This is a genomic window from Acinetobacter sp. 826659, assembly GCF_000588515.1.
GTDB classification, from domain to species: domain Bacteria; phylum Pseudomonadota; class Gammaproteobacteria; order Pseudomonadales; family Moraxellaceae; genus Acinetobacter; species Acinetobacter pittii.
This window is the reverse complement of the sequence record NZ_JFYD01000003.1, coordinates 228,502-343,844: the sequence shown is the minus strand read 5'-3', so window position 1 is coordinate 343,844 and position 115,343 is coordinate 228,502. Positions and strand designations below refer to the sequence as shown.

Here is a 115,343-nt window from a genome sequence, read left to right as displayed (position 1 = left end):
TTTTCCTGTACAAAACGGCCCATTGACTCTGCAATGCGTGCCTTGTTACGCGGAATAATCTCGGTATGGTCCCGTAAAAACTTAGGAATCGGTAACTTACCAAAAGGGTTCCGAAACAGAACTGTAATCGCGTACCAATCGGCTAGACCACCAACTACGCCTGCTTCGGCCCCTAGCATCAAAATATGAATAAAACCTGTGTACTCTGGCAGAAAACGGTCGGCTACCATCAGTGCAATCCACAGCACAACGACGATGATCAGCGCTAGGGTAGCAAAATATTTACTACGTTTAAGACTGGGCACGTGGTGAACTTCTTCTGCCATGCTCATAAATTTATCCTATTCATTTTTGTTTTACTGGAGGCTCGGGTGGTGGCAACAGCGCTCCTGTCGGACTCAATCCATATTTTTGTCCGATTGATTTCAAGATCAAGGTTGCATCAAAAGCGTCTTGAGGAGCTTGCTTTTGATCCCGATAACATTCAATAGTATACGACACTTGAACAGGGTCGATATTGACCACTTGTGGGAAATCATAGAACGGATCATGCCAGAAACCCGGATAGCGACGACCATAGCCATAAGGATAAAAGCTTGGCGCAGATGGATAAACCACAGCCTGACGTGGTGGTTTCTGACTTTGGTTACTTGGGTCATTCAGTACTTTAAAAAAGCGGAAACCTTTTTGTACGGTCGTTTGCGCTGATTTTACCAAAGTGATTTCTTCAGCTGCACCGTAACTCATATTCGGATCGGCTTGAAAACTAATACGAAACGTTTGCGCGTTTAAAGGGGATGCGGAAAACTGACCAAGTTGATCAAAGGTTTTTGGTTTACTTGGAGTCGTTGCACAAGCAGTTAAGGTTAAGGCAGTGCCTAAGGCTAAACAAAGAGAGAGATATTTCATGGTGAACTCCCAGCTGAGCATTAAAACAAAGATGACTCAGCATTAAAAATTAAGAAGCTTTAAAAACTACTGTTCGGTTCTAATAAAAATTCGGTTTCCTCTGGAGTAGAAACACGTCCAAGAATGGTATTACGATGAGGATAGCGTCCAAATCGATCAATAATGACTTTATGCTTTTTCTCAAAGCTTAAGTTAATTTCATTGCCAAGACGTTGAAATAATTTTAAGGCAAACTCATGAATCAATTTTGATTCACTATGCATAAACGGCATATATAAAAAAGAGCGTTGCTCTGGATTAAGCTGTGCATCGAGTTGCAAACTAATTGCTTCTTGTGCCAAAGCTAATGCCAAGCTGTCATAGGCAAAAGATTGGGGCTGATCACGATAGATATTGCGAGAAAACTGGTCTAGTACAATAATCTCTGCCAAACGACCTTCTGCTGTTTTTCGCCAAGACCAGAGTTCTGCTTGAGTTGCCTGTCGATGAACATCAGAAAAATTTTCACGGATTTTTTTGTCAAAATCATCACTTTTTGCAAACCAAAGTGAACGGTGTTCAGGAGAAAACCAGAAGTTTAAAATGTCTTGTTCGTTCATGATATTGACAACTCTTTAGCAATTATTCTTCAATAAAATCACAATTCTTTCGTGTCTTAAATAACAAGATTGTGATAAAAATTGCCAAACTGGAATGATGTGATTATATAAGTAACCGTATCATCTCACGATTTTGTATATAGTGATCTTTAATAAGCGAGCAAATGCATGAGTCAACCCACTACACCATCTCAATCAGTTATTCCTGCTTGGGTGGATTCGTCGCTACTACAAGGCATGTTACGTGGAATAGAGCGTGAAAGCCTACGTATGCAAAGTAATGGGTTCTTATCACAAGAGTTACATCCGAAAGCATTAGGTTCAGCTTTAACACATCCAAAAATTACGACTGATTATTCAGAAGCGTTGATGGAGTTTATTACCTCACCTAAGCCAACAATTGAAGAAGCTCTGCATGAGCTCACCGATATTCATGCGGTTGTACATCGTCATTTAGAAAATGGTGAAAAACTCTGGCCGCTGTCTATGCCATGTATGTTAGACGACAATGAAGAACGCATTCGTCTAGCGCAATATGGCACTTCTAATATTGGCCGTTTTAAAACACTATATCGCCGTGGGTTAGGAATTCGATATGGTCGTCGTATGCAGACCATTTCAGGGGTGCATTACAACTTATCTTTCCCAGATACCCTTTTTGCTGAGCTACAAGCTCATGAAACTGACGAACAATTAAAATCATTAAGTTTGCAGGATTACCGTAGCCATCGTTATTTTGGCCTTATTCGTAATTTTATTCGTTTAACACCATTGGTCATGTTCTTGGTGGGCGCAAGCCCAACAGTCTGTCGTTGTTTCTTGACCGGACACAAACATCATTTGTTGCCTTTAATCAAAGGTTCATACTATTTACCGTATGCTACAGCACTCCGTATGGGGCGATTGGGCTATCAAAACTCAGCACAAAAAAGCTTAGGTATTCATTACAACAATTTGTCTGGCTATCTGGATGGTTTACAAAAAGCCGTTCATTCTCCTTACCCACCATTTAGCCGTTTAGGGTTAAATGATGCATCTGGTGAGCCGTTGCAAATTAATGATCATGTTTTGCAGATTGAGAATGAATATTACAGTCTAGTACGTCCAAAACAGGTGCCTCAAGCAGGTGAAACACCGTCTCAAGCTTTAAAAAATCGAGGCGTGGGCTATGTTGAGTTACGTGCTGTAGATGTAAATCCATACTCGGCAATTGGCGTTGATGAAACGACAGCAGGCTTTCTTGAGGTGTTAGCACTTTATTGTCTGTTAAGTGATAGCCCAGACTTGTTATGTCCTGAGCAAGACTTGGTTGAGAAAAATCAGACAGAGGTGGTCAACCGAGGTCGAGCGCCAAACGCAACCATTACAGATTTAACTGGGTCATATCACATCGAAGATTGGGCACGTTTATATATTGCAAAAATGCAAGATTGTGCACAGTTACTCGATCAGACCTATGCAACGGACTTGTATGGTTCAGCTTTGGCGGTCATGCAAGCACGAATTGATGAAGTTGATGAAACTTTATCTGCCCATGTCATTGACGATACGTTAAAGCATGGTGGAACTTGGAGTTTTGGTAGCCACATGGCTCAGTTACATGCTGAAAGTTATGAACAGCATGAGCTTAGTGTGGAAACTTTGAAACATTTTGAACAGTTGGCTGCGCAATCTTTACAGCAGCAAGAAAAACTTGAGCAAGATACCAAGATCAGTTTTGATCAGTATCTTGAACAATATCGATAATAAAACGAGGTTTTACATGCGATTAAGTTACCGTTTGGTGAGTGGACTACTTGTTTTAGCAAGTATAGTCGGCATGTCTTTTGCGTTGTATCTGGAACATGTAAAAGGTTTAGAGCCATGTCCGCTCTGTATTTTTCAACGTGTTGGCTTAATGGCAATGGGCCTTGTAGCACTCATAGCCTTTTTGCATAACCCAGTTTCCAATGCGGTTAAACGTTTTTATGCATTTTTAGCAGGCATTGCAATTTTATGGTCAGTGGGTGTAGCAGGACGTCATGTCTGGTTGCAACATTTACCACCAGATCAAGTACCAAGCTGTGGCCCGGGTTTAAACTATTTAATTGATGCCTTACCAATGAAAACGGTTTTACAAGAAGTATTGTCGGGTTCAGGTGAATGTGCAGCAATTGATTGGACCTTTTTAGGTCAATCTTTACCAGTTTGGTCATTGGTCTATTTCCTCTTACTATTACTGGTCTGTTTATGGCAGTTGTTCCGTTTTTATCCAGTATTTAAGACAACCAAAAAAAGAGCTTAAAGCTCTTTAAAAAAGCCCAACACTATGTTGGGCTTTTTATTGCTTGGGAATAGGTCAAAATATAAAAAAACGAATTAAAAAAAAGCATAATCATGTAGACAGATAGTTCTGTTTTTTATAAAGTGCAGCCGTTTATATATCCTTATGATTATAAAAAAATGCTTTTTAATATCTTTAATGTTTTGGAAAAAATAGGGTTAAGTGCGCAGAAACGTGCCGTCCATGTGCAATTTTCTAATGAACTACTCAATAGCCAAGTTTTTTTACAACGTATAGAAGGCCAACATCAGCTAAATGGGGGATTGGACGCTGAGTTGATCTGCCTTTCAACGAGTGCCCAAATTGCATTGAAGCAGTTTATAGGTGTGCAAGTTGCCGTTGATCAGGTCACTGATTCTGGACAATTATTTCGAACTACAGGAATTGTGACAGAAGCGAGTTATGGCCAGAGTGACGGTGCTTTAACGCTTTATAAATTGACCTTAAAAGACGCGACAAACTTATGGCACAAGCGCCGTAATAGCCGTGTTTTCATGAATAAAAGTATTATTGAAGTCACGGAAGTTTTATTTAAAGAATGGCAAGAAAGAAGTCCACTTTTTGCGACAAGTTTAAGTCTTGATCTTAGTGGGTTAAGCCAGAGTTATGATATTCGCCCATTTATCATGCAGCACAATGAATCTGATTATGACTTTCTTACACGCTTGTGGCGAAGTGAGGGTGTTAGTTGGCTCATTGATGAATCAGAGCTTTTTGTTCCTCACTTTACTGCACCAATACAAGCGCAAAAACTAAGACTCATTGATGACAATAGCCAGTACCAAGCTTTAGCACGTCGCAGCATTCGCTATCACAGAAGTAGTGCAACAGAATATCAAGATAGCATTACAGGTTTTGTTGCGGTGCGGTCTTTACAGCCGACTGCTGTACATGTGCAGCGTTGGCAACCTGATGCTCTAGCACATGAAGAAGGTGTAGGTTCAGTTATCACTACACACTTACATTCAGAGCAGTTTGATTCAGCGAGTTTGAGTCTTGAACAAGCATGGCATGTTAGTCCTGCTTGGATGCAAGATTTGAAAGGGGAAGATCAGGCCACTGCTTCAAGTAGTAATCAGCTAGAGAAATTAAATCAGCACTTCACTGACATGTATGCGAGTCAGGCCAAATACTTTAAGGCCTATAGTAGTGTCCGTGATAGCCAAGTTGGTTATTGGTTTAACCTACAGGAGCATCCTGAAATTGATCAGCATGAAGGAGCAGATCAAGAGTTCTTAATCATTGCTAAAAATTTCTATAACCAAAATAACTTACCAAAAGATTTACATCAGCAAGTGAGCCAATTGTTAACCCAAAGTCGTTGGGATCAACATGGTTATAATGATATTGAGCGCCAAGGTAATGAGCTGACACTAATACGCCGTCAGATCAAGACGGCACCTGAATATAATCCAGAACAGCATCGCCCAATTGCTTATCCACAAAGAGCGAAAGTTGTGGGGCCAGAGGGAGAAACTATTCATGTTGATGAATGGGGGCGTATTAAGGTGCGTTTTCTATTCACCCGTAGTGATGATCATGGGCATGATGGTGGCGCGGGTAGCAATGACAATGATACCGACTCAGCTTGGGTCGATGTACTGACTCCTTGGGCAGGCGAGGGCTATGGAGCACGTTTCTTGCCACGTATTGGTGAAGTGGTGGTCATTGACTTCTTTGATGGCAATATTGATCGTCCATTTGTGACGGGGCGTATCCATGAAGCGCAGCGTTCGCCAACCAAGTTCGATGTAAAAGGGCAGCTTCCTGATACTAAAAAACTAAGCGGGATTCGCAGTCAGGAAATCAGTGGTAGTGGTTTTAACCAATTACGCTTTGATGACACAACTGGGCAAATTAGTACCCAATTACAAAGTAGCCATGCAGCGACACAGCTGAATTTGGGTAATTTAAGCCATCCGAAAGAACAAGCGACGAGTCAGGGTCGTGGTGAAGGCTTTGAGCTAAGAACAGATGCTTGGGGAGCTGTGCGTGCAGGTAAAGGCATGCTCATCAGTACCTATGCACAAGAGCAAGCGATTGCAGACCATCTAGAGGCCGCACAAGCACAATCCTTACTTTCACAAGGTTATGAAAGCATGAAAATGCTCAGTGAAGTTGCAGCAAAGCAACAGACTGATGCCTTAAACGTGATTAATCGCTTACCCAAATTCATCCAGTCACTTGAGCTAAAAACTACAGGACAGGCATTAGATAGTACGGTGAATCTATTTAAAGAAGGGATTAATAACGATCCTATTCACGCTTTAAAAGACTGTGGCGGCTTTATTCAAGATATTGGTGCGTTAGGGGGAAATGCAAAAGGCGTTGTAGACGAATTTAATTCTTTCTTTAGTGATGCCAAAGATGCGGTAGAAAACTTAAAAGCATTTATTGAAAATGTTGAAGAGCATGGTGCTGACATCGTTAAAGGAAAACTTGCCAATATTAAAGACCGCATTCATAAAAATCCATTTGAAAGTATTCAAGAGGTTGGAAAAGTCTTGGCAAATGTCGAGACTAAAGACTTTGACATGATGAGTGTATGTGGAACGTTTAGTAAAGGCAGTAAATTGGAAGTATCACCTTCTAAAGCATTAAGTTCTTTGCAAGGCTTTATGGAAGGTTATACCCAAGGTTTGGAAAGTAGTTCCGATACTAAACAGCAAGAACAAGGCAGAATTTTTAGACAAGCGCTGATGTTATTAGCATCGCCAAATGGGATTGCCTTGACGACACCTGAAAATATTATTTTGCAAGCTTCGCAAGATATTGCAGAAAGTGCTAGTGGCTCAATTAACTTAAGTGCACAGAAAAATATCGTTGGGCATGCACAAGACAAAATCAGTTTGTTTGCCGCTCAAAAGGGTTTGCATGCTTATGCAGCAAAAGGAAAACTCGAACTACAAGCACAAGACGATGCCATTGAAGCAATTGCGAAGAAGGTCATTAAGCTCATTTCTACTGAAGATAAAATTGAGCTTACGAGTCCTAAAGAAATTGTTTTAACAGCGGGTGGATCTCAGCTCAAAATTAATGCAGATGGCGTATTTTCAACAACAGGTGGCAAGTTTGAAAGTAAAGCTGGGCAGCATTTGTTTACGAGTGGGGCAACAGTAAATGCTGAGTTGCCGAAAATGCCTGAGAGTGGAATTTTTAGTCGAAGATTTGATTTTAGTGATATTTTCAATTTAGAAAATTTGAAAGAAGAAATTAGATTTAAAGTTATCAATAAAACAAAGAATACAGAATATATTGGAATGTTAGATGAAATGGGGCGAACACCAAGAATATTTAGTGATTCATCAGATACTATTGAAATTCAATTTATTAGCAATAATGACAATAAAAGTATTATACCTACGAAGGAATTAAATGAAGATATTTATGATCATGATACTGGGGATTTTGTAGATGATGGAATTCAGAGCCAGCTTGCAGAAGCGCTAGATGATGAATATAAAAATGATCTAGAAGATGATTTTAATAAATTTGGAGTTTAAGAGATGAAACGCAGTCTAATATTGCTACTGAGCACATTTATCTCAATACAAGCTTTTGCTGAAGAAAATGTTTGTGAAAAAATTTGGGATAGCTTCAAAAATAAAAATGAAAGTATCAAAATTGATAAAGTTAATATCCCATGTAAACAAATTTGGGAAGATAACAATAAAGCAAAGCTTGTAAAGACTATTGGCTTAAACCCAAAAGATCCTCAATGGATGTCAACAGGGGAATGTCAAGTTATTGAGGTGAATAAAAATAAATACCAAGTTTATTATGCTTATCTAAAAAATGATCATAGTGATATAAATATTATTAGTGATATTAATGGTAATTATTTTTCATATTTTAGAAATTTAGGTCGCTATGATATGTTTGAAGATAAGTTTTTTCCAACAAAAAAAGCTAATAAAAATGGTGTTGAGTTAAGTTGCCCTGGATTGGGGAATTTTGAGAAAATGAAACCTATTTTAAGTTCATATATCAATAATAAAAAAATTGATATTAAACAATTTAGTTTTGAGGACTTAAATAAATGAAAAATGGTAAATCTATAAATCAAAAGTCATATCCATTAACACGATATGGATTTATTTGTGCCGTTTCAAGAATGGAATCTTCATCAGATTTAAGTTTACCCTTAACAGCACCAGTAAACATTAGAGCAAGCCAAAATAAAAATTCTCTAGGTTATATTGGTTTTTTCCAGTTTGGGGAAGCTGCACTTATCGATCTTGGTTATTATAAGCATTGGAAAGATAATTCTGATAAAACTGAAGAAAACGATTGGACAGGGATTTGGGCTGGACACAATGGTGTTAATTCTTTATCAGATCTTTTGAAATCTCCTGCTAAGCAGGTCCAAATCATTGGAGAATGGATAGATCTTCTTTGCAAACGATTAAGAAATAGAAGTTTTAATGAATACTATGGGAAAATAATAAATGGAATTGAAATTACTGAATCGGGTGCTATTGCAGGGGCTCATTTAGTTGGTGACGGAGGCTTAGGTTCTTTTTTAGGTATATCAGGTTTTAAAGGAAATTATAAAGAAGTAGATGGAAATAATGTTCATATTAGTAAATATATTGAGATGTTTAACCATTATGATTTAGAAAGCTGTTGTAGTAGAAAGATATATATAAAATTAAAGAACCAAATTGGACAAATAGCAAAAAATAAAAAAGTAACTATTGAATCTGAATATAGTGGTAAGTTTAAACAATCAAAGTTTATTGTAAATGCAGAGTCAGATGAGCAAGGACTATTACCTGTTATTATTAGACATCCAGGCAGTAAAATTATAATTAAGGCAGATGGAAAACAATCAACTATTATTACACAAGCCTCTGATAAAAAACAATCTATTGAATTAAGTGTAATTGAAAATATTAAAATTCAATCTATTTTACAAAAACCTGCTGAACCAGAGCCAAAACAAGAAAAAGTTGTTGTTGAACAGAAAACTGTTGATTCGAAGAAAGATGAGGTGAAAAAAAATGCTTCTAAAGATATAAAATTTGATATAGCCATAATAGAAAGTGACACAAATAGAAAAATAACGAATATGAGGTTTTTTGTAAGATATAAAGATAAGATCAAAGAGCATACTTCTGATAGTTCAGGAATAAAAACTGGTATAATTGCAGAAGAAGGTGAAAAATTAGACATATTGGTAAATGGAAGTAAAGGTTACCAAAAAATAAAAACAATATCCGTAACTAAAGGAATGGAAAATAGTTGTATATCAGTCCCATTAGGGCTAGTCAGTGTGAAATTGAAGATACATGATAGTAAAGGTAAAATTTTAAAAAGTACTAAGTTTTTTGTTTCATATAGAGGTAGAGAAATAGAGAAAACAACGGATAATAATGGCTTTATTCAATTAAAAATGTTGAATGCATTTGTTTATAAATTGCTACTTTCAAATAAGAAACCTGTTTTGACATTAAGAAATGATCCAAGTATTTCCGTAATTAATGTCAACTTAAATTCTGCGGCTACAACAATACAGATGCCTCGAGTAGCTCCAAATCCTCCTAGTAAGACAGTACCAGCAAAAGCAGCCCCAGCGAAAGAAACGTCATCTAAGAAAGAAGAGAGCTTTGTTAATTACTTAATTGATTTTATTCCTTCATTAGGAAAAACAGAGAATGTTCATACAGAGAAAAATGGTAATCCTTTAACTAAACAATATGGTAGTGATGTCGCTTTTACTATTAAAACAATAAATAAAGAGACAGGTAAGGAAGAAAATCTAGCTTATTCAATTAAATATAATGGCGCAAAAAGAACACATTATACTGGGCAAGATGGGATTGGATTAAAAAAACATCGGGGCGAAGAAGGGAAGAAAATTGAAATTGTTGTAGATGTTGATAGTAAAGAACAAGTACTTTATACCGCTGTATTGAAGAATCCTATGCCAGTTATTGAGTTAAGAATAGATAAGCCAAAAGATGATGGTTCATATTTATTCCCTTTAAAGGCACGGACAAATTCATATAAAAATGGATTTGCTCGATTTGGTTCTAATCGTAGTGGTGGAAAACGTAAACACGCAGGTTGTGATCTGTATGCACCAGCAGGAACTGAAATTAGAGCGATGGCTGATGGTGTAGTAAGAAATGTTTATTATTTTTATGATAATACAGATGCTATTGAAATTGTTCATCCAAAACATATCATTCGTTATGGGGAAGTTAGAAAGGGTAAAGCTTTAGTAAAAGCTGGAGATAAAGTTGTAAAGGGTCAAGTAATAGCTTATGTAGGGAGCTTAACAACTAAAGGTATTCCAAGTATGATGTTGCATTTGGAAATGTACTCAAATCCAAATAATAAAGGCACTTTAAACGGTACAAGTGTTTATAAGCGGCGGTCGGATTTAATTGATCCTACACCATTTTTAGATAGCGCATCATTATGAGCATTAAATCATGAAGAATATTTATATCTTAATTTTTATAGGTGCTTTATTTGCATGTAGTAATAAAGACCAAGAGAAAACACCAAGTAGCTTAAATAACGAACCGAATGTAATACATACAGAAGTGTATGAGCAACAATCTCCAGCTATAAGTGAGGCTTTACCAGTAAGTGAACCAAAAGTAATTGCAGATAAGGTGGTCGATATAAAAGATGATATTCAAGTAAATCGAATTTCATGTTTAAATAAAAATATTACAGATTGGTATGGTTTTGATGAAGCTAATGCTGAACCTAAATGTGAAAATTTAAGCAATTTTAGATTGACTTCTTATAAGTGTGATATCTCTAAAAATGCTTTTGGTGCAAATAAAGATGCTCTTTTATTAGAAAATCAAGACAAGCGAATTTTCGCTTATTCTAATACTAAAGATTGCAATGAGATTCTAGAAATACGAAATTCTAATGCACCATAAAGTTATCTTTTTTAATTTTATTATTTGCAAATAATTTTAGTTTCAAATAAAGATGTATTAGTAATATTTTTTTAAACTTAGTATACGTACTAAGTTTTTATTTATAAGAAAAATTAATAGATAACCTTGTTATAGATGAGATGGTAATTAAGAGTAAGACTGTACTAAGTTAGCAAAGATTTTAAATACATTATCATGGATATAATTAAAAATTCGATAATATAGAATTTCCAAAAATCATTAAAGCTAATAAGAATTTAAAAAAGTTGATTTTTAAAGAATCTTTTTATTAAATTAAAACCAATTTAATATTTTTAAATTTTTGATTTTAATATTTTTAATTTTATTGTTATCCCCGTTAATTAAATAGGGTAGTTTAGCGCCAATCAAAATAGGTAAGTCATCTTCAATATCATCACTGTATGTTGCAAACCAAGGTTGTTTGATATCAAGCTTATTCAATCTTCTTACTTTTTCTTCAGACCTGCAATGTATCCCGCTTATCCATCCTCCTAGCTTTTTTTGTAGAGGAGTACCAATAATTCGTACATCTAGATTGATAGAATCGAGTAAAACATTCGCTAACTTTTCTGGTGCAGCCGTAGCAATAAACACAATTCTTCTATTGGCTAAATGATCTTTAACTTCGTTTATACCTTGCTCAAACCAATATAATGAATTGAAAGAATTGTTTTTGATATTCTTAGAGAAATTCTTAAAGCTGTATTCTAATTTTTCTTCGTTCAAGCCATACGTTGCAATCCATAAATACAATGAAGCACCTTTAGATTTATATTTCTTAAATTTCATAATAGGCAAAGCGATGGGCATAACAATAAGTGCAGCGATAAATCTAAAAATATTGGATTTTAATTTATCTGTTAGCCATGCCTTTGTAGAGTCACCCGATAGTAATGTCCCATCCAAGTCAAAAACAACAATTTCTTTCATATATTTCTCTATATTTGGTAATAGTGATAAGAATTAATTTTCAAAAAATTATTTTTAAGGGTTGATTTATAAAATAATAAAATATTTTATTATCATATGGTTATAATAGTTTAACTTAATTGTTTATAAATTAATTAAATGAAAAAATTTTGTTTATTATTGCTGGCTTTTTCGGTTAACACATTTGCAAATATAGATAAGTGGAATGGTACTTATCATTATTACAGTTCAGAAGAACTACCAGGTGGAAATGTTGCGACGATAGAATTTATTTTAACACTAACACCCAAAAAGTGTGAGTATTCTATTGCTGGCTTTCAGGTTGATAAATCTTATATATGCAAAGTGAAAGAGAAAAATAACGAGCTATATTTCTTTAAAGTTCAAAGTGGTGAAAAGTTAGGAAAAGTGATCTTTAAGAAAGGAAAATACTATCTTTATTCTGATGAAGTTCTAGATAGTAAAGACAACTTATTTTTTAAAGATAAACAATAGTTATAGAGCTCTTTTTAAAATATTTTAGATTCTATAAAAAACCCAACATAAGTTGGGCTTTTTTTTACGTCTCTACAATCCCTTCTAAATCTTCGAGTGTATAGTTCGGCATATCAATAATATGAGTTTGAATACCCTCTTGAACATAATCATTCACATGAGGATATAACCAGCGAGTGATCTGTTCGGCAACACTCGAGTGATACTGAATTTCAAAATGATTTAAACCATAAAACACGGCTTTATGTGAGTCTGGAACCTTAAGCTGAAAACGTGGGTTAGGGTGTTCGCCTAGCGCGCTTTTTACACTCACTAAGTAGTCGCCAATTACGGTCAACGCTTTATTGCGCACCTTTTCAAATTCTAAGGCCCCTGCCACTAAAAAGGTGTTGATATGGGAAGGTAGCGGAGCAGGGGCGCGGTTATCATCCATCATACCAATACGGGCATCCATATGTTCCCAATCATCATCACGAACGCTACCGTGGCGTAAGTCTAAAATACCATTACTCCGAATATTAACCAGTTGACCGAGTAAGCCGACAAAAGGGAAAGCCCCAAGTTTATCTTGTATGGTAAAGCCAAAGCGCTCTAAAACTGCCCCATGATGTGGAGAGCCAATACAGACTAGATTCTCGACCATATGGATCCATTGATACATATTTTGTTTGCCATAAAACAAGGCACTACGGGAAACCAGTCCGCCCATACTATGGCCAATGATATCGATGCTGGTAATTCTTGGATTACGTTGGACCAAGTCTTCTAATAAGTTTGAAAAACTGCGTCCATTAGCTGAAATGCGTCGACCTGTATTGTAATTTAAATACAACATGGTGTTATGGTCACGCTGTGCTAACAGACGCTCACCAATGCCACCATAGTGTGCATTTGACCAAGTCAGATGGTTCATACACAAACCATGAGCTAAAATCACGATACGGCCTGCAAGTTCCCCTTGTTGTATTGCACCGTAGTGATCGTATAGCACCATGGGTAAGGCGAGGGGGCTATGCTGTTTCAGTAGATAATCCCCAAAAATCCCATTCAAAATGCCAACTAAAAAATGTAGGCTTGGGGTGAGTGGTTTTTCGTGAAGTGTAGGATATTTTTCAATAATATGACGTAAGCTTGGCGCTAAAAAACAACTACCATATTTTTGTAAAGCACCATAAGAAAATTGATATGCCTTTTGCACAAATGGTCGTTTTTGAAAGTTTTTAGCATTTTGTGTACTCACACCAAAAGCATTTTTTAATACTTCAATATTAATAACTTGAATTAATTCATGTACACCATTTAAGCTGGTACTGAACAGTTGAGCTAAACCTTCTAATACGTCTGCCTGACTAGGTGGCGTACGATCCCATTTACAATAAGTTTCATGTAGTGGTGTTAAGCTCGGCATATCTTTTCCCCATATACGTTATAACCGACGTTTTAAGCTGTACTTTTTATCAACGGCAGTAAACGTTTCCATCTTAGTAGTTTAAATAACACATGTTTTTAAAATACTGATGAATGGTTAGTTGAGTGGTTTTTCTTGTCTGACAATAGTGTTTTTATATACAAACTGAGAACAAAAATGTGAGTTTATTCTCAATTTAGAGGGAAAATATATGAATATTATCTACCTCCATGGCTTTAATAGTAGCTCTCTTTCAATTAAAGGGCTGAGTCTTAGACAGTATTGTAGCGAATTGGGCATAAATGTGCATTTGCCAGACTTAAATAGATCTCCTGATCTAGTGGTTGAGCAAGTTTCAGAGCTGATAGAGTCTTTAGATGATGTGGCCTTAGTCGGTAGTAGCCTTGGCGGGGTTTTTGCGACATATTTTGTCGCGAAATATAATGTTCCAGCTGTACTGATTAACCCTGCTATGCAACCATGGAAACTGTTTGATGAGTTATTTCAAGTTGAAAGTATGCCCTATGTGGTGAATGATCAATGGTCAATTGATCATGTTCAGTTAAGGCAGTTAGAACAACTGGAACTGAATCAACCTGAAAATGCCGACAAAATACTCGTCTTATTGCAACAAGGCGACGAAATTTTGGATTATCGTCAAGCACAACGCTATTATAGTGCTGCAACACCATCCTCATTGATTTTGACGGATGCTCATGGCAATCATGCTATGGAAGATTTTGAAGAAAAATTACCGTTAGTGATCGAATTCTTTGCGCACACCATCAAATAAGGAAAACGTACAACGTGACACAATATACGGCTCAATCGCTTGAAGTTCTTTCTGGTTTAGACCCTGTTCGTCGTCGTCCAGGGATGTATACCGATACGACTCGACCTAACCATTTAGCCCAAGAAGTTATTGATAATGCTGTTGATGAAGCATTAGCTGGTCATGCCGACAAAATATGTGTCACGGTTTATAAAGATGGTTCGTTGTCGGTTGAAGATAATGGCCGTGGTATGCCAGTCGATATTCATCCTGAATATGGCCAAAGTGGTATCGAAATCATTTTAACCAAGCTCCATGCGGGTGGTAAGTTCAGCACCGATAACTACCAGTTTTCAGGTGGTTTGCATGGTGTGGGGATTTCAGTTGTAAACGCTTTATCAACACGTGTTGAGGTTGAAGTTCAGCGTCAGGGTAATTTATACCAGATGGCCTTTGAGCAAGGGGAACCCGTTGCTCCTTTAGCTGTTCTCGAAGGTAAAGTGCCAAAACGCGCGACGGGTACAACGGTACATTTTTGGCCAGAAGCTAAATATTTTGATAGTCCAAAATTTGCGTTAAAAGCACTCAAACACAATTTAAAGGCCAAAGCTGTTTTAGCTGCTGGTTTAAAAATTATTTATATCGATCAAATTAACGATGAAAAAATTGAATGGCAATTTGAAAATGGCCTCGTCGATTATTTGATGGATGAATTGCAAGACCGCGAAATTTTGCCAAATCCTGCATTTGTGAGCAGCGGTCAAGCAGACCGTGCTGCATGTGAATTTGCGATTTGTTGGAATGTGGAAGGTGGTGAACAGGTTCAAGAAAGTTACGTCAACTTAATTCCAACTGCACAAGGCGGTACTCATGTGAACGGTTTGCGCTCTGGGGTTACCGAAGCATTGCGCGAGTTCTGTGAATTGCGTAACTTGCTACCAAGAAACCTCAAACTTTCGGCAGAAGATGTTTGGGATGGCGTGAACTATATCTTGTCGCTCAAGTTCCAAGAACCGCAGTTTTCAGGTCAAACCAAAGAGCGTCTTTCGAGTCGAGAAGCATCAAATATTGTTTTAAATATTGCTAAAGATGCTTTCGCGCTCTGGCTCAACCAGCATGCTGAAATTGCCATGCAGCTGGCAGAAATGGCGATTTCTAAAGCAGGTCGTCGTTTAAAAGCAGCCAAGAAAGTCGAGCGTAAAAAAATTGTTTCCGGCCCTGCATTACCTGGTAAGTTGGCAGACTGTGTGGGTCAAACACGTGAGGACAGTGAATTATTTATTGTCGAGGGTGACTCTGCTGGCGGTAGTGCCAAGCAGGCGCGCGATAAAAACTTTCAGGCGATCATGCCAATTCGTGGAAAAATCTTAAATACATGGGAAGTTTCTTCAGATGAAGTACTCGCTTCTCAAGAGGTCCACGATATTGCGATTGCCATTGGTGTAGACCCTGGTAGTGATGATTTATCTGAATTACGTTATGGCAAAATCTGTATTTTGGCCGATGCTGACTCGGACGGTTTACACATTGCGACTTTGCTTTGTGCTTTATTCGTTAAACATTTTCCAGCATTGGTTGAAGAAGGGCATTTGTATGTGGCAATGCCACCATTGTTCCGTATCGACATTGGTAAAGATGTTCATTACGCGCTTGATGATGATGAACTTGAAACTATTTTGAAAAATATTAAAGGTAATCGTAATCCGCAAATTACCCGATTCAAAGGATTGGGTGAGATGAACGCGATTCAATTACGTGAAACGACTATGGACCCGAACACGCGTCGTTTAGTTCAGCTCGATCTAGATGATGTGCATCTAACGGCAGGGTTACTCGACAAGTTACTTGCGAAAAAACGTTCGGCAGATCGTAAGCAGTGGCTTGAGCAGAAGGGGAACTTAGCTGATATCACTGTCTAAAAAGGCGTAAAAAATCCCCGCTCAATTGGCGGGGGTTTTTTTATGTAAATCTAAATTGTTGGAAATCACCACAACGATTTCTACCATTAAATTAAAATAGACAGATCTGTATATTTTAATTTAGGTCGTAATTTTTATAACCTGTGGAAATTGAAAAACATCACAATTTGCTCCATCTCCAATTCGGTCCACCACTGCAAAATCACTTGGTGCCTCGAAGGTAAGCAAAGGATGATGCCATGTGCCCGCCCGATAATTGATGCTTTGCTTTCCATTTGAAATAAAAGCACATAACTTTGAAATATCAGGAGTATTTTCGTCCAAAGCGGAGGCCACGATAATTAAAAACTTTTGTTGCTGTAGTGGAATAAATGCCTGAGAGCCTTTGGGATGACGCTCTAGCATTGAAATTTCCAGAGGCAGCACGCTGGCCTTAATATTACGGAAAATACTAATTCCTGCCTTTGCTTCACCTTCAACTTCAGTTTCAACGAGCGCATGATAGCGCTCAGTGTGGGCATCGTTAATATGAAAAAAGTCATGCCCGTCACAACAGATGACTTCTCCGAAGGGCTGGAAGTTTTCAATAGTTAAAGGCTGAATTTGAACATTACTCATCATCATGACTTGGCAATTTTTCCCCATAAACGAACACGGCTAATACCACCGTCTGGAATCATGTTAATACGAATATGCGAGATTTTTTCATGCTGTAAAATCTCATTCACATATTCATGGATATGATCCATTTGCATCGGTTGGGCTTCTAGTAAGTAAGACCAAAACATACTTTGAGGAATTAACTGTGCATCGGTTGCATTTTCGAGGTAAACCGCCTGAATAGATACTTGGGCAGGGAAGTTTCCTTTAAAATGAGCCGTATCAATTTCAAGTTTCTCAATTTTTCCGCTTTTACCCAACGCAAGAATACACCAGTCATAACCCGGTGCACGGCGGCGTTTGGTTTCCCATCCATCGCCCATGTTGACTCCACGGCCTGGGTTAATCAAATTACGAGGATGTCCAAAGTGAGCATCGCTATACGCAACTACGCGGCCACCATTTTCGAGGGCCAATAAATCGAGAGTCTGTTCGCTGTCAGTTACCTGAATATGAACATCACCATAGACACGTAAACGGGCAATACCACCATCTGGGAAAATGTTAAGGCGTATATGAGTGAAAAGTGCATCATTATTGACCATAAAAATATGATGCTGGCTTGGGCCGAGTTCAGTATTTCCTAAAACATTCTCCCATTTTGCCCCTGTCAGGTCCCCATTTGGTGCATAACATGCTTCTAATGATGCAGAAGCAGGATAATTTCCTGTAAAAAAGCTGGTATCAATATCAAGAGCAGTGATTTTTCCACTTACGCCTAACTTCACAATACACCAGTCATAGCCCGCATGGCGCTTACGACGCGTTTCCCAGCCGTCCATCCATTTGCCGTTACCATCAAATTTATCTTCAACAAAAATAGGTGCATCAAATTGCAGCATACGTTTTGCTTCAGCAAAGAAATCATCTGAACACTCAATGACTTGTGCACCAATTCGGGCATCTGCCAAATTGGTTTTAGTATTCAAAATCTCAGGAAGTTCAAAAGCTGGAGCGTGCAATGTTGCCATAATGGGGTATCCGTATTTCTTGTTAAAAACATGATTTTTCATTTAAAACTGCGCTAACACGGAGCGTGCCGAGACGAGTTTTATACATAAATATATAAGCATGGTGCATGCCAGTTTTGTGGAAAAGCTAAATAAATTTTGAACGATGGCATGTTTTTAGCATAAGCACCCTATAGGTGAATATCTATAGGAGCGTGTTATGAATGTGGTGATTATTGGTGCAGGAATGGGAGGTCTAACCACAGGCATTGCATTAAAGAAATTTGGTCACCAAGTTCGCATTTTTGAGCAAACTGAAAAAATTCTTCCTGTCGGCGCGGCAATTTCGCTCTGGTCGAATGGTGTGAAATGTCTGAACTATCTAGGATTAACTGACAAAATCGCCAAACTTGGTGGACAAATGGATGATTTGGCCTATGTGGACGGTTTAACTGGAGATGTGATGACACAATTCAGTTTACTGCCATTAATTGAAGAAGTGGGCCAAAGACCTTATCCGGTTGCACGTGCTGATTTACAAAATATGTTGATGGATGAATTTGGTCGTAATCAGATTTATTTAGGCAAAAAAATGGTCAGTCTTGAAGACAAAGCTGATTATGTCGAGGTCCATTTTGCAGATGGCAGTTCAACGCAGGCTGATCTATTAATTGGGGCCGATGGTACGCATTCACTTACACGGACCTATGTATTGGGGCAGCAATTACAGCGCCGTTACGCAGGTTATGTAAATTGGAATGGTTTGGTTGAGATCTCTGAAGATTTGGCTCCAGCCCAGCAATGGACGACTTATGTGGGCGAAGGCAAGCGAGCTTCTTTAATGCCAGTTGCAGATGGAAAATTCTATTTCTTTTTGGATGTGCCTTTGCCAGCAGGTTTAGACAATAATCGAGATGACTATAAAAAACTTTTAAAACAATATTTTGTTGATTGGTGCCAACCCGTACAGCAGCTTATTGAACGCTTAGATCCGCAAAAGACCAATCGGGTAGAAATACATGATATTGAACCGTTCACTCAATTTTATAAAGGTCGTGTGGTGATTTTGGGTGATGCTGCACATAGCACAACACCTGATATTGGGCAAGGTGGTTGCCAAGCCATGGAAGACGCGATTTATTTAGCGCGTTCTCTGCAAATTAATACTTTGGGGCTAGAGGATGCTTTACGTCGCTATCAAAACAAGCGCAATGAACGTGCTAATGAATTGGTACTTCGTGCGCGCAAACGTTGTGATGTGACACATATGAAAGATGAAGCCGTTACACAAGCATGGTATGAAGAATTACGCCGTGAACAAGGTGGACATATTATGCAGGGGATTATTAGTAATATTGTGGGTAATCCACTTGATTAAAAACAAAAACAGCAAGGAATTTTCCTTGCTGTTTTTATCTTCTAAATTTGGATTTTAGAAGTGGTATTTAACCAGTGCACTAACGTTATTTTCGTCTCGACCTTGAAGACCAAATTTGTTATTCCACACTGAGTGCTCGATACCTAGGTATAGGCGTGTATCAGGAGAAATGTGTTTACCTACATTCCATTTCCACTGAGTTGTCCAGTTCAACTCGCTCGCATGGTCGCCTTCAGCAGTTGACCAGTCAAGGAAACCGTCTACTAAGAAATCTTCAGATCCTAATTTTAATGGAATGCCATAAACGAACGTCATCTGATAATCGTCGTCAGTTTTCTCATTATTCGCACGGTAGAAGTTTAAATTTGCATATTGGAAATATGGGATATCTAAATCAACTGCAAAACCATACAAGAAGTTGTCGAAGTTTTGGCCAGTTTGAGTATTACTTTCCCAAGTGGTACTGATCAACACATCTTTAATTGGGCCATATGCCAGTTTTTTACCAGACACTTCGCCTAAGCTTAAACGTGGTGATAATTCAAAATATGTACTTTTATGATCATCTTCGCCACGCATGTGGTCCATGAAGAAAAATACATCAGCGTATTTAACTTTCGCTGCATATTCCAAAGTAATCGTGGTTTCTTTGTCATCTACAACTTCATAGTTTTCACCATAAAGTCCAGTCACACTAAAATCTTGCCAGATTGGTTTCGCCTGAACCATGGCAGTTGCAGATAACAAGGCACAAGTCGCCGCAAGTTGCTTTAATTGCATTTAAATGATCTCCCCCCAAATAAAGCACGCTAAGGATACAGGGTCTTAAGCAAAAATGAAGCCAAATTTGATCAACGGTTAAAAAAAAGCCCACCGAAGTGGGGCGCTAAAAACTAAATCTTTAATGAGTATTTCTTGTGTTTATTGTTTGGCTTAAATGTGGGGTGCGCGAGCTACGAAATGAAGGTAAATGATTAAATAATAAATTCAACAAGATAGCAAAGAGACAAGTTGAACTAATGCCCGAATGGAACAAAGTTTGTACCCAAACTGGGAAATGAGCATAAAACTCATGGTTAATAATTGGGATCATCCCAGCTGATAAAGCGGTTGCGACAATAATTAAATTTTTCTGATCGTTATAATCTATTTTTGCCAAAGTGCGAATTCCACTCGCTGCAACTGATCCAAACAAGACCAAACCTGCACCACCAAGTACGGGCATTGGAATCGCTGCAATCAAACGACCCATAATAGGTAGTAGACCTAAAATAATCAGAATGACACCACCTGCTGCGACTACAAAGCGGCTTTTGATGCCTGTAATCGCAACCAGTCCAACATTTTGGGCAAAAGCGCTTTGCATGAAAGAACCAAATATAGGCGCAAAAGCACTTGAGAACATATCTGCACGAACACCATTGGCGATACGTTTTGAATCGACTTCAGTTCCTACAATGTCTCCGACAGCAATAATATCGGCTGTGGTTTCAGTCATAATCACTAAGGTCACAATCAACATCGATAAGATTGCACTAAGCTCGAAAGTCGGCAAACCAAATGCAAATAGGTGCGGGAATTGGAGCCATGCGCCTGAACTCACCTGACTAAAATCACCAAAGCCCATAAAATAGGCGAGGGCAGTACCAGCAACAATAGCCAATAAAATCGATAAGCGACGAATGCTGGCTTGCGGCAACATATTTAAAACAATCACAATGCCTAAAGTCAGTAAGGCCAAAGAGATATTTTCTACACTTCCCCAGTCAGGTGCTTTATTGTTACCACCCATCATCCAGCGAATCGCGACAGGTAACAAAGATAGACCAATAATCGTGATGACGCATCCTGTCACAACAGGTGGGAAAAAACGAATAATTTTAGAAAAATAAGGTGCAAGACACAGTCCAATTAGAGATGCAGCAATGACCGCGCCGTAGACAGCAGGTAAACCACCACCTGTAGTGATAATGGCGACCATGGTGGCCACACCCGCAAAAGATACACCCTGTACCAGAGGTAATTTTGCGCCTAAATATTTGGTTCCGATTGTTTGGATCATGGTTGCCAATCCACCTACAAATAGGGCCGCTGCAATGAGCATTCCGATTTGTGCTGAGCTTAAGCCAGCTGCCGTTCCAATAATCAAAGGCGGGGCTACAATGCCACCATACATGGTCAGCACATGCTGTAAGCCGTAAGCAAAACTTTTGGAAATTCCTAAATATTCATGCTCTGGAGAAATCACATTTTTTTGCTGATGATTCATATTTTTCTCCTATTTATAATTGAGTTAGCTACCGCGATAAGTGGAGTAAGCAAATGGGCTAATCAGTAATGGAATGTGATAATGCTGATTGATGTCTTCTATAAAAAATTGGATACAAACACGTGGGAAAAAAGTTTTGACTTGCTGCGATGAAAAATAAGGAGCAATTTCAAATTCAAGCTGATAAGCACCTTTTGCAAAGTCTGTTATTCCAAAATCACTCACTCGACCATCTTGATTAGTGGTTGCTGTCGCTATCAGTTCATGGGTTGCTGCATGAAACAACTTCACTTCTACGTCTGCAGCTGGTTTACCTAAATTCGTATCTAAAATATGAGTGCTGATCATGCTTGTATTTCCTGAGATAGACGTAATAGAGCAATCGCTGCAAGTTGCTCATGTACAATTGTTTTTTCGATAGCTAAGTCGTTTTGTAGTCGTTCATGTAGCTTTTTTAAAATTTCATCGCTACTGAGGCCTGCCGCTTTAATTAAAAAAATAAAGCCAAACTTTTGTTCATAATCAAGATTACCTTGAAGCAGAGCTTGTTGTGTTAGTTCATCTAAAGAAATGCCAGCTTGTTCTTTAGATGAAAAATCTTGCTCTTTTGCATTGAGTTGTTTTTTAGCTCGGCGTTCACCAATTTTTGGATGGGTTGCTAATGCTGCCAGTATCTCTTGCCATGACCACATTTGACTTAACTGTTCTGCATATTCCAAAAGAGATGCTTTTGTTGAATAGGGACGATTTGAGATGATTTTTTCGGCCCATGCTTGAATGTGGACACAGTTTTTTAACAAAGTCTTGAGTTGTTCTGGTGGGGCTTGATTAAACTCGGCTAAAAACACTGTTATTCCTAAACTCGTTATCTTGATATAGAGTTTTAGCAATAACAGTGCCAATAGCGAGTTTTAATTCGTTTAAGGATTTTGAAAATTAAAAATCAATTATTTAGTTATGTGATTTTTATACCAATGTTCAGCAATATCCTGACGACGACATATCCAGACCCGATCGTGCATTTGGATATAGTCGAGAAATTTCTGTAGTGCTTTAAAACGGCCCGGACGCCCTAAAATGCGGCAATGCATTCCAATCGACATCATTTTTGGTGCAGTTTCTCCCTCTGCATACAACACATCGAAACTATCTTTCAAATATTGAAAAAACTGTTCTGAACTATTAAAGCCGCCCGGTGAACAGAACTTCATGTCGTTACATTCTAAAGTGTAAGGAATAATCAGATGAGGACGTGATGCACCCTCAGCATTGGTAAGCGTTGTCCAAAAAGGCAGGTCATCACCATAATAATCTGAGTCATATTGTATTTGTGGAAACTCTGCGAGTAACTGACGTGTATTGGGGCTGTCACGTCCGGTGTACCAACCTATCACTTTATTTTCAAAAAGGTTTTCTAAGACAGTTAAAGCCTGCTCCATATGCTGTTTTTCGACTTCACTATCGGTATCTTGATAGTGAAGCCAGCGGTAACCATGAGAAACCACATCATAATCAGCTTGCTTAATCGCTTCTACAATATAAGGGTTGCGAGCAAGTGCCATTGCAACCCCAAAAATGGTCATTGGAAGTTTGCGCTTTTGGAACTCATTATGAATGCGCCAAAAACCAGCACGTGAACCATATTCGTACATAGAGTCCATCGACATATGTTTAGTTGGGTAACTTGCGGCACCAATAATTTCGGATAAAAACTGTTCTGAGCCATCATCGCCATGCTCTATATGTTTTTCGCCACCTTCTTCATAATTAAGAACAAATTGCACAGTAACCTTGGCATTATTAGGCCATTTAACTTGTGGAGGCTGTCCGTGATATCCGATTAAATCACGTGAATAAGGAGACTTCTGGATTTGCTCAATAAGCTCTGCTCCAGATAGATAAGATTTGGACACGATTGCTCTCCTTTTGTTCAATTTTTCATAAAAATTTAAAAAATCAGCTTGCATATTTTTATAGATGGACTGATATTGAAGGTATGAAGATCTTCAAAATAAATTAAAAGCAGTACGTTTAAGTCAGGAGATAACAAACCATTACACCATCAAAATGTACAATTGAAGTCAGTTCATGCATGCTTAAAACATGCCAACATAAAAAAGTTTTGCATAGAAAAGATCCACAGTAAGAAAGAGAGGATGGTATTTATGAATATTGAAATCCGCACAGATAAAAACATCCATAACAGCGAACGTTTAATTACTTATGTACGTGCAGAACTTACTCAAGAATTCCAACGTCATAGCGAACGTATTACGCATTTCTCGGTTCATTTTAGTGATGAAAATGGGGACAAAGGTGGTGACAAAGATATCCACTGTATGATTGAAGCACGTCCTTCAGGTTTGAAACCAGTTGCAGTACACCATAAAGCAGGAAATATTGATGCTTCAATTCATGGCGCGATTGAAAAATTAAAACGTAGCCTTGAACATACTTTTGAGAAAAAGGAACACCCGAGAGGTGGTCAACCAGAATTCATTGATGATGAAGTTTAATTTAAAATGCTAAAAAGCCCTTCGGGGCTTTTTTTATATTTAATGAAAATAAAACTATTCACAACATTAGGTTTGCAATGCGATGCAATCAACCTCTAAAATCTTCAGAAGAGATTAGGCATAATAGCCCTAATATATTTTTGAGAGATGGTCATGTTAACCACCCAGCAGCAAGCTTTAATTAAAGCCATAGAAGAATTAGAACTCGCGCAAGTGCAAAAATTACTTGCTGAAGGACTTGATCCGAACTTTATTGATCCGGAACAAGGACCACCTGTATCAATCATTTGTGATGGAATTTTTAAATGGTGGGAAGATGTATCAGAAGCTTATGAAGCTGGTAGACCACTATCACAAGAAGAAAAACAACAATCATTACAGGTTTACCTCGATATACTCGAAGCGTTGATTCAAGCCAAAGCGAATGTACACCTTTGGGATGCAGAAGAGTTTTATGGTCCTTTATGGGATGCAGCAAGCTCGGCATGTGCGCCAGCCGTTCAACGTTTATTAAATGAAAAAGTTGATCCAAATACACGTGATGAAGAAGGACTCACTATTTTATCTTCAATCAGTCAGTTGTTCTTTGATTGTGACTTTGATGAAATAGATTGGTCAGAAGCGCTTCAAGAAGAGCGTGAAACATTAGAGTTATTGCGCCAACATGGGGCAAAAATGTCAAAAGAACTAACTACTTGATTGGATAATAGAATGAGAACATTTCAAATTTTAACTTTTGCTCTGACCACTGTTGCTGCTGGAAGTACTTTCGCTGCGGAGTTTTCTTTTGACCGCCCAGGTGCAGGCTTTGGAACAGGGATTACTCCAGTTGGTAAATTGGCTTGGGAACAAGGCTTACCAAGTGCAACTTATACAGAGTCAACGGTTGATGGTGTTAAAGAAAAGACCGTAACTGTAAATGAGGATATGTTATTCCGTACCGGTTTAGCCGACGGCTTGGAATTACAATTAGGTTGGCAAGGTCCAGCATGGACTCAAACCAAACGTGCTGGTAAAAAACATGACACTTCAGGCTTTGGTGATGTTAGCATCGGTTTGAAAAAAGCAATTGATCTAAACGATGAAAACTTATCAATGGCTGTGTTAGCTGAAGCGATCATTGCCACTGGAAATGATGAATTTACTGCACATGACGATATTTATAGCCTAAGTTCAGCAGTCGCTTATAAATATAATGACTTAGTAGGCACATCAATTACCATGCGCTACGAAGTACAAAATAGTAACTGGGCAGTAACTGCAATCCCGACGATTGATTATAAAATCGCAGGTAAGCTGTCAGGTTATTCTGAGTTTATTTACCGTAAAGCTGAAAGCCAAGACTATGAATACGGTTTAGGGACAGGTTTAGTCTACGCTGTAAATGATCGTACCCAGCTCGATGCAAGTATCGGGGTTGATTTAGAGGGTCAAGACAAGAGCTACAACGGTGGCTTAGGCGTGGCATTCTTGTTCTAATCGAAGCAATTTAAATTTATGTTAATGAAAAAGCTTATTCATCAGGGAATTCTTTATTTTCTAGCAGTTGCTGTTTGTGTGTTTAGCCAGTTGGTTTCTGCGCAAGATAAGCTACTCTCACCCGAACAAGCTTTTTCATTTTCGGTTGAATCTTCTGAGCCGCATACTGCGAGTTTGTCTTGGCAGATTCAGCCAAATTACTATCTTTATCAGCATAAATTTTCCGTACAACAAGGTACTCAACCTTTAACTTTAAAGTTACCTAAAGCGGTTGCCCAATATGATGAAAATTATGGGCAAAGTCAGGTTTACTACCATCAAGTTAATTTCCAAATTAAGACTAAGCCTTCAGAGCACTATAGTGTGACTTGGCAGGGCTGTGCCAAAGACCGTATTTGTTATCCACCCCAGACCATTGAGTTTCAAACCGATGCAGATGGCTTGGTGGGTGTGCAAAACCAAGCAGGAACAGCGCCAAAAAGATTACTAGATTTAGCGAATACACAATCCGAAACTTCCTTGGGTTCAGAATCTTTAGAAAAAGAGCAGAGTACAGAGACAGCAGCAGCTACAACTACACCTCAAATTGCGCAAGATCAGATCTGGTCAGCCAAGTTAATTGAACACTCGCTTTGGTATGGAGTTTTATTATTTTTAGGTTTAGGCATGTTGCTCGCATTTACGCCATGTTCTTTACCGATGCTTCCTATTTTAACTTCACTGATCATTCGCGAACATAAAGGTTTAAAGGCTTGGACCATTGCGCTTACTTTTGTGTGTAGCATGGCATTAGTTTATGCAGGCTTGGGTTTAATTGCTTCTTCGGCAGGCTTAAATTTCCAACGCTGGTTACAACAGCCAGCGACTTTAATTGCTTTTAGTTTGCTGTTTATTGTTTTTGCTCTGAACTTATTTGGTTTGTTTGAGCTTCGTTTACCTCAGACATGGTTAAACCGACTTGACCGTATTCAGTCAATGCAACAAGGCGGTACTTTGGTCGGTGCTGGGGTTATGGGTGTCGTTTCTGCGCTTTTGGTGGGTCCTTGTATGACCGCACCTCTCGCTGGAACTTTATTATTTATTTCTCAAACACAAAATCAGTGGCAAGGTGCTTTACTTTTATTCTGCCTAGGCTTTGGAATGGGAATTCCGCTATTGCTGGCAAGTATTTTAGGGGCAAAATTCTTGCCTAAAGCGGGCGACTGGATGCATCAGATTAAAGTGATTTTTGCTTTTCTGATGTTGGGATTAAGTCTTTATTTTATTCGTCCTTTACTGCCAGATTTGGGCATGCAAGTGCTTAGTTTAGTATTAGGCCTCGCTTTTATAGCCTATGCTGTTTATCAGTTTTTCTGGAAAAAAGAGCAGCTACAGTGGCTCTATGCGATTTTATTATTAATCGTTACCCCTTTTGTAGCCTATAACCAATATCAACACATTCAAAATCGAACTTTGCAGAGTTCTAATCATATGGCCGAGTGGCATATTGCAACTACAGCAGCGGACTTTGAGAAAATTTTAGCGGCAGCACCTACTGACCGAGCTATTGTGGTTGATATCTACGCAGATTGGTGTGTTGCCTGCCAACCGATTGAGCACCGTATTTTAAAAGCACCAGAGGTTCAATCTGCTCTTGCACCTTATTATTTAATTAAGCTTGATTTGAGCCATTATGACCAGTCGCATGAAGCGCTACTCAAGCAGTGGAATATTTTAGGACCACCGACCTATTTATTTTTAAGCCCAGAGCAAAAAGAGATTCGTGCTTTACGTTTAACGGGCGCTTTTAGTCAACAAGAGCTTTTGCAGCAACTCGCGAGTTTGGCAAAATTCAAAGAATCATAAAGTATCAATAGTTTCGGTCTGATGAAATGTACGTACCTGATTACGTCCCGAAGCTTTTACCGCATAAAGTGCTTGGTCAGCCTGCCGAATAACCAGATAAGGATCTTGTGCAAAAGCTGAACTGCTTATTCCAAAACTCGCACTAATGTGAATAGGATTATTTTGAGCGGTAAAAACAGGTAATTCTTGCAAGGCTTGGCGACAACGCTCAGCAATTTTCTCTGCTTGAATAATATCTGTATGGGGGAGTAGTAAAATAAATTCTTCTCCACCAAATCGACCAATAATGTCCTCGCTGCGCAAGTTTTCAGAAAGACATTGAGCAATTTCAATTAAGACTTGATCACCTTGATGGTGGCCGTATATATCATTAATTTTTTTAAAATGATCGATATCAAGAAGTACCACAGCATAATCAAATTGTTGTTGGTGTAGCGACTCCAAATGCATGTTTAAACTACGTCTATTTAATACATTAGTTAATGGGTCGATTTGGCTTAAACGTTGAATATAAGTTTCTCGCTGACGCCATTGGGTGAGTAATATTTCAAATAAAACAAAACAGGCCAATAAAATAGGCATAATAAAAAAAGCCATACTTCCTAACCAGAAAGAATTAGTTTGGGCATGATCCATGGCTCGAAAATTAAATAGAGGTGCATACGCTAAAGCACCTGTCATACTTAAATATGTACAAACAGTTAAAATAATTGTCGCAGGTACAAGGGCGCTATAAACAATTTTACGGTCAAATAACACCAGACCCACCCCAATCGTACCTACATAACCGACCATAGTGGCAGGGCTGATACTGCCAATTAAATATCCATCATGACATAGCATAAGTGCAAAGAACTGCACGCTAATGAAAGGAATAATTCGTTGAGCCCATTCATCATTTTTGTAGCGGTAACATGGAATAATCAAAAGGACTAATAAAAATAAGGTAAATAAATTGAGCCAGATTTGTGATTCAACTAAAGGCAGATTTGCCCATTGCCAAACACTTGGTGTAATTAAAATATAGCCTTTCCATAAAATCCAACTGAAATTCATTGCGCAAGCAAGTGTGAGCATCAGTGCGCTTTTTTGTAATGGCGTCCAGTTGATGATGTGATTATTGTGGATGAAATCGATTATCACCTGTTTTGTTCTATGTATTGGATGAGTGATTAAACGATTTTTCATAATAAATAAGGGCTCCTAAATATAGATGCCTCTTTGTTAGACTATCCTAAAATTGGATTGTTTCAATAATTTATATTTTAAACATAACATGATTTTCAATTTATATATGATGACTTTTTATAAAGAAAATGATGTGAAAAGTTTTGAGGCCTATTCACATCATTTATAAATAAATTAAGTTTTATCAAGCTCGTGTGCAAATTCAGCAATATCTGCCAATGCTTGTTTAGCTTCATCAAACCATGCATTAAACATCTGGAAGTTATGCCACATGCCCGTATAAAGTTTGAATTGAACTTTAACGCCAGCATCTTCAGCTTTTTCTCTAAAACGCTTAGCATCGTCTAATAAGATTTCTTTAGAACCCACTTGAACCAAAGTTGGTGGTAGGCCATGTAAGTCATCGAAGATAGGGGAAACACGGGGGTCATCGGCTGCGATATGATTGCCTATATAGTACTGAGTGCCTGTTTGCAGCGCTTCAATAGATAATAAAGCATCATGTTTTTTGTTAAACCGAAGAGACTCACTCGTGAGTGTTAAATCCAAAAATGGAGACAATAAAATCAGGCCACTCGGCATGAGCTCAGGTTGTTCTTTCAAACGCAAGCAAAGTGCTAGCGCTAAATTTGCCCCGCATGAATCACCCGATAAAATAATATCTTTCGGTTGGATGCCTTGGACCACTAAAGAATGATAGATGTCGTATAGAGCTTCGGTTGCCTCAGGGTATGGATGCTCTGGTGCAAGAGGATAATCCACATGAATAATCTGCATTTGAGTACGGGCAGCTAAATCCGTCATAAAAGCATGATGTGTTTTGACACTACCAAGAAAAAAAGCACCGCCGTGAATGTGAAAAATTAGTTGAGTCGCAGAATCTTGCGGCTTGATTTCTTCACCTTTAATACCTGCTAGTCGAATCGGGCGCACGGATACATTTTTTTGTCGTGGGAAAGCACGACACATCTGATCTAGCACAGGGCGTAAGGCAGTAGCCGGCAAATTTAGCTGGCTTGGCTTGCGAATTGTTGTTTTAAGAAAAGTTTCTGTAAAATAATATTTCCAAACATTTGATATATTCATATAGCATCCATTTTTATGCTAGTTTCTTGTTTTCTTGTAAATTTTATTTTGCAAGATTACAAGGTTACACGAAACAGTCACATTCAAAAATTGCAATATCTTTGCGACTTCTGAATACTGAAAATCTTGAAAGACCCAAGGATATTACAAAAATGAAAAAGATTGCTTTAGCTTTAGGACTCATTGGTATGGCTGCATTTGCCAATGCGGCTGATTCACTCAATGGAACGGTATGGAAAACGATTGATGATCAGACCAACAAGCCAAAAGCCGTAGTGAAATTTACGGAACAGAAGGACGGAACCTTAACTGCAACCATTCAGAGCATTTTGACACCAGGTGAAGAAAACGCTTGTACAAAATGTGAAGGTCCGTACAAAAACAAACCGCTTAAAGGTGTCACCATTGTACATAATTTAAAAAATGTAGGTGGTAACAGTTATGAAAACGGTACGATTTTAGACCCAAAATCAGGTAAAACTTACAAACTGAAAGGTGAGTTAACCGATGGCGGCAAAAAGCTTAAATTACGTGGTTATATTGGCGTTTCTGCACTTGGTCGTAACCAAACATGGATTCGCGCGAACTAAAAGTTTTAATAAAAAAACGAGCCATTTGGCTCGTTTTTTTATGCTTGAATATTTTGATAGGCGGTTTCATCGAAACCTACAATAAAGCCTTGTGGAGTTTTTAAAACAGGTCTTTTAATCAAACTTGGTTGAGCAATGAGTGCTTCAATGAGGTTTTCTTCACTGCTTAGAGCACGGTTTTGTTCTTCTTCTGGAAGTTTGCGCCAAGTCGTTCCTTTTTTGTTGAGAACGGTATCTTGTCCAATTTCTTTTAACCAGATTTTTAAAGTATCTGCATCAATGCCTTGTTTTTTATAATCATGAAAATCATAGTTAAGGCCTTTAGCCTGTAAGGCATCAAATGCTTTTTTCATTGAGTTACAGTTTTTAATTCCATAAATTTTTAACATTTTATCGGACCATGTCAAAAAGAGAGAGCACACAGCCTAACCCAAAATGCTTTTAAGCACTACTTTATACCGATACTTTTAAAACAAATGAAAATTAATGATTAATCGAAAGAGAAATGTCATGTTATTGTCATAAGATAAGGTAATAATGAGCTTAATAAGAAGAAGTTAAAACTAAAAGAACTTAGCGCAAAATAAGAGACAGAAAAGAGAAAACCCGCATTTAATCATCCTGATCATGCGGGTCTCATTTCAACGTCCAATGTCACATCCTTGCAAATAAACTTATCATAAGTTTATTTTATCTTCCTACGGCGTCCTATCCTTTTGCGTCATCCTGACTGCTTCCCTGTGCCGTGGGGCTATAATGCCGTTAAAGCTGTGTAAGAAAAATACTCAAAAACGACATATGCTGTAAGCGAAAACGACAATGTAAGTGAACGAGTGTTCACTTATTCTTGAATTTTATAGTCGATAATAACGGGTGCATGGTCGCTAAACCATTGATCTTTATAAACCCATGCGTTAATTGTACGTGCTTTCCAGTCTGGCGAGCATGCATGGTAATCAATACGCCACCCTACATTTTTTGCACGCGCTTGACCGCGATTTGACCACCATGAATAAAGTTCCGCTTCTGTGCGAACTACACGGAAAGTATCGACATAGCCCAGTTCATCATAAATATGGTCAAGCCATGCACGCTCATGTGGTAAGCAACCAGATGATTTCTGGTTACCTGACCAGTTTTTGATATCAATACGTTTATGAACAATGTTGTAGTCACCACAAATGATGACTGACTTGTTTTCATCACGCCATTGTTTCAGGATTTTTGCGTATTCACCTAAAAATAAATCTTTACGTGCTTGCGCTTCTTCACCACTTGAGCCCGAAGGTAAGTATAATGATGCAATATGTACCGGATGTGACAAACCTAAATCGAATTCCGCAGAAATAAAGCGGCCTTGACTGTCAGCCAGCTCAAACCCTAAACCATCTTTAACTGAGACGAAGGGTAGGCGGCTATATATCGCAGTTCCCGCATAACCTGCACGCTCTGCTGGAAAGAGATGGGTATGCCATCCTTCGGGTCTAAATTTTTCAGTCCATTGTTCATGGGTAATGCGGCTTTCCTGCATGCATACGACATCGGCATCTGATTGTTCTAACCATTCAAGTAAGCCTTTCGTTACTGAAGAACGTAAGCCATTTACGTTAATGGAAACGACTCGAAGAATTTTTACATCACTTGGATACTGATCCTTTGGTATCATGCGAAAATTTAACCTCAATTGTGAATTTGGAGCACCTCATGACAACGCCTGTGTCATTTCACCCGCAAGCATTTATCGAACTCGCATTATCACGCGGTGTGCTTAAATTTGGTGAGTTTACTTTAAAATCTGGACGCGTGAGTCCTTATTTTTTTAATGCAGGCCTACTCAACGATGGTGAAGCTTTATCTCTTTTAGCACAAGGCTATGCCGATAAATTAACACAATGTGAAAATGTTGATGTGATTTTTGGACCAGCTTACAAAGGTATTCCGTTTGTAGCAGCGACTGCTGTTGCTTTGTCGCAAGTCCATAACAAGAGCGTGCCATGGGGCTTTAACCGTAAAGAAGCAAAAGATCATGGCGAAGGCGGTGTATTAGTTGGTGCTGCAGTTGAAGGCAAAAAGGTCTGGATTATTGATGATGTAATTACTGCAGGTACAGCAATTCGTGAAGTCGTAACGATTTTGAAAAATGCTGGTGCAACTATTGCGGGTGTTTTGGTGGCATTAGATCGTCAAGAACGTGGTCAAGGTGAACTTTCTGCAATTCAAGAAGTTCAAAAAGAATTAGAAATTCCTGTGCACGCACTGATTACCATGAAAGATTTAATGGATTATTTAGAGGCGAAAGGCGAAAAAGAAGCGCTAGCCAATATGCAAGCTTATCGCGAGAAATATGGTATCTAAGAGTTAGATTTAGAAAAGGAAGCTAATGCTTCCTTTTCTATTGAGTATATTTAATTGATTAAAATAAGTTTGAAATGTGAATAGTCTCGAAAAACTGTTTCAGTGTGGTGAACTCCAAATGTATTGATTTAATATATTGATAGTAAAAGGAAAAATTTAAAAATTTCGCATAAGGTGTATTATGTTAATTTTAGATAAATTAATAAGTTATCTAATCACCTAAAGCTCAATAAATCCTTTAAACTCGTACATATACGGTTTTTTGAATTTTAGGAAGATTTGAAGTTGAAATATGTTATTTATGCAGATGAAGCATGGACTCAAAGTAATCCACTTTATCGGTATCATTGTATTTTTGGTGGACTTATATCAACAGAAAATCATTTCAAAATTTTAGACAAACAAATTAAAAGATTAAAAAAGCAACATAGCTATTCCAAAGAAATAAAATGGAGCAATATTTCTTTAAAAAATATTAATTTTTATAATGATTTACTTTTAATAGTTGAAAGTTTTATTAATACAACTGTAGAAACAAAATATCGTCAAATGTTTATGGATAGAACTTACCAATATACAGGTACCCCTTGTTCAGAAATAGAGACACAATTTAAAATTTATTATCAATTTTTAAAGCATTGTTTTGGTTTTGAACATGCTCCGAAAAATACATATATCACGTTAAAATTAGATACTCACTCTAGTCATTATCATAGAGATCAATTAACTGAATATTTGAAAGGTCTAATATTCTCTAATGTGAAGATAAAAGTAGAATTTATAGATAGTAAGAGATCTTGTGCTTTACAAATTTGTGATCTACTCATGGGAGCAGCTGGATACCATGGAAATAAAATATCTTGGGATCTAGTACCTGGAAAAAAGAAAAGAACAAAAAACCAATTAATGAAAGCTGCCTTCAGTAAAAATGTTTATGAACTCTTGAGAAGAATTGATGGAACTCATCGAGGTTCTAGAGCATTTAATTGGTTTGAAACTACTGGAACAGGTGGAATATCAATTAATCGTTATAATCATAAATTAAGAATTTGGAAATTCATTCCTAAGCTTCATGTCTACGATGAAAGCTGGGAAGACAGTGCTTTTCCTAAAAATTCAGTACGTAAGAAATGACAAAAGGACATCAAAAGATGTCCTTTAATGCAGTATTAACGGGCTTGTCATCACCTATGTAAATACTGGCTTTAGCAATGCTAAAGTCTTTAAAGCCCCCTTAGGGTACTTACTTATTATCATTTAAACCGAGATAATTAGCAACACCTTTTTTTACAGAATCAAATTGTTGATCATCTAATGTTTTATGGACCCATTGATATTTACCATTTTGATCTTTTTCCTTTAATCGACTTAGGCGATCCAAACAGACAGTTGAGATCATATCGCATTTAATCCATGCCTGTTTACCATCAATTGGCCCTTCAATTTCGATATGAAGATTAGTAATCTTATGAGGTGCTGTAGTACTAATTGGTACAATTGTTACAAGCTTATTATGAAGCTTATTTTTCTTCAAAATAATAACTGGTCTTCTTTTAACCATCTCTGGAGAAATATATCCCTCAAAATTACAATTAATTATGGTTCCAGGCTTGGGTTGATGCTGCATGAATTGAATCCTCTTTTGTTATATACCTACTATAAGTATAACTTATTATATTTTATTTATTTTTTACTATTGATAGATAATCTTGATCATTACTAATTTTACTAAATATATTTTAAATCTCTATTCTAGTTTTCAAAAATAGACTTTTCCAATAAATCATCGTTCATTTAACATAATGGCTGTTTATTCTGAATGCTATAATTTTAGTTATTTAAATTTAATTAGTTAAATATTTTTAGTTACTTAAGAAAAGCAACAACGATTTTCTAACATGTCGGCTGATTTTTTGAGCGGTTTTTCACTTCTTGTCAATAAAGCGATCTATTCTAAATCTTTTACATCCCATTTCTTACACTCCAACGTCATGCCCAACTTGTCTTGTTGACCTTGTTTAGTCATCACCAAAGGCGAAAAAGAAGCGCTAGCTAATATACAAGCTTATCGCGAAAAATACGGCATTTAAAAATAAAAAAGCATACCCCTAAAATAGGGGTATGCCTTTTTAATATTTTTACTTAGAACTGATAATTTAAACGCAATAACACATTACGTGGTGTGCCTGGCATGCTGTCTGAACGCCAGTACTCTTTATTGGTTAGGTTATTTACCGCAAGTGTGACATTCCACGGGTCGGCACTATAGCCAATTGCTGCATCGACACGATTGAAGCCTTCCATTTTTACTTGATTATTAATATTTGGATAATAAGAACCCACATAGGTCACGCCCACTTCGGTATACCACTGTTCAGTTGGTAAATAGCGAACAAATAAATTACCCGTATTTTTAGAAGTGTTGGCTAAATAATTGCCTTCTCGCTCAGGGTTTTGATTGTCTTCTTTAACTTTGGCATCGGTATAGCCATACCCACCACGAACAAAGACATTATCAAGTACACGGCCAATAAAACTAAATTCGAGACCACGAGATTGATGTTGACCAGCAGTTGCCCATACCTCTGGTTCACTGTCAGGGTTCGGTTTATAGCGAATATTATTTTTACGAATATCAAAGACAGAAAATTGAGTATTTAAACGATTATCTAACCATTCGCTTTTTACCCCAACTTCATATTGCTCGTTATATTGAGGTTCTTTATCCATTTTTGTGACATCGGTGTTTCCAGTAACTTGGTTAACACCCATTTGTCCGCCAAATGGAGCAAAGCTTTTAGAGTAAGACGTATAAAAGCTATGTTCAGGAAGCGGTTGCCATACCAAACCAACATTCGGGCTAAAGCTGCTATCTTTTACATTACGGTGTTCTTTTGTCAGCTTGTTGGTGGTTGAAAAGTCAAAGTAATCGTAGCGCACACCCATCATGAGTTTAAGTTGGTCATTTAGACCAATTAAATCTTGAATAAATACGCCGTAAGTTGTGCCTTCATTATAGTTGTGCTGTTTCATCACTAGTGGGCCACTGCCACGACTATACTCTCGTTCCCCTGTGAATGGATTAACGTAGCCGTAAATAGAACCATTCTGAGCTTCATTTGCTAAGCGTGGCTCTCGTTGTTCATATGTCCAGTCTGTACCCATCATGATTTGATGTTCAAGTTGGCCTGTTTTAAACTTGCCTTTAATATCAAATGTATTTGTCGTTGTTTTATTGCTGGTTTGTTGCCAGTAGTAAATTTGGTCGACGTAACCTTTTTTAGTACAAGACTCATTCTTTGAGTTTTTACCATCTAAACCACAATAAGTTCCAAAATAAAAGTGGTCAAAGTTTTGTTCTGCTTGTCGGTAACTTGCTGCCCAGTGAAAGTTCCAATCAGGCGCATATTGATAATTCACATCGGTGCGGACCACTTGCAAAATATCATCCACATAATCGCCGTCTTGGGCAAATCCCATTTTAATTGAAGTCCCTGCAGGCAGAATGTCACGTGATGGTCCGCGATCAGGTACACGACCTAATTTGTCATAGGTGTATTGTGTGGTCCAAGTGAGTGTTCCATCATCATTTTTATAAGTAAAACTTGGTGAAAACATTTCAATTTTATTTTCAATGCCAGAGCGGAAGCTGCCTGACTCGCCATATTCTCCAGTTAAACGTACTGCTAAATTGTCATTAAGTACTTGGTTGATGTCAGCCGTTGTTCCGTAGTTATCATATGAACCAGCATACGCACCAACTGAACTTTTAGAGTCAAAATTGGCGAACTTACTCACCATATTCACAACACCGCCGCCAGCACTACGGCCATATAAAACAGAGGCGGGGCCTTTTAAAATTTCAATACGTTCGATATTTGCTGTACTACGACGTACTTGTCCGCTTTCACGTATGCCATCACGGTAAATATCACCTGTATCGGCACCAAAGCCACGAATCGTGATGCCATCACCACGCATATCGTAACTGGTTGATACACCTGGAGTGCCTTGTAGCATAACGCTTAAATCATTTGAGCCATAAATTTTATATTTCTGAACATCAATTGTATCAACGGTTTGAGGAATATCTTTTTTGTCTAAACCATTGCGTGTGACATTGGCTTTATCATAGTCGATATAACTTTTAATTGGATCGAGCTCACTCATGGCCTCAATTTTTATGGTGGGCATGGTAGCTGCCACTTTTGCGGCTGAATCAGTCGGTTCCTCTGCGTAGGCACCTTGAATATTCAAGATCATTAAACTGAGTAAGCTCAGCGGGAAAAGACGCTTCATTTGGGGAGATGGTATCGAAACTCTTAACATAAAAATAAAATCAATTAACAAAAATAAAAGTATAAATGATAATTATAATCATTTAATTGTTTAGAATAAAAGAACTATTATCTTAAAAAATGACATATTTATTTTTTAATAACTGATTTTTAATAAGTTAATTAGCAATTTAAACGAATTGTATGAGTTGACTCATTAGTTTTTCTTGTTAATTGGGTTTTAAAGGGGGCTTTTCATCGATTTAAAGCACCCTTCTGGAATTACGCGTTATTTTTGAGAACATCTAAAATATCCATTTCTGGATCATAATTTTCATCAATTGTTTTGCAAATTGCTTGTCCCACAATGACATGCGTGCCATTAAAGGTCATAGTGGGTGCTTCATATAACTCCCAGCCATGATTCAGAGCTTTAGTCACTCGTGCACAAAAAGCAGAGTCATCGGGGCCAGTTAAATAGCGATAAAGTTTCATGTTTAGCCTTTAAAAATAATATTTTATGATCATAGTTTAACTGAATTTACCTTAATTCAAGATAAAGAAATAACCGATAAGGTTTTACTGAAATTAAGAAAAACCAGTGAAAAATCTCAGTTATACTCATGCTAATTTAAATTTTAAGAAGAGCTTGAGCATGCGTGTACTTGTCGTCATGGATCCGATTGAAACCGTAAACCTTAAAAAGGATTCAACCATGGCAATGTTGTGGGCGGCGAGCCGTCGTGGACATGAATTAGGTTATGCATTACAACAAGATTTATATATCGATCAAGGCAAAGCTTACGGCCTCATTTCACCGTTAAAGGTGTTCGAAGATTATAACCATTACTATGAGTTAGGCGAAAAGAAAAAAGAATCTATCGCGGCTTACGATGTCGTGCTCATGCGTAAAGCCCCGCCGTTTGATATGAATTTTGTCTACACGACTTATGTGCTTGAGCAAGCTGAGCGCGAAGGTTCATGGATTATTAATAAGCCTCAATCACTGCGTGATTGCAATGAAAAACTCTTTGCAACGCAGTTTCCAGAGCTACAAGTGCCTACACTTGTAACATCGCAACAAAGTTTAATTCGTGAATTTATTAAAGAACATGGCGATGTAATCGTTAAGCCACTTGATGGTATGGGTGGTATGGGAATTTTCCGTTTATACCAAGACGGTGTAAATATTGGTTCTACCCTAGAAATGCTTACAGAGCTAGGTACTCGTCCAATTATGGCTCAGCGCTACATTCCTGAAATTGTAGAAGGGGATAAGCGTATTTTAATGGTAAATGGTGAACCTGTTCCTTACTGCCTAGCTCGTATTCCACAAAATGGTGAAGTGCGTGGTAACTTGGCGGCAGGCGGTTTAGGCCAAGCGCGTCCGCTTACTGAAAATGATAAGCAGATCGCAGCTAAAATTGGCCCTTTCTTACGCGAAAAAGGTTTAGTTTTTGTAGGCTTAGATGTGATTGGTAATTATGTCACTGAAATTAATGTCACTAGTCCAACCTGCATCCGCGAAATTGATGCTCAATTTGGTACATCCATTGCCGATGATCTATTTGATGTATTAGAAGCTGGCCTTACAGCTTAATTATTTATTTCAGGTGATTTTCAGTGGTATTTATTGGAAATCACCTGAAAATATATGAATTAATAAAATAACAATACTAAATACACCACAGCTTTGTAGGCATATTTTCAAAAAAGCACATCTTTCTGTTATAAACGAGTGAAATTAGCTTTTCGTTAATGAAGCTTTAGGATTAAAATAAACGGCTACAAAAATAGATGACAATTTCCATTGTTTTTTGAGTTGAAGAATTAGACCGTGACCGATTCACAGCAAAGCAAACCCAAACATGTCATGATGATGGCTGCCGGTACAGGTGGACATGTTTTTCCAGCCCTCGCCGTAGCCAAACAACTTCAACAAAAAGGTTGTCAGGTTTCATGGTTAGCCACGCCAACAGGTATGGAAAATCGGTTATTAAAAGATCAAAATATTCCAATATATCAAATTGATATCCAAGGTGTTCGTGGCAATGGATTAGTCCGTAAAGTTGCTGCACCTTTTAAAATTTTAAAAGCCACTTTGAGCGCAATGCGCTATATGAAACAACTTAAAGTTGATGCGGTTGCAGGCTTTGGCGGTTATGTAGCTGGTCCAGGTGGTTTAGCCGCACGTTTGTTAGGTATTCCTGTACTGATTCACGAGCAAAATGCAGTTGCAGGTTTTACCAATGCACAGTTATCTCGTGTTGCTAAAGTGGTGTGCGAAGCATTTCCAAATACCTTTCCTGCTGGTGGGAAAGTTGTAACCACAGGAAACCCTGTGCGTCGTGAAATTACTGATATTTTAAGCCCAAAGTGGCGTTATGATGAGCGTGAGCAAGCGGGCAAGCCTTTAAATATTTTAATTGTGGGTGGGTCTTTAGGTGCCAAAGCACTCAATGAACGCTTACCTCCAGCATTAAAACAATTACAAGTTCCACTCAATATTTTTCACCAGTGTGGTCAGCAACAAGTTGAGGCAACTCAAGCACTTTATGCAGATGCACCAGCTAATTTAACTGTACACGTTTTGCCGTTTATTGAAGATATGGCAAAAGCTTATAGTGAGGCAGATTTAATTATTTGCCGAGCTGGAGCACTCACGGTAACAGAGGTTGCAACAGCAGGTGTGGCCGCAGTTTTTGTACCACTCCCTATAGCAGTTGATGACCATCAAACTGCAAATGCCAAATTTCTGGCGGATGTCGGTGCTGCGAAAATTTGCCAGCAATCGACCATGACACCAGATGTTTTAAATGAATTGTTCACTTCGCTGATGAACCGCCAATTACTTACTGAAATGGCAGTGAAAGCGCGTCAACATGCCCAACCAAATGCGACTCAGCATGTGGTTGATCTTATCCAAAAAATGTAATCGGATTTACTATGTCTCCATCAACAGCTGCGAACCAAGCAAAAAAACTGATTAAAGTGCCTGAAATGCGCCGTATCAAACACATTCATTTTGTGGGGATCGGTGGCGCTGGGATGTGTGGCATTGCAGAGGTTTTGGGTAACCAAGGCTATAAAATTTCCGGTTCAGACATTAAAGCGTCTAAAACTACAGAACAATTAGAGAAAAATGGCATCAAAGTTTATATTGGCCATCAACCGGAAAATATTAAAAATGCCAATGTGCTTGTAGTTTCTACAGCAATTGATCCGGAAAATCCGGAAATTAAAGCTGCGATTGAGCAGCGTGTTCCAATTGTACGTCGTGCAGAAATGCTAGGCGAGCTTATGCGTTACCGTCACGGTATTGCTGTGGCTGGTACACATGGTAAAACCACAACTACAAGTCTTTTAACGACGATGTTGGCTGAAGAAAACCTTGACCCAACTTATGTTATTGGTGGCTTACTTAACAGTACAGGCGTAAATGCGGCGTTAGGTGAAAGCCGTTTCATCGTGGCTGAAGCTGATGAATCAGATGCATCTTTCCTTTATTTGCAACCAATGGCAGCGATTGTAACCAATATCGATGCTGACCATATGGATACCTATGAAGGTAGCTTTGATAAATTAAAAGATACATTTGTACAGTTCCTTCATAACTTACCATTTTATGGTTTGGCTGTAGTTTGTGGTGATGATGCGAACATTCGTGAAATTCTGCCGCGTGTAGGCCGTCCGGTCATTACTTATGGTTTTAATGAAGATAATGACATTCGTGCAGTTGATATTGAACAAGATGGTATGCAATCGCACTTCACTGTGTTACGTAAAGGTCGTGAACCATTGCGTTTAACAATTAATCAACCAGGCTTACATAATGTTTTAAATGCCTTGGCAGCAATTGGTGTTGCAACAGATGAAGGTGTTTCTGATGATGCAATTAGCCGTGCATTAGAAGGATTTAGTGGTGTTGGCCGCCGCTTCCAAGTGCAAGGTGAATTTGAACTTGCTGATGGCAACGTTAAGTTAGTTGATGACTATGGACACCATCCGAAAGAAGTAGAAGCAACTATTAAAGCTGCTCGCCAAAGTCATCCAGATCGTCGTTTGGTTATGTTGTTCCAACCACATCGTTATTCTCGTACCCGCGATTGTTTTGATGACTTCATTGAAGTGCTCTCTCAAGTCGATCAATTATTACTATTGGAAGTTTACCCTGCTGGTGAAAAACCTATTGTGGGTGCAGATAGCCGCACTTTAGCGCGTAGTATTCGTTTACGCGGACAAGTAGAACCAATTTTGGTCGATCCGGTGGAAGGTAATTTGCAAAACATCATGCAAAATGTGTTACAACCAAATGACTTGTTATTAACACAAGGTGCGGGTAACGTGGGAGCAATTTCAGTAGAACTTGCACAACACCATTTGTATGTGAAATAAACAAAAAGTATTGAATAATCGGGTTAAGGATTTAAACGTGTCAAATGCTACAAAATTCGGCAAAGTTGCCGTGTTGTTTGGTGGGAAATCGGCTGAGCGTGCTGTGTCTTTGGATAGTGGTCAGGCAGTTTTGGACGCTTTGTTACGTTCAGGTGTTCAGGCTGAAGCATTTGATCCACAAGACCGCAGTGTGACTGAACTTGTAAATTATGATCGTGCATTTATTGTATTGCATGGTCGCGGCGGTGAAGATGGCCAGATTCAAGGTGTGCTTGAATGGTTAAATCTGCCTTATACAGGAACAGGCGTGCAAGGTTCTGCTATTGGCATGGATAAAGTTAAAACCAAGCAAATCTGGCAAGGTAGCGATTTACCTACAGCGCCATATCGTATTATTACTAAAGAAACAGATTTAGATGCGGTGATTGCTGATTTAGGCTTACCTGTCATTATCAAACCTGTACATGAAGGCTCGAGTGTCGGCATGAGTAAGGTTGAGAAAGCAGAAGACTTTGCTGCTGCAATTGAAAAGGCGACTCAGCACGATGCTGTGGTGATGGCAGAAAAATGGATCACTGGTCGTGAATTCACAATTTCATTCTTAAATGGACAGCCTTTGCCGGTTATTCGTTTGCAACCACCAGCAGATGTTGCTTTCTATGACTATGAAGCGAAATATCAACGTAACGATGTAGAGTATGGTATCCCTTGTGGTCTGAGTGAGGCTGAAGAGAAAAACCTACAAGCATTGTGTTTACGTGCTTTTCAGGCTGTGGGTGCAGAAGGCTGGGGCCGTATTGATGCGATGCAGGATGAGCAAGGCAATTTCTGGCTTTTAGAAGTAAACACTGTTCCAGGTATGCCCAGCCACTCTTTAGTTCCAAAAGCTGCTAAAGCTGTTGGTTATAGCTTTGATGAATTGTGTGTTGCGATTCTTGAGCAAACATTGGAAGGTACGGCTTAAATATGGCACAACTTCCGGCTTCCATGCGCCGTAAACGTGCGGCCATCACCTCTATTCATGATAAACCGCCTACGCGTAAGCAGAAGCTTGCGAATGCTGGTGGATGGGTGCTGTTGGTTATTGCTTTTGTAGTGCTGGCAGTCGGAATTTATGGGTTATATAAAGTTATTACAGATGCAACAGTTGCAAAACTAGAAGTTGTAGGTTCAGCATCTTCTGTTGAAACCCAACAAGTGATGCAACATGTTGCTCCAATTATAAAAGCGAATTATTTCACATCTGATTTAGAACAGATTCGTGACAAAACATTAGAAATTTCATGGGTAGACCGAGTTGTTGTATCTCGTGCTTGGCCCAATGGTATTCGTGTTCGTGTCATGCCTCGACATGCTATCGCCCGTTGGGGAACAGGTCGCTTGTTAAGCGATGGAGGCGATGTATTTAGTGAGGCGGAGCCGACAATTCATCCTGAACTTCCGTTGCTTCATGGGCCGGTAAGTCAGTCAAAAATGATGATGCGACGCTATAATGAAATTAATCAATTATTCCATCCTGTTAATTTACGCTTAAAAGAGTTATATCTGACTGAGCGAATGACTTGGTTTATGCAATTTGATTCTGGTTTGCGTATTATTGTTGACCAAGATCAAACAATGAATAAGTTGCAACGTTTAAGTCATCTGGCACAATCTGACTTAAAACCAGTGTGGTCGAAAATCTCAGCCATTGATTTGCGATATCGTAATGGATTATCTATTCAATGGAAGAACGCAACACCACCTAAAATTGTGAATGGTCAGTTTGTTGTAACGAGTGATGACATAAGCATTGCAGGTGGAACAAAAGCAAAGCCATAATACGTGGCTTTAAAATAGGCAATTTGCCTGGTATTAAACAACAAAGAAATGGTATGAGTGATGAGTGAAGCTGTTCCCTCAGTTGTTGCGATTGACATTGGGACGCATAAAGTTTCAGTTTTGATTGGAAAAATTCATGCGCCGGATAACATTCAAGTTATCGGTATGGCAACTGCTCGCAATCGAGGCATGAATAAAGGAAAAATTGTAAGCCTCGATAAAGTCATTGCTGCGATTAAAAATGCTGTTGCTGAAGCGGAAAATATGGCCGAATGTCGCATTCATAGCGCATGGGTATCTATTCCGAGTACCGAGTTGCAAAGTTTTTATGCCTCTGGTCGCACACCAGTATCTAATCCAGCACATGTGATTACAACAAATGAAGTCGTGCGCGCGTTAGAATTGGCAAAAGCAAGTCATGTGACTTCTGATTACTATTTAGCAAGTGCAGTGCCGTTAGGCTTTGAGTTGGGTGATTCTGCTGAATGGGTGCAGAATCCAATTAATATGACTGCCCATAGTATGACTGGACATTATCAGTTAATGATGATGCCTATAGCGACTATGCAAAACCTTGATCGTGCCATGAAAGGTGCAAATATCGGGGTTGAAAAAATGGTGGTGTCTTGTCTGGCAACCGCTGAGGCAAGCTTGCTGAAAGATGAAAAAGAGTATGGTGTTTGTCTGGTTGATATTGGCGCAGGCATTACCAATCTTGCTGTTTATCTAGATGGTCGTTTAGCTCTAGCACGTACATTGCAACGCGGTGGTGAGCACGTTACACGTGATATTGCTGCTGTATTGCAAACCACGACAGAAGAAGCTGAACGAATTAAAATTCTGCATGGTTGTGTCGATTTAAGTGCTGTTAAGCCAGATCATATGATTCAGGTAGAAGGAATTGATGGCCCTCAAACGATTAGCCGAATTGAGTTGTCAGAAATTATTATTGCCCGTTATGAAGAGATCTTTAGCCAGATTCGCGATGAACTCGAACAAAGTGGTGCAATTCATGGTTTATACCATGGGGTAGTATTGACAGGGGATGCTTGTCAAATAGAAGGTATGGTGAGTTTAGCTCGTCGTATGTTGGGTGTATCTGCACATTTGGGTAATCCGCCGTTACAGGTTTATGCTGATGATCAACATCAAGCAGCCTTACGTCGTTCTATGTATGCAACAGCAGCTGGTTTGCTCATGTTTAGCCAAAGTGAGTTGCAAGATGCTGTTGAAGAGCCTGAAGAGGCAAATGACCGTTCGGTATGGGAACGAATGGTAAATGGCTGGAATGCGTTTAATAGCAAGTTAAAAGCCATTTTTTAGGATGTATGTATTTATTGGTAGAATTGTTAGGAAGTTGTAAGAGAAAACCGCTGTACTTGACAAGGTTGGTATTGCACAGCATTCTTAAAATTAGTTATTTTTGAAAATCAAGGCAGTATACGGGCTGAAGTGACTGCCATAATGTATTAGGAACCCTAAAGGTCATGGCCTCATTTGAATTTATAGAAGATGAACTAAACGATGGCAACGGTCAAGCCCGTTTCACTGTATTTGGTGTAGGTGGTGGTGGCGGTAATGCCGTTCAACATATGGTGCAGTCTGATATTCAAGGTGTTAAATTCGTTTGTGCCAATACAGACAAACAAGCACTGGACTGTATGAATGCACCTTTCAAAATTCAGTTAGGCGAGCAAAGTACACGTGGTCTAGGTGCTGGTGCTAACCCTGAAGTAGGGCAAGTTGCAGCAGAAGAAAGCCGTGAAATCATCCGTCACCACCTTGAAGGTACGGATATGGTTTTCGTTACCGCTGGTATGGGTGGTGGTACGGGTACTGGTGCAGCGCCTGTTGTGGCTGAAGTTGCCAAAGAAATGGGCATTTTGACTGTTGGTGTAGTTACAACACCATTTAACTTTGAAGGCCGCCGCCGTTTAAAGTCTGCTGAACGTGGTATTGAAGCACTTGAAGCACATGTCGACTCATTGATTATTATCCCTAATCAACGCTTATTAAGCGTATATGGCGATATTTCAATGAAAGATGCTTATAAAAAAGCTGATGACGTGTTGTTAAACGCTGTACGTAGTATCTTTGACTTGGTTGTTAACCGTGGTCACATTAACCTTGACTTCGCCGATTTGAAAACTGCAATGAGTACTCGCGGTTACGCAATGATGGGTGCTGGTTTAGGTCGTGGTGAAGATCGTGCGCGTCAAGCTGCTGAACAAGCGATCCGTAGTCCATTACTTGATAACGTAAATATTATTAATGCCAAGGGCGTGTTAATTAATATTACGGGTGGTGATGATATTACGCTACGTGAAACAGAAATTATTACTGATGTTGTGAACCAGATTGTTGACCTTGATGAAGGTGAAATCTTCTACGGTACAGTATTTGATCCAGATGCACGTGATGAATTACGCGTAACAGTGATTGCAACTGGTTTAACTCGTAATGCAGCAGATGCTGAACCGAGAAAACGTAATACGGTAAGCCATGCATCGTCTCAATCAGCTCAATCTGTTGATGAAGATGACGTTCCTGCAATTAATAAGCGTCAAAACGCCGATAATGAAGTCAGTAGCACAGCAAGTTCTACTCCGCGTTCTTCTCCAATGAGTATTCAAGATTACTTGAAAAATCAGCAACGTAAGTAAATTATCGTTAGATTGAATGAAGGGCAGTGTTTAAACACTGCCTTTTTTTATTTTTGATCAATGACTAAATATGCTAACGTATAGCGGTTTTAAAAAAGAAGTTACAAAGCATGGTGAAACAGCGTACTCTCAATCGTGTGGTAAAAGCGAGTGGAATAGGTCTTCATAGCGGTCAAAAAGTGATGATCAATTTCATTCCACATACCGTGGATGGAGGTATTGTATTTCGCCGTATCGATTTGGATCCGCCAGTCGATATCCCTGCTAATGCATTGCTCATTCAAGAAGCTTTTATGTGCTCCAACTTGGTAACCGGAGATATAAAAGTAGGCACAATTGAGCATGTAATGAGTGCGATTGCAGGTTTAGGAATTGATAACCTTATTGTTGAGGTATCTGCTTCTGAAGTTCCAATTATGGATGGTAGTGCTGGTCCATTTATTTACCTTTTAATGCAAGGTGGATTGCGTGAATTGGATGCACCGAAAAAATTCATAAGAATATTAAAACCAGTTGAAGCACTTATCGATGATAAGAAAGCAATTTTTAGCCCTCACAATGGTTTTCAATTAAATTTCACGATTGATTTTGACCATCCGGCATTTGCTAAAGAATATCAATCTGCGACGATCGACTTTTCGACAGAAACTTTTGTTTATGAAGTCAGTGAGGCACGTACTTTTGGTTTCATGAAAGATCTGGATTACCTGAAGGCAAATAATTTAGCACTAGGTGCAAGTTTAGATAATGCAATTGGTGTAGATGATACAGGGGTCGTCAACGAAGAAGGTTTACGTTTCGCTGATGAATTTGTTAGACATAAGATTTTAGATGCCGTTGGTGATTTGTATTTGCTTGGTCATCAAATTATTGCCAAGTTTGATGGCTATAAATCAGGACATGCTTTAAATAATCAGTTGTTACGCAATGTTCAAAGTGATCCGAGTAATTATGAAATTGTAACATTTGATGACGAGAGTCAATGTCCAATTCCATATGTGAGCGTGACATAAGTCATTGTCTTTACTTGGCTATGTTATAATGTAACATTAAAAAGTGTGATTATAATCACATAATAATAATGATTCTAATTAAGAAATAGAAAGCTCGTCATTTTTTATTGCTTGCCAAACGTAGTAAAGCTTGGCTAAGCTTAGGGTCGCTCACGAAGTCGGCTGCACTACGTAACATTTCTTGTGTTTCCGGGGGAATGGGTTTAGATGGCTCAGATGAGGGTACATTTGGAATATTTTTATTTCTCAATCGGACCTGAATTCGTTGTAAGTCTTTTAACCCTTCAAGCTGAGATAATTTAGATACATATTGGTTCTGTAAATAGCTGAGTTGACTAATCATCGCTTGATTTTCACCAGTAATGATTAAAGAACCATTTTGATAACACACGACCTGCCATTGTTCCGGTTGGGGCAATAAGGGTTGGATAATTTTCGTAAGTCTTTGCCATTGCGCGACTTGCGTTGTTAGAAACGTAAGGTTTCCTGTTTTTATGTGTTTTCCGGTTTGTTGAAAAACGTTATCGGGTTTAGACATGGTCATTCTCGGATAGATTCTTGTCTTAATCTTAAGCGTTCATTTCAATTGATATCAAGGAAGAGATCATAAGGAACTTGAGTAAGAACAGTTTCAAGAGGTTTTTATGCACACGCGTCGTATTTTATTAGCGTTTTCACTTGCCGCTTCGGCAGCATCAGTTGCTTTTGCAGATTATCAAACAATTAACCAGTCTACTGACTCAGATCGATTGGAACAGCTATCAAAAACATTATCTCAAGGTTCATATACTCATCCCGATGATTTAGATCTTCCGGCGAGTGCGAAAGTTTCAGTGACCTTACGCCAAAAAACAGTTGAACTCAACAATGAGTCGCTCGCAAAGAAGTACGGTAATACAACCGCAAAAAATTCTTTTAATGCCTCTTCTTCAAATTCTTACTCTTGGTTAGTTTCTCATCCTCTTCCTGATACTGTACGAGTTTCTTCAAACTTTGGTGGTCGTACCATGGGTGGCCGTGCAGAACATCATGGTGGTTTGGATATGGCTGCTCCGAGTGGCACGCCAATCTATGCTACAGGCCCAGGTATTGTAACCAAATCTGGCTGGGGCACTGGTTATGGTCAATATGTTGAAATTAACCATGGTAATGGCTATTTAACGCGTTATGCTCATGCTTCACGTTTAATGGTGCGTGTAGGCGACCAAGTATCTGCGGGCGAGCATATTGCTAATGTAGGGTGTACAGGTCGCTGTACAGGTCCGCATTTGCATTATGAAGTTGTAAAAGATGGGCAACGTAAAAACCCAACTACTTACTTGGCGATGCTTCCATAAAAGCATAGTTAAAAAAGCAAGGTTATTAAATTTATGAATCTAAAACTAAGCTAAACCTTTTTTAACGCAAAGATTGTATAAAAAAACGCCATTATTGGCGTTTTTTTGTTATTTTGTTTACTGCTCGGTCAATGACTATTCATTCAGAAAATAATAGGGCCCCCTCACATTCACCCGAGGCAATAACTTGAAAGGGGTAAAACGTGGTAAAAATACAAAGTAGATTAGAGAACAAGGAACAGGTGAATTATGGCGTTTTACGGTGACTCCGACGCACAAGAAACCCAAGAATGGCAAGATGCATTCGATTCAGTTTTACAACACATGGGAACTGAACGAGCGGCATTCTTGTTGGAAAAACTTTACCAACAAGCAATTGCTAAGCATGTTCCAATTCAACGTCTCAATACACCTTACTTAAATACAATTTCTGTTGAAGAACAACCTGCAATGCCAGGCGACCAAGATATGGAACGCCGTATTCGTGCATTGATTCGTTGGAATGCCTTAGCAATGGTACTTCGTGCGAATAAAACAGGTGATGATTTAGGTGGACACTTGGCGAGTTTCGCATCAAGTGCAACATTATATGACGTAGGTTTTAACCATTTCTTCCGCGCAAACAGCAATAGCTTTGGCGGAGATATGATTTATTACCAAGGGCACTGTGCTCCTGGTATTTATGCACGTTCATTCCTTGAAGGACGTTTAACTGAAGAACAGTTAAGTAATTTCCGCCGTGAAGTTGGCGGTAACGGTTTACCAAGCTATCCGCATCCATATTTAATGCCTGACTATTGGCAATTCCCAACAGTATCAATGGGTCTTGGTCCAATCATGTCGATTTATCAAGCACATATTCAAAAATATTTGATGAACCGTGGCTTGATCAAAGAAGAAGATCGTAAAGTTTGGGCTTATCTTGGCGATGGTGAGATGGATGAGCCAGAAAGTACTGGTGCAATTTCACTTGCTGGTCGTGAAAAGCTTGATAATCTTATTTGGGTGGTTAACTGTAACTTACAGCGTCTAGATGGTCCTGTACGTGGTAACGGTAAAATCATTCAAGAGTTAGAATCTTTATTCCGTGGCGCAGGCTGGCGTGTAATTAAAGTGGTATGGGGCCGTCATTGGGACCCACTTCTTGCAAAAGATACCTCAGGCGCTTTGAAAGCGGTAATGGAAGAGACAGTTGATGGTGAATACCAACGCTATCAAGTGAAAGGTGGTGCATACACGCGTGAGAAGTTCTTTGGCAAGTACCCAGAAGCTGCGGAACTTGTAAAAGACCTAAGCGATGAAGACATCGATAATCTCAACCGTGGTGGTCATGACCCTTACAAAGTGTTTGCTGCATATGCAGAAGCAATGAAAGCTAAAGGTCAACCAACAGTTATTCTTGCGAAAACTGTTAAAGGTTACGGTTTGTCTGAAGAAATTGAAGCGGTGAACAAAACTCACCAAATCAAAAAAATGCAGATTGACTCTTTGAAATATGTACGTGACCGTTTCAATCTTCCATTTACAGACGATAAGTTAGAAGAGCTTCCATTCTACCGCCCAAGTGAAAACTCTCCAGAAATGAAGTATATGAAGGCGCGTCGTGAAGCGTTAGGTGGTTACCTGCCTGCACGTCGTAAAGAGAGTGAAATCTTAGCGATTCCTGAATTATCTGTATTTGATGCTGTATTAAATGGTTCAGGTGGTAAAGAACAATCTACTACGATGGTGATGGTTCGTTTAATTGCTTCTTTACTCAAAGAAAAAGCGATTAAAGACCGCGTAGTACCAATCGTTCCAGATGAAGCACGTACTTTTGGTCTGGAAGGTATGTTCCGTCAGCTTGGTATCTATGCTGCTCACGGCCAAAAATATACCCCAGAAGACCAAGAACAATTAATGCATTACCGTGAAGCAAGTGACGGTCACATGCTACAAGAAGGGATTAACGAAGCTGGTGCGATGAGTGCATGGGCTGCGTTGGCAACAAGTTATTCAACGAATAACTTGCCAATGATTCCAATGTATATGTACTACTCAATGTTCGGTTTCCAACGTATTGGTGACATTGCGTGGGCAGCTGGTGATGCGCAAGCTCAAGGTTTCTTATTAGGTGCAACTGCTGGTCGTACAACGTTGAACGGTGAAGGTCTACAGCACCAAGATGGTCATTCACATATCTTGGCGAACACTATTCCAAACTGTGTATCTTATGATCCATGTTTTGGTTATGAGTTAGCTGTAATCGTACACGACGGTTTACAACGTATGTATGTGAACCAAGAGCGTGTGTTCTACTACTTAACTGTAATGAACGAAAACTACGAGCATCCTGCAATGCCTGAAGGCGCTGAGGAAGGCATTAAACGTGGTATGTACTTGTTCGAAAAAGATGAAAAAGCAACTGTCCAATTACTTGGTTCAGGTGTAATTCTTCGTGAAGTAATCAAAGCTGCGAAAATCTTACGTGATGAATACCAAATCCATTCAAACGTTTGGAGTGTAACAAGTTTCAATGAGTTGTCACGTGATGGTATGGCATGTGAAGAATACAACCGTTTACACCCACTTTCTGAAGAAGTGAAAGAGTCTTGGGTATCTAAACAGTTACGTGGCACAGAAGGTATCGTTGTTTCAGCAACAGACCATATGCGTGCTTACAGCGAACAAATCCGTGCTTATCTTCCAGATGGTCGCCCATTTGTTGCATTAGGTACAGATGGATACGGTCGTTCAGATACACGTGCTAATTTACGTAGTTTCTTTGGTGTTGATGCTGCACATATCGTTGTTGCTACTTTGAAAAAATTAGCTGACGAAGGTGAAGTGGACGCACGTTTAGTTAAAGACGCAATTTCTAACTTTGAGTTAGATACTGACCGTCCAGTGGCATGGGCTCCTCAAGCGCATCCAGAAGTTCAGGCAGTTGCTGAATATAATGAAACGCAAACAGGTGAGGGGAACTAAGCATGCAAATTAAGACCCCTGATATTGGTGTAGATAAAGCAGTTGTTGCTGAAATTTTAGTAAAAGTTGGCGACAGCATTGCAGAAAATGACAGCCTTGTTTTGCTTGAGTCAGATAAAGCCTCTGTTGAAGTGCCTAGCACTTCAGCAGGTGTGGTAAAAAGCATCTTAATCAAAGAAGGTGATAGCGTAGCTGAAGGTACGGTATTGCTTGAACTTGAAGCTGAGGGGGCTGCACCCGTAGCTCAAGCAGAAGAAGCTCCAAAAGCTGCACCAGCAGCTGAACAAACAGCAGCACCGGCAACGGCTCAACAGCCTTCAACTGCTGCTCAACCAGCAACGGCAACAACTAGCCAAGTGGTTGAAGTTCAAGTTCCCGATATTGGTGTTGAAAAAGCACTAGTTGGTGAAATTTTAGTAAAAGTTGGTGAACAGATTGATGTTGAACAAAGCATCGTTGTGGTTGAGTCTGACAAAGCAACTGTAGAAGTACCAAGCAGTGTTGCAGGTACTGTAGAAAGCATTCAAGTTAAAGAAGGCGATACAGTTAAAGAAGGTGTTGTTCTTATTCAAGTAAAAACAACATCTGCATCAAGTGCGCAAGCAGAAGCTCCTGCTTCTACAACAGCAGCTCCAGCGGCAGCACCTGCACCAGCTCAGCAAGAAACTGTAGCATCGACTGCTACTCAATCTGGACCGGTTGATATTAACGTTCCTGATTTGGGTGTAGATAAAGCAGTTGTTGCTGAAATCTTGGTTCAGGTTGGTGATAAAGTTGATGTAGATCAAAGTCTTGTTGTTGTTGAGTCAGATAAAGCAACTGTGGAAGTTCCAAGTACTGTTGCGGGTGTTGTGAAAGCAATTCACTTGCAAGCAGGCCAACAAGTTTCACAAGGTGTATTGCTGGCAACAATTGAAGCTGAAGGCCAAGCACCTGCTGCTGCACCAGCGGCAAAAGCAGAATCAGCTCCAGCTCCGCAGGCAGCAGCACCTAAAGCGGCAACTCCTGCTCCGACTCAATCAGTATCTGCTCCTACTTCTTCTGGTAATGATAAATTAACCAAAGAACAAGAAGCCGAAAACGCTAAAGTTTATGCAGGCCCAGCTGTGCGTAAGCTTGCTCGTGAACTTGGTGTAGTTTTATCTCAAGTTAAAACTTCTGGTGAACATGGCCGTGTTGTTAAAGAAGATATCTTTGCGTATGTGAAGACTCGTTTAACTGCACCGCAAGCGGCACCAGTTGCTTCGGCTGCACCAGCGGTTTCGGGTTTGCCAAAGCTTCCTGACTTCACTGCGTTTGGTGGCGTAGAAGAAAAAGTACTGACACGTTTGCAGCAAGTATCAATTCCGCAATTGTCGTTGAACAACTTTATTCCGCAAGTCACCCAGTTTGATTTGGCTGACATTACTGAGTTGGAAGATTGGCGTAATGAGTTAAAAGGCAACTTCAAAAAAGAAGGTATTAGCCTGACGATTATGGCATTCATTATCAAAGCGGTTGCGTACTTGTTAAAAGAAGAGCGTGAGTTTGCAGGTCATCTATCTGATGACGGTAAATCAGTGCTCTTGCGCAATGAAATCCATATGGGAATTGCGGTAGCAACACCTGATGGTTTAACTGTGCCAGTACTTCGTAACCCAGACCAAAAATCAATTAAGCAAATTGCAGTTGAATTGGGTGTGTTAGGTCAAAAAGCACGTGATAAGAAATTAACACCAAAAGACTTACAAGGTGCGAATTTCACCATTTCAAGTTTGGGCGCAATTGGTGGTACAGCATTTACACCTCTTGTGAACTGGCCACAAGTTGCAATTTTAGGTATTTCACCTGCAACAATGCAGCCAGTATGGAATGGTAAAGACTTTGATCCGCGCTTAATGTTGCCGTTGTCATTGTCTTATGACCACCGTGTAATTAATGGTGCAGATGCAGCTCGCTTTACAAATAAACTTACGAAACTTCTTAAAGATATTCGTACTTTATTAATCTAATATTTTTAAATGAATCATTAAAACCTCGCTTCGGCGGGGTTTTATTTTGATATTTAATTTAATTGGTTTCAAGTTAATCTAAAGACGAAAAATGAAGTGTCGAGAGAGGAGAAATTTCTCGTTAGTCGGTAAAGGAGAAAGAATAAATGGTAGGATTTTTAAAAATCATGGTGCCGATTCTATTAATTGTATTTTTATTAATGGGGTTGTGGGTGAGTGTTTTACACTTACCTTGGGAATGGATGACTTACGTTGCAATAGGCTTGGAAGTATTTGTAGCAATGCTTATTTTGCCATTTGAATTTCAGTCTCAGCACGTAACTGGCATTAATCATTTTGGATTTATTAACTTAAGTATTTGTTTAGCTTTACTATTGGGTCTAGGACGATTGTTGGTTTGGGCGTGGATAAAATTTTTTGCCTGAATGTTTGAAAAATAGAACTACTCGAATATAATAAACGCATACTTCATTGGGGAGTAGCCGCTATTCATTTCTAAATGAATAGGTGATGGTCAACATAATTGTTCAACAGAACATGGTCATCATAGCTTAAACGTCTCATCGTTTCCGAGTTGGCAAGACCTTTGATTTACCACTCTGCAGATATTTGGCTAGCAGGAGGGGTAGGTCATGGGCATTTATGCTAGCCAGAGAAACGACATGCAAGAATTTCTGATTTCTACCTCGATTGTTGCCCTCGCTGAAATGGGCGATAAAACCCAATTATTGGCCCTTTTACTGTCTGCACGTTTCCGTAAGCCAATCCCTATTCTTATTGCGATTCTTTTAGCTACTCTAATTAATCATGGTATTTCTGCTGTACTTGGACAGTGGATTACGACCGTCCTGAGCCCCGAAATCTTAGTCTGGGTCCTTGCAGCTGGCTTCATTGGTATGGCGTTCTGGATGCTTATTCCAGATAAGCTCGATGACGAAACGGATAGTATTAATAGATGGCAAAAGTTTGGTGTTTTTGGTGCAACCTTTATCCTGTTTTTCTTAGCAGAAATCGGTGATAAAACCCAAATAGCAACAGTCGCTTTAGCTGCACGTTATGACAGCATCTTTTGGGTGATGTTAGGTACAACATTAGGGATGATGATTGCCAATGCACCTGCTGTATTTATTGGTAATAAATTGGCTGAACGTTTATCTATCTCGCTCATTCATAAAATTGGTGCTGCTATTTTCTTAATTGTAGGTATCTCTACTTTAGTGCAGCATTATTTCTTCTAACACATTTTAAGCTGCCAAAAAAACGCACTCGAATCGAGTGCGTTTTTTGTGGACAATTTTAATAGTTAAATTTCACAGTAAAGTTAATTTGACGTGGATTACCTAAAGTCACCAAATTTTCATTTAAGGCACCTGCATAGTAATCTTTATCGAATAGATTACGGATCGCAAGTTGAGCACCCCAATGTCCTGCCTCATAGCCAGCTTCTGTATCAAATACGGTATAGCCTGGAATATGGACATCTAGCTTATCCATAGTTTTATAGGTTTCACCACGGAAACCACCGCCGATATACCAACCAAGTTTTGAGGCAGGGTCAAATTTATAACGAGCCGACAGACTATAAGCATGCTCAGGAATATTATTTAGCGATTTTCCTACATTGCTTGTTTTTGCATCTTTACTAATTTCAGCATCAATTGTGTAGGTATAGGCAGCTGTTAATTTTAAACCTTCTAGAATTTCTGCACCAAGTTCAGTTTCAATACCACGAGTTAACTGTTCACCACGTTGTACTTTTTCATTTGGATTTACTGAATCATTAACTACAATATTCTGACGTTTTAAATCATACCAAGCGATAGCACCTTGAACTCGTTGATCTGAGCTTTGTAACTTCATCCCGAATTCTATCTGTTTTCCTTTCTCAGGTTTAAACGGATTACTGTTTATATCAGTACCACTGTTGGGTGTAAATGAAGTAGCGTAGCTGACATAAGGAGCCACAATGTCATTAAGGGTATACATGACAGAGGCACTGCCCGTAAATGCATTATCTGATTGTTTACTCGTATTGCTATTAACCAAACTTGTAGTTTGAGTTTGTGCCCAGTCTTGGCGACCAGATAAGCTTAAAAGTAACTGGTCATTAAGCTGAATACGGTCACGTAAATAAAGCCCTAAATATTTGAGGCGGTTGATATCACGAACATTTTCCGTCAATTCCACAGTTTGACCATAAACGGGGTCATAGATATTTAAATTGCCAATATTATATTTATCATTGGTGTAATCACTTTTTTCCTGAAAAGCATCGACTCCAATATTAACGTCATGTTGCATGCCATATAGATCAAATTGTTTATTTAAACGGTTATCGATGGCAAAGATTAAATTATCAATAATTTGGTGGCGGCTGTTATTTGCTCGATTTATTGTTGTGTAAGTTGAGTCAGTCCAAAACTTTTTAGTTTGAGCAAAGACTGCTTTGCCATCCATTTCAGTTTTTTGTACAGCAAAATTCTGGTTAAAGTTCCAACCATTATCAAAAGCGTGTTTAAAGGTATAACCTGTGCGGTAAACATCTGCTTCATATTTACCAAAATTAGGATCACCAATATATAAACTTCGGTCTATAGCGCCGTTAGGGTTATCTTTTAAGGTACCAATGATAGGTAAGCCTTGTTGACGAATGTATTCGCGATGCTGATAGCTTGCGATGACAGAGAGATCAGTGTTATCCCCTAAGTCAAAGTTATAAGAGGGGGAGATGTAGTAATTTTTAAAATATACATAATCTGTTGGGTCATCTTGATCCGAGATACGACCATTTAAACGGAAAGCACCTTTTTCACTATTATTAGGGCTATAGTTTAAATCGAACGTTCCTTCTTTAAGGTTGTAGCTGCCATAAGTCATAGTGGCCCGAGCAAAGCTTTCAGCTTGAGGGCGTTTAGTCACTAAGTTGACCATACCTCCTGGAGCAACCAAACCAAAATTAATAGATGCAGGCCCTTTTAAAACTTGTACCTGATCCATGCCTGATAACTCAGTAGCAACATACGTATTTTGGCCTACTCTTAAGCCATCTACATAAACTGAATCAGAAGAAGTTTGTCCTCGAATAATGAAATCATCCCAACCACGACGACCAAGTTTCCCAGCTCCAACACCAGCAACACCTTCAAGTGCATCTGTAAGTGTCTTTGCTTGTTTTTGGTCAAGTTGCTCGCGGGTTACTACCGAAACCGACTGAGCAGTTTTAAATAAAGGTGCGTCTGATTTTAAAGCAGAGTTTGCTTTCGTTGCGACATAAGGTGAAGTGCTTTCTTTTTGCGCTTTAACAGAAATCGTGGGGAGAACACTGGTCGAATTTTGTTGTTCTGTTATTTCTTCAGCGTGACTTGCTGTCATCGAAGTAAAAATAGCAACTGCTAACAATGTTTTTGATGTTGAAAAATGGAAGGGTTGATTCATGGGAGGCCTAAGCAGCACAAAAAGTAAATTTGATAATGAGAATTATTTTAATTTATTGTGGGTTAATTTTAAATAACATTATGATTCATTTATAAAATAAGAAAAGCAAAATCAATTTTAAAATATTATTAGAAAAATAAAGTAGTTTATTGCAAGAGTTACTGAATCCCTTTATTTTATTATGGATATAAAAATATCTAATATTTAAAGTTTTTTTGGGGAATTGTATGGGGTTTGAAAAAACAACATCGCAGATATTATTTGACAATGGCGTACATAAATGTATTAGTTTTACCAGCTTGGTTAAAGGGGAAGGCATCCAAGCCAATCAATTTTTAATTATTGACCATGAGCGCGCTGCTGTAATAGACCCGGGTGGCGATTTGACCTACGTTCCATTAACGATGGAATTAAATAAATATACACGTTTGAAAAATCTGGACTATGTGATGGCCTCGCATCAAGATCCAGACATTATTACCTCAATGCCACGCTGGCTGGTTTATACCGATGCTAAAGTTGTTGCATCAAAATTATGGGCACGTTTTTTACCACACCTAAATTCCTCATTTATGAGTGAGCGTATGAAAGGGAATTGGGAAGACCGTCTTATTGAATTACCTGACCGCGGCCAAGTGATTACTCTAGGAGAATCCAAGCTTGTGGTAGTTCCCGCTCACTTCTTACATTCGGTGGGTAATTTTCAGTTTTATGATCCAGTTGCTAAGATTCTGTTTTCTGGCGATATGGGTGCCTCGATTGTTGAAGATGCTAATCAGCCTTTAAAAGATTTCGATACGCACGTCATGAAAATGAAGGCTTTTCACCAACGCTATATGTGTTCCAATAAAGTTATCCGTTTGTGGGTCAATATGGTGCGCCAAATGGATATTGAAATGATTGTGCCTCAGCATGGTAGTCCATTTATTGGTAAAGAAATGGTCAATCAGTTTTTGGACTGGATTGAGACCTTGCCATGCGGCGTAGATTTAATGACTGAGCGAATTTTTAGCTGCCCTAGCTAAATATTATGTCTAATGATCAACCCAGATAAAATTCTGGGTTGCAAAAACCTCGATTAAAAAATAACGTTAAAACTATAATAAGTGGGAATTATTTGGAGAAGCTCTATATCTATTGCTGAAAAAGGCAAAGATAATATGAAAATTGCATTGAAATTTGTTTATAATAGCTCACGGAATTTACCAGTGAGATTGTTATGCTGACCATCGTTCAAGAAGCGCTAACCTTCGATGATGTCTTATTACTTCCTGCCTACTCTACTGTTCTCCCAAAAGATGTCTCTTTAAAGACACGTTTAACTCGCGGCATTCATTTAAATATCCCATTAGTTTCAGCTGCAATGGATACAGTGACTGAGTCACGTATGGCGATTGCTATGTCACAAAATGGTGGTATCGGGATTTTGCACAAAAACATGGATATTGCTGCTCAAGCTGCAGAAGTACGCCGTGTGAAAAAATTCGAAGCGGGTATGGTGAAAGACCCTATCACTGTAACGCCTGAAACTACAGTATGTGAACTCATCGCAATCACCAGCGCTAATAACATTAGCGGTGTACCTGTTGTTAAAGACGGCAAGGTTGTTGGTATTGTGACAGGCCGTGATACGCGTTTTGAAACCAATTTAGAGCAACCTGTTAGCAACATCATGACAGGCCAAGATCGTTTAGTCACTGTACGTGAAGGCGAGTCTAAAGAAAATATTCAAGCATTATTGCAAAAACACCGTATTGAAAAAGTCTTAGTCGTTGGTGAGAGCAACGAACTTAAAGGCTTAATTACAGTAACTGACTTCCGCAAAGCTGAGAGCTATCCAAACAGTTGTAAAGATGATCTTGGTCGTTTACGTGTTGGTGCTGCGGTAGGTACAGGTGCTGATACACCAAGTCGTGTGGAAGCATTGGTTGAAGCTGGTGTTGACGTAATTGTTGTTGATACAGCGCATGGCCACTCTGCTGGTGTAATTGAACGTGTACGTTGGGTGAAACAAAACTTCCCTCAAGTACAAGTGATTGGTGGCAACATTGCAACTGGTGATGCTGCATTAGCATTATTAGATGCAGGTGCAGATGCTGTAAAAGTAGGTATTGGCCCTGGTTCTATCTGTACAACACGTATTGTGGCTGGGATCGGTATGCCACAAATTTCTGCGATTGACAGCGTTGCTAGTGCACTAAAAGATCAAATTCCTTTAATTGCAGATGGCGGTATCCGCTTCTCTGGCGATATGGCAAAAGCAATCGGTGCGGGTGCAAGTACGATAATGGTTGGTTCATTACTTGCGGGTACTGAAGAAGCGCCGGGCGAAGTTGAGTTTTTCCAAGGTCGTTACTACAAAGCATATCGTGGTATGGGTTCATTAGGTGCGATGGCGGGAGCAACTGGTTCTGCTGACCGTTATTTCCAAGATTCAAAAGCAGGTGCTGAGAAGTTAGTACCAGAAGGAATCGAAGGCCGTGTTCCTTATAAAGGCCCAATGGGTAACATCGTTCATCAAATGATGGGTGGTTTACGTTCTTCGATGGGTTATACAGGTTCAGCTGTGATTGAAGATCTTCGCCAAAATGCGAAATTTGTGAAAATTACTTCAGCAGGCATGTCTGAGTCACATGTTCATGATGTAACGATTACTAAAGAAGCTCCAAACTATCGTGTTGGTTAGATTTTCGTAACCAAAACAATGAAGAAAGCCGTCATTACACTGACGGCTTTTTGTTTTTGGTGTAAAGTAAATCTGACGAAAAGAGATATGGCGGAATTGCCATATATGAAGTAAGCCACGGCTGAAGTGGCGTAAAAATGAGATAAGCTATGAGTTATTTTGGAACGGATGGTATTCGTGGAAAATTTGGGCAAATGCCTATTACTCCAGAGTTTGCTTTAAAACTCGGTTTTGCTGCAGGGAAGGTATTAAAACGAACGAGTCCAAAAAATAAGCCACTTGTTGTATTAGGAAAAGACACTCGTTTATCTGGTTATATTTTAGAGTCTGCTTTGCAGGCGGGGTTAAACGCTGCTGGCGTATATGTTCATTTGCTTGGCCCATTACCGACCCCAGCAATTGCGCACCTTACTCGTGCTTTACATGCGCATGCAGGTATCGTGATTTCTGCATCACATAACCCATATTTTGATAATGGTATTAAATTTTTCTCAAGCGAAGGTAAAAAATTACCAGATGCTCTACAAGAAGAAATTAACCTCGAATTAGAAAAAGATTTGTTTATTGAGGACACGGCAAACTTAGGTAAAAGTGTTCGTGTAAATGATGCGAATGGTCGCTATATCGAATTTTGTAAATCTACTTTCCCTTACCACTTTGACTTAAATAATTTAAAGATTGTGTTGGACTGTGCTCATGGTGCGGCGTATAGCGTTGGTCCTTCGGTTTTCCGTGAGTTAGGGGCAAAAGTTGTTGCTTTATATAATGAGCCAGATGGTTTAAATATTAATGAAGGTTGTGGTTCAACACATCCTGAAAAACTACAAAAAGCTGTAGTTGAGCACGAAGCAGATTTAGGGATTGCCTTTGATGGTGATGCTGACCGTGTTGTGATGGTCGATAAGTTTGGTAACTTAATTGATGGCGACCATATCTTATATATTTTAGCGACTCAGGCTCAAAATAAGCCAGCAGGCGTAGTGGGCACTGTCATGAGTAATATGGCACTCGAAGTCGCACTTGAAAAAGCGAATGTTGGTTTTGTTCGTGCTAAGGTTGGTGACCGTTATGTATTACAAGCCCTAGAAGAAAATGGTTGGGTTACTGGTGGGGAACCATCTGGCCATATTTTAACGTTAGACAAGAGCACAACTGGTGATGCGATTATTGCAGCACTTCAAGTTTTAACCGTGATGGTCGAGCAAAATAAGGCTCTTCATGAACTGGTTCAAGACTTTAAACTATTCCCACAAATTCTTGTGAATGTACGTTTAGAACAAATGCTTGATCCGTATTCTATCCCTGCATTGGTTGCCGAGTTTGATAAAGCAGAAGCACAGCTCAAAGGACGTGGACGAATCTTGATTCGTAAGTCAGGTACAGAGCCTGTAATTCGTGTTATGGTCGAAGGTGATGATGAGCAAGAAGTGAATGCTTTAGCTCAGCATTTAGCAGATTCAGTTCGTTCACAAGCACAAGTCGCATAAGGTGCATGACATGAGTGATGTCATTAAAGATTTAAGTGAATTACGCTTAAGCTACGAGCAAGGAGAATTGCATGAGGGGCAAGTTGAATCTAGTCCTCATCAGCAGTTTCTTGGTTGGTTTAACCATGCTCTAGCAGCTAATTTGCATGAACCCTATGCAATGTCATTAGCGACAGCAAGTGCGAATGGCAGACCTCATGTTCGAACAGTTTTGTTACGTGGGGCTACAGAAGCTGGGTATGATTTTTATACTAACTACGACAGTCAGAAAGGTATCGATTTGGCAGAAAACCCATATGCCGAATTATTATTTTACTGGCCAAGTCTAGAGCGTCAGGTGCGAGTTGGTGGTCATGTAGTCAAAATTGCTGAGCAAGAGTCTACAGATTACTATCGTAAACGACCACGTGATAGCCAGATTGCAGCGCATATCAGTACGCCGCAAAGTGGTAAGATTGAAAGCCGAGAGCTGTTACAGCAACGTTTTCAAGACTTACAACAGCAAGTTACAAGTCGTGAAGTGCTTGATAAACCAGAGTTCTGGGGAGGCTATCGTTTGCAGCCAGATTATTATGAATTCTGGCAAGGGCGACCAAATCGTTTACATGACCGCTTGAGTTATGAAAAAATCGACGGTCAATGGACGCTGCACCGACTGATGCCTTAAATGACAAAAATACAAATCAAACAAAGACCTTTATTGACACGCCCTGAACAGTTTCAGGGCGTGCCTCCGTTTATTGCCGAAATTTTGGCAAGGCGTGGGGTACAATCTGAACAGGAATTAGAGTTAAAGCTTAAGAATTTATTAGCTCCACAGCTCAAGGGATTAGAAACTGCTGTGGCATTAATAGATCAAGCTATTGATGAGCAGAAAAAAATTGTTATTGTCGGTGATTATGATGCCGATGGTGCAACTAGCACAGCTTTAATGGTATTGGTGCTTCGCGATATGGGGGCACAAGTCGACTATTTGGTTCCAGACCGATTTAAATACGGTTATGGGCTTACCCCCGCAATTGCAGAGCTTGCACATCAAACTTATCAACCCGATTTATTAATTACAGTCGATAATGGAATTTCCAGCCATGCTGGAGTTGATGCAGCACACGCGCTGGGCATGCAAGTGGTTATTACAGATCACCATTTAACGACTAAAGAAACACCGCTTGCAGAAGCAGTTGTAAACCCAAATCAGTTAGGTTGTGAGTTCCCAAGTAAGGCGCTTGCAGGTGTTGGAGTTGCATTTTATGTGCTGGCCAATTTAGCAAGTTTACGTAACAAGCAAAACAAAAGTACAAGTAAAGTCACTCAATATCTAGACTTGGTTGCTTTGGGAACGTATGCGGATGTTGCTGTTCTAGATTATAACAACCGTATTTTGGTTGATGCAGGTGTAAAACGTATTCAACAACATCAATGCCGAGTCGGAATATTGGCGTTGCTAGATATTGCTGGCCGTGAGGCTTCATCTTTGCGTGCACAAGATTTAGGTTTTGTTTTAGGTCCGCGTATTAACGCTGCTGGACGCATGGAGAGCATGCGTATAGGCATTGAATGTTTATTAGCTGACACTATGGAATCTGCCTATCCGATCGCGAGACAGTTAAATCAATTAAATATAGAGCGCCGTCAAATCGAAGGGGAGATGAAGCAACAAGCCTTGTCTGCTTTAGATAGCTTGCAGCTCTCGAAGGAAGACGTTCCTCCAGCTCTTATACTCTTCGAAGAAAACTGGCATCAAGGTGTGATTGGAATTGTAGCGGGGCGTTTAAAAGAGCAGTTTCATCGTCCCACTATTGTATTTGCACCTGATGAAGATGGTATTCATATAAAAGGATCTGCACGTTCAATTGATGGGGTTCATATTCGAGATACGATTGAACAGGTTGCTGAACAACATCCAGAATTGGTGAGCCATTTTGGTGGTCATGCAGCAGCAGCAGGTTTAACCATACATAAAGAAAACTTCGAAGCTTTTAAAACTGCATTTACCAATTGCATTGCAGCAATGGAAGAATCTTTGTTTCAAGCAACGCTATGGACGGATGGAGAACTCCCTGCTTCGGCTTTGCAACTAAATACATTAGATTGGATAGAACAGTTGGGGCCTTGGGGACAAAAATTCCCTTTTCCTCAGTTTGAGGGGCATTTTAAAGTTGTTGATTATCGCTGGCTTAAAGAAACGCATTTGAAGCTTAAATTAGCACTCGATCAATACAGTTTTGATGCAATTGCTTTTAATGCAGCAGGCCGTTTTGAATTTGACCCAATGCGGGATTATGTACATTTGGTCTATGAAATAGATCGTAATGCATTTAATGGTAATGTGAATTTACAATTACGCATCGTACATTTAAACCAATAAAAAATCCGCTCAATTGAGCGGATTTTTTTTATGACTTTAGGCTTGATTAGAAGCGGTATGCTGCACGAACACCATAAGTGTTGTCGTTATCACCAAATCCAACACGGCCTTCAACACTTACTTGCTGATTTAAGAATTTTTTAGCATTGATACCAAATTCATCTTTATCAGTTAAGTCGTTGTTGTAGTAATCAGCACCAACACTTAAAGTTTTGTCGATGTAGTAGTCACCACGAACTTTATATTCGTCTAGGTCACCGAACGCACCGAACGCTTCAAGGTTTACGTCATGTTGACCTACTTGAGTTACGTATTTAGCACGAACTGTTGGATCAGCGCCGTCTTTGCCGTCTTTTTCGTCGTAGCCTTTAACACCTAGAGCAAGTAATAAACCTGGAGCTGGTAAATAACCTACTTCAGCTGCATAAGTAGTTACTTTTTGGTCGTAATTAGTGTTATCAATTTCACGCTCATTTCGACCTACATCACCGCTAAGGTAGAAATCTGAGTTAGGAACGTAATATTCAACACCTACGCCATACTGAGTATCTTTTGTACCGCTGTTATCGCCATAGTTGATAAGGGCTTTAACGTTACTTGCACGGCTTAAGAAAGCTGCTTCAGCAAGTGGAGCGTTACGAGTTTGAACAGGATTAAAGTAATAAGTCCCGTCAACACCGAATTTACTTACGCTGCTACCGTTGTCTGGATCAAGATAATTGTAAGAACCACCAACTTCAGCTTGGTAAGCGTTTGCTGCGCCACTCACTGCGAGTGCAGATAAAAGAGCTGATGCAATTGCTAGTTTTTTCATGGAATCTCTCCCCTCTAAAAAGCGATTTTATAAATGTTTTGTTACAACTTTTAGTCTAGACGAAAAAGCTTAGTCGTCAATCTTGCGCAAGTAACCGTACTGTAACCGTGTGATATTTATGTAAATCAATTTAATTTAACAAATTGATTTTAAAGTATAAAAACATAATGTTTTATTTTATTAAAATTGAGGATATTTTGTGTAGATCATAAAAAATGCTGTAAAAGTACCCAATTTTGTATGAGGATGTTACCAATTAATCTTAAATTGAACTGAAGAAAATTTATAAATTAAATTGATGAAATATGATGAGAAATACAAAGCGGGTTCGTAGATAACCGCAGCTATGCTAAAATAATTGACTGTTTATCTGCTCTTATGGGAACACTCGCGTGGAAATTAATCCTTATCTAAACCAATTGAAAGACTTAACTGATCGTAGCCAAACACTACGGGGGTATCTTTGACTACGATCTGAAAAAAGAACGTTTAGAAGAAGTTTTACGTGAGTTAGAAGACCCTGCGATCTGGAATGATCAAAGCCGTGCTCAGGCAATGGCGAAAGAAAAAGGTGAACTAGAAAACGTTATTAATGTATTGGATGGCTTATCTACACAGCTTGAAGATGCAAAAGCGATGTTAGATTTGGCTGTAGAAGCCGACGATGAAAGCCTGCTTGAAGATGTTCAGTCTGAGCTTGGGGCTGCCGAAGATGAACTGGCTAAACTTGAATTCCGTCGTATGTTTAGTAACCCAATGGACCCGAATCCTTGCTATGTAGAGATTCAATCAGGTTCAGGTGGTACAGAAGCACAAGATTGGGCGTCTATGCTTTTACGTATGTATATGCGCTGGATTGAACGTCATGGCTTTAAAGCAGAACTTATGGAAGTGTCTGACGGTGACGTAGCAGGTATTAAATCAGCAACGATTCGTGTTGAAGGTGAATATGCCTACGGTTGGTTACGCACAGAGTCAGGTGTACACCGTTTAGTTCGTAAATCACCATTTGACAGTGGCAACCGCCGTCACACTTCATTCTCTGCGGTATTTATTTCACCAGAGGTTGATGACAATATTGAAATTGATATTAACCCTTCTGATGTTCGTACTGATACTTACCGTGCATCTGGTGCTGGTGGTCAGCATATTAACAAGACCGACTCGGCTGTGCGTTTGACTCACATCCCAACAGGTATTGTGGTGGCGTGTCAGAACCAGCGTTCGCAACACGCTAACCGTGACCACGCATGGAAACAGTTACGTGCACGTTTGTATGAATTGGAAATGCAAAAACGTAATGAAGCAGCTCAAGCTCTAGAAGACTCGAAGTCTGATATTGGTTGGGGAAGCCAAATTCGTTCATATGTATTAGATGATTCTCGTATTAAAGATTTACGTACCGGTGTTGAAAACTCTAATACAGGTGCTGTTCTTGATGGTGACCTTGATCGTTTTATCGAAGCGAGTTTAAAACAAGGTTTATAAGAGTCTGCTGAACTTTTAGTTTAAATACAGTTCATCTATGAATATGTAGAACTCTTGGATTTTTAGCGATTAAAACGGCAAAGCAGTTCAGTTTTCGAATGTTAATCGAAAAAATACGATATGAATATCGAAAAAAATAGATATGAATATCGAAAAAAATAGATATGAATATCGAAAAAATGCGATATTATATTTTCGAAATGCTGAACAAAGCTTTGTTCGTTTAAAAGACGTGTTGAGCCTATGGATATTGATGCAATTAGCAAAGCCCTTTCCAACCCTCTACGTCGGCAAATTTTGCAATGGTTAAAAGAACCTGCACATTATTTACCGGTGGAAGAATGTGGTGGTAGTTTTGAGAAGGGTGTTTGTGCAGGTCATATTGAACGTTTGGGTAAAGTAGCTCAGTCTACGATGTCTAATCATTTGTCTGTGTTACAGCAGGCGGGGCTTATTCAGGTCCAAAAATATGGTCAATGGTCTTATTTTTCACGTAACGAAGCTTTGATTCAGCAATATATCGAACATTTAAAACAAACACTTTAAATTATTAAAAGTGTAAGTCGAGGCGATTATGGCTGAACTCAATACTCCTTTAACGGTTGGTGATTTTGAAATCAAAAATCGATTGGTAATGGCTCCATTAACGCGTGCGCGTAGTGGTGAAAGCCGAGTGCCTAATGATTTAATGGTTGAATACTATCAACAACGTGCAAATGCCGGTCTAATTTTGACTGAAGCAACAGTGATTGGTTCAAAAACTGTGGGTTACGCAGACACCCCAGGGCTATGGTCACAAGAGCAGGCACAAGCTTGGAATAAAATTATTGAGGCAGTTCATGCTCAAGGTTCAAAAATTGTAGCTCAACTTTGGCATGTAGGCCGTATTTCGCATCCTGAACTTTTAGATGGTGATATTCCTGTTGCACCAAGTGCAATCCAACCTGCGGGTGAAGTGAGTTTATTGCGTCCTAAACGTCCGTATGTAACACCGCGTGCACTTTCAATTGAAGAGATTCAAGAAGTTATTGCTCAATACAAACATTCAGCAGAACTGGCTAAAGCAGCAGGTTTTGATGGTGTTGAATTACACGCAGCGAATGGTTACTTGATTGACCAGTTCCTTCAAAGTAATACCAACCAACGTGATGACGAATACGGTGGTCCTGTTGAAAACCGTGCACGTTTATTATTAGAAGTCATTGATGCATTTATTGAAGTGTGGGGCGCTGGCCGAGTAGGTGTTCATATTGCACCGCGTGGTGATTCACACGATATGGGAGATGAAAACCCATTAGCAACTTTTGGTTATGTAGTTGAACAACTTAACCAACGTAATGTTGCTTTCATTTTCTCTCGTGAATATGAAGCTGCTGATAGTATTAGTCCTAAACTTCGCGAAAAATTTAATGGTGTATGGATTGCCAATGAGAACCTAACACCAGAATCAGCAAAACGTATCTTGCGTGAAGGTCAGGCAGATGCTGTATCTTTTGGTAAAGCATATATTGCTAACCCAGATCTTTTACAGCGTTTAGAAAAAGACTTGCCATTAAATGAACTTCAACCAACAACTTTATATGCTAAAGGCGCTGAAGGTTATACAGACTATCCAGCACTAGAAGCTTCATAATATCTTTGAAATTATGATTTGCTGAATTTAGTAAATCGCTTTTCTTGTAATGGTAGAGTTTAGGTATCGAAACTCTGCCATTTTTTCTATCTATGTTATATTTTCTCCAGTTTAAAACTTTGACTATTTGAGGCAAACCGCTTGGCGACCCCTTTTTGGTACAACACCGCACTCCATTTATTAAAACCTTTTTACCAATGGCGGATAAAAAGACGTGCAGAAAGCCAGGAATTATATAATCAGGAATGTCTTGAAAGATTTGGGCCGTTTGAGTCTCCGAAAAATGTAAGAGCAATTTGGTTCCATGCTGTTTCGGTTGGAGAAACCAATGCTGCCCAGCCTTTAATCGAGCATTATCTTAAACTCGGTCAACCTGTATTAGTTACTAATACAACGAAGACAGGGCAGGCGCGTGCCAAATCGTTATTTTTAAAAGCACCTTATTTAGATTTATTTCAAGCAGTTTATTTGCCTGTTGATCAAAAGCATCTTTTAAAACAATTTTTTGAGTTGTACCAGCCAAAACTTTTAGCATTGGTTGAGACCGAGCTTTGGCCAAATTTAATTGATCAAGCCAAGCTACAACAGGTTCCTTGTTTATTATTAAATGCGCGATTATCAGAAAAATCAGCTAAAGGTTATAGCCGTGTTTCAGGTCTAACAGCAGGAATGCTGAAACAAATTGACTGGGTGCTGGCACAAGATAATGCGACTCGACAACGTTATGTAGAACTTGGTTTAGATCAACAAAAAAGTCAGGTAGTTGGAAATATTAAGTTTGATATCCATGCGCCAGAGGCTTTTATAAATCAGGCTGAGCAATTACAACAACAATGGTATTTGGGACAGCGTAAAGTCCTGACAATTGCCAGTACGCATGCGCCAGAAGAACAACAAATTTTGCAGGCACTTGCACCTTATCTAAAGTCAGATCCAGATTTAGTTTGTATTGTCGTGCCTCGACATCCTGAACGTTTTGATGAAGTATTTGAAATTTGCCAAAACCTAGATTTAATTACTCACCGTAGAAGTATGAATCATAGTATTCACACCAGTACACAGGTTTATCTGGCAGATAGTATGGGTGAGCTTTGGTTGTGGTATGCCTTAAGTCAGGTATGTTTTGTGGGTGGATCACTTAATGAACCAGGTGGTGGGCATAATATTTTAGAGCCTATGGTTTTAAATGTACCAACCGTAATTGGACCTCGTTACTTTAATTTCCAAACCATTGTTGATGAATTTATTGATGAAAATGGTGTGCTCATTGCTCAAGACGCTGAGCAAGTTGTAGCAATCTGGATGGCATGTTTAGCTGAGCCTGAAGAAGCAAAGCAGGTGGTTGAGCAGGCGCATAAAGTTTTGCAGCGTAACCAAGGTTCATTACAAAAACATATTGGCGTAATTAATCGGTATTTGGCCGAAAAACCATGAATATCGTTTTACTAGAACCTGACGATGTTCAGTCAGATTTATGGTCAATCCGTTCAAAACGCCAATTACAGCATTTGCGTGAACATCTTGATATTACGGTTGGCCAAAATCTAAAAGTTGGTGTTCGTAATGGTGCACGCTATACCACTGAAATTGTTTCGATGAATGAGCAAGAAGTTTGTATACGACCTATCACTGAAGAAGTTGTACCTGCAAAACTTCCAGTACATTTAATCGTAGCGTTACCAAGGCCCAAAGTTTTACGCCGTTTAATTATGGATAGTGTGACTCTAGGTGTTGAAAGAATTAGTTTGATTCATAGTTATCGGGTAGATAAAAGCTATTGGCAAACTCCATTTTTACAACAACTTGATAACTATGTGACTTTAGGGCTTGAGCAAGCAGGCGACACCATTGCTCCTGAAATTCAATTATATAAACGCTTTAAACCTTTTGTTGAAGATGTTCTACCAAACTTAATTTCAAAGGAAAGTCCCGCCTATGTGGCTCATCCATATGCCGAGCAGAGCATGCCAGTTAATATTCCGCATGCATGCAGTGTAGTCGTTGGACCCGAAGGCGGCTTTATTCCCTATGAAGTTGATTTGCTCACAAAAAACGGCTGCCAAGCTGTGAGCTTAGGCAACCGTATTTTAAGAACTGAAACGTCTATTTCTTATATTTTAGGTCGTCTGTTTAGTTGATGCTTCTGGATTTAAAAGTGGCTGATTTGAAGCCATTTTTAATTCCTGAATTGGGTAAGGAATATTAATTCCGTTCTCATTGAAAGCTTGTTTTACTTGAGCTTGAATTGTGCTTGTAGATGAGGACATATCAGTTTCAGTGGTATCAACCCACCAACGTACAGTCAGATTAACCGAGAAATCTGCTAAAGCTGTAACGTTAACCGAGAAGGCTGGCTGACTCAGTACATTTCGGTCATTATTAAGAATATCTAAAATAATCTGTTTAGCTTTTTGTTCATCGTCGTCATATCCAATGCCAACTACAAACTCACAACGTCGTTGTTGATAGGCAGTATTTACAGTTAATGCACTTGTATAAACAGTTGCATTTGGAATAACAATACGACGGCCATCTGGTGAACGTAAGAATGTTGCACGAATTTGAATATCTTCAACAGTTCCTTCAAGTGAATTGACCACGATTGAATCGCCAATACGGAACGGTTCGCTCAATAAAATCAAAATACCTGAAAGCAAGTTTTGGAAAATATCTTTAAATGCGAAACCAATTGCGACCGAACCGATCCCTAATGCGCTCATAAGTTGTCCTGGGGTAAAACCCGGGATCATGATGACAAGTGCAATTAAGAATCCAAAAAATAAAATTGTCGTACTTCCTACACGGTTTAGAACCAACACTAGGTTTTGGCGCGTATAAGAGCGATTTTCTAAGGTTTTACGAACAAAGAACTTAAATAATTTGGTAAGTAGCCAAAAAATAATAAAAACGATAATCGCAATACAAATATAAGGCACACGTTCCCAGAAGCTATCCACGATTTTATCAATGGTGGTATAGGCATCATGATACTTTTCGGTATGGGCTAAAACCGTTTGAGTGGTTTTAGTACCTGCTTCTTGCAAAAGTTCGCCTGTATTTTTTGCAACATCCGTTAAGGATTTTTGTTCATCAGCCACGACAAGTCTCTATTTTAAAAAATTATGAAAGCGATGATCGGCCTTCATTATAGTAGGAGATAAAATGTGCGCCTACTATAATGAGTTCATCTGAATAATAAAGTGTTTTTTAATTAAAAGTATTCCGTTCCTTTTTGTAAGATTTGTGACGGGGTTTGAATAGTATCGGTACCAGAGAAGTAGTAAAAAAAGCCTGCGGTAGAAATAAGGCTAATTAAAATAGCGAATAAAATAAACCAAGCCATTAACTTTTCTATGAACGTTGATGGTCGAGATGGACCATATTGATTTGGACCTGGTGTACCTGAGGCAAGTAGTAAATAAATCATAAAAAAGAACTGAACAACTGGAATGAATAGTAGTAATCCCATCCAACCACTTTTATTTAGATCATGCAAACGTCGCACGACGAGAACAACATTTAAATAAATCAGGAATAGCCAAAAAGCCCATACCACCAAAGCACTGAGGCCAGAAAGAGAGCTATAAAACTCAAAATTAAATAAATTACTTGAAAGCTGAAAACTTCCAAGAAAGGAGGCCAGAATAAAATAACCCACGATTGTGACTAAATAAATCAGTCCATATCCACCTAAATAACTCATACGGTTAAAACGGCCATGAATTGAAAAAGGGCTATCTTTTAAAGGCAGCTGTGGTGGGCGTGAGGAAGTTGTTTGGGCAAACATATTATTTTATTCCTAGGTTGCATATGAGAGACAAAATAATCTTTGTTGATGATCAAAACCATCAAATATTGAAAAAATTATAAAAGTAAAAGCTATAGACAAATGTTTTAAATCAACTTAATTTTATAAAAATGTTCATAATTTCGTATGCTTGAGTAAGTGGTTAATATATGACCAAAGTCGCATTGTCTAGGCTTTGAAAGAGTCATCATACTGCAAAGGCATGCAAATAAGATCCAGTAAAATAATAGCCACAGTCTCGAGATGGGATGCACAAGATCAAGGAAGTTGCGTATGAATGAGATCTATCCAGTACCAGAGGAATTTAAAAAAACAGCTCGTACTGTTGAAGCAGACTACTTTAAACGTTATCAACACTCTATCGAGAACCCAGATGAATTCTGGGCAGAGCAAGCTAAAATTGTCGATTGGATAAAGCCATTTACCCAAGTTAAAAATACCAGTTTTGACAAAGACAATTTCAAAATTGAATGGTTTGCTGATGGTGAGTTGAACGTGTCAGCAAACTGCCTAGACAGGCATCTTAAAGAACATCCACATAAGCCTGCAATTATTTGGGAAGGGGACCATCCTTCTCGTCATAAAATCGTTTCTTATAAAGAATTACACGATGAAGTCTGCCGTTTTGCCAACGTTTTAAAGAAATATGGCATTGGTAAAGGTGACCGCGTTGTACTGTATATGCCAATGGTGACAGAAGCTGCAATTGCCATGTTAGCCTGTGCCCGTATTGGTGCTGTTCACTGTGTGGTATTTGGTGGGTTCTCGCCAGATTCTTTAGCAAGTCGTATTGAAGACAGCCAAGCTAAACTGGTGATTACCGCTGACTCAAGTCTACGTGCCGGAAAACTATTACCACTCAAAGAAAATGTTGATTTGGCTTTAGCATTGCCGGGTACTGAGTGTGTTGAAAATGTGATTGTGGTTTACCGTAATGCAAACCCGATTGAAATGAAGCCGGGCCGTGATTTGTGGTATCACCTCATTATTATGGAGGTTGATGCAAACTGTCCTCCAGAACCAATGAAGGCAGAAGACCCTTTATTTATTCTTTATACATCGGGCTCTACAGGTAAACCGAAAGGTGTGTTGCATACGACAGGCGGTTACTTAGTTTATGTAACCAGTACCTTTAAAGAGGTCTTCGATTTAAAACAAGATGATGTGTATTGGTGTACAGCCGATATCGGTTGGATTACAGGACATAGTTATCTAATTTATGGACCGCTAGCAAATGGTACCACGACCTTAATGTTTGAAGGCGTGCCTCAATACCCAACATGGGCACGTCTTGGTCACGTAGTCGATAAACATAAAGTTTCTATCTTATATACAGCTCCAACCGCAATTCGCGCCATGATGCGAGAGGGTGATTCGTTTGTACGCGAAAGTAACCGTAGCAGCCTGCGTTTACTTGGTTCGGTCGGTGAACCTATTAACCCTGAAGCTTGGAACTGGTACTACAACGTTGTTGGTGAAGGCCGCTGCCCGATTGTTGATACATGGTGGCAAACCGAAACAGGCGGTATTTTGATTGCGCCATTGCCGGGTGCAACAGCTTTAAAACCGGGTTCAGCAACACGTCCGTTATTTGGGGTCCAACCTGCCATTGTAGATGGTGAGGGTAATGAGCTAGAGGGTGCGGTTGAAGGTAACCTTGTGATTAAAGATTCATGGCCAGGCCAGATGCGTACCATTTGGGGTGACCCAGACCGCTTTATTGAAGCTTACTTCTCGACCTTTAAAAATACTTATTTTACGGGTGATGGTGCTCGCCGTGATGAAGATGGCTATTACTGGATCACAGGTCGTGTTGACGATGTCTTAAACGTTTCAGGTCATCGTCTGGGCACAGCTGAAATTGAAAGTGCTCTTGTTTCGCATGAATCAGTCGCAGAAGCAGCAGTGGTGGGCATGCCTCATGATATTAAAGGACAAGGTATTTGTACTTTCGTGACTTTACAGGCAGGGGTTCCAGAGTCGGAAGAACTGCGTAAAGAGTTAATCAACTGGGTACGTAAAGTACTAGGGCCAGTAGCTTCGCCAGATGCGCTGCATTGGGCTCCATCATTACCGAAAACCCGTTCCGGTAAAATCATGCGCCGTATTTTAAGAAAAATTGCAGCGAATGAGTTAGATAGTTTAGGTGATACTTCAACCTTGGCTGAACCTGCTGTGGTAGATCAGTTAATTGCAACAGTTTATCCTGATAAGCAAAACTAATTTTAAGAAAGCCCCATCTGGGGCTTTTTTATTGCTTTCTATTAAAAGCTTGCTAAAAAGTCAGCAGTATTTTCTACATTTGCAAACGTACTCAGCGCAGTTAAAAAAGCAGTTTGTACGTCTTCAGCTTTTACAGTTTTTCCGTCATGGCTTAAATCGCGAGTTGCGGTTGCATCTGCAATTAAGATGGGTTGATAGCCAAGTTCTTTGGCTGCACGTGTCCCTGAGTCAATACACATATGCGTCATCATGCCTGTAATCACGAGTTGCTCAATTTGATGTGCTTTTAAAAGCTCATCTAAATTGGTTTCTAAAAAACTATTTGGATAATGCTTTGTCACAATTAATGAATCACTGCCAGCACTGAGTTCAGGGTGAAGTAAAACCCCATCTGTATTTTCTTGGAAGAAACTCGCTTGTGGCGGGTTAATATGCTGCACATAAATGATGGGCAAGTTTTTCTCGTTAAAATATTGTTCGAGCTGCTTTATTTTTTCTAGCGCTTGATCTGGCCCAACCAATTCCATTTTGCCATTTTTAAAATAATCATTTTGAACATCGATAACTAATAGTGCTTGTTTCATGAGATTACTCTTGTTGATATGAGATAAAACAAGATTATTCTCTGTTTGAAAAATCGGCTATAGTCAGATGAAAGCATTACCGCCAGTTTTCTTTCGCCATGAAAAATGAATATTGAATTAGACCCGATTGATCTAAAAATTATTGCATTACTCAAACAAGATTCTCGTCTGACAAATAAAGACATTGGGCAGCGCGTCCATCGAACAGGACAGGCGGTGGGTGCTCGAATTGCTCAGTTAATGGATGCAGGGGTTATCAAAAACTACACTATTGCTGTGCAATATTCGCATAAACAATTTATTCATTTGCATTTAAATGAACAACGCGCATTTGAAGAAATTGAAAATTTAGTGAAGCAATACGAACAAATCGATGAATGCTTTAAAGTCATGGGCAATGCTTGCTATATGATTGTCAGCCATTTTGAACCCGCTGCCTTAAATGAATTTATCGAGAAACTTTCAAAATGGTGCCGTTACTCAGTTGAAACTGTGATTCGAGAAGTCGAGAAATCCTAAAAAATAAAGGCTCCAAGCCGAGTCTTGGAGCCAATAAATTCTTTATTTTTAATTTATTGTTTTTATTATCTTGCGCTGTTTTAACTGGGGTTTTTTAGGCTGATTTAGCTTGGATTTCTACCTCCTTCTCCTGTTGAAGTTCTAGCTGGCGAACGAGTGGTAGAACCTTTTCTCCGAAATATTCCACCTCTTCAATAAAATGTAAAAATCCGGAAAGAATCAAATCAACCCCTACATTTTTAAGTGCCACAATACGCTCAGCAATTTGTTGTGGTGTACCAATTAAATTGGTTTTAAAGCCATCGTTGTATTGCACTAAGTCTTCAAAACTTGATTTTGCCCAGTTACCTTGTTGCTCTGGTGAAGCAGCACCTGCTTCACGTGTAGCATCTCCAAATGCATTTACGGCTTCAGTGTTGGCTTTATCAATAATTTCTTTAAGTACCGCTTTTGCTTCTTCTTCGGTATCTCTAGCAATAATGAAAGCATTTACCCCAATTTTGACATGGTGATTATTGGCTTTTGCTTTAGTACGAATATCTTCGACTTGTTTTTGAATTTCTTCTACCGTATTACCGTTAGTGAAATACCAGTCAGATACGCGAGACGCCATGTCACGTGCAGCACGTGAACTGCCGCCCTGAAACACTTCAATATAAGGCTTTTGCAGAGGTTTTGGTTTAAGTGTGTAGTTTTGAAACTGATAGTATTTACCATCGAAACTATAGTTATCGGTGGTCCAGATTCCTTTTAGTGTGCGAATAAATTCTTCGGAGCGAACATAACGTTCATCATGCTCAGGCCACTCTTCACCAATGGCATCAAACTCGCCTCTGAACCAACCACTCACTACGTTAATCGCAATACGGCCTTGAGTTAAATAATCAATCGTTGCAAGTTGTTTAGCGGCAAGTGCCGGTTTCCAAGGGCCGGGCAGAATAGCCGCGATGACCTTTAATTTTTCAGTTTTTGCTAGTAATGCATGACTGAAACTTACCGATTCATGTTGGTTTTCTGCCCCGTACCCAGCCGTAAAACGAATTTGGGTGAGCGCATATTCAAAACCATTGTTTTCGGCAGCCTGTGCAAGTCGAACATTGTAGTCATAACTCCAGTCTGTACGCTGTTCGATGTTACTCACTACAAGGCCACCGCTTACGTTTGGTACCCAATAAGCAAATTTAATTGGTTGTTGTAATTGCGTCATGGTTCACTCTCCCCATTCGTTATTTTTATTTAGCGATATTGCATTTAGGCAACATGCGTTAATGATTTGCCAGACTTGTGATGCAAACGAGATTCTGCCGCATCAAGGTCTGGTACAGCCGCTGAAGGCAATACTTCTTCTTGCTCAATTTGCTTGTTAATACCAAGCTCTTGATTTGCTTGCTGAGATTTAGGTTTAACTACTTCAGCACGTTTACCCTTCGCTGGCGCCCATTCTAAAATTGGTAATGCGCGTGCTACTGCTAACGTAATACGATCTGATAATTGCTCGCTTTTCACCGTATATTCAGGGGTAAAGTCACGATCTGTCGCATATACGCCAATTGGTAAAGTTTGTGCTTGAAAGAAACTGAATAATGGACGTAGTTGATGTTCAAGTACGAGTGCATGACGATCACTACCGCCTGATGCTGCTAAAAGTACAGGCACATCGACTAAAGCAGTCTGTTCAACAAAATCGAAGAAATGTTTGAAAAGACCTGTAAAAGATGCACGGTAAACGGGTGTACCTACAATTAAAGCATCTGCTGCTTCAACTGCTGCAAGGTCATCTTGTACGCGCTGTGGAAGTTGGTTGCGATAAAATGCGCCGCCTAATAGAGGTCCGATTTCGCTTAATTTAATAAAGTGAACTTTAATATCGATTGCTTCTGATAATTCATCAAGAATGGCTTGAACCAGACTTTCCGTTTTAGATGGGGTATTTAAGCCACCAGAAACAGCAACGATATTTAAAGGTTTTGGTGATGTGATACCAGTCATAATTTGGTTCCTAAGCCTAAAACAAGAGATTGGACTTATTAATCAACAATGACGGTGAACTGTAAAATAACGAAATTGGTCAACCTTATCAGTTTTAAATATAAAAGATAAATAGTGGATTTTTATACTTTGATTTTTTATTAAGTTGCTGTTTTTATTTTATATAATTATAGGTGATATATTTTTTATAATAAAAAGGAAGCTTATATAAAAAACAGATTAATTTTGATTAAAAGTTAAAAAACATCTCAAAATCTTGGCTAAGTTCTGCATTTATCAACATTTTGCATAAAAATGGATAAGATGAACGTATCTTTCATCTAAATAGTAGGGTTACAATAGGCCATACTTATGCTCAAGATTACTTTAATCGCTTATGAATATTTTAATCGTTGATGATCATCCTTTGTTTCGTCATGCTTTAATTCAAGCAGTACGTTATAGCCTGCCACAGGCACAAATTCATGAAACAGCCTCGGTTGATGAGTTTTATGAGCGTTTGGAAAATGGGGCAGAACCTGATCTAGTATTACTCGATTTAAATTTACCGGGTGCTTCAGGCTTTTCGGCTCTGGTTTATGTAAGAGCACAGTATCCATCTATTCCGATTATTGTTGTTTCTGCACATGAAGAAACTTCAATCATTCAGCGTGCAATCGCTCATGGTGCGATGGGTTATATTCCTAAGTCGGCTCATCCAAGTCATATTGGCGAAGCGATTCGTCAAGTCTTAGAGGGTGATATCTGGTTGCCACCTAACTTGCCATCTAATCTTAACCTTGACCCGAGAGCAGCAGATGAAACGGCTTTAGCTGAACGTATTCAATCTCTAACACCTCAGCAATTCCGTGTTTTGATGATGGTTGCGGAAGGTTTGTTAAATAAACAAATCGCATATGAGCTCGATGTTTCAGAAGCAACGATTAAAGCTCACGTAACGGCTATCTTTAAAAAATTAGGTGTGAAAACCCGTACAAAAGCCGTATTGGCCATTAGTGCATTAAATATTGAAGATAAGAAAATCTAAAAAAAGACCTCGATTGAGGTCTTTTTTATGTGTGCCACTTAAGCAAGGCAATCTTGCTTTGGTGTTAGGCTGTCGCAGTACAATGGATTAAGTGCGCATTGCAAATCATCAATTTGTTCTTGAGTCACATAGCCTTTCATTTTTAAATATTCAGCCACGCGGTCATCGCGTAGGCTTAAGAAGGCTGCATCATAAACGCCTAAATCAACAAATAAAGCAGCTGTTTCTAGACTGTTGAAGCGATCAAGAAAAATATCATTGCCATACATCAAGAAGATATGGTCGAGTTTTGCTTTTTCATCAACATGGAGTCGTTCAGCAAGTTGATCTGGATGCGTTTTAATAAAGAGTAAATCCGATAATTCATCAAACTGAGTCATATCTAACTGATTCTCGCCGAGTTTGACATGGCCAAGCCAAGCTTTGAAAACGAGTACAGCGCCGCCACGGAGTAGCATGCTCCAGATTTGATGACGTGTGTCATGGTCAAGATTTTCACTTTCAGCGCTAAGAACTTTTAAGAAATTTTCTTCTTGTTGTGCCAATTTATCAAATAAACCTAAACCTTGCGGATGATAAGCCGCAGGTGCAAATACATCAAAATTTAGATCATGAAATACATTAAGTGCGAGGGGGACGGCGCACTGATAAATTGTATTTAACGCTTTGATATGGGCTTCATTGAGCTTACTGTGAGGGAAAATACTTTGCCAATCTAGTTCAGGAAGTAAAGCATTGGCACTGTATTGACGATAAAACTGTTGAGACGAAAGTTGGCCTTGCGGGCTGTTATCAGAAATATTCATGGCAATTGTCCTTTGCATTAATTCGTGAGCAGGGGTGCTTAATATGGAAATGGGTTATAAAAATAGCTGTACATAGAATAAATTGGTTTTGAATATTTATGTGTCATGAAGAATGCAAGTAGAATACGACTAAAGTCGTATATGGTTGTTTTTATCTAATTATAATTTTAAAAAACAGAAGCTTATGAAATTGTAACTAAGTATACAAGTGTTCACTTACAAAAAAGGTGAGCTTTGCCATAGAAAAAGGGCTATTGGAAAGTTTGGCCAATTATTTAATCAACAAAAGTAGACTTTTTGAGCAGTTCTGCCTATTGGCTTAAATTAGACCAATAATTTTTGCCAAAAATCTCTCCCAAACTTATTAAAAGGTTTGGGAGAAAAAAATTAATCTGTCTCGCTGGCAATTTTAAGACCCGATAGCCATGCTCTTAGAGAAGCTGGTTTAAGCGGTTTTTTGAGTAAAACAATATTCAGTTCTTTCAATTGTTGAGGTAACTCAGGATGAGAGTCAGCAGTAATTAAAGCAACAGGAACATCATATTGACGATTTTGCAAAATAAAATCGACACCGAGTTGGTTGTTGTTTAAATGCTGATCGATAAGCCAGACCTGAATATTCTCTTTTTGAATAATTTCAAGTGCTTGTTCAGGTTCAGTGGCTTTAAAAACCTCATAACCCCATCGACCTAATAAGCTGCTCATACCCTCAAGAATGGTTTCATCATTGTCTAAACATAAAATCCGATAGGCTTTGGTTTTTAAAGGTACTGCCTGTACGGTTGGGGTTATCACTTTTGGAGCTTCTACCACTGGAACCTCAATCATAAAGCAGGAGCCTTTATCGAGTTGTGAATAGACATGGACTGGATAATTCAACAAACCCGTCATACGCTGCACAATAGCAAGCCCCAAACCTAAACCTTGTTCGCCCCAAGGTGATAAATGCCCACAGCGTTCGAATTCTTGAAATAGTTTAATACGTTGCTCTTCGGCAATTCCGGGACCTGTATCCCAGACACCAATTCGAATGTGTCCAGGTTTTTGTGCTGAACGTAATACACCAACAATCACTCGGCCTTTGGCTGTATAACGCAGTGCATTACTCACAAAGTTTTGAATAATGCGTCGTATCCACTGTGGATCTGTGTCAATCCAGAACGATACATCATGAACTTTTAATGAAATATTTCGTTGTGCAGCAATCGACTTAAACTGTAGTTCGAGGTCGCTTAATAAATCGTGCAGAGGATAAGGCTGTCTTTTTGGTTGTATGGTGCCGCCTTCCAAACGCGCAATATCTAGTAGGGCAGAGAGCATACTTTCTGCACCATACAAAGCACGGTCAAGTTGCTGTAGAGTCTGACGGTCTTCTTCAGTTGCAATGCTTTGTTCAAGAACAGTACTAAACAGACGGGCAGCGTGCATAGGTTGTAATAAGTCATGACTTGCCGCAGCAATAAAGCGGCTTTTTGACATATTGGCCATATCGGCTTGTTCGCGCGCAAGCTGTTGCTCGGTTAAGGCATCGGCAAGTTGTTGGGTTCTGTCTTTTACGCGTGCCTCAAGTATTGCCTCATTCGCACGGAAAGCTGTAATGTCGGCGAAGGTAGTTACAAAGCCCCCACCTGAAATAGGATTACCACGCATTTGAATAACGCGTCCGTCTTTACGGATTCGTTCAAATTCATGCGCACTTCCGACTTTCATCCAGTGTAAACGTTTGCGAACATGTTCTTCGACTGAACCGGGGCCGCATTCGCCGCGTTCAGCGTTATAACGAATCAGATCGGCAATTGGACAACCCACATAAACTAAATCTTTAGGGTAGCCAAACAGTTTTAAATATTGGTTATTCCAAGCCACCAAACACATGTTTTTATCGACCACACTTACCCCTTGGGTCATGTGGTCAATCATGGTCATCAGCAAGTTTTGATTGAAACGTTGCCATTGCGAGGCTTGGTCTAAAATATTGGCGACTTGGCCTAATGCCAAACCATTATTAATCATTGCTGTGGTAAGTAATGTACGTGCAGAAGCGGCCCCGATAATGCCCGCAAGATATTGCTCGGTGAACCGCCACCACATGCCATTGGCGATACTATTCGGGTTAAGCGTGAGATGATTTTGTTCACAAAAGTTCTCGAACGCTTGTGTTGTGGGTTGCTCACCCGTAATTCTTTTAGCAAGCGCAAATAAATCGCCTACTTTTAAACGTGCAGCATCGTGCGGTAAATAAGTTAAATCGGTAGAGGTATGGGGAGATGGCAGGGGCTTAGTTTCGTAATAAAAAAAGCTTTCTGCCTGAATTTGTTCTGCCACACTTGGGCGGTAAATTTTAGAAATCCAAATATATAAAACAATATTTAAACCAAGCGACCAAATAACGCCGTGTGTAAGTGGAGCAAATGACTCAAAGCCAAAAAGTGATTCTGGACGTAATGCATTAATTCCCAAAGGACCAAAAAGCAAAATACTTTGGGCTGTTTCTTGATAGGCTTCCGGCAAACTACGTAAGATGGTTGGAAATAGTAATGTGTAACTCCACATTAAGAATCCAACAATAAGACCTGCATAAACGCCTTGGCGACTTCCACCTCGCCAATACAATCCACCAATTAGTGCAGGAGCAAATTGAGCAACCGCACTAAACGCTAATAAACCAAATACTGAAAGCTGGTTAATATCATTAAAGAAATGGAAGAATAAAAAGCCAAGTAGCATCACCGCGACAATACTAATACGACGGCTGAATTTAAGAACTTTAGGTAGATGTTTGTCATGTCGTGAAAGCAACTTGAAGCGCCACAGGGCAGGCATAATCAAGTCATTACTGAGCATGATAGACAGGGCAACAGATGAAACCAGTAACATGCCTGTTGATGCAGAGAACCCACCTAAAAAGGCCAGTAGGGCTAACCACTCTTGGTTATAACTCAGGGGTAATGAGAGTACTGCCACATCAGGCACTGTTAGGAATTTTGGCGCTGCATGCAAGGCCCAGCTTGCAATTGGGATAATTGCTAAAATTGTTAGAATGAGATAAGCCGCAAACCATTTACGTGCACCGCGAATGTGCTTTTCATCGCGTAATTCGACAACAGCCACATGAAACTGGCGGGGTAAACAGATTATTGCCAGACCTGCCAATAATGTCTGAATCCAGAAAGTTTCAGGCACCCCAAATAACTGAACTTCTTGAAAGGTTTGGTTTACGTCGGCTGAGACTTGTACTAAGTTCGCGGGTGCTTCAAAAATAAAAAATAAAGCGACACAGATTAGGGCGAATAATTTTACAAAAGATTCAAATGCCACCGCTAACATGAGGCCGCCATGCTGTTCGGTATTCGCAATCTGCCTTGTGCCAAAAATCATGGCCAAGATCGCAAGGACACTAGTTAATAGCAATACGCTATTGGTAGTCGTATGAATATGAGCATTTTGCTCCAATATGACTGATGTACTTAAGGCAATTGCACGTAACTGTAGGGCGAGGTAGGGAATAATCGCAATAACTGCCAAGATCGTAACCAGCGATGCCAATACGCCGCTTTTGCCATAACGTGCAGCAACAAAGTCAGCAATTGAGGAAATCGCGTGGTGCTGACGTACTCGACCTAAACGTCGCCAGATATCGTAACCAAACCAGACAAATAACAGCGGACCTAAATAAATAGGTAAGAAAATGACGCCTTCTCGGACGGCAGCTCCGGTTGCACCATAAAATGTCCAAGATGAACAGTAAACACCTAAGGTCAAACTAAACAAGAACATCCGGCCACGTGTACTCAGGCGACTAGCATGCTTCTCGCCAAAAAAAGCACAAATGAATAAGAGTGCTATATAAAGAGTGAGTACCCCAATAATCAGCCAGCTGTTCATATGACCTACATGATTAAAACCTTGCGCCTATCATACCGCAAGCAGAAACAAAGCTATAAATTGATTAAATTTTAACGACCAAAGTCTAAGTTACGAATTACACGTTATTTTGCTAATTTTAATAATGAGAAACTACTATTAAAAAAGTGACCAAGGTTGGGCACAGGCAAGGAGTTTGGTTATGGATCAGAGCCAAGTAGAACAGATTCTACGCAATCCAAAGTTTCAAAAGATGGTCAAGAAAAAAAGTGCATTAAGCTGGACGCTCACAATCATTATGTTAGTGCTTTATGTAGGCTTTATGCTACTTGTTGGCTACAACAAAGAATTTTTAATGAGTTCATTTAGTGGTGGTGTAACGACATGGGGTATTCCACTAGGCTTAGGAATTATTGTTTTATCTTTCCTACTGTGTGGCGTGTATTCCTATATCGCAAACAATACCCTTGACCAGTTGAGTGAAGAAGCGTTGAAGGAAGTTGAAGCCATCACGCATGAGAAAGGATTACACTAATATGAAATGGAATTCATTAAAAGCGAAAGCCTTATTGGCAGCAGCATCGCTATATTCAACTGTTGCTATGGCTGGTCCAGATTTGGGTGAAGCCGAACAGCAAGCCACTAACTGGCATGCCATTATTATGTTCTTGATCTTTGTTGGTTTCACTTTGTTTATTACTAAGTGGGCTGCAAAACAAACTCAATCAGCACAAGATTTCTATACCGCAGGGGGCGGAATCAGCGGTTTCCAAAATGGATTGGCAATTGCCGGTGACTATATGTCAGCTGCATCTTTCCTCGGTATTTCCGCGATGGTGTTTAGTTCGGGTTTTGATGGCTTACTTTATTCTCTTGGGTTTATGGTAGGTTGGCCAATCGTTTTATTCTTGGTTGCAGAGCGTTTACGTAACCTTGGTAAATACAACCTTTCAGATGTAGTGTCATTCCGTCTCGAAGAAAAACCGGTCCGTACTTTAGCTGCCTTAAGCTCGCTTGTGGTTGTCGCATTCTATTTGATCGCTCAAATGGTAGGCGCGGGCCAGCTCATCAAATTACTATTTGGTTTGAACTATAACATCGCTGTTGTCATCGTTGGTCTATTAATGATGGCATACGTAATTTTTGGTGGCATGTTGGCAACAACATGGGTACAGATCATTAAAGCGGTCATGTTACTCAGTGGTGCGACTTTCATGGCATTCATGGTAATGAAAGCGGTTGGTTTCAGCTTTAGCAATATGTTCACTCAATCAATTGAAGTATTCAGTAAAGTTCACAGCGTAAGCTTTGAAGAAGCTGCAAAAATTATGGGTCCGGGTAAACTTGCCGCAAACCCGATTGATGCATTGTCTCTTGGCTTGGCACTCATGTTTGGTACAGCGGGTCTTCCACATATTCTTATGCGTTTCTTCACTGTAAAAGACGCAAAAGAAGCGCGTAAATCGGTTGTGGTTGCGACAGGTTTCATTGGTTACTTCTATCTTCTAACTTTCATTATTGGTTTCGGTGCGATCCTTTTCGTATCAAACAACCCTCAATTCCTTGATGTTGCAAAAATGGCAGTATCAGGCAAGCTTGAACTTGTTGGTGGTAACAACATGGCAGCCGTGCATTTAAGTGACGCTTTAGGCGGTGACTTATTCATGGGCTTCATTTCAGCAGTAGCGTTCGCAACGATTCTTGCTGTTGTTGCTGGTTTAACACTTTCAGGTGCATCTGCAATTTCACATGACTTATACGCTAACGTATTCAAGAAAGGTCAAACGACTCCAGCTTCAGAACTTCGTATGTCAAAAATTGCGACACTTGGTTTAGCAATCTTTGCCATGATTTTGGGTATCTTGTTTGAAAAACAAAACGTAGCATTCATGGTGGGCTTAGCGTTCTCTGTGGCATGCTGTGCAAACTTCCCAATTCTTGTTCTATCAATGTTCTGGAAAGGTTTAACCACTCGTGGTGCAGTTATCGGTGGTGTGGTTGGTCTTGTAACAGCAGTAGTACTGATTGTTCTGTCTAAAGCGGTTTGGGTAGATACTTTAAAAATCTCTGATACACCAGTTAACCCATTCAATGGTCCTGCATTATTTGCGATGCCATTGTCATTCCTTTGCTGTTGGTTCTTCTCGGTGACTGACAACTCTGCACGTGCTAAAAAAGAGCGTGCTGCATTCGATGCCCAATACGTTCGTTCAATGACAGGTATCGGTGCTTCTGGTGCCTCAGATCACTAAAATCAAAATGGATTAAATATCTATCTCATTAAAAGCCCTGCGGGGCTTTTTTTGTTGATCTCATACATTAAAGTGAAAGAAGCTCTTTAATAAAGAACAACTTGTTTGTCCTATTTTTTGTACAGTATGATTTCCTATAATTCAAAACATAATGAAAAAGGAAAATAATTAAATGCGATCTATTATGGACTTCTGGGCGAGCTTTCGACTGCTACCTTCTGCATGGTTGCTGCTTGTGCAATTTATCCTACTCATTTTGGCCATGCTCACTTTTCATGATGTATTTTACCGGACCCTAACGTGGGCTTTAGGAGTGCTTGCCTTACTTATTATTGCCAAAGTGATTCGCCAAACCCCAATGTTTACTTTTCTGGGATTAACTTTTGTCAGTGGAGCGATTATATCCTCAGTCTTTATTTTATTGGGCTATAGCAATTTAACGATCCAGATTTTTGCCCATAGCTGTGAAGCGCTGGCTTACTTCTCGGCTGCTTACGGTTTATTTCGTTATATGTTTGCTGACCGATATTTAACAAGAGATGAATTATTTGCAGCCGCCGCGGTTTTTACTTTGCTTGCTTGGGGCTTTGCATTCCTCTACAACATTTGTCAGCTATTGATTCCGGCTAGCTTCCAAAACCCAAACAATGTTCATCATTTACAGACTTGGTTAGATCTACTGTTCCTGAGCTTTAGCTTACAGTCAGCAACAGGCTTATCTGATTTAATGCCACTTAGTCCACCAGCACGCGTTTTGGCCATGCTACAAATGTTTTGTGGCGTGATGTATCTCGCTTTGATTGTCACACGTTTAATTGCTCTACAGTACATTGCCCACCCAACAAAGAAAGATTCTGACAAATAAAGGAGAAGGTGTTTTAATTTTTTACACCTTTGTAACTGCAATATTATTTAAGTTTATTTAAAGTATTATCGGCTTTCTCTATTGAAAGATTTAACTTTGTTCATTCTGTGAATGTCTTTATTGGCTTTATGCCTGTCACTTTTCATTAAAATAACATGGAGGAGTTATGCCTTCCAAACAACCAGGTTGGTTCGCAAACGTTAATCCTAACGTATTTTTTGGTACGGTCATTATCATTGCTTTTTTCTTGGCAGTTGTTGTGATCGCCCCGAGTTCTTTTGAACTTCTAACGCAGCAATTAAAACAATGGATCACCGATTCATTTAGCTGGTTTTATGTTTTATCTGTAGCCTTCTTTCTCATTTTATTGATTTATATCGCCTGTTCATCAATAGGTCGAATTAAATTAGGACCTGACCATAGTCAGCCTGAATATAATAATGGGTCTTGGTTTGCCATGCTGTTTACAGCAGGGATGGGTATCGGTCTCATGTTCTTTGGGGTTGCCGAACCTGTCATGCATTATGTTAATCCACCAAGTGGAGATGCTCAGACTATTGAGGCGGCACAGCAAGCATTAAGGGTGACCTTCTTCCACTGGGGCTTGCATGCGTGGGCTATTTACGCAGTGGTCGGATTGGCATTAGCCTATTTTGCTTATCGACATAATTTACCGTTAAAGACCCGTTCAGCCCTTTATCCACTCATTGGTAAGAAGATTTATGGGCCTTGGGGTGACAGCATCGATATATTCGCGACCATTGGTACAGTATTTGGTGTAGCAACTTCTCTCGGGTTTGGCGTTACCCAGATTAACTCTGGTTTACATTATTTGTTCGGTGTCGAGCAAAGCACCCATATTCAAGTATTACTCATTATTTTTGTGAGCATTTTAGCTTCCTTATCTGTGTTCTTAGGTCTTGATAAAGGGGTTAAACGTTTATCAGAGCTAAACTTAGTCTTAGCCTTAATATTATTAGTCTTTGTTTTTATCGCTGGTCCTAGTATTTATTTACTCCAGACTACTATTCAAAACACTGGGCAATATATCTCTAACCTTTTTACCATGACATTCAATTTATACGCTTATCAGCCGAATGGATGGATTGGTGGTTGGACAATTTTATATTGGGCTTGGTGGATTTCTTGGTCGCCATTTGTGGGTATGTTTATCGCAAGGGTTTCACGTGGTCGTACCATTCGAGAATTTATTGTAGGGGTTCTCCTCATCCCGACAGGCTTTACCATTATCTGGATGGGCTTTTTAGGAAACGCTGCATTATTTAGCATTATTCATGAACATCAAAACACTCTTATTCAGGCTGTTCAGCAAGACTCATCAGTAGCTCTATTTGAGTTTTTAGGACACTTACCGTGGTCAGGTGTCATGAATATTTTGGCTACCGTTTTAGTTGTTTTATTCTTTGTGACCTCTGCTGACTCGGGAGCATTGGTAACAGACTACTTAACTGCAAAAACTGAAAATTCACCAACTTGGCAGCGTTTGTTCTGGACAGTACTGATGGCTGTACTCGCCATTATTTTATTGTTAGTCGGTGGTTTGGCTGCGCTTCAATCTTCCATCATTATGAGCGCATTGCCGTTTACTGTGGTTATGCTGTTCATGAGTTGGGGATTAATAAAAGCATTGCATCTTGATGTCACGAAAATGCAAGCAATTCAGGAAGCTCGAATTACCCCACGTGCCATTCATAATCCAAGAAGCTGGCAACAGCGGCTAGGTTTAATCATGCACTATCCTCATAGTGAAGAAGAGGTTAGAGAATATATCGAAAAACAAGTAGCTCGTGCGTTTGAAAATATCAAACATGAATTTAGACGCCGTCATTTAGAAGTTTCAATTACTCAACTTGAGGATGGGATGCAGCTTCGAGTCGATCATCACAATGAAATTAATTTTATTTATAAAGTTGTTTCACGTGAAACAGTACCACCAAGTTTTTTAATTGGACGTACTGAAGCCGAAGATGGGCAATATTTCCAAGCCGAAGTGTTTTTAAGAGAAGGTGGACAGAACTATGATGTAATGGATTGGACCCAAGAGGATTTGATCCAAGACATTATCGATCAATATGAACGCCATTTATATTTCTTAAATATTGTACGAAGCTAAATTTAGCTGTAAAAAAAGGACTCAATTGAGTCCTTTTTTAATTCGATTTCTAAATTAAATTAGAAACGGAATTTAGCATTTAAGCCGATAGTTTGTGTATCGTAGCTAGACTTTTTAACGTCAGCTTTCATGTACGATGCACCAACTGCTACAGCTGGAGTAATGAAGTAGTTTACGTTACCACCCCAAGCTTGACGGAATTCACCAAGGTCATTGCCTTTGATGTCAGCTGAACCATCGTTACCAACGAAAGAAGCGCCAACGCTTAACTTAGGAGTTAAGTAAAGGTCAGTTTTCAAACCGTATTGGTTTTCTTGACCGAAAGCACCAGCAGCTTCAAAACCAATTGCCATGTTAGTTCCATCGATTGGACCTACATATTTAGCACGAGCTGTAACAGCATCTTGGTCGTCTTGAATCGCAGCAGTTTGGTTCGCAGCAGTGTAGATACCGTTGCTGATGATACCGAAGTTATCTAAAGCGAATTGGTTTGCAACGCTTGTATAACCAACAGTCATTAAGAAGTTAGGTAACAACATAGCACCAACTTCTAATGCATAACGGTCACCGTTGTCATCACGAGAGATAGCGTTTTTACCATCAACATCAGTGTGGTTATAAGTTGCGCTAGCGTATACAGGAAGGTAAGGAGTAGGAACGTAAGCCTCACCTTTAACGCCGTATGTACCAACGTGGTAGTTCAAACCGTTGTTTTGGTCATACTGTTGGTAGCTATAACCTAAAGATACGCTAGAAGCTTGGTTCAAGAAAGCTGCTTCAGCTAAAGGACCCTTAGCGGTATCAACATTTTTTAAATAGAATGTACCAGCAACGTCACCAGTGAAGTTTTTATCGTTTGCAGTTGTGTCAACATATTCAGATTGACCTTGAACTTCAAATTGATAAGCATGAGCACCGGTCATGGCTAATAATACAGCAGTGGCTAAACCAAGTTTTTTCATAATCATTTCCAGCATTAACAAGAGATAAAGCTGGGGTCATTGTATTGTAACAATTTATGAAGTCAATAATCTAGAAAAGGTAATGTTAAAGATATTTGACACTTATGTTAAAATTGGTGAAAAACTAATCAAATGAAAAGTGGTTTGTCAACCTGATAAAAAAATGAACATTTACAATAAGCTAATAATTATATTTCATTAAGAATTAAGAAGTAAATGTTAAAAAGATATTACAATTGTGATTGGAAAAATAGATTGCATTAATCGGTTTTAACATTAACAAAAATATAGCTGTGTTTACAATGTGAGTAAAAAACCGCCATTTTATTGTCAAATTCGTTTTATTTTGAGGAATAGTTAACAATATTTGGATTAGTTTAACTAAAAAATTTAACTATTCTTAATTATTATATAAGTGAATAAAATAAAAGAAATCTCTATTTTAAGTTGAAAAAACGATTAAAATTTTAATCCTGATTAATTTAATCAACTTTACAAAGGTAGAGGTAAATCACATAATTCGATTGCAAAGTTCACTGCCTAACGTTTTTTAGGATTTAAAGTGCTTGCCCAGATACGATGTGTAGAACACATCAGATTTTACGAGCTCAGCTTTCCCCAAGGTTGAGCTTTTTTTTATCTGTAAGAAAATCTAAAAATTAAAATAAGAGTTATGTGAATTTTATTGAAAAAATGAGAGGCCAAAAAGAGCCCAGCTTAAAGCTGGGCAGTGGATGCTGGGAGAGGCATCCAAGAGGACAAGTAAATACTGTTTTTACTATCATGATTAAAAATCTTTAATCTGTAAAATAGAGTTTTTTTATAAAAAGCATTCAATTTTTCGATTCATTTTGTTATTTAAGCTGACAAAATTTAGGGATCGTATAATTATTAAAAAAGAAATGAAGGGGTTAATGATGAAATTTTAGTTATTAAAATGCTAGGATGGATTTAAGCCTAATTTATATCGTATTAAAAATGGCAGGACATTTACGGAGTACCAGCTAGAAATGTCAGGATTACGTTCAGAGCATATTAGTAATCGACTGTTCTTTTTTATGCTGGTTATTATTTTATCCTTATTATTCATGGCAGTACCTCTTATTGTGGGAAGCTATCAGGATTATATAAAAACTAGACAAGCCCTAGCTGAAATAAAAAGTTTAAGAGCAGTAGCCGATATTGCCTATAAAGTTTCTAAGGAACGTGCTCCTGCTAATAAAATGATGTCGAGTGGTCCTCATGATTTGGTAAAAAATCAGCAAGAATTAAAAAAATTTCGTTTAATCGTTGATGCGCAAATTGATACAAGCATTTTAATTTTAAAACAAGCTGGTTATGTTTCCTTAGCAAATGAGCTCCAAACTAATTTCAAAGAAAATCTTAGACAAGCCCGACGTGTCGTTGATTATTATGGTGAAACTCCATATGCAGCCAGAACTTCTGTTCAACTGGATAATGCCATTTTAGGAATGTTTGGCGCATGGGATAACTGTAGAGAAATACTACAAAAACTAATGTTGCAGTTAAAAAGTAAAGACAGCCGTATTTCTAATTACTTTACGCTTATTATCGTTCTAACTGATATGCGTGATCAGGCTGGGCGTATGGCCTCTAACATTATTGCTCCCGTCAGTTTTAATGAAGAGATTCCAAGTAATAATCGTGCTCGTTCATTACAAACTCAACATCAAGCTAGATATCTATGGATTTTGGTCGATACCTTACAGCCTGAACAGGCAAAAACTCCAGAATACCGTCGGTTATATTCTAGAGTGAAAACAGAGTTTATAGATCAGGGTATTCCGATTGTAGAAAGGCTATTAGAAGAAAGCCAAAAGAGCGAACCATATTTTTTAAGTGGTACACAGTTAACCGAAGCAATTGTAGGTAAATTTACCACTGTGGTTGATTTGCAGAGTTATATTCTTAATGAGAGTGTGGTCATTGCCACTCAAGAAAATGCAATTGCTCGAAATGGTTTCTTTTTAACTTTATTTATTTCTCTAATTTCTTTAGCAACAGCATTACTTACTCTGATATATGCGCAAAGACGAGTATTTTCGCCTTTAATTAAAGCGAGAACTTTAATTTTAGATTTATCGCATAGTTCTGATCATTGTAAAGATGAGATGAATGTCACCACCAAAGGTGAATTTTTTTCCCTATTTGAAGCAATTGACCGATTACAACGTATGTTGCAACAACGGGACGCTTTTGAATTTCAGTTAAAGAATATTGCCAATACTGATCCACTCACCGGAGTCTCCAATCGTTTAGCTTTATCTGAATATTTAAAAATTGTTGAAAGTTACCCTCAAAAATTTACGCAAACCTGTTTAATGATTATTGATATTGATCGTTTTAAACAGGTGAACGACCAATATGGGCATATTGTAGGTGATCGCGTCATTGTCAGTATTGCCGAGCAATTAAAGCAAAATATTCGAAGTTCGGATTTAATTGTTCGTTATGGGGGTGATGAATTTTTAATATTGCTAGAGCAAGTACAATTTGTAGATGCTCGTCTTTTAGCAGAGAAAATACGGATGGCGATTTCTTTAGAAGAGATTGATTTATCTGGTTCAGAAGAAAAGTTGCATGTGTCTGTCAGTATTGGTTTTGCTATCGGAGCGGCGAGTTGGATAGATCTTTTAGAAAAAGCTGACCGTTCACTCTTAAGAGCAAAAGCCCGAGGTCGAAATGCAGTTGAGGGGTAAAAAAAGCCGGAAATGATTTCCGGCTTTTTATTTTATTGCTTCAACATCGGTTTTAAGAAGCGACCTGTATGGGAAATCTCAACTTCTGCCACTTGTTCAGGTGTGCCTTCGGCAATGATCATACCACCGCCCGAACCACCTTCAGGGCCTAAGTCCACAACCCAGTCTGCTGTTTTAATCACATCAAGGTTATGTTCAATCACCACAATGGTATTACCCTTGTTACGTAGCTCATGCAAAATATCGAGTAACTTGGCAATATCATGGAAATGTAGACCTGTTGTTGGTTCATCCAAGATATATAAAGTTTTACCCGTATCTCGTTTTGCTAACTCACGCGCAAGTTTTACACGTTGCGCTTCACCACCAGATAAGGTCGTAGCGGCTTGACCTAAACGAATATAGCCTAAGCCCACCTGAGTTAAGGTTTCTAAGCGGCGGTGGATGACTGGAATTGCACTAAAGAATTCAGCAGCATCTTCAACCGTCATTTCTAAAACATCAGAAATGTTTTTGCCTTTATAGCCGACTTCAAGCGTTTCACGGTTATAACGTTTGCCATGACATGCATCGCAAGGCACATACATATCTGGTAAGAAGTGCATCGCGACTTTAATCATGCCGTCGCCTTCACAGGCTTCACAGCGTCCGCCTTTGACGTTAAACGAGAAGCGACCTGCACTATAACCACGCGCTTTTGCCTCTGGGGTTTGAGCAAATAACTCACGGATTGGCGTAAATAACCCTGTATAAGTCGCTGGGTTAGAACGCGGTGTACGGCCAATCGGGCTTTGGTCAATATCAACAACTTTATCTAGATGTTGAAGTCCATCAATCGAGTCAAACTTTTCAGCGGTTAACGTCGTTGCGCCATTGAGTTGTGTTGCAGCTAATGGAAGCAAAGTACGGTTAATCAGTGTTGATTTACCCGAACCTGAAACGCCAGTCACACAAGTCATAATGCCGAGCGGAATTGTTAAATCGACATTTTTTAAGTTATGACCTGCTGCACCTGAAAGTTTGATAACTTCATCTGGACGTGGTGATTCAGTACGTTTTTTTGGCACTTCAATTTTGAGTTTGCCAGAAAGATACTGTCCTGTAAGTGAGTCGGCATGTTTAGCCAATTCATCATACGTGCCTTCAGCAATAATCACACCGCCGTGTACACCAGCACCAGGACCGATATCAATAATATGGTCAGCAGCACGGATTGCATCTTCATCGTGTTCAACGACTAATACCGTGTTGCCTAAATCACGTAAGCGAATCAGAGTTTGTAATAAACGATCGTTATCGCGTTGATGTAGACCAATTGATGGTTCATCGAGCACATACATGACGCCCATTAAACCTGCACCAATCTGCGAAGCTAAACGGATACGCTGTGCTTCACCACCAGATAGGGTTTCGGCAGAGCGAGCTAGACTTAAATAGTTAAGTCCCACACTCACCAAGAAATGTAAACGCTCTCGAATCTCTTTAAAGATTTTATCTGCGATTTCGCCTTTAGCACCTTCAAGGTTTAAGCCTTGATAGTAGCTTTCAGCGTCACCAATCGACATGCGGGTAATGTCAGCAATAGTTTTGTCTTTCACACGAACATGACGTGAAATTTCATTAAGACGTGAACCATCACATGCATCACACGCTGCATTAGAAAGATATTGCGCTAAATCATCTCGTACATAGTTACTTTCAGTTTCACGGTAACGACGTTCAAGGTGCGGCAAAATTCCTTCAAATGGTTGCACGCGAGTGTGTTTGCGGCCACGTTCGTCGATATAGCTTAAATCAACTTTTTCTTTGCCCGTACCTTGTAAGAATTTCTTTTGAGTATCTTTATCTAGCTGATTCCAAGGCGTATCAAGTTTCAAACCAAAATGATCGGCAACTTTTTGCAGCATCGAATAATAATATGGACGCTGACGGTCCCAACCACGGATAGCACCTTCACTAATCGCAAGGTCAGGATTTGGAATGAGCTTTTCAGAACTAAAATGACTGCGTGTACCTAAACCATCACAAACAGGGCAGGCACCAAACGGGTTGTTAAATGAAAACAAACGCGGCTCAAGCTCTGCGACTGCGCGATCACATTCAGGACACGAGTGCTTTGCAGAAAAAACGCGATCAGGATGTTCACCATTCATCCATGATAAAACTGCAATATCGCCACCTAAACGTAGTGCGGTTTCAAATGATTCTGCAATACGGTTACCTAAGTCTTCACGTACTTTGAAGCGGTCAACAACGACTTCAATGGTATGTTTTTTCTTTTTGTCGAGTTCTGGTGGTGTATCAATATCAATGATTTCGCCATCCACACGGGCACGAACAAAACCTTGGCCTTGTAGTTGTTCGAACAGGTTACTGTACTCACCTTTACGCTCACGAACGACAGGGGCAAGCAACATAAGTGCTGTGCCTTCTTCAAGCGTTTTTACCGCATCGACCATTTCAGAAACAGTTTGCGCGACCATTGGTAAGTCGTGTTCAGGGCAGTAGGGCGTGCCAACACGTGCATAAAGCAAACGCAAATAGTCATAAATTTCGGTAATCGTACCAACCGTTGAACGTGGGTTATGACTGGTAGATTTTTGCTCAATGGCAATCGCTGGTGATAAACCTTCAATCGAGTCGACTTCAGGCTTTTCCATTTGCGATAGAAACTGACGGGCATACGCTGAAAGTGATTCGACGTAACGGCGTTGTCCTTCGGCGTACAGGGTATCGAAGGCAAGAGAAGATTTTCCTGAACCTGATAACCCCGTAATTACCACAAATTTGTCGCGTGGAATATCGAGAGACACATTTTTTAAATTATGGGTACGTGCGCCTCGAATACGGATATGACTTTGGCTCATAAAACATCTCAATTATATATTGATGAAAATTTAGGTGCTGATTGCTCAGTCGCAGAGAGGTGTGACTGGTTATAAGCAACAGACCCTATATATGATAACGATTTAAAATTGTTCAAGTGGTACAAAATGATTTAAAGCGACAAATTGTGACGGTTAAACGACAATCGACAAAATTTGTTTAAATAAGCAGATTGTATTTTTAACATTCCTTACTTCAGATTTCTACTCTAAGCAAATTTTAACCAGCAACATAACTTTACTAGACGACTGGTCTAATAGTTGTTTATGATGTGTGCATGAAACGATTAAATAAAAGTGAAACCACGCGACAACACATTTTAGATACGAGCTTTGAGCTGGTACTACGTAAAGGTTTTGTCGGTGTTGGTTTGCAAGAAATCTTAAAGGCTTGTGACGTACCCAAAGGTTCGTTCTATCACTACTTTGCTTCGAAAGAGGCATTTGGCTGTGCATTGCTCGAGCAATATATGGCTGATTATAAAGTTCGTATGGAACAACTTTGGCAACGCAGTGAGCAAAGTGCCCATGCTCGTTTAATGGCCTTATGGCAGGCATGGATTGATGATCCTGTAAACGGTAGTTGGGCTGAAAACTGTTTGATTGTGAAGTTGGCGGCAGAGGTTTCTGACTTGTCAGAAGACATGCGTCAAATTCTCAATGATGGCGTGCACAAACTAACGCAACGTTTGGCTTTGCTACTCAAAGAAGGGCAACAAGAAGGATCAATTCCAAAACATATTGAGCCTTTAAAAACTGCGCAAGTCATGTATCAGTTATGGTTAGGTGCTGCTTTACTCACAAAATTGTCGCAAGACAAAGCACATCTACATCTAGCTTTAGAAACGACCCAACAACTCATAAAACCGATAGAGGAATAAAGCATGCGAAGTATTATCCATGGTAATTTTGGCGAACCTGTAGACGTTTTAGAGCAGGCGGATATGCCAAAGCCAGAACCAAAAGCAGGCGAAGTGCGTATTAAAACCATCATGTCTCCAATTCATAATCATGATGTATGGACAGTACGTGGAAGCTATGGCTACAAGCCAACCTTACCTGCGATTGGTGGTAGTGAAGCGGTTGGTGTTGTAGATGCGTTGGGTGAAGGCGTTTCTCATGTACAGGTAGGGCAGCGTATTGCAGTGGCAGCTGTGCATGGCAGTTGGGCTGAATACTTTATTGCACCTGCTCATGGGATTATTCCACTCAACAATGAAATTGATGATGAAACAGCAGCACAACTGATTGGTATGCCAATTAGTGCCCTCATGCTACTGGACTTTGTAAATGTTCAACCGAGTCAATGGTTAATCCAAAACACAGCGAATGGTGCAGTAGGTAAAACAGTTGCCATGATTGCTCAGGCACGTGGTTTACCTGTCATTAATCTGGTCCGTCGTACTGATGCGATTGCAGAGATGCAAGCATTAGGTATTCAGCATGTTGTTGCGACTGATCAGCCTAACTGGAAAGAACAAGTTAAACAGATTCACGGCGACCAACCGCTGATTGCTGGTGTGGACTCGATTGGAGGAACCGCAAGTGGCGAAATGCTGAATTTACTCAGTGAAAATAGCCTACTCGTTTCGTTTGGCAGTATGACTGGCGAAACCATGCAGATTTCATCGGGCGATTTGATTTTCAAACAAGCGACAGTAAAAGGTTTCTGGGCGAGTGTGGTCAATAAAGAAATGCCAGCAGCTCGTAAAAAGGAACTGATCGTTGAGCTGCTAACACTAGCGACTCAGAAAAAATTAATTCTGCCTGTAGAAGGTGTATTTAGTTTTGATGAGATTAAAACTGCTGCTCAAAGAGCAACGCAAGGCGCTCGTCAAGGCAAAGTATTACTAAAGCCGTAAAACACTAAAAGATCAGTCGAGAGACTGATCTTTTTTCATATCTTTAAAATAAAAAGGAAAATCGTATGATCGGACAAATTTTAATTGCACTTATCGCAATATTACATGTCTATATTTTAGTGTTAGAAATGTTTTTGTGGGACAAGCCTTATGGCATGAAAGCCTTTGGAAATAATGCCGAAAAAGCAAAACTCACCAAAGTCATGGCACAGAACCAAGGTCTTTATAATGGCTTTTTAGCGGCGGGTTTATTCTGGTCCTTATTAGTTGATGCACCATTTGCGACATCAATTGCCAACTTCTTTTTAGGCTGTGTACTCATTGCCGGTATCTATGGTGGTCTAACTGCCAGTAAAAAGATTATTTATATTCAGGCAGTTCCAGCATTGATTGCTTTAGTCGCTGTTAATTTTCTTTAAAAAGCGCAAAATACAGCGTTTTGAAATGGAAATAACCAGATAGGATCAGCGCATGTGGGCGTTATTTTTAAAATGTATGTTGGGGGCTGGGGTTGTCCTCATTATTTCGATTTTATCGAAAAGTAAGGCATTTTATATTGCTGGTTTAGTCCCACTTTTTCCTACCTTTGCTTTGATTGCTCACGTGATTGTTTATCAGCAAAAAGGAGCCGAGGCATTACAAAAAACGGCTCTGTTTGGTCTATGGTCACTTATTCCTTATGCCATTTATTTAGTTGCTGTTTATGTGCTGGCAACACGCATGTCGATGTGGTCTTGTCTAGGACTGGCAACGCTATGTTGGGTTGTGGCTGCGGCAGGTTTGATTTATGGCTGGCAGTTATTTCAGCATTAAAAGATTAAGGAAAACTCCTTAATCTTTTAAATCGAACCATTTTTATGGTTACTCAACAACACGAGTTCTGAGCATGCCTTCAACTAAATTGATCATTTTTTTGCGGGAAAGAATGCGGGGTAATTGAGACGTCAAATAATTTCTACATCCCACCACAACCGTTGATTTATTCTTATCTAATGCTTTAACTGTTGCAGACACAACGTCTTCAACCGTAGAGCTTTTCATACCACTCGTATCGGCATTTGCGACCTGAGTAAAATTGGTTTGGGTATTGCCCGGACAAACCGCCAGAAATTTAACTCCTGAAGAGCCGTATTCTCCTGCAAGAGCCTCAGTAAATTGCAATACATAAGATTTAGTTGCCCCATACACAGCAATATAAGGCAGGGGTTGAAACGCACCTGTAGATGAAATATTAATCATGATGCCTTTTTTGTTCGCAAGCATGTGGGGCAAAAATAAATAACATAAAGACGTTACACTGCTGATATTTAGCGTAATCATTTCTTGATAAATAGATACAGATTGATCTAGAAATTTAGTCCATTTACCAAATCCTGCGTTATTAATTAAAATCTCTACCGATAAGTTTCTGGCTTGCACTTCATCAAATAAGCTTTGAGCTGAATGGGGTTGAGCTAAATCTAAAATGATCACCTCAACATTCACGTTATATTTTTTGCTAAGTTCATCGGCTAAATCAGTCAGTTTCTGCTCAGAGCGTGCCGTTAAAATCAGGTGAATTCCTAAAGATGCAAGTTCTTGAGCATAGGCTTTGCCTATTCCTGAAGATGCGCCTGTAATTAATGCTGTTGAATTTTTAAATGAAGAAAGGTGAGTGCTCATTTTATTGGTCCGTAATAAAAGAAGCTATTACCATAAACCTTGTCCTTAAGGGCAGAGTCAAGCACTCATTTTGAAAGCTATTTTTAGATTTTAATAAACTGTTTTAAGCAGAAATCTTATTGGTAATATAAGTTTGAATAATCTCATCTTCTAGTTGTTTTAAATCTTTTTGCAAACGGCTTAAAGCTTCTTTTTGCTCAATAATTTGTTGGTTCTTTTTTTGAATAAGCTGCTGTGCAATTTCTACAGGAAAACGATTATTTTTATATTTTAAAGCTGACAGGTCATAAAGCTCGGAAAGGCTAAATCCAACAGCTTGTGCAAGGCGAATCATCTTAACCGATTGAACATCAATCTCTTCATAAATACGATAATTGCCTTTTCTTTTTGCGACTGGCAGTAAGCCTAATTTCTCATAATGCCGAATGGCTTTAGGAGTGGCACCAGTCAAAGCCGCTAATTCGCCGATATACATATCTGTCTCGCATTTTATTGAAAATCGATCAGGCTATTAAGTGCACTGACCGATTCTTTTGAAGTTTTAAATGTGATCTAAACCTAACCATTGTCTTTGATGGTAAGCACTGTCCCAAAATAACCATTCAAGTTTTGCACCCATCGTGTATGCAGCATGCATTTTTTCTAACGTGTCTGCATCACAACGTGCGGCAACTTTATCTACTGTGGCAATTACATTACGAACGGCGGTATGGAACTCTTCACCTGCATAGGTATCAATCCATGCTTGGTAAGGGTTATTTGGAATTGATTTATTTACAATATCTTTGCCAACTTCGGCGTAAATCCAGAAGCAAGGTAATAGTGCAGCGAGTACGACTGGGTAGCTTTCAGACCAAGCAGTTGCTGTCAAAAATGAAGTGTAATGATGGCCTGCCAAGGTCAACGGCGTATTTTTAAATTCTTCTTTGGTGACACCAAAGTTTTTCATGAAGTCATCATGCAAGCTACGTTCAACCACAATTGCAATTTTCGCTGCATCTGAAAATTGCATAATATCGTCAGCATCAAAAGCTTTAGCTGCTGCAACAGCCAGCACACGGCCATAGGCCACTAAATATTGAGCATCTTGAATAACATAATGACAAAATGCTTCTTTATCTAAAATACCGTTAGCAAGTTCCTGATTAAAAGGCAGGTCGAGAATTTTTTGATATAAATTTAAATTACGTTGCCAGAGTTCTTGAGAAAAAAGCATAAAATCATTCCATTTAAAATTAGACAGCTAAACTGGATTTTAAATCAATTTTAAAATACAAAAATAATAATGATAGATATATCGAAAGAAAATATTTAATACGATTAATGAGTTAATTAAATATTATAAATTTCTTTATTAAACATATAGATAAATGAAATTGAATAACGGCACAAAACAACATCGTTTTGTGGTTAATTATCGATATAATAGCGGCGGTTTTTAAGAAAGATTAAATTTATTCTTGGTATAGGTCTGATCCATGAAGCATTTCCGATTTTCGATATTTTTTACGGTGGTGTGTTTAGCACTATCCGCGTATTGGGGTTTTACCCATGGACCTGAAGCGGGCGTGTCTACCATGCTTAAAGCTTTAACAATTACAGCCATTTTAGCTGTAATGGAGGTCTCTTTATCTTTTGACAATGCTGTCGTAAATGCATCGGTTCTACGTAACTGGGATCCGTTCTGGAAAATGCTCTTTTTAACGGTAGGTATTTTAATCGCCGTTTTTGGTATGCGTTTAATTTTCCCGGTGGCTATTGTTGCGGTGACTGCGGATATGGGAATGATTGAAGTAGCTAAGTTGGCACTCAATGATCCGAAAACTTATTCTGAACGTTTAATGGCACATCACGCTGAAATTTCGGCTTTTGGTGGAACATTCTTATTATTGGTGTTCTTAAACTTCTTCTTTGATGAAGAAAAAGAAACCCATTGGTTCAGATGGCTTGAAGCTAAACTTTCTAGTTTAGCAAGCGTACCAGCAATGTCTGTCTTTATTGCTCTAATTGCGATGTTAATTATGGCAGCAAATGTTGATGAGTCGCAGCGCCTTGTGGTGACTATGGCTGGGATTTGGGGCATTGTGGTTTATATTGGCGTTGAAGTATTAAGTCATATGTTAGGTGGTGAGCCTGAAATTGACGAAGATGGCAATGCTATTATGAAAGATGGATCGGGCGCGGCTTCTGGCGTAGTTAAAGCGGGTATAGGTGGTTTCTTATATCTTGAAGTATTAGATGCATCATTCAGTTTTGATGGCGTGATTGGTGCTTTTGCAATTACTAGCGATGTTGTCGTGATTATGCTGGGCCTTGCGATCGGCGCTATTTTTGTCCGTTCAATGACAGTTTACCTTGTTGAAAAAGGCACACTAGATGCCTATGTGTTCTTAGAACATGGTGCGCATTATGCGATCGGTGCTTTAGCATTCATTATGATTGCAAGTGGTACAGGCGTACATGTACCTGAAGTTGTTACTGGTTTAATTGGTGTAGCGTTTATTGTTTGGGCGGTTATTGCTTCAATTCAATATTCAAAGCGTGAGCAACAATCGCCTTAAGCTAATTTTCAGTAAAGTTCGATAGAATAAAGAGGCTAAATGCCTCTTTATTTTTTTAAGCCCAAATCGTTATTTTAAATAAGGTGTTCCGTATTTTTAGAAACGAATCGGCTTATAATTTACCTAGTTTGATAACGTGTATTGATATGATGAATGCTTTGGAACGTCGCTCAACTTTTGCCTTAAGTAGTATTTTTGCGCTACGCATGTTGGGCTTGTTCATGATTATTCCTGTCTTTTCTGTAGTTGGGCAGTCATATCAATATGCGACTCCAGCACTCATTGGTTTGGCTGTAGGTGTCTACGGCTTAAGTCAGGCGATTTTGCAAATTCCATTTAGCTTACTGGCAGATCGTTTTAGCCGTAAACCGCTTGTGGTATTTGGTCTATTACTGTTTGCGATTGGTGGTGCAATTGCGGGTTTATCTGACACGATTTATGGCGTAATTATTGGCCGTGCTATCGCTGGCGCTGGTGCAGTTTCAGCTGTTGTCATGGCGCTTTTAGCAGATGTGACGCGCGAAGAGCAACGTACTAAAGCCATGGCTGCCATGGGCATGAGTATTGGTCTGTCTTTTGTGGTGGCTTTTAGCCTTGGGCCTTGGCTCACAAGCCTTGTCGGCATTTCTGGTTTGTTCTTTGTGACAACCATTATGGGCTTAATTGCGATTGCGATGTTATTGCTTGTACCTAAAGTGACTCGCCACCATCGTAATTATCAACAAGGCTATATGGCGCAGCTTAAGCAAGTCATTCAAATGGGTGATTTAAACCGTTTACATGTTTCGGTTTTTGCATTGCATTTATTGCTGACCGCCATGTTTATTTATGTGCCTTCACAGCTCATCGAGTTTGCACATATTCCTTTAGCAAGCCATGGTCTAGTGTATTTACCACTGTTAGTCATTAGCCTGTTCTTTGCATTTCCAAGTATTATCATTGCTGAAAAATATCGCAAAATGCGCGGGATTTTCTTAACAGCAATTACAGGCATTATTGCAGGTTTGCTGCTGCTCATATTTGGTTATCAGTCAAAATATGTTTTGCTTGCTGGCCTAGGAATTTTCTTTATTGCATTTAATGTGATGGAGGCTTTATTGCCTTCTTGGTTGTCGAAGTCTGCTCCAATTCAGTCAAAAGCAACGGCTATGGGCGTAAATGCCAGTAGTCAGTTTTTAGGCGCTTTTTTTGGTGGCACACTAGGTGGTCAATTATTGATGTTACATAATACTGCGATTGGATGGAGTGTCTTAGCAGGGATTGCTATAATATGGTTGCTAATTAGTTTTGGTTTAGCTCAGCCGCGGTATTTGTCATCGATTGTGTTGCCATTGCCGCAAGTGCAACAGGTGAATGAGTGGACCACACAGCTATTGGCAATTCGTGGTATCGAAGAAGTTGTGGTGATGCCTGACCAGCAAGTTGCTTATATTAAAGTCGATAAACAGTCTCTAGATGATGCTGCGCGACGTGATTTAACGCAGTTGTTCGGTAAAGAGGTAGCCATTTAAGCATAACTCTTATAAAGTAAAACATAGAAATGTATAGGATGAAGACAGCTAATGCGTGGTGTAAATAAGGTTATTTTGGTTGGTACTTTGGGTCGTGATCCTGAAACAAAAACTTTTCCAAATGGGGGCTCGTTGACCCAATTTTCAATCGCGACAAGTGAAGCTTGGACTGATAAAAATACCGGTGAACGTAAAGAACAAACAGAATGGCACCGTATTGTTTTGCATAACCGTTTAGGGGAAATTGCTCAGCAGTTCTTGCGTAAAGGTTCTAAGGTTTATATTGAAGGTTCACTACGTACGCGTCAGTGGACAGACCAAAATGGCCAAGAGCGTTACACTACAGAAATCCGTGGCGACCAGATGCAAATGTTAGATGCTCGTCAACAAGGTGAACAAGGTTTCGCTGGTGGTAATGATTTTAATCAACCACGTTTTAACGCACCTCAACAAGGTGGTAATGGTTATCAAAATAATAACAACCAAGGTGGCGGCTATGGCCAAAACAGCGGTGGTTATGGTAGCCAAGGTGGTTTCGGTAATGGTGGAAGCAACCCTCAAGCGGGTGGTTTTGCGCCTAAAGCGCCACAACAACCAGCTTCTGCACCAGCTGATTTAGACGACGATTTACCGTTCTAATCAAAGTTTCAAAAAAGGCGAGTTTATCTCGCCTTTTTTATTACTCAATTCCAAGCAAACGTATAAGTGCCGTGCCGGCAGCTGCCAAGCAAATCACCAATAAAAGCGGTACTTTTTTCCAAACTAAGAACAGTGCTAAGCCAACACCAAATATACGCGCGAATCCCGCAAAATGTTGACCTTCAAAAAATGTTGTCGTCACTGCAATCGCACAGAGCAAAACAGTCGCACCGTTTGAGAGTAAAACTTGGTATTTTTCAGAAAAAGAGAACTTGGCACCCAAGTGAAACCCAGCAAAGCGAATCCCATACGTTCCAAGTGCTAGCAAGCCTATACCTAAAATAATTAGTAATTGTTGACTCATTTCTTTCTACCAAATATTAAGCCAAAAAGTGAAATCAGAATTGGAAGTCCTGAGGCCAAAAAAGGTGTGGTGATCAGTGCTAAAGTTGATCCGGCAAATGCAGCTTTTCGAGTGGATTTATTCTTTAAAGCATTAAAAGTAAGTGCAATTAAAATCGCGGGGAAAATGGCATCTAAGCCAAATGTTTTTGGGTCTGGAATAGCACTTCCAATGAAATAACCCGCAGTGACACCCAGTGGCCAACTGAGCATAATGCATATACCACATAACCAGTAAGCAGCCTTTTTCGTTTCAAAATCGGGCTGTGCCATACCAAACAAAACGCTTTCATCGTTCATGATATGAGCCCCGAAATATCGAGAATATTTGCCACGGATTAGTTCATTGACCGCAATACCAAAAGGTAGATGTCTTAAATTGACGAGTAGTCCTGCAATCGCAGCTGCAATTGGGCTACCACCTACAGCCAAGAAACCAATAAAAATAAATTCAGCAGTTCCTGCGAGCACAAACACGGATAGACAAAGCGGGATCCAAAGCGCTAAGCCATAACTTGCAGCAAGTGAACCTAAAGACATACCAACGACACTCGTCGCTAGACATACAAAGAAAATCGAGCGGGTAGTGTCTTTACTTAGTTTTTTAATCAAAGAGTATGTGGACATAGCATGATATAACGAACGATTTTCCATTATAATGAATAAGTCTGATCGTTTTGTCAAAACGAACGATCGTTTTTTTTATAGAACGGATGTGGTGAATGTCTCAGCCAATCGAAATTATTGCCAAAGGTTTAACGCGTGAACGTCAAAGAGCAGGGCTTTCATTGGCAGAGGTTGCTCGTCGTGCAGGTGTTGCCAAATCGACTCTTTCACAATTAGAAGCGGGCCAAGGTAACCCTAGCATTGAAACCTTATGGGCACTTTGTGTGGCGCTCAATATTCCATTTGCACGGTTGATGGAAGAACCAAGCAATCAGGTACAAGTCATTCGCTGTGGTGATGGTCCAACAGTGAGCTCAGAGATTGCCAATTACAAAGCAATTTTGCTGGCGACTTGTCCACCCCATGCCCGTCGAGATGTGTATTTACTGATTGTTGAACCAGGCGAAGACCGTCTTTCAGAACCTCATCCAGTTGGTTCTGTGGAGCATATTATTGTGGTTGAAGGTAAAGCTTTGGTGGGCTTAATTGATGAAGCTGTTGAGCTTGGTGTTGGAGACTATATTTGTTATCCAGCTGACCAGAAACATATATTTAGAGCGTTGGAAACAGGCACAAAGGCATTGTTAATTTCTGAACAAAACTAAAGAATTTCAATCTGATTAAAATAAAAACTAAAAGCCATTTACCAGCATCCCCTACAAAAAGGGCCAATTTTGCGTATAAATTTTGCAATTGGCTCTCTCTTTTATTACAAAAATGGCTCTCGTTTCTTGAGTGCCGAAACGACAAATTAAAGCTATTGGAAGTATGCATACGGAAGCGCCGGATAAGCTCAGTGAATTTTCTGTTTTAGGAATTGGGCAGAACGGCTAAATTTTTAGGGGATTTTTTTTGGCTTCGGAGGATTTCCGAGACTAGCCGATATCCTCCATATATTAAGGAAAATGATATGGCAGCTCATCAAAATGGTTCTGAAGCCAATCACTCCCAAAGTTTAAAACATGGACTCAAATCACGCCACCTGACCATGATCTCGATTGCAGGGGTTATTGGTGGTTCTCTATTCGTCGGCTCAGGCAGTATTATTTACAATACTGGACCTGTAGTTTTCTTAACTTACGCTTTAGGTGGTCTACTTGTTTGGTTCATCATGCGTATGTTAGGCGAGATGGCCGTTTTAAACCCTGATAGTGGCTCTTTTTCAACTTATGCTGACCGTGCGATTGGCCGTTGGGCAGGTTTCTCAATTGGTTGGTTGTACTGGTGTACTCTGGCCATGCTGATGGGGTGGGAAGCCTATGTGGCAGGAAAAATTCTAAACAATTGGTTCCCGTTTATACCGATCTGGGTCTATATGGTCGTGGTGATTGGCGCACTGGTTGTTGTTAATTTACAAAACGTGAAAAACTATGGTGAATTTGAGTTTTGGTTCGCCCTCATCAAAGTCATCGCGATTGTTATTTTCCTTGTGATTGGTAGTTTAGCCATCATGCATTTGTGGCCTTGGGGTAATCCGGCTGCTTCTGGTATTAGTAATTTAACCTCTCAAGGCTTTATGCCAAATGGCGGCTCATCCGTTATCACAGCCTTGCTTGGGGTGATGTTTGCCTACATTGGCGCCGAAATTGTTACGGTAGCTGCAGCAGAATCGGCAAATCCATCAAAAGAAATTCGTAAGGCTTCGAACTCGGTGGTTTGGCGAATTATTTTATTCTACGTTGGTTCAATGTTCGTTGCGGTATGTTTGATTCCTCACAACAATGAACTTTTAAAAGATTCAACTTGGGGAACCTATAGCGTGACTCTGTCTGCACTTGGTATTCCAGGGGCGCGCCATATCGTAAACTTTGTAGTTCTAACCTCGGTATGCAGCTGTTTTAACTCAGCACTTTATACGTGTTCACGTATGTTGTTCTCTTTAGCTAAACGTGGTGATGCACCGAAAAGTTTTGGCTCTGTAAACAGTAAAAGCAGTCCTTGGGTGGGCGTGATTGTGTCATGCTTCTTCTCTGTAATTGCGGTAGTTTTAACTGCAACCGAGAGTATGAATGTTTATGACTTTTTCATGCTAACAACAGGTGCGGCAACACTGTATGTTTACCTGACTATTGCTTATTCTCAGCTTCGTATGCGTAAAAAATTAGAGGCTGAAGGCGTAAAAATTGACTTTAAAATGTGGATGTTCCCTTATCTAACTTACGTGGTGATCTTTGCAATTATTGGTGCAATTCTTACCATGTTGATTGAAGGCACCTACTTTAAAGAAGTGATTTACACCACAGCATTGTTCGGCATTATTGTGTTCTTCGGTTTGTTGTCTGAAAAATTGGGTTGGGGTAAAGATCGTCGCGCAACCCATTTAACTCATACTCATGAAGAAAAGTTAGTTTAAATTTTTAAACCAAAAGAGCCTCACAATGAGGCTCTTTTTTATTTGTTTTAATAACAGGTGAAAGTTAATTTAGCGTTGGTACACCTGCTTCACGTAAGCACTGAAGCAAGACGCCAAAAGCCATCACCATATCTTTTTCATTTACACAGGCAAAGCCCATCAACAGCCCGCGCTCTGCATGTGCATGTGACTGCATGTAGTATTGAGATAAGGGACGAACTTTGACACCACGTTCAAGCGCTGTGGCTGCAATCGCGACATCATCGCAAGAGTTCGGTAATTTTAAAACTAGATGTAATCCTGCCGCTTCATCATATTCATGAATAAACTCGGGGCCAAGATAACGTTGAATTAAGCTCACCAAGTAGTCGCGGCGCTTGCCATAGAGTAGGCGCATACGGCGAATATGCGCTTCATAATGGCCTTCACGAATAAATTCAGCTAGAGCTTTTTGCTCAAGCAAGTGCCCACCACGATACAGCTCGGCTGCCACAATGCGTAATGGTGAAAATAATGGCTTAGGTACGACTAGATATCCAATTCTTAAGGATGGATAAATGGTTTTACTGAATGTGCCCATGTACAGCACAGGCGCATCATTTTCTAAGCCTTGTAAAGATGGATAAGGCTGGCCTGAGAAACGGAACTCACTGTCATAGTCATCTTCGACAATCCAGCTATTGTGCTGACGGGCAATCTCAATCAGTTTACGTCGGCGGTTTAGGCTTAAGTGAGAGCCAAGCGGATATTGGTGTGAAGGTGTGACAAAAATGAGTTTAGGAGGCTTTGCTGGATTTTCCTCAGGAATAATACCTTCAGCATCGACAGGCATTGGCTGAATATCAAGGCCATTGATACGTAACGTATTACGCATTCCCCAATAAGCTGGATCTTCAATCCAGATTTTATCTCCCATATCGCTGAGCGCACGTGAGACTAAGTCGATCGCTTGGTGAATGCCTTCGGTAATAATAATTTGGTCAGCATCGCACTGGACTGAACGCGCAACACGTAAGTAATCTGCCAATGCACTTCGAAGCTCAATACATCCACCAGCATTGCTATAAATCAGGCGGTTAATGTCAGGCTCTCGGCTTAAACGTGCTTGAATACGACTAAAAATATGATGTGGGAACTCAGTCACATCTGGTGCTCCCGGCACGAAAGCTCCCCATTGGTGTGGCGACGCTGCGGCATAGCCCAATAAGTTGGAACCACGCTGTGATAGCGCATAAGAATTTTGAACTTTCGGGCTTGAAACCACTTTTTTCTTGTTTTGTGTATTTAAAAAACTCTCTGGTAATTTTTCGGCAACCCATGTGCCGTGTCCCGTACGGGCTTCTAAGTAACCTTCAGCCTGTAGCTGTTCATAGGCAGTGAGCACTGTATTTCTTGAAACATGAATTTCACTGGCTAAATCGCGTGACGCAGGTAGACGAGTCTTGGGCTGGATGACTCCATCAATAATGGCACCACGCAGGCAACGGAAAAGGCGTTGATGTAGTTTCCCTTCAGTGTCCTGTTGGAGTCTTTGCAGCAAATGATCTCCAAGTAAACTACGCAATTGGCTCTCTCCTACAGTTAAAAAGTGGCTCTCGTCAGTTGGCATCAGACGAGCGAAATTACATGCATAGGCAGTCGTTGTAAAGCACCCTGAAAATTAAGCACAGGATGCAAGAAACCAAAGCTGCAACTGATGATGAAAATATGAGGGAATCAAATGGATAATCAACATTCTGCACTTAACGCACGTAAACAGCAAGCAACTCCACGTGGTGTAGGCGTGATGTGCCAGTGGTATGCAGAAAAAGCTGAAAATGCCACGCTTTGGGACAAGGAAGGCAACCAATTTATCGACTTTGCTGGTGGTATCGCGGTTTTAAATACAGGCCATCGCCACCCTAAAGTGATTGCAGCGGTGACTGAGCAACTCACTAAATTTACGCATACTGCCTATCAAGTAACACCATATGAAAGCTATGTCGCTTTAGCTGAGCGTATTAATGAACGCGCGCCAATTGCTGGTCCTGCAAAGTCTGCTTTTTTCACAACAGGTGCAGAAGCAGTTGAAAATGCGGTGAAGATTGCTCGTTCTTACACAGGTCGCCATGGCATTATCACTTTTGGTAATGGTTTCCACGGTCGTTCATTCATGACCATGGCAATGACAGGTAAAACGGCTCCTTACAAACGTGATTTCGGCGTAATGCCAGCGGGTGTGTTCCATGCACGTTACCCAGTGCCTGCTAAAGGTATTTCAGTAGACGCGGCAATTGAAAGCGTTGAAGATATTTTTAGTGAAGATATTGCACCACATGATGTTGCTGCAATTGTGCTTGAGCCAGTACAAGGGGAAGGCGGTTTCAATGTTGTGCCAGCTGATTTCTTAAAACGTTTACGCTCAATTTGCGACAAGCACGGTATTTTATTGGTTGCTGACGAAGTGCAATCAGGTTTTGCCCGTACTGGTAAATTGTTCGCAATGAACTATTACGAGACTAAAGCAGACCTGATCACCATGGCGAAAAGCTTGGGCGGCGGTTTCCCAATTTCAGGTGTTGTGGGCCGTGCAGAAGTGATGGATGCACCAAACCCAGGTGGATTAGGCGGTACTTATGCAGGTAGTCCAATTGCGGTTGCTGCTGCGCACGCGGTTATTGATGCAATTGAAGAAGAAAACCTATGCGACCGTGCAAATGAATTAGGTGCAGAGTTAGTCGCTACCCTTAAAGATATTCAGCAAGCAACAGGCGACGTCGTAACTGATATTCGTGCATTAGGTTCAATGGTTGCGGTAGAGCTTGAAACAGCTGAACAAGCAAAAGTTGTACAAAACTATGCAATGGAAAACGGGTTGTTACTTCTTACTTGTGGTAAATACGGTAATGTAATTCGTTTCTTATATCCATTAACCATTCCTGCTGAACAATTCCGTCAAGGCCTTGATATCTTGAAACAAGGTTTTGCAACTCTAAAAGCAGGTAGTGCAAAAGCAATGGAGCAATCTGCATGATTCAAAATACTTTGCAGTATTTATTAAAACATCCTGATATTTCATTAGAAGCGCCTGCATCAAATGACTATATCGAAGTTAATGATGCTGCTACAGGTGAAACTTTGGCATGGGTAAAAACCTATGACCGTGCAGGGGTTGAAGCCGCAATTAACCGTTCAGCAAAAGCGCAGGCTGCTTGGAAAAAGCAAACTGCTTTGGCGCGTGCTGATGTGCTATTGGCATGGTACAACCTCATGCTTGAGCACAAAGAAAATCTGGCTCAAATCTTAACAGCTGAGCAAGGTAAGCCATTAGCAGAAGCACGTGGTGAAATTGGTTATGCAGCATCTTTCATACGATGGTTTGCCGAGCAAGCTCGCCGTATTGATGGTGAAGTGTTGACGCCAACCTTGCCAAACCAACGTCTGCTCGTGATTAAACAAGCGATTGGAGTTACTGCTGCCATTACGCCGTGGAACTTTCCTGCTGCCATGATTACGCGTAAAGCAGGTCCAGCCATTGCTGCGGGTTGTTCAATGTTGGTTAAACCAGCAGAACAAACGCCGTTAACCGCCTATGCACTTGAAGTATTGGCGTTACAGGCAGGTTTACCAGCTGATGTTTTAATTAACATTAGTGGTGATGCGGTTGAAGTGGGTAAAACCCTATGTGAAAGCGATATTGTTCGTAAGTTAAGCTTCACAGGTTCAACTCAAGTTGGCCGTATCTTGATGCAACAATGTGCGCCAACCATTAAAAAGCTTTCACTTGAACTCGGTGGTAATGCACCAGTTGTGGTATTTGACGATGCTAACCTTGAGCAAGCAGTTCAGGGCATCATGGCAAGTAAATATCGTAACAGCGGTCAAACCTGTGTGTGTGCTAACCGTATTTATGTTCAAGACGGTATTTACGATGCATTGGCAGAGCGTTTGGTTGAAGCTGTGTCTAAGCTTAAAGTTGGCGATGGCCGTCAAGAAGGTTCAACTCAAGGGCCTTTAATCGATGAAGACGCGATTGCAAAAGTTCAGTCTCATATTGCAGATGCAACTGAGAAAGGCGCGACAGTTCGTATTGGTGGTCAGCGTTCGGCACTTGGCGGTACATTCTTTGAGCCAACAGTTTTAACTGGCGTAACGCAAGACATGAAAGTGTCTAAAGAAGAAACTTTTGGTCCACTTGCACCACTATTCCGCTTTAAAACTGAAGATGAAGCCGTAGCAATGGCGAACGATACTGAGTTCGGTTTAGCTGCTTATTTATTTACTCAAAGCACAGCTCGTCAATGGCGCGTGGGTGAAGCACTTGAGTACGGTATGGTCGGCATTAACACGGGCGCGATTTCAAATGAAGTTGCTCCGTTTGGTGGCGTAAAACAGTCAGGTCTAGGTCGTGAAGGTTCAAAATTCGGCATCGAAGAATATGTCGAGATGAAATACCTTTGCGTAGACTTATCTGAGTAAGGAATAAAGCGAGTTCGCTTTGTTCTGAACGAAAACATACAGTTATGCTGTATGTAATGTTTCACAAAAAACCGGTCATGCCCATTCATGACCGGTTTTTTATTTTAAGTCGATAGATAGCCATCACGACTTTCAGGCAAACGCCTGAGTTCATCAATCAGCGTTTCAATGAGTTTTTCAACCACCAGACGCTGACCTTTTCTTGAAACATATACCAATTGCAGCGTACCAATATTCGACTTCCAGTCAGGAAGAATATGAACAAGCGTACCTTTACGAATTTCAGATTCGACGGTTAAAAAAGGAAGGTCGGCAATGCCTAAACCATCCATCACGGCATAGTAAACGCCTGCCAAATCATTACTTTTTATTCGTGGTTGATAAGGTACATCAACCGATTCACCATTACGAATATTGCATAAATGCCAAATAGGATTTTGTTTTTGAGTACCTAAGCTAATACTCGGAAAGTCCTGTAATTCAGAATAATGCTCAATAGTGCGGCCTTGTAATAATTCAGGCGAAGCCACCAGACAATGATCGGTTTTAATCACATCACGAACAATTAAATTCGAATCTTCATTGGGTTCAAAATTGGTACGAATCGCGAGGTCGATGTCATCATGCAAGATATCTACTCGACGGCTGGTTAGCTCGAGTGTGATTTCAACTTTGGGGTAGGTTTTTAAAAACTGATTTAAAATTTTTCTAATTTGAAAATGCATCATCAGAGGTGGGCAACTTACTTTTACCAAACCTTGAGGCTCACTTTTTTGCTTTAATAACACGTTTTCTGCACATTCAACTTGAGTAATAACTTTGCAGCATTCCTCATAAAACTCTTGGCCTAAATCGGTCACCTTAAAATGACGTGTTGTTCTTTGAATCAGGCTGACATTAAATTTATTTTCAAGGTCAATAATGCGTCGGCTGAGCTTAGATTTACTAATATTTTCAGCATCACTGGCTGCACTAAAGCCGCCGTGTTTTACGACTAAATAGAAATAATAAAAATCATCAAAAGAACTTATCAATGTCCGATCAATCCATTTAAATTTAAGATTAGAGCGCTTAAGCACTCTAATCTTGGCAATTGAACTTATTTTTGGCTAGTGTTGTGATTGTAGCTTGAAATCAGGTTACGGTAGTCAGGAATGTGATTTGAGAACAATGTACCCAAACCTTCGATGTCGTTACGCCAGTCACGGTGTAATTCACATGCCATACCAAACCACGTCATAAGCTGAGCACCTGCTTTTGACATACGGTCCCAAGCAGCATCACGTGTTAACTCGTTGAAAGTACCAGAAGCATCAGTAATCACAAATACTTCAAAACCTTCTGCGAGGGCAGATAAAGCTGGGAAAGCCACACAGACCTCAGTCACTACCCCTGCAATAATCAGTTGTTTTTTACCTGTCGCTTTGACTGCTTTTACGAAGTCTTCATTGTCCCAAGCGTTAATTTGACCAGGACGTGGAATAAAAGGTGCATCTGGGAAAAGTTCTTTTAATTCTGGAACTAAAGGACCGTTTGGACCGTTTTCAAAACTAGTGGTAAGAATAGTTGGTAAATTAAAATATTTAGCAGCATCAGCAAGTGCTAATACGTTGTTTTTAAATTTATCTGGGTCGATATCTCGAACTAAAGAAAGTAAACCTGCTTGATGGTCAACTAAAAGAACCGCAGCATTATCCTTGTCTAAACGCACGTAATCTTGAGCCATTTTTTATGTCCTCGTGTTATCAAAATAAATAATCAAAAATTATTGAGTAGGTCGTTATTGCCTAAAATTATGCTAGTTGAGTTTGTTGTCGTGATTAAGTCTAAAAAATAGGATTAAGAATTTTAAAAATAGGACGATCTTAAAAAGAGTACATTAAATTCTATGATTGTCTCATAGATGAAATAATGTGTTGCTAATCCTGATCTATAAACTGCAATTGTTGAGGCGTAAAATCAATACCAGTTCAAGAAAATCCTACATATATAGGAGAGATCAGATGAAGAAATTTCTTGGTGCATATCAAAATAACCACATGCATTGGGTGGGTGATGGTTTCCCTGTATATAACCTATTCTCTTATGACCGTTTAGGCCAAACCCTAAGCCCATTTTTGCTACTCGATTATGCAGCGCCTTATACATTCTCGCCAACGACTGAACAGCAAGGTGTCGGTTCGCATCCTCACCGTGGCTTTGAAACCGTGACCATCGCCTACCAAGGTGAGGTGACTCATAAAGACTCAAGCGGCGGTGGCGGAACCATTAAAACTGGTGATGTACAGTGGATGACTGCTGGTGCAGGCGTGTTGCATGAAGAGTTCCATTCTCCTGAATTTGCTGAGCACGGTGGTCTTTTTGAAATGGTGCAATTGTGGGTAAATTTACCTGCTCATTCAAAAATGACGCCTGGAAAATACCAAGCGATTGAAGCGAAGGATATTCCAGACATTGCACTAGACGAGCACGGTAGTCATTTACGTGTGATTGCAGGTGAATATGCAGATGCAAAAGGTGCTGCAACTACATTTAGTCCATTAAATGTATGGGATGGTAAATTGGCTAAAGGCCAAAAACATACCCTCTATGTACCTGAAGGTCACACCACGCTTGTTGTGATATTAGATGGTGCGGTTGTGGTCAATGATGCAAATCGTCTGGAAGGTAAAACCGTTGCGATTTTATCTCGTGAGGGTGTTGAGTTTAGTTTAAATGCAGAAGAAGACACTAAATTCTTAGTATTGACTGGTCAACCACTCAATGAACCGATTGAAGGTTATGGTCCATTCGTCATGAATACCAAAGCCGAGATTATGGAAGCGATTAATGATTTTAATCGTGGAAAATTCGGTTCACTCATGCAAGAAGGTTAAATTGTTTAATTGTGCTTAATTGGCTATTAAAGCAAAGTAATAAAAAGCCCGCTATCAAGTGTGAATAGCGGGCTTTTTCGCTGTAAAGATTCTATTTTTATGATGGTTTTCATTATTCTCTCGGCATTGTTTTGTGTGATTTGCTTCTCATTATTATGGGCTAATGATATCTTAAAAAAAGATAGTTGTAAAACAAATGATATAAATATAGTTAAATTATCTTATTTTATTTAAAAGATTTTTTTTAAATTTTCAAAAAATATAAGGTTTTATCGGCTTCTCTAATTTTGTAAAAAAATATAAAAACTTGATCTGCTTAGCAGCTAAATATTTTCTATATAAATTGATGCAAAAAATAAAAATCTGGTAGTTTTTAATACGGTGTTTTTTTGGGGTATGAGTGATAATCAAAAAAATTCTCGAAAAATGGGACATCATTTTGAATATCGCAATTATTGGCAGTGGAATGGCAGGTCTTGCGGCAGCAAGAATTCTGAAAGATGCAGGGCATACGATCACGATATTTGAAGCACTTCCTGGCCGGGGAATGGATAGCCATAGCATTGAGTTCGATGGTGGAATTATTGATGCACCGCTACGTGTGATGAATCCTCACTTATGGAAAAATACACTCAGCCTTGCTGCTCATTTAGGTATTAAAACCTTTCCAGTTCGTACTTATATGTCATGTAGCTGGTTATTCGAAGATCGTACGGAAACATGGTTAACGACATCTCGTAGCCGTATTGGTAATTTCCCGATTATTAATAACCGTAAAGGCATCCAGCAATATGGCTGGCGTCTTGTGAAAGGGATGTTGCAATTAAAAACTGCGATTCACCAGTTTTTCAAATCTAAAAATCAAGATATTACCCTCGCTGAATTTATTAATCAGAACGATATTGAGGAAGTATTCTGGCATGGTGTGGTTATGCCAGTGCTCTATACAATCTGTACGTGTAATCCGAAAACAATTGGCGATTGGCCTGCAAAAAACTTACTTGAGTTTTTACGTCACTTAACTGATGGCGACATGTTATTGCGCATGAAGGGTGGTACACCTGCATTTGTAGATAGCTTGATTAAAGACATCGATATTCATAGCGGATCGGCAATTAAGAAAGTTGAGCAACAAGGCGAAAAAGTACTGGTTGAAAACAGCCAAGGTGAACAAAACTTATTTGATCGAGTGATTGTTGCAACGCCAACGTCTAAAATCGATGAGTTTTTAAATCCTGAACAGTTTGCAGAAGATATGAACTTGCTTAAGCAATTCCGCTTTGAACAAGGCGATCTTGTGATTCATACCGATGCGACAGTCATGCCGCCACGCCGTAAAGACTGGTCAGTGTTGAGCTACATGATGGACCGTAAGTTTACGCGTCAGCAATTTACAGTTTGGATGAATGCGGTTGAGCCAACACTCGTGGGTAAAAATCCTGTATTCCAAACTTGGCGTCCAGTGGTTGATATTGACCCTAAAAAAGTTATTTCAAAAGTGACTTTAACGCGTGCAGTTGTAGACTCACAAACGGTTGCTTTAAACAAAGAATTGCAACAACGTCATTTAGACCCAAGCCGTAAAGTATTCTACTGTGGTTCATGGTCGTGTGATGGCTTGCCAATTTTAGAGTCAGCAGTGACTTCTGCCATGCATATTGCTGAAATTTTAGGTGCACCTTTACCATTTGTAGGCTTAAAACCTAAGGTGGAAGTTGCCCCAGAACTCGGCTACTAAAATTGTGAAAACAAAAGTTCGAGCAGCTCTCTTTCGATTCATTCCTCATAAATATGCAATTGATGCATCAAGCTTAGGGGATGATGGGGAGCTTGCTTGGACAAATTTGGGTTTTTGGAAAAATACCCAAAACTACCGTGAAGCTTGTTGCCAATTGGCTGACCATTTGGCACAGGCTGTCAATTTAAATTCAAAAGATCATCTCTTAGATTTAGGCTGCGGACAGGGTGCAAGTTTGTTGCACTGGTTACAGCATTATCAGCCTAAAAGCCTTAGTGCAGTTGACTTACAAGCCCAATGTGTCCATAAAATTCAAAAACTTATTCCTGAAATAAGCCAGATTTTTTGTGGTTCATTTTTAAATTTAAAGCAATTTGAATTTAAACAATGCTTCGATGTGGTGATGTGTATTGATGCCGCTTATCACAGCAATTTAAATTCATTTCTAGATTCCATCGCTCCAGTTTTAAATTCAAAAGGACGATTAGGTTTTCACTATCTAATGCGTGCCGATTCATGTCAAAACATGACCGCTCTACAAGAACGAAAGCATCGTTATTTATTCAAAGCAGCAAATGTTGCTTGGAATGCTGTGCCAAATGAAAAAATGCTGAGAACTACCTTGGAACAACAAGGTTTTGTCGATATTCAAATTGAAGATTTATCTAAGCAAGTGTTACTCGGTTTTTCGCAATATATTCAAAAACAACAAGGACAAAAGCAAAGCCGAGGATTGGCAAATTTTAAAATTCAAATGACTGCAAAGTTATGCCAACAACTCTACCAAAATGGATATGTACGTTATATTCAAATCACAGCAATAAAAAAATAGGATGAGCTATGTCAGCCAAATATCAAGGATCGTGTTTATGTGGAGCTGTGAGCTACCAAAGTGAAGCGGAGCCACGTTATAGCTTTAATTGCCATTGCCGTGATTGCCAAAAGGCAACAGGTTCAGCATATGCACCAATTGCTTTTTTTCACCAATCTGAATTGAAAGTAAGT

At 39.5% G+C, this 115,343-nt stretch carries 102 protein-coding genes and 1 riboswitch (2 of these 103 only partly in view); of the genes, 63 read left to right on the top strand and 39 right to left on the bottom strand.

All coding sequences use genetic code 11. The features are described from left to right. The 3 genes in view from J663_RS08610 to J663_RS08600 are tightly spaced (at most 59 nt apart) and all read right to left on the bottom strand, a layout consistent with a single transcriptional unit that may run on beyond the window. Window positions 1-332 carry the 5' portion of a DUF445 domain-containing protein gene (locus J663_RS08610; RefSeq protein WP_005078711.1) on the bottom strand. Its footprint begins 979 nt before the window's first position, so only the first 332 of its 1,311 coding nucleotides appear in the window; its start codon is at window positions 330-332; the stop codon falls past the left edge of the window. Window positions 333-345: 13 nt separating this feature from the next. Beyond that, window positions 346-909 carry a CC0125/CC1285 family lipoprotein gene (locus J663_RS08605; RefSeq protein WP_031968727.1) on the bottom strand — a complete coding sequence of 188 codons (564 nt, stop codon included), beginning with the start codon at window positions 907-909 and terminating at the stop codon, window positions 346-348. A 59-nt stretch (window positions 910-968) separates the two neighbouring features. After that, the gene (locus J663_RS08600; RefSeq protein WP_002121850.1) at window positions 969-1,508 is read right to left on the bottom strand and encodes a DUF924 family protein; all 540 of its coding nucleotides are present in this window, start codon (window positions 1,506-1,508) and stop codon (window positions 969-971) included. A gap of 168 nt (window positions 1,509-1,676) precedes the next feature. On the opposite strand from J663_RS08600, the gene gshA reads away from it, so the two are divergent. The 6 genes from gshA to J663_RS08570 all read left to right on the top strand — a co-directional run bounded on the left by gshA (window position 1,677) and on the right by J663_RS08570 (window position 10,736). Further along, window positions 1,677-3,254, top strand: a complete 1,578-nt coding sequence (gene gshA / locus J663_RS08595) for a glutamate--cysteine ligase (RefSeq protein ID WP_005066727.1) — start codon at window positions 1,677-1,679, stop codon at window positions 3,252-3,254. A gap of 16 nt (window positions 3,255-3,270) precedes the next feature. Continuing rightward, window positions 3,271-3,792: a disulfide bond formation protein B gene (locus J663_RS08590; RefSeq protein ID WP_002121896.1), complete on the top strand. Its 522-nt coding sequence runs from the start codon at window positions 3,271-3,273 to the stop codon at window positions 3,790-3,792. Between the two features lie 158 nt (window positions 3,793-3,950). After that, window positions 3,951-7,334, top strand: coding sequence for a type VI secretion system Vgr family protein (locus J663_RS08585; RefSeq protein WP_033849111.1), 3,384 nt, complete (start codon window positions 3,951-3,953; stop codon window positions 7,332-7,334). 3 nt (window positions 7,335-7,337) lie between these two features. Further along, window positions 7,338-7,874 (top strand): hypothetical protein, encoded by a 537-nt coding sequence (locus J663_RS08580; RefSeq protein WP_033849109.1) that lies wholly within the window; start codon window positions 7,338-7,340, stop codon window positions 7,872-7,874. Continuing rightward, window positions 7,871-10,261 (top strand): M23 family metallopeptidase, encoded by a 2,391-nt coding sequence (locus J663_RS08575; protein WP_033849107.1) that lies wholly within the window; start codon window positions 7,871-7,873, stop codon window positions 10,259-10,261. Before J663_RS08580 ends, J663_RS08575 begins: the two co-directional genes overlap by 4 nt. 10 nt (window positions 10,262-10,271) lie before the next feature. Beyond that, window positions 10,272-10,736: a hypothetical protein gene (locus J663_RS08570; protein ID WP_033849106.1), complete on the top strand. Its 465-nt coding sequence runs from the start codon at window positions 10,272-10,274 to the stop codon at window positions 10,734-10,736. Between the two features lie 294 nt (window positions 10,737-11,030). Here J663_RS08570 and J663_RS08565 read toward each other — a convergent pair whose 3' ends face one another. Next, entirely contained in the window at window positions 11,031-11,687 is a 657-nt protein-coding gene (locus J663_RS08565) for a haloacid dehalogenase-like hydrolase (protein WP_033849103.1), read from the bottom strand. Between the two features lie 138 nt (window positions 11,688-11,825). Between J663_RS08565 and J663_RS08560 the strand changes: the two genes are divergently transcribed. After that, window positions 11,826-12,182: a DUF5991 domain-containing protein gene (locus J663_RS08560; protein WP_002121962.1), complete on the top strand. Its 357-nt coding sequence runs from the start codon at window positions 11,826-11,828 to the stop codon at window positions 12,180-12,182. A 64-nt stretch (window positions 12,183-12,246) separates the two neighbouring features. Here the strand turns inward: J663_RS08560 and J663_RS08555 are convergent, their stop codons facing one another. Then, window positions 12,247-13,590, bottom strand: a complete 1,344-nt coding sequence (locus J663_RS08555; RefSeq protein WP_033849100.1) for a hypothetical protein — start codon at window positions 13,588-13,590, stop codon at window positions 12,247-12,249. 211 nt (window positions 13,591-13,801) lie between these two features. Between J663_RS08555 and J663_RS08550 the strand changes: the two genes are divergently transcribed. Together J663_RS08550 and parE are read left to right on the top strand one after the other, a co-directional pair. Continuing rightward, window positions 13,802-14,383, top strand: a complete 582-nt coding sequence (locus tag J663_RS08550; protein ID WP_033849098.1) for a YqiA/YcfP family alpha/beta fold hydrolase — start codon at window positions 13,802-13,804, stop codon at window positions 14,381-14,383. Between the two features lie 14 nt (window positions 14,384-14,397). Beyond that, window positions 14,398-16,281, top strand: coding sequence for a DNA topoisomerase IV subunit B (gene parE, locus J663_RS08545; RefSeq protein WP_033849097.1), 1,884 nt, complete (start codon window positions 14,398-14,400; stop codon window positions 16,279-16,281). A 120-nt stretch (window positions 16,282-16,401) separates the two neighbouring features. Here parE and J663_RS08540 read toward each other — a convergent pair whose 3' ends face one another. Beyond that, window positions 16,402-16,905, bottom strand: coding sequence for an ureidoglycolate lyase (locus J663_RS08540; RefSeq protein ID WP_033849096.1), 504 nt, complete (start codon window positions 16,903-16,905; stop codon window positions 16,402-16,404). Further along, entirely contained in the window at window positions 16,902-17,912 is a 1,011-nt protein-coding gene (gene alc, locus J663_RS08535; RefSeq protein ID WP_033849094.1) for an allantoicase, read from the bottom strand. Before alc ends, J663_RS08540 begins: the two co-directional genes overlap by 4 nt. A 199-nt stretch (window positions 17,913-18,111) precedes the next feature. On the opposite strand from alc, the gene hpxO reads away from it, so the two are divergent. Next, a complete protein-coding gene (gene hpxO, locus J663_RS08530; RefSeq protein ID WP_033849092.1) occupies window positions 18,112-19,269 on the top strand; it encodes an FAD-dependent urate hydroxylase HpxO in 1,158 nt (385 codons plus the stop codon). A gap of 54 nt (window positions 19,270-19,323) precedes the next feature. Here the strand turns inward: hpxO and J663_RS08525 are convergent, their stop codons facing one another. The 5 genes from J663_RS08525 to puuE all read right to left on the bottom strand — a co-directional run bounded on the left by J663_RS08525 (window position 19,324) and on the right by puuE (window position 23,451). Then, complete coding sequence (locus J663_RS08525; RefSeq protein WP_033849090.1) at window positions 19,324-20,049, bottom strand: outer membrane protein OmpK; 726 nt, start codon at window positions 20,047-20,049, stop codon at window positions 19,324-19,326. Between the two features lie 121 nt (window positions 20,050-20,170). After that, window positions 20,171-21,538, bottom strand: coding sequence for a nucleobase:cation symporter-2 family protein (locus J663_RS08520; RefSeq protein ID WP_033849089.1), 1,368 nt, complete (start codon window positions 21,536-21,538; stop codon window positions 20,171-20,173). Between the two features lie 24 nt (window positions 21,539-21,562). Continuing rightward, the gene (gene uraH, locus J663_RS08515) at window positions 21,563-21,886 is read right to left on the bottom strand and encodes a hydroxyisourate hydrolase (RefSeq protein ID WP_033849087.1); all 324 of its coding nucleotides are present in this window, start codon (window positions 21,884-21,886) and stop codon (window positions 21,563-21,565) included. Then, complete coding sequence (gene uraD, locus J663_RS08510; protein ID WP_033849085.1) at window positions 21,883-22,386, bottom strand: 2-oxo-4-hydroxy-4-carboxy-5-ureidoimidazoline decarboxylase; 504 nt, start codon at window positions 22,384-22,386, stop codon at window positions 21,883-21,885. Before uraD ends, uraH begins: the two co-directional genes overlap by 4 nt. A 99-nt stretch (window positions 22,387-22,485) precedes the next feature. Continuing rightward, the gene (puuE, locus tag J663_RS08505) at window positions 22,486-23,451 is read right to left on the bottom strand and encodes an allantoinase PuuE (protein ID WP_033849084.1); all 966 of its coding nucleotides are present in this window, start codon (window positions 23,449-23,451) and stop codon (window positions 22,486-22,488) included. 252 nt (window positions 23,452-23,703) lie between these two features. On the opposite strand from puuE, the gene J663_RS08500 reads away from it, so the two are divergent. From J663_RS08500 to dsbD, 4 genes are all read left to right on the top strand, one after another. After that, the gene (locus tag J663_RS08500; RefSeq protein ID WP_001019316.1) at window positions 23,704-24,054 is read left to right on the top strand and encodes an HPF/RaiA family ribosome-associated protein; all 351 of its coding nucleotides are present in this window, start codon (window positions 23,704-23,706) and stop codon (window positions 24,052-24,054) included. Window positions 24,055-24,207: 153 nt separating this feature from the next. Further along, window positions 24,208-24,753 (top strand): ankyrin repeat domain-containing protein, encoded by a 546-nt coding sequence (locus tag J663_RS08495; protein WP_033849083.1) that lies wholly within the window; start codon window positions 24,208-24,210, stop codon window positions 24,751-24,753. Between the two features lie 12 nt (window positions 24,754-24,765). Next, the gene (locus J663_RS08490; protein WP_014207941.1) at window positions 24,766-25,533 is read left to right on the top strand and encodes a transporter; all 768 of its coding nucleotides are present in this window, start codon (window positions 24,766-24,768) and stop codon (window positions 25,531-25,533) included. An 18-nt stretch (window positions 25,534-25,551) separates the two neighbouring features. Further along, complete coding sequence (dsbD, locus tag J663_RS08485) at window positions 25,552-27,378, top strand: protein-disulfide reductase DsbD (protein WP_033849081.1); 1,827 nt, start codon at window positions 25,552-25,554, stop codon at window positions 27,376-27,378. Here the strand turns inward: dsbD and J663_RS08480 are convergent. After that, complete coding sequence (locus tag J663_RS08480; protein WP_033849078.1) at window positions 27,373-28,566, bottom strand: GGDEF domain-containing protein; 1,194 nt, start codon at window positions 28,564-28,566, stop codon at window positions 27,373-27,375. The genes dsbD and J663_RS08480 overlap by 6 nt on opposite strands. A 174-nt stretch (window positions 28,567-28,740) precedes the next feature. Next, on the bottom strand, window positions 28,741-29,652 hold the full coding sequence (locus tag J663_RS08475; protein WP_033849075.1) for an alpha/beta hydrolase: 912 nt from the start codon (window positions 29,650-29,652) through the stop codon (window positions 28,741-28,743). Window positions 29,653-29,804: 152 nt separating this feature from the next. Here J663_RS08475 and J663_RS08470 point away from each other — a divergent pair, with 152 nt between their 5' ends. After that, window positions 29,805-30,242: a DUF2147 domain-containing protein gene (locus J663_RS08470; protein WP_005066784.1), complete on the top strand. Its 438-nt coding sequence runs from the start codon at window positions 29,805-29,807 to the stop codon at window positions 30,240-30,242. A 38-nt stretch (window positions 30,243-30,280) separates the two neighbouring features. Here J663_RS08470 and J663_RS08465 read toward each other — a convergent pair whose 3' ends face one another. Both J663_RS08465 and J663_RS08460 read right to left on the bottom strand, forming a co-directional pair. Next, window positions 30,281-30,631 carry an arsenate reductase gene (locus tag J663_RS08465; RefSeq protein ID WP_033849072.1) on the bottom strand — a complete coding sequence of 117 codons (351 nt, stop codon included), beginning with the start codon at window positions 30,629-30,631 and terminating at the stop codon, window positions 30,281-30,283. Between the two features lie 452 nt (window positions 30,632-31,083). Beyond that, on the bottom strand, window positions 31,084-31,908 hold the full coding sequence (locus tag J663_RS08460) for an exodeoxyribonuclease III (RefSeq protein WP_002122009.1): 825 nt from the start codon (window positions 31,906-31,908) through the stop codon (window positions 31,084-31,086). A 38-nt stretch (window positions 31,909-31,946) separates the two neighbouring features. Here J663_RS08460 and pyrE point away from each other — a divergent pair, with 38 nt between their 5' ends. Together pyrE and J663_RS08450 are read left to right on the top strand one after the other, a co-directional pair. Further along, window positions 31,947-32,597, top strand: coding sequence for an orotate phosphoribosyltransferase (gene pyrE / locus J663_RS08455; protein ID WP_000211305.1), 651 nt, complete (start codon window positions 31,947-31,949; stop codon window positions 32,595-32,597). A 285-nt stretch (window positions 32,598-32,882) separates the two neighbouring features. After that, window positions 32,883-33,731: a DUF3800 domain-containing protein gene (locus J663_RS08450; RefSeq protein ID WP_033849071.1), complete on the top strand. Its 849-nt coding sequence runs from the start codon at window positions 32,883-32,885 to the stop codon at window positions 33,729-33,731. Between the two features lie 109 nt (window positions 33,732-33,840). On the opposite strand, the gene J663_RS08445 is transcribed toward J663_RS08450, so the two are convergent. The 3 genes from J663_RS08445 to J663_RS08435 form a co-directional block, all read right to left on the bottom strand. After that, window positions 33,841-34,224: a type II toxin-antitoxin system PemK/MazF family toxin gene (locus J663_RS08445; RefSeq protein ID WP_033849070.1), complete on the bottom strand. Its 384-nt coding sequence runs from the start codon at window positions 34,222-34,224 to the stop codon at window positions 33,841-33,843. 515 nt (window positions 34,225-34,739) lie between these two features. Beyond that, window positions 34,740-36,926 carry a TonB-dependent receptor gene (locus J663_RS08440; RefSeq protein WP_033849068.1) on the bottom strand — a complete coding sequence of 729 codons (2,187 nt, stop codon included), beginning with the start codon at window positions 36,924-36,926 and terminating at the stop codon, window positions 34,740-34,742. 230 nt (window positions 36,927-37,156) lie between these two features. Further along, entirely contained in the window at window positions 37,157-37,369 is a 213-nt protein-coding gene (locus J663_RS08435; protein WP_002122004.1) for a DUF1737 domain-containing protein, read from the bottom strand. A 160-nt stretch (window positions 37,370-37,529) separates the two neighbouring features. Here J663_RS08435 and gshB point away from each other — a divergent pair, with 160 nt between their 5' ends. From gshB to lpxC, 8 genes are all read left to right on the top strand, one after another. Further along, complete coding sequence (gshB, locus tag J663_RS08430; RefSeq protein WP_033849066.1) at window positions 37,530-38,474, top strand: glutathione synthase; 945 nt, start codon at window positions 37,530-37,532, stop codon at window positions 38,472-38,474. 237 nt (window positions 38,475-38,711) lie between these two features. Then, entirely contained in the window at window positions 38,712-39,809 is a 1,098-nt protein-coding gene (gene murG / locus J663_RS08425; RefSeq protein ID WP_033849065.1) for an undecaprenyldiphospho-muramoylpentapeptide beta-N-acetylglucosaminyltransferase, read from the top strand. Window positions 39,810-39,820: 11 nt separating this feature from the next. Continuing rightward, on the top strand, window positions 39,821-41,269 hold the full coding sequence (murC, locus tag J663_RS08420) for a UDP-N-acetylmuramate--L-alanine ligase (RefSeq protein WP_002122011.1): 1,449 nt from the start codon (window positions 39,821-39,823) through the stop codon (window positions 41,267-41,269). Between the two features lie 37 nt (window positions 41,270-41,306). Beyond that, window positions 41,307-42,233 carry a D-alanine--D-alanine ligase gene (locus J663_RS08415; RefSeq protein ID WP_033849063.1) on the top strand — a complete coding sequence of 309 codons (927 nt, stop codon included), beginning with the start codon at window positions 41,307-41,309 and terminating at the stop codon, window positions 42,231-42,233. 2 nt (window positions 42,234-42,235) lie between these two features. Then, entirely contained in the window at window positions 42,236-43,090 is an 855-nt protein-coding gene (locus J663_RS08410; RefSeq protein ID WP_033849062.1) for a cell division protein FtsQ/DivIB, read from the top strand. 60 nt (window positions 43,091-43,150) lie between these two features. Further along, complete coding sequence (gene ftsA, locus J663_RS08405; protein WP_002122057.1) at window positions 43,151-44,413, top strand: cell division protein FtsA; 1,263 nt, start codon at window positions 43,151-43,153, stop codon at window positions 44,411-44,413. A 164-nt stretch (window positions 44,414-44,577) separates the two neighbouring features. Further along, on the top strand, window positions 44,578-45,753 hold the full coding sequence (ftsZ, locus tag J663_RS08400; protein ID WP_002121912.1) for a cell division protein FtsZ: 1,176 nt from the start codon (window positions 44,578-44,580) through the stop codon (window positions 45,751-45,753). Window positions 45,754-45,863: 110 nt separating this feature from the next. After that, window positions 45,864-46,766: a UDP-3-O-acyl-N-acetylglucosamine deacetylase gene (gene lpxC, locus J663_RS08395; protein ID WP_002121967.1), complete on the top strand. Its 903-nt coding sequence runs from the start codon at window positions 45,864-45,866 to the stop codon at window positions 46,764-46,766. A gap of 97 nt (window positions 46,767-46,863) precedes the next feature. Here lpxC and J663_RS08390 read toward each other — a convergent pair whose 3' ends face one another. Continuing rightward, complete coding sequence (locus tag J663_RS08390; protein ID WP_017387570.1) at window positions 46,864-47,310, bottom strand: DciA family protein; 447 nt, start codon at window positions 47,308-47,310, stop codon at window positions 46,864-46,866. 100 nt (window positions 47,311-47,410) lie between these two features. Between J663_RS08390 and J663_RS08385 the strand changes: the two genes are divergently transcribed. The 5 genes from J663_RS08385 to J663_RS08365 all read left to right on the top strand — a co-directional run bounded on the left by J663_RS08385 (window position 47,411) and on the right by J663_RS08365 (window position 54,299). After that, window positions 47,411-48,103 (top strand): M23 family metallopeptidase, encoded by a 693-nt coding sequence (locus J663_RS08385; protein ID WP_002121983.1) that lies wholly within the window; start codon window positions 47,411-47,413, stop codon window positions 48,101-48,103. Between the two features lie 249 nt (window positions 48,104-48,352). After that, window positions 48,353-51,070, top strand: a complete 2,718-nt coding sequence (gene aceE, locus J663_RS08380) for a pyruvate dehydrogenase (acetyl-transferring), homodimeric type (RefSeq protein WP_033849059.1) — start codon at window positions 48,353-48,355, stop codon at window positions 51,068-51,070. Between the two features lie 2 nt (window positions 51,071-51,072). Next, window positions 51,073-53,061, top strand: a complete 1,989-nt coding sequence (locus tag J663_RS08375) for a 2-oxo acid dehydrogenase subunit E2 (protein WP_033849056.1) — start codon at window positions 51,073-51,075, stop codon at window positions 53,059-53,061. A 146-nt stretch (window positions 53,062-53,207) separates the two neighbouring features. Continuing rightward, window positions 53,208-53,486: a hypothetical protein gene (locus tag J663_RS08370; protein ID WP_033849055.1), complete on the top strand. Its 279-nt coding sequence runs from the start codon at window positions 53,208-53,210 to the stop codon at window positions 53,484-53,486. 36 nt (window positions 53,487-53,522) lie between these two features. Next, window positions 53,523-53,708: riboswitch (yybP-ykoY riboswitch) on the top strand. A gap of 15 nt (window positions 53,709-53,723) precedes the next feature. Next, window positions 53,724-54,299, top strand: coding sequence for a TMEM165/GDT1 family protein (locus tag J663_RS08365; RefSeq protein ID WP_005804434.1), 576 nt, complete (start codon window positions 53,724-53,726; stop codon window positions 54,297-54,299). 58 nt (window positions 54,300-54,357) lie between these two features. Here J663_RS08365 and J663_RS08360 read toward each other — a convergent pair whose 3' ends face one another. Beyond that, a complete protein-coding gene (locus J663_RS08360; RefSeq protein ID WP_033849053.1) occupies window positions 54,358-56,496 on the bottom strand; it encodes a TonB-dependent siderophore receptor in 2,139 nt (712 codons plus the stop codon). 227 nt (window positions 56,497-56,723) lie between these two features. Here J663_RS08360 and J663_RS08355 point away from each other — a divergent pair, with 227 nt between their 5' ends. The 5 genes from J663_RS08355 (at window position 56,724) to recJ (ending at window position 63,037) form a co-directional block, all read left to right on the top strand. Continuing rightward, window positions 56,724-57,521, top strand: coding sequence for an MBL fold metallo-hydrolase (locus J663_RS08355; protein WP_033849051.1), 798 nt, complete (start codon window positions 56,724-56,726; stop codon window positions 57,519-57,521). A 194-nt stretch (window positions 57,522-57,715) separates the two neighbouring features. After that, complete coding sequence (gene guaB / locus J663_RS08350; protein ID WP_033849049.1) at window positions 57,716-59,182, top strand: IMP dehydrogenase; 1,467 nt, start codon at window positions 57,716-57,718, stop codon at window positions 59,180-59,182. Window positions 59,183-59,331: 149 nt separating this feature from the next. After that, window positions 59,332-60,669, top strand: a complete 1,338-nt coding sequence (glmM, locus tag J663_RS08345; protein WP_032004989.1) for a phosphoglucosamine mutase — start codon at window positions 59,332-59,334, stop codon at window positions 60,667-60,669. A gap of 10 nt (window positions 60,670-60,679) precedes the next feature. Beyond that, window positions 60,680-61,336, top strand: a complete 657-nt coding sequence (pdxH, locus tag J663_RS08340) for a pyridoxamine 5'-phosphate oxidase (protein ID WP_032004988.1) — start codon at window positions 60,680-60,682, stop codon at window positions 61,334-61,336. Beyond that, window positions 61,337-63,037, top strand: a complete 1,701-nt coding sequence (recJ, locus tag J663_RS08335) for a single-stranded-DNA-specific exonuclease RecJ (RefSeq protein WP_033849047.1) — start codon at window positions 61,337-61,339, stop codon at window positions 63,035-63,037. 46 nt (window positions 63,038-63,083) lie between these two features. Here recJ and J663_RS08330 read toward each other — a convergent pair whose 3' ends face one another. Further along, window positions 63,084-63,851: a putative porin gene (locus J663_RS08330; RefSeq protein ID WP_033849046.1), complete on the bottom strand. Its 768-nt coding sequence runs from the start codon at window positions 63,849-63,851 to the stop codon at window positions 63,084-63,086. A 392-nt stretch (window positions 63,852-64,243) separates the two neighbouring features. Here J663_RS08330 and prfB point away from each other — a divergent pair. The 5 genes from prfB to J663_RS08305 all read left to right on the top strand — a co-directional run bounded on the left by prfB (window position 64,244) and on the right by J663_RS08305 (window position 69,110). Next, window positions 64,244-65,339 (top strand): peptide chain release factor 2 gene (gene prfB / locus J663_RS08325; RefSeq protein ID WP_099475557.1). Its coding sequence is split into 2 segments (ribosomal slippage): window positions 64,244-64,315 and window positions 64,317-65,339, totalling 1,095 coding nucleotides; the frame shifts between segments, so codons are not numbered across the junction. A 243-nt stretch (window positions 65,340-65,582) separates the two neighbouring features. Beyond that, window positions 65,583-65,885: an ArsR/SmtB family transcription factor gene (locus tag J663_RS08320; protein ID WP_002121891.1), complete on the top strand. Its 303-nt coding sequence runs from the start codon at window positions 65,583-65,585 to the stop codon at window positions 65,883-65,885. 28 nt (window positions 65,886-65,913) lie between these two features. Then, a complete protein-coding gene (locus J663_RS08315; RefSeq protein WP_033849044.1) occupies window positions 65,914-66,972 on the top strand; it encodes an alkene reductase in 1,059 nt (352 codons plus the stop codon). Between the two features lie 141 nt (window positions 66,973-67,113). Then, the gene (locus J663_RS08310; RefSeq protein WP_033849042.1) at window positions 67,114-68,406 is read left to right on the top strand and encodes a 3-deoxy-D-manno-octulosonic acid transferase; all 1,293 of its coding nucleotides are present in this window, start codon (window positions 67,114-67,116) and stop codon (window positions 68,404-68,406) included. Further along, on the top strand, window positions 68,403-69,110 hold the full coding sequence (locus J663_RS08305) for a 16S rRNA (uracil(1498)-N(3))-methyltransferase (RefSeq protein ID WP_033849041.1): 708 nt from the start codon (window positions 68,403-68,405) through the stop codon (window positions 69,108-69,110). The genes J663_RS08310 and J663_RS08305 overlap by 4 nt, the downstream gene beginning before the upstream one ends. Here the strand turns inward: J663_RS08305 and J663_RS08300 are convergent. Further along, window positions 69,090-70,070, bottom strand: a complete 981-nt coding sequence (locus J663_RS08300) for a mechanosensitive ion channel family protein (RefSeq protein WP_017402841.1) — start codon at window positions 70,068-70,070, stop codon at window positions 69,090-69,092. The genes J663_RS08305 and J663_RS08300 overlap by 21 nt on opposite strands. 113 nt (window positions 70,071-70,183) lie before the next feature. Then, complete coding sequence (locus J663_RS08295; protein ID WP_033849039.1) at window positions 70,184-70,759, bottom strand: DUF805 domain-containing protein; 576 nt, start codon at window positions 70,757-70,759, stop codon at window positions 70,184-70,186. Between the two features lie 294 nt (window positions 70,760-71,053). Between J663_RS08295 and acs the strand changes: the two genes are divergently transcribed. Then, entirely contained in the window at window positions 71,054-73,003 is a 1,950-nt protein-coding gene (gene acs, locus J663_RS08290; RefSeq protein ID WP_033849038.1) for an acetate--CoA ligase, read from the top strand. A 41-nt stretch (window positions 73,004-73,044) separates the two neighbouring features. Here acs and J663_RS08285 read toward each other — a convergent pair whose 3' ends face one another. After that, window positions 73,045-73,587, bottom strand: a complete 543-nt coding sequence (locus tag J663_RS08285) for a cysteine hydrolase family protein (protein ID WP_033849037.1) — start codon at window positions 73,585-73,587, stop codon at window positions 73,045-73,047. A 105-nt stretch (window positions 73,588-73,692) separates the two neighbouring features. Here J663_RS08285 and J663_RS08280 point away from each other — a divergent pair, with 105 nt between their 5' ends. Then, a complete protein-coding gene (locus J663_RS08280) occupies window positions 73,693-74,106 on the top strand; it encodes an Lrp/AsnC family transcriptional regulator (protein ID WP_014207916.1) in 414 nt (137 codons plus the stop codon). A 94-nt stretch (window positions 74,107-74,200) separates the two neighbouring features. On the opposite strand, the gene sfnG is transcribed toward J663_RS08280, so the two are convergent. Further along, the gene (sfnG, locus tag J663_RS08275; protein ID WP_033849034.1) at window positions 74,201-75,313 is read right to left on the bottom strand and encodes a dimethylsulfone monooxygenase SfnG; all 1,113 of its coding nucleotides are present in this window, start codon (window positions 75,311-75,313) and stop codon (window positions 74,201-74,203) included. Between the two features lie 44 nt (window positions 75,314-75,357). Then, window positions 75,358-76,095, bottom strand: coding sequence for an FMN reductase (gene msuE, locus J663_RS08270; protein WP_016142782.1), 738 nt, complete (start codon window positions 76,093-76,095; stop codon window positions 75,358-75,360). A gap of 376 nt (window positions 76,096-76,471) precedes the next feature. Between msuE and J663_RS08265 the strand changes: the two genes are divergently transcribed. Continuing rightward, window positions 76,472-77,122 (top strand): response regulator, encoded by a 651-nt coding sequence (locus J663_RS08265; RefSeq protein WP_033849032.1) that lies wholly within the window; start codon window positions 76,472-76,474, stop codon window positions 77,120-77,122. A 38-nt stretch (window positions 77,123-77,160) separates the two neighbouring features. Here the strand turns inward: J663_RS08265 and J663_RS08260 are convergent, their stop codons facing one another. Next, window positions 77,161-77,928, bottom strand: coding sequence for a hypothetical protein (locus J663_RS08260; RefSeq protein ID WP_005066850.1), 768 nt, complete (start codon window positions 77,926-77,928; stop codon window positions 77,161-77,163). Window positions 77,929-78,315: 387 nt separating this feature from the next. Then, the gene (locus tag J663_RS08255; protein ID WP_033849030.1) at window positions 78,316-81,813 is read right to left on the bottom strand and encodes a PAS domain-containing hybrid sensor histidine kinase/response regulator; all 3,498 of its coding nucleotides are present in this window, start codon (window positions 81,811-81,813) and stop codon (window positions 78,316-78,318) included. A 181-nt stretch (window positions 81,814-81,994) separates the two neighbouring features. On the opposite strand from J663_RS08255, the gene J663_RS08250 reads away from it, so the two are divergent. The 4 genes from J663_RS08250 (at window position 81,995) to J663_RS08235 (ending at window position 87,043) form a co-directional block, all read left to right on the top strand. Next, window positions 81,995-82,327 (top strand): DUF485 domain-containing protein, encoded by a 333-nt coding sequence (locus J663_RS08250; protein ID WP_000372818.1) that lies wholly within the window; start codon window positions 81,995-81,997, stop codon window positions 82,325-82,327. A 1-nt stretch (window position 82,328) separates the two neighbouring features. Then, a complete protein-coding gene (locus tag J663_RS08245) occupies window positions 82,329-84,044 on the top strand; it encodes a cation acetate symporter (RefSeq protein WP_002121878.1) in 1,716 nt (571 codons plus the stop codon). A 172-nt stretch (window positions 84,045-84,216) separates the two neighbouring features. Beyond that, window positions 84,217-84,909, top strand: a complete 693-nt coding sequence (locus J663_RS08240) for an ion channel (RefSeq protein WP_005066857.1) — start codon at window positions 84,217-84,219, stop codon at window positions 84,907-84,909. A gap of 166 nt (window positions 84,910-85,075) precedes the next feature. After that, window positions 85,076-87,043: a BCCT family transporter gene (locus J663_RS08235; protein WP_033849028.1), complete on the top strand. Its 1,968-nt coding sequence runs from the start codon at window positions 85,076-85,078 to the stop codon at window positions 87,041-87,043. 59 nt (window positions 87,044-87,102) lie between these two features. Here J663_RS08235 and omp33-36 read toward each other — a convergent pair whose 3' ends face one another. Beyond that, window positions 87,103-88,005, bottom strand: coding sequence for a porin Omp33-36 (gene omp33-36 / locus J663_RS08230; RefSeq protein ID WP_002122006.1), 903 nt, complete (start codon window positions 88,003-88,005; stop codon window positions 87,103-87,105). Window positions 88,006-89,015: 1,010 nt separating this feature from the next. On the opposite strand from omp33-36, the gene J663_RS08225 reads away from it, so the two are divergent. Continuing rightward, window positions 89,016-90,725: a GGDEF domain-containing protein gene (locus J663_RS08225; RefSeq protein WP_033849026.1), complete on the top strand. Its 1,710-nt coding sequence runs from the start codon at window positions 89,016-89,018 to the stop codon at window positions 90,723-90,725. 32 nt (window positions 90,726-90,757) lie between these two features. On the opposite strand, the gene uvrA is transcribed toward J663_RS08225, so the two are convergent. Continuing rightward, window positions 90,758-93,592: an excinuclease ABC subunit UvrA gene (gene uvrA / locus J663_RS08220; RefSeq protein WP_017387552.1), complete on the bottom strand. Its 2,835-nt coding sequence runs from the start codon at window positions 93,590-93,592 to the stop codon at window positions 90,758-90,760. Window positions 93,593-93,888: 296 nt separating this feature from the next. On the opposite strand from uvrA, the gene J663_RS08215 reads away from it, so the two are divergent. The 4 genes from J663_RS08215 to J663_RS08200 all read left to right on the top strand — a co-directional run bounded on the left by J663_RS08215 (window position 93,889) and on the right by J663_RS08200 (window position 96,285). After that, window positions 93,889-94,491, top strand: coding sequence for a TetR/AcrR family transcriptional regulator (locus J663_RS08215; protein ID WP_005804456.1), 603 nt, complete (start codon window positions 93,889-93,891; stop codon window positions 94,489-94,491). A 3-nt stretch (window positions 94,492-94,494) separates the two neighbouring features. Beyond that, on the top strand, window positions 94,495-95,472 hold the full coding sequence (locus J663_RS08210; RefSeq protein WP_033849024.1) for a zinc-binding dehydrogenase: 978 nt from the start codon (window positions 94,495-94,497) through the stop codon (window positions 95,470-95,472). Window positions 95,473-95,537: 65 nt separating this feature from the next. Further along, window positions 95,538-95,891 (top strand): DUF1304 domain-containing protein, encoded by a 354-nt coding sequence (locus J663_RS08205; RefSeq protein WP_005066877.1) that lies wholly within the window; start codon window positions 95,538-95,540, stop codon window positions 95,889-95,891. 52 nt (window positions 95,892-95,943) lie between these two features. Next, the gene (locus J663_RS08200; RefSeq protein ID WP_004789991.1) at window positions 95,944-96,285 is read left to right on the top strand and encodes a GlpM family protein; all 342 of its coding nucleotides are present in this window, start codon (window positions 95,944-95,946) and stop codon (window positions 96,283-96,285) included. A gap of 48 nt (window positions 96,286-96,333) precedes the next feature. Here the strand turns inward: J663_RS08200 and J663_RS08195 are convergent, their stop codons facing one another. From J663_RS08195 to tenA, 3 genes are all read right to left on the bottom strand, one after another. Continuing rightward, window positions 96,334-97,134, bottom strand: coding sequence for an SDR family NAD(P)-dependent oxidoreductase (locus J663_RS08195; protein WP_033849022.1), 801 nt, complete (start codon window positions 97,132-97,134; stop codon window positions 96,334-96,336). A 103-nt stretch (window positions 97,135-97,237) separates the two neighbouring features. Next, entirely contained in the window at window positions 97,238-97,609 is a 372-nt protein-coding gene (locus tag J663_RS08190; RefSeq protein WP_005078608.1) for a MerR family transcriptional regulator, read from the bottom strand. Window positions 97,610-97,675: 66 nt separating this feature from the next. Continuing rightward, a complete protein-coding gene (gene tenA, locus J663_RS08185) occupies window positions 97,676-98,350 on the bottom strand; it encodes a thiaminase II (protein ID WP_033849020.1) in 675 nt (224 codons plus the stop codon). A gap of 262 nt (window positions 98,351-98,612) precedes the next feature. On the opposite strand from tenA, the gene J663_RS08180 reads away from it, so the two are divergent. The 3 genes from J663_RS08180 (at window position 98,613) to ssb (ending at window position 101,845) form a co-directional block, all read left to right on the top strand. Then, complete coding sequence (locus tag J663_RS08180; protein ID WP_005066886.1) at window positions 98,613-99,695, top strand: DUF475 domain-containing protein; 1,083 nt, start codon at window positions 98,613-98,615, stop codon at window positions 99,693-99,695. A gap of 146 nt (window positions 99,696-99,841) precedes the next feature. Further along, window positions 99,842-101,206: an MFS transporter gene (locus tag J663_RS08175; protein WP_005078603.1), complete on the top strand. Its 1,365-nt coding sequence runs from the start codon at window positions 99,842-99,844 to the stop codon at window positions 101,204-101,206. 51 nt (window positions 101,207-101,257) lie between these two features. Next, window positions 101,258-101,845, top strand: coding sequence for a single-stranded DNA-binding protein (gene ssb / locus J663_RS08170; RefSeq protein ID WP_005804461.1), 588 nt, complete (start codon window positions 101,258-101,260; stop codon window positions 101,843-101,845). Window positions 101,846-101,885: 40 nt separating this feature from the next. On the opposite strand, the gene J663_RS08165 is transcribed toward ssb, so the two are convergent. Together J663_RS08165 and J663_RS08160 are read right to left on the bottom strand one after the other, a co-directional pair. Continuing rightward, a complete protein-coding gene (locus J663_RS08165) occupies window positions 101,886-102,209 on the bottom strand; it encodes an AzlD domain-containing protein (RefSeq protein ID WP_002117414.1) in 324 nt (107 codons plus the stop codon). Beyond that, window positions 102,206-102,901, bottom strand: coding sequence for an AzlC family ABC transporter permease (locus J663_RS08160; RefSeq protein WP_005804464.1), 696 nt, complete (start codon window positions 102,899-102,901; stop codon window positions 102,206-102,208). The genes J663_RS08165 and J663_RS08160 overlap by 4 nt, the downstream gene beginning before the upstream one ends. Window positions 102,902-102,969: 68 nt before the next feature. Here J663_RS08160 and J663_RS08155 point away from each other — a divergent pair, with 68 nt between their 5' ends. Together J663_RS08155 and J663_RS08150 are read left to right on the top strand one after the other, a co-directional pair. Next, window positions 102,970-103,518, top strand: a complete 549-nt coding sequence (locus tag J663_RS08155) for a helix-turn-helix domain-containing protein (protein ID WP_002117406.1) — start codon at window positions 102,970-102,972, stop codon at window positions 103,516-103,518. A 305-nt stretch (window positions 103,519-103,823) separates the two neighbouring features. Then, window positions 103,824-105,266 (top strand): amino acid permease, encoded by a 1,443-nt coding sequence (locus tag J663_RS08150; protein WP_033849018.1) that lies wholly within the window; start codon window positions 103,824-103,826, stop codon window positions 105,264-105,266. 64 nt (window positions 105,267-105,330) lie between these two features. On the opposite strand, the gene J663_RS08145 is transcribed toward J663_RS08150, so the two are convergent. Beyond that, window positions 105,331-106,830: a PLP-dependent aminotransferase family protein gene (locus J663_RS08145; RefSeq protein WP_017402825.1), complete on the bottom strand. Its 1,500-nt coding sequence runs from the start codon at window positions 106,828-106,830 to the stop codon at window positions 105,331-105,333. Between the two features lie 156 nt (window positions 106,831-106,986). Here J663_RS08145 and gabT point away from each other — a divergent pair, with 156 nt between their 5' ends. Together gabT and J663_RS08135 are read left to right on the top strand one after the other, a co-directional pair. Further along, the gene (gene gabT, locus J663_RS08140; RefSeq protein ID WP_033849017.1) at window positions 106,987-108,279 is read left to right on the top strand and encodes a 4-aminobutyrate--2-oxoglutarate transaminase; all 1,293 of its coding nucleotides are present in this window, start codon (window positions 106,987-106,989) and stop codon (window positions 108,277-108,279) included. Continuing rightward, window positions 108,276-109,724, top strand: a complete 1,449-nt coding sequence (locus J663_RS08135; RefSeq protein ID WP_033849014.1) for an NAD-dependent succinate-semialdehyde dehydrogenase — start codon at window positions 108,276-108,278, stop codon at window positions 109,722-109,724. Before gabT ends, J663_RS08135 begins: the two co-directional genes overlap by 4 nt. Window positions 109,725-109,828: 104 nt before the next feature. On the opposite strand, the gene J663_RS08130 is transcribed toward J663_RS08135, so the two are convergent. Both J663_RS08130 and ycaC read right to left on the bottom strand, forming a co-directional pair. After that, window positions 109,829-110,803, bottom strand: coding sequence for a LysR substrate-binding domain-containing protein (locus tag J663_RS08130; protein WP_033849013.1), 975 nt, complete (start codon window positions 110,801-110,803; stop codon window positions 109,829-109,831). A 20-nt stretch (window positions 110,804-110,823) separates the two neighbouring features. Further along, window positions 110,824-111,450 (bottom strand): isochorismate family cysteine hydrolase YcaC, encoded by a 627-nt coding sequence (gene ycaC / locus J663_RS08125; RefSeq protein WP_033849011.1) that lies wholly within the window; start codon window positions 111,448-111,450, stop codon window positions 110,824-110,826. 277 nt (window positions 111,451-111,727) lie between these two features. On the opposite strand from ycaC, the gene J663_RS08120 reads away from it, so the two are divergent. From J663_RS08120 to J663_RS08105, 4 genes are all read left to right on the top strand, one after another. Beyond that, the gene (locus J663_RS08120; protein ID WP_033849009.1) at window positions 111,728-112,600 is read left to right on the top strand and encodes a pirin family protein; all 873 of its coding nucleotides are present in this window, start codon (window positions 111,728-111,730) and stop codon (window positions 112,598-112,600) included. Between the two features lie 439 nt (window positions 112,601-113,039). Continuing rightward, window positions 113,040-114,338 carry an FAD-dependent oxidoreductase gene (locus J663_RS08115; RefSeq protein WP_050598812.1) on the top strand — a complete coding sequence of 433 codons (1,299 nt, stop codon included), beginning with the start codon at window positions 113,040-113,042 and terminating at the stop codon, window positions 114,336-114,338. Between the two features lie 4 nt (window positions 114,339-114,342). Beyond that, the gene (locus J663_RS08110) at window positions 114,343-115,170 is read left to right on the top strand and encodes an SAM-dependent methyltransferase (protein ID WP_033849008.1); all 828 of its coding nucleotides are present in this window, start codon (window positions 114,343-114,345) and stop codon (window positions 115,168-115,170) included. 8 nt (window positions 115,171-115,178) lie between these two features. Continuing rightward, window positions 115,179-115,343 carry the 5' portion of a GFA family protein gene (locus J663_RS08105; protein WP_005066916.1) on the top strand. Its footprint extends 258 nt past the window's final position, so only the first 165 of its 423 coding nucleotides appear in the window; the start codon lies at window positions 115,179-115,181; its stop codon lies beyond the right edge, outside the window.

Excerpts from the sequence above, each read along its gene's own strand:
- J663_RS08560 (WP_002121962.1), top strand. The coding sequence starts at position 11,826 with ATGAAAAAATTTTGTTTATTATTGCTGGCTTTTTCGGTTAACACATTT.
- J663_RS08295 (WP_033849039.1), bottom strand. The coding sequence starts at position 70,759 with ATGTTTGCCCAAACAACTTCCTCACGCCCACCACAGCTGCCTTTAAAA.
- guaB (WP_033849049.1), top strand. The coding sequence starts at position 57,716 with ATGCTGACCATCGTTCAAGAAGCGCTAACCTTCGATGATGTCTTATTA.
- J663_RS08410 (WP_033849062.1), top strand. The coding sequence starts at position 42,236 with ATGGCACAACTTCCGGCTTCCATGCGCCGTAAACGTGCGGCCATCACC.
- J663_RS08540 (WP_033849096.1), bottom strand. The coding sequence starts at position 16,905 with ATGATGATGAGTAATGTTCAAATTCAGCCTTTAACTATTGAAAACTTC.
- uraH (WP_033849087.1), bottom strand. The coding sequence starts at position 21,886 with ATGATCAGCACTCATATTTTAGATACGAATTTAGGTAAACCAGCTGCA.
- J663_RS08480 (WP_033849078.1), bottom strand. The coding sequence starts at position 28,566 with ATGAAAAATCGTTTAATCACTCATCCAATACATAGAACAAAACAGGTG.
- J663_RS08490 (WP_014207941.1), top strand. The coding sequence starts at position 24,766 with ATGAGAACATTTCAAATTTTAACTTTTGCTCTGACCACTGTTGCTGCT.
- pdxH (WP_032004988.1), top strand. The coding sequence starts at position 60,680 with ATGAGTGATGTCATTAAAGATTTAAGTGAATTACGCTTAAGCTACGAG.
- J663_RS08355 (WP_033849051.1), top strand. The coding sequence starts at position 56,724 with ATGGGGTTTGAAAAAACAACATCGCAGATATTATTTGACAATGGCGTA.
- ftsA (WP_002122057.1), top strand. The coding sequence starts at position 43,151 with ATGAGTGAAGCTGTTCCCTCAGTTGTTGCGATTGACATTGGGACGCAT.
- J663_RS08165 (WP_002117414.1), bottom strand. The coding sequence starts at position 102,209 with ATGAGTCAACAATTACTAATTATTTTAGGTATAGGCTTGCTAGCACTT.
- omp33-36 (WP_002122006.1), bottom strand. The coding sequence starts at position 88,005 with ATGAAAAAACTTGGTTTAGCCACTGCTGTATTATTAGCCATGACCGGT.
- aceE (WP_033849059.1), top strand. The coding sequence starts at position 48,353 with ATGGCGTTTTACGGTGACTCCGACGCACAAGAAACCCAAGAATGGCAA.
- J663_RS08190 (WP_005078608.1), bottom strand. The coding sequence starts at position 97,609 with ATGTATATCGGCGAATTAGCGGCTTTGACTGGTGCCACTCCTAAAGCC.
- J663_RS08210 (WP_033849024.1), top strand. The coding sequence starts at position 94,495 with ATGCGAAGTATTATCCATGGTAATTTTGGCGAACCTGTAGACGTTTTA.
- J663_RS08375 (WP_033849056.1), top strand. The coding sequence starts at position 51,073 with ATGCAAATTAAGACCCCTGATATTGGTGTAGATAAAGCAGTTGTTGCT.
- J663_RS08520 (WP_033849089.1), bottom strand. The coding sequence starts at position 21,538 with ATGAATCATCAGCAAAAAAATGTGATTTCTCCAGAGCATGAATATTTA.
- J663_RS08255 (WP_033849030.1), bottom strand. The coding sequence starts at position 81,813 with ATGAACAGCTGGCTGATTATTGGGGTACTCACTCTTTATATAGCACTC.
- J663_RS08150 (WP_033849018.1), top strand. The coding sequence starts at position 103,824 with ATGGCAGCTCATCAAAATGGTTCTGAAGCCAATCACTCCCAAAGTTTA.
- J663_RS08330 (WP_033849046.1), bottom strand. The coding sequence starts at position 63,851 with ATGAAAAAACTAGCAATTGCATCAGCTCTTTTATCTGCACTCGCAGTG.
- J663_RS08245 (WP_002121878.1), top strand. The coding sequence starts at position 82,329 with ATGAAATGGAATTCATTAAAAGCGAAAGCCTTATTGGCAGCAGCATCG.
- dsbD (WP_033849081.1), top strand. The coding sequence starts at position 25,552 with ATGTTAATGAAAAAGCTTATTCATCAGGGAATTCTTTATTTTCTAGCA.
- msuE (WP_016142782.1), bottom strand. The coding sequence starts at position 76,095 with ATGACTGGTATCACATCACCAAAACCTTTAAATATCGTTGCTGTTTCT.
- J663_RS08215 (WP_005804456.1), top strand. The coding sequence starts at position 93,889 with ATGAAACGATTAAATAAAAGTGAAACCACGCGACAACACATTTTAGAT.
- J663_RS08120 (WP_033849009.1), top strand. The coding sequence starts at position 111,728 with ATGAAGAAATTTCTTGGTGCATATCAAAATAACCACATGCATTGGGTG.
- ycaC (WP_033849011.1), bottom strand. The coding sequence starts at position 111,450 with ATGGCTCAAGATTACGTGCGTTTAGACAAGGATAATGCTGCGGTTCTT.
- gshB (WP_033849066.1), top strand. The coding sequence starts at position 37,530 with ATGCGTGTACTTGTCGTCATGGATCCGATTGAAACCGTAAACCTTAAA.
- pyrE (WP_000211305.1), top strand. The coding sequence starts at position 31,947 with ATGACAACGCCTGTGTCATTTCACCCGCAAGCATTTATCGAACTCGCA.
- J663_RS08265 (WP_033849032.1), top strand. The coding sequence starts at position 76,472 with ATGAATATTTTAATCGTTGATGATCATCCTTTGTTTCGTCATGCTTTA.
- J663_RS08235 (WP_033849028.1), top strand. The coding sequence starts at position 85,076 with ATGCCTTCCAAACAACCAGGTTGGTTCGCAAACGTTAATCCTAACGTA.
- J663_RS08445 (WP_033849070.1), bottom strand. The coding sequence starts at position 34,224 with ATGCAGCATCAACCCAAGCCTGGAACCATAATTAATTGTAATTTTGAG.
- tenA (WP_033849020.1), bottom strand. The coding sequence starts at position 98,350 with ATGCTTTTTTCTCAAGAACTCTGGCAACGTAATTTAAATTTATATCAA.
- uvrA (WP_017387552.1), bottom strand. The coding sequence starts at position 93,592 with ATGAGCCAAAGTCATATCCGTATTCGAGGCGCACGTACCCATAATTTA.
- J663_RS08600 (WP_002121850.1), bottom strand. The coding sequence starts at position 1,508 with ATGAACGAACAAGACATTTTAAACTTCTGGTTTTCTCCTGAACACCGT.
- J663_RS08240 (WP_005066857.1), top strand. The coding sequence starts at position 84,217 with ATGCGATCTATTATGGACTTCTGGGCGAGCTTTCGACTGCTACCTTCT.
- J663_RS08180 (WP_005066886.1), top strand. The coding sequence starts at position 98,613 with ATGAAGCATTTCCGATTTTCGATATTTTTTACGGTGGTGTGTTTAGCA.
- alc (WP_033849094.1), bottom strand. The coding sequence starts at position 17,912 with ATGGCAACATTGCACGCTCCAGCTTTTGAACTTCCTGAGATTTTGAAT.
- J663_RS08555 (WP_033849100.1), bottom strand. The coding sequence starts at position 13,590 with ATGCCGAGCTTAACACCACTACATGAAACTTATTGTAAATGGGATCGT.
- J663_RS08305 (WP_033849041.1), top strand. The coding sequence starts at position 68,403 with ATGAATATCGTTTTACTAGAACCTGACGATGTTCAGTCAGATTTATGG.
- J663_RS08160 (WP_005804464.1), bottom strand. The coding sequence starts at position 102,901 with ATGGAAAATCGTTCGTTATATCATGCTATGTCCACATACTCTTTGATT.
- J663_RS08385 (WP_002121983.1), top strand. The coding sequence starts at position 47,411 with ATGCACACGCGTCGTATTTTATTAGCGTTTTCACTTGCCGCTTCGGCA.
- J663_RS08315 (WP_033849044.1), top strand. The coding sequence starts at position 65,914 with ATGGCTGAACTCAATACTCCTTTAACGGTTGGTGATTTTGAAATCAAA.
- J663_RS08525 (WP_033849090.1), bottom strand. The coding sequence starts at position 20,049 with ATGCAATTAAAGCAACTTGCGGCGACTTGTGCCTTGTTATCTGCAACT.
- J663_RS08200 (WP_004789991.1), top strand. The coding sequence starts at position 95,944 with ATGTGGGCGTTATTTTTAAAATGTATGTTGGGGGCTGGGGTTGTCCTC.
- J663_RS08550 (WP_033849098.1), top strand. The coding sequence starts at position 13,802 with ATGAATATTATCTACCTCCATGGCTTTAATAGTAGCTCTCTTTCAATT.
- J663_RS08580 (WP_033849109.1), top strand. The coding sequence starts at position 7,338 with ATGAAACGCAGTCTAATATTGCTACTGAGCACATTTATCTCAATACAA.
- J663_RS08435 (WP_002122004.1), bottom strand. The coding sequence starts at position 37,369 with ATGAAACTTTATCGCTATTTAACTGGCCCCGATGACTCTGCTTTTTGT.
- J663_RS08470 (WP_005066784.1), top strand. The coding sequence starts at position 29,805 with ATGAAAAAGATTGCTTTAGCTTTAGGACTCATTGGTATGGCTGCATTT.
- J663_RS08475 (WP_033849075.1), bottom strand. The coding sequence starts at position 29,652 with ATGAATATATCAAATGTTTGGAAATATTATTTTACAGAAACTTTTCTT.
- J663_RS08260 (WP_005066850.1), bottom strand. The coding sequence starts at position 77,928 with ATGAATATTTCTGATAACAGCCCGCAAGGCCAACTTTCGTCTCAACAG.
- J663_RS08500 (WP_001019316.1), top strand. The coding sequence starts at position 23,704 with ATGAATATTGAAATCCGCACAGATAAAAACATCCATAACAGCGAACGT.
- J663_RS08135 (WP_033849014.1), top strand. The coding sequence starts at position 108,276 with ATGATTCAAAATACTTTGCAGTATTTATTAAAACATCCTGATATTTCA.
- J663_RS08285 (WP_033849037.1), bottom strand. The coding sequence starts at position 73,587 with ATGAAACAAGCACTATTAGTTATCGATGTTCAAAATGATTATTTTAAA.
- J663_RS08370 (WP_033849055.1), top strand. The coding sequence starts at position 53,208 with ATGGTAGGATTTTTAAAAATCATGGTGCCGATTCTATTAATTGTATTT.
- J663_RS08250 (WP_000372818.1), top strand. The coding sequence starts at position 81,995 with ATGGATCAGAGCCAAGTAGAACAGATTCTACGCAATCCAAAGTTTCAA.
- ftsZ (WP_002121912.1), top strand. The coding sequence starts at position 44,578 with ATGGCCTCATTTGAATTTATAGAAGATGAACTAAACGATGGCAACGGT.
- J663_RS08585 (WP_033849111.1), top strand. The coding sequence starts at position 3,951 with ATGCTTTTTAATATCTTTAATGTTTTGGAAAAAATAGGGTTAAGTGCG.
- J663_RS08365 (WP_005804434.1), top strand. The coding sequence starts at position 53,724 with ATGCAAGAATTTCTGATTTCTACCTCGATTGTTGCCCTCGCTGAAATG.
- murC (WP_002122011.1), top strand. The coding sequence starts at position 39,821 with ATGTCTCCATCAACAGCTGCGAACCAAGCAAAAAAACTGATTAAAGTG.
- J663_RS08565 (WP_033849103.1), bottom strand. The coding sequence starts at position 11,687 with ATGAAAGAAATTGTTGTTTTTGACTTGGATGGGACATTACTATCGGGT.
- J663_RS08465 (WP_033849072.1), bottom strand. The coding sequence starts at position 30,631 with ATGTTAAAAATTTATGGAATTAAAAACTGTAACTCAATGAAAAAAGCA.
- acs (WP_033849038.1), top strand. The coding sequence starts at position 71,054 with ATGAATGAGATCTATCCAGTACCAGAGGAATTTAAAAAAACAGCTCGT.
- J663_RS08495 (WP_033849083.1), top strand. The coding sequence starts at position 24,208 with ATGTTAACCACCCAGCAGCAAGCTTTAATTAAAGCCATAGAAGAATTA.
- J663_RS08390 (WP_017387570.1), bottom strand. The coding sequence starts at position 47,310 with ATGACCATGTCTAAACCCGATAACGTTTTTCAACAAACCGGAAAACAC.
- sfnG (WP_033849034.1), bottom strand. The coding sequence starts at position 75,313 with ATGACGCAATTACAACAACCAATTAAATTTGCTTATTGGGTACCAAAC.
- lpxC (WP_002121967.1), top strand. The coding sequence starts at position 45,864 with ATGGTGAAACAGCGTACTCTCAATCGTGTGGTAAAAGCGAGTGGAATA.
- gabT (WP_033849017.1), top strand. The coding sequence starts at position 106,987 with ATGGATAATCAACATTCTGCACTTAACGCACGTAAACAGCAAGCAACT.
- J663_RS08360 (WP_033849053.1), bottom strand. The coding sequence starts at position 56,496 with ATGAATCAACCCTTCCATTTTTCAACATCAAAAACATTGTTAGCAGTT.
- J663_RS08460 (WP_002122009.1), bottom strand. The coding sequence starts at position 31,908 with ATGATACCAAAGGATCAGTATCCAAGTGATGTAAAAATTCTTCGAGTC.
- J663_RS08225 (WP_033849026.1), top strand. The coding sequence starts at position 89,016 with ATGTCAGGATTACGTTCAGAGCATATTAGTAATCGACTGTTCTTTTTT.
- J663_RS08155 (WP_002117406.1), top strand. The coding sequence starts at position 102,970 with ATGTCTCAGCCAATCGAAATTATTGCCAAAGGTTTAACGCGTGAACGT.
- J663_RS08175 (WP_005078603.1), top strand. The coding sequence starts at position 99,842 with ATGATGAATGCTTTGGAACGTCGCTCAACTTTTGCCTTAAGTAGTATT.
- gshA (WP_005066727.1), top strand. The coding sequence starts at position 1,677 with ATGAGTCAACCCACTACACCATCTCAATCAGTTATTCCTGCTTGGGTG.
- J663_RS08570 (WP_033849106.1), top strand. The coding sequence starts at position 10,272 with ATGAAGAATATTTATATCTTAATTTTTATAGGTGCTTTATTTGCATGT.
- J663_RS08205 (WP_005066877.1), top strand. The coding sequence starts at position 95,538 with ATGATCGGACAAATTTTAATTGCACTTATCGCAATATTACATGTCTAT.
- recJ (WP_033849047.1), top strand. The coding sequence starts at position 61,337 with ATGACAAAAATACAAATCAAACAAAGACCTTTATTGACACGCCCTGAA.
- glmM (WP_032004989.1), top strand. The coding sequence starts at position 59,332 with ATGAGTTATTTTGGAACGGATGGTATTCGTGGAAAATTTGGGCAAATG.
- J663_RS08605 (WP_031968727.1), bottom strand. The coding sequence starts at position 909 with ATGAAATATCTCTCTCTTTGTTTAGCCTTAGGCACTGCCTTAACCTTA.
- J663_RS08280 (WP_014207916.1), top strand. The coding sequence starts at position 73,693 with ATGAATATTGAATTAGACCCGATTGATCTAAAAATTATTGCATTACTC.
- J663_RS08575 (WP_033849107.1), top strand. The coding sequence starts at position 7,871 with ATGAAAAATGGTAAATCTATAAATCAAAAGTCATATCCATTAACACGA.
- J663_RS08440 (WP_033849068.1), bottom strand. The coding sequence starts at position 36,926 with ATGTTAAGAGTTTCGATACCATCTCCCCAAATGAAGCGTCTTTTCCCG.
- J663_RS08195 (WP_033849022.1), bottom strand. The coding sequence starts at position 97,134 with ATGAGCACTCACCTTTCTTCATTTAAAAATTCAACAGCATTAATTACA.
- hpxO (WP_033849092.1), top strand. The coding sequence starts at position 18,112 with ATGAATGTGGTGATTATTGGTGCAGGAATGGGAGGTCTAACCACAGGC.
- ssb (WP_005804461.1), top strand. The coding sequence starts at position 101,258 with ATGCGTGGTGTAAATAAGGTTATTTTGGTTGGTACTTTGGGTCGTGAT.
- J663_RS08320 (WP_002121891.1), top strand. The coding sequence starts at position 65,583 with ATGGATATTGATGCAATTAGCAAAGCCCTTTCCAACCCTCTACGTCGG.
- J663_RS08590 (WP_002121896.1), top strand. The coding sequence starts at position 3,271 with ATGCGATTAAGTTACCGTTTGGTGAGTGGACTACTTGTTTTAGCAAGT.